Source organism: Paenibacillus sp. MER TA 81-3, assembly GCF_023713585.1.
In the GTDB taxonomy this organism is placed as follows: domain Bacteria; phylum Bacillota; class Bacilli; order Paenibacillales; family Paenibacillaceae; genus Paenibacillus_B; species Paenibacillus_B profundus.
The window spans coordinates 113,742-229,084 of the sequence record NZ_JAMAWB010000010.1 but is presented as its reverse complement, the minus strand read 5'-3'; the positions used below and the strand labels follow the sequence as shown (position 1 = coordinate 229,084).

107 protein-coding genes (2 of these 107 cut by a window edge) are annotated in these 115,343 nt (G+C 50.1%); 29 read left to right on the top strand and 78 right to left on the bottom strand.

Annotated elements, in window-relative coordinates; genetic code table 11:
- The 3 genes in view from M3650_RS16775 to nirB are tightly spaced (at most 49 nt apart) and all read right to left on the bottom strand, a layout consistent with a single transcriptional unit that may run on beyond the window.
- On the bottom strand, positions 1-419 hold the 5' portion of the coding sequence (locus M3650_RS16775; protein WP_251576458.1) for a formate/nitrite transporter family protein. It extends 373 nt beyond the left edge of the window; 419 of the gene's 792 nt are visible here — the first part of the coding sequence; the start codon lies at positions 417-419; the stop codon falls past the left edge of the window.
- A gap of 49 nt (positions 420-468) precedes the next feature.
- Positions 469-795, bottom strand: a complete 327-nt coding sequence (gene nirD / locus M3650_RS16770; RefSeq protein WP_251576455.1) for a nitrite reductase small subunit NirD — start codon at positions 793-795, stop codon at positions 469-471.
- A gap of 32 nt (positions 796-827) precedes the next feature.
- Positions 828-3,254 carry a nitrite reductase large subunit NirB gene (gene nirB / locus M3650_RS16765; protein WP_251576454.1) on the bottom strand — a complete coding sequence of 809 codons (2,427 nt, stop codon included), beginning with the start codon at positions 3,252-3,254 and terminating at the stop codon, positions 828-830.
- A 429-nt stretch (positions 3,255-3,683) separates the two neighbouring features.
- Here nirB and M3650_RS16760 point away from each other — a divergent pair, with 429 nt between their 5' ends.
- Positions 3,684-6,851 (top strand): beta-galactosidase, encoded by a 3,168-nt coding sequence (locus M3650_RS16760; protein ID WP_251576452.1) that lies wholly within the window; start codon positions 3,684-3,686, stop codon positions 6,849-6,851.
- Positions 6,852-6,943: 92 nt separating this feature from the next.
- Here the strand turns inward: M3650_RS16760 and M3650_RS16755 are convergent, their stop codons facing one another.
- From M3650_RS16755 to M3650_RS16710, 10 genes are all read right to left on the bottom strand, one after another.
- A complete protein-coding gene (locus M3650_RS16755; RefSeq protein ID WP_251576449.1) occupies positions 6,944-7,726 on the bottom strand; it encodes a hypothetical protein in 783 nt (260 codons plus the stop codon).
- A 155-nt stretch (positions 7,727-7,881) separates the two neighbouring features.
- Positions 7,882-9,840 (bottom strand): ABC transporter permease, encoded by a 1,959-nt coding sequence (locus tag M3650_RS16750; RefSeq protein ID WP_251576447.1) that lies wholly within the window; start codon positions 9,838-9,840, stop codon positions 7,882-7,884.
- Positions 9,812-10,591 carry an ABC transporter ATP-binding protein gene (locus M3650_RS16745; protein WP_251576445.1) on the bottom strand — a complete coding sequence of 260 codons (780 nt, stop codon included), beginning with the start codon at positions 10,589-10,591 and terminating at the stop codon, positions 9,812-9,814. Before M3650_RS16745 ends, M3650_RS16750 begins: the two co-directional genes overlap by 29 nt.
- Before the next feature lie 205 nt (positions 10,592-10,796).
- On the bottom strand, positions 10,797-11,879 hold the full coding sequence (locus M3650_RS16740) for a sensor histidine kinase (RefSeq protein WP_251576443.1): 1,083 nt from the start codon (positions 11,877-11,879) through the stop codon (positions 10,797-10,799).
- Positions 11,876-12,580, bottom strand: coding sequence for a response regulator transcription factor (locus M3650_RS16735; protein ID WP_019424034.1), 705 nt, complete (start codon positions 12,578-12,580; stop codon positions 11,876-11,878). Before M3650_RS16735 ends, M3650_RS16740 begins: the two co-directional genes overlap by 4 nt.
- Before the next feature lie 248 nt (positions 12,581-12,828).
- A complete protein-coding gene (hfq, locus tag M3650_RS16730; RefSeq protein ID WP_019424035.1) occupies positions 12,829-13,074 on the bottom strand; it encodes an RNA chaperone Hfq in 246 nt (81 codons plus the stop codon).
- A 236-nt stretch (positions 13,075-13,310) separates the two neighbouring features.
- The gene (gene ric / locus M3650_RS16725; RefSeq protein ID WP_251576441.1) at positions 13,311-14,003 is read right to left on the bottom strand and encodes an iron-sulfur cluster repair di-iron protein; all 693 of its coding nucleotides are present in this window, start codon (positions 14,001-14,003) and stop codon (positions 13,311-13,313) included.
- 138 nt (positions 14,004-14,141) lie between these two features.
- Complete coding sequence (locus M3650_RS16720; RefSeq protein WP_019424037.1) at positions 14,142-15,002, bottom strand: DegV family protein; 861 nt, start codon at positions 15,000-15,002, stop codon at positions 14,142-14,144.
- 165 nt (positions 15,003-15,167) lie between these two features.
- A complete protein-coding gene (locus M3650_RS16715) occupies positions 15,168-15,734 on the bottom strand; it encodes an FAD-dependent oxidoreductase (protein ID WP_019424038.1) in 567 nt (188 codons plus the stop codon).
- A 33-nt stretch (positions 15,735-15,767) separates the two neighbouring features.
- Positions 15,768-16,142: a winged helix-turn-helix transcriptional regulator gene (locus M3650_RS16710; RefSeq protein WP_251576439.1), complete on the bottom strand. Its 375-nt coding sequence runs from the start codon at positions 16,140-16,142 to the stop codon at positions 15,768-15,770.
- Between the two features lie 289 nt (positions 16,143-16,431).
- On the opposite strand from M3650_RS16710, the gene M3650_RS16705 reads away from it, so the two are divergent.
- From M3650_RS16705 to M3650_RS16695, 3 genes are all read left to right on the top strand, one after another.
- Positions 16,432-17,646, top strand: coding sequence for a CapA family protein (locus M3650_RS16705; RefSeq protein WP_251576438.1), 1,215 nt, complete (start codon positions 16,432-16,434; stop codon positions 17,644-17,646).
- Positions 17,647-17,738: 92 nt separating this feature from the next.
- A complete protein-coding gene (gene rbsK, locus M3650_RS16700) occupies positions 17,739-18,653 on the top strand; it encodes a ribokinase (protein WP_251576436.1) in 915 nt (304 codons plus the stop codon).
- A 6-nt stretch (positions 18,654-18,659) separates the two neighbouring features.
- Positions 18,660-19,805 (top strand): GNAT family N-acetyltransferase, encoded by a 1,146-nt coding sequence (locus M3650_RS16695; protein ID WP_251576434.1) that lies wholly within the window; start codon positions 18,660-18,662, stop codon positions 19,803-19,805.
- A 23-nt stretch (positions 19,806-19,828) separates the two neighbouring features.
- Here the strand turns inward: M3650_RS16695 and M3650_RS16690 are convergent, their stop codons facing one another.
- The 11 genes from M3650_RS16690 to M3650_RS16640 form a co-directional block, all read right to left on the bottom strand.
- Entirely contained in the window at positions 19,829-20,635 is an 807-nt protein-coding gene (locus M3650_RS16690; RefSeq protein WP_251576432.1) for a LutC/YkgG family protein, read from the bottom strand.
- A complete protein-coding gene (locus tag M3650_RS16685) occupies positions 20,632-22,140 on the bottom strand; it encodes a LutB/LldF family L-lactate oxidation iron-sulfur protein (protein ID WP_251576430.1) in 1,509 nt (502 codons plus the stop codon). The genes M3650_RS16690 and M3650_RS16685 overlap by 4 nt, the downstream gene beginning before the upstream one ends.
- Positions 22,112-22,867, bottom strand: coding sequence for a (Fe-S)-binding protein (locus tag M3650_RS16680; protein WP_019424045.1), 756 nt, complete (start codon positions 22,865-22,867; stop codon positions 22,112-22,114). The genes M3650_RS16685 and M3650_RS16680 overlap by 29 nt, the downstream gene beginning before the upstream one ends.
- A gap of 92 nt (positions 22,868-22,959) precedes the next feature.
- A complete protein-coding gene (locus M3650_RS16675) occupies positions 22,960-23,811 on the bottom strand; it encodes a fumarylacetoacetate hydrolase family protein (protein WP_251576428.1) in 852 nt (283 codons plus the stop codon).
- Between the two features lie 48 nt (positions 23,812-23,859).
- A complete protein-coding gene (locus M3650_RS16670) occupies positions 23,860-24,633 on the bottom strand; it encodes an SDR family NAD(P)-dependent oxidoreductase (RefSeq protein ID WP_251576426.1) in 774 nt (257 codons plus the stop codon).
- A 329-nt stretch (positions 24,634-24,962) separates the two neighbouring features.
- Positions 24,963-25,349 carry a D-ribose pyranase gene (gene rbsD, locus M3650_RS16665; RefSeq protein ID WP_019424049.1) on the bottom strand — a complete coding sequence of 129 codons (387 nt, stop codon included), beginning with the start codon at positions 25,347-25,349 and terminating at the stop codon, positions 24,963-24,965.
- A complete protein-coding gene (locus M3650_RS16660; protein ID WP_251576424.1) occupies positions 25,346-25,576 on the bottom strand; it encodes a DUF4177 domain-containing protein in 231 nt (76 codons plus the stop codon). The genes rbsD and M3650_RS16660 overlap by 4 nt, the downstream gene beginning before the upstream one ends.
- Positions 25,573-26,247, bottom strand: coding sequence for a cyclase family protein (locus tag M3650_RS16655; RefSeq protein ID WP_251576422.1), 675 nt, complete (start codon positions 26,245-26,247; stop codon positions 25,573-25,575). Before M3650_RS16655 ends, M3650_RS16660 begins: the two co-directional genes overlap by 4 nt.
- Positions 26,248-26,257: 10 nt before the next feature.
- The gene (locus M3650_RS16650) at positions 26,258-27,052 is read right to left on the bottom strand and encodes an SDR family NAD(P)-dependent oxidoreductase (protein ID WP_251576420.1); all 795 of its coding nucleotides are present in this window, start codon (positions 27,050-27,052) and stop codon (positions 26,258-26,260) included.
- Positions 27,053-27,128: 76 nt separating this feature from the next.
- On the bottom strand, positions 27,129-28,292 hold the full coding sequence (locus M3650_RS16645) for a UxaA family hydrolase (RefSeq protein WP_251576418.1): 1,164 nt from the start codon (positions 28,290-28,292) through the stop codon (positions 27,129-27,131).
- A gap of 63 nt (positions 28,293-28,355) precedes the next feature.
- Positions 28,356-28,694, bottom strand: a complete 339-nt coding sequence (locus M3650_RS16640) for a UxaA family hydrolase (RefSeq protein ID WP_251576416.1) — start codon at positions 28,692-28,694, stop codon at positions 28,356-28,358.
- Positions 28,695-28,849: 155 nt separating this feature from the next.
- Here M3650_RS16640 and M3650_RS16635 point away from each other — a divergent pair, with 155 nt between their 5' ends.
- Positions 28,850-29,869 carry a LacI family DNA-binding transcriptional regulator gene (locus M3650_RS16635; protein ID WP_251576414.1) on the top strand — a complete coding sequence of 340 codons (1,020 nt, stop codon included), beginning with the start codon at positions 28,850-28,852 and terminating at the stop codon, positions 29,867-29,869.
- A 186-nt stretch (positions 29,870-30,055) separates the two neighbouring features.
- On the opposite strand, the gene M3650_RS16630 is transcribed toward M3650_RS16635, so the two are convergent.
- Positions 30,056-31,414: an aminotransferase-like domain-containing protein gene (locus tag M3650_RS16630; RefSeq protein WP_251576412.1), complete on the bottom strand. Its 1,359-nt coding sequence runs from the start codon at positions 31,412-31,414 to the stop codon at positions 30,056-30,058.
- Positions 31,415-31,697: 283 nt separating this feature from the next.
- Here M3650_RS16630 and M3650_RS16625 point away from each other — a divergent pair, with 283 nt between their 5' ends.
- Positions 31,698-32,618 (top strand): DMT family transporter, encoded by a 921-nt coding sequence (locus M3650_RS16625; RefSeq protein ID WP_251576410.1) that lies wholly within the window; start codon positions 31,698-31,700, stop codon positions 32,616-32,618.
- Positions 32,619-32,691: 73 nt separating this feature from the next.
- Here M3650_RS16625 and M3650_RS16620 read toward each other — a convergent pair whose 3' ends face one another.
- The 7 genes from M3650_RS16620 to M3650_RS16590 form a co-directional block, all read right to left on the bottom strand.
- On the bottom strand, positions 32,692-34,536 hold the full coding sequence (locus tag M3650_RS16620; protein WP_251576408.1) for an ABC transporter ATP-binding protein: 1,845 nt from the start codon (positions 34,534-34,536) through the stop codon (positions 32,692-32,694).
- The gene (locus M3650_RS16615) at positions 34,517-36,259 is read right to left on the bottom strand and encodes an ABC transporter ATP-binding protein (RefSeq protein ID WP_251576406.1); all 1,743 of its coding nucleotides are present in this window, start codon (positions 36,257-36,259) and stop codon (positions 34,517-34,519) included. Before M3650_RS16615 ends, M3650_RS16620 begins: the two co-directional genes overlap by 20 nt.
- 926 nt (positions 36,260-37,185) lie before the next feature.
- Positions 37,186-38,076: a carbohydrate ABC transporter permease gene (locus M3650_RS16610; protein ID WP_483311753.1), complete on the bottom strand. Its 891-nt coding sequence runs from the start codon at positions 38,074-38,076 to the stop codon at positions 37,186-37,188.
- A 107-nt stretch (positions 38,077-38,183) separates the two neighbouring features.
- Positions 38,184-39,059: a carbohydrate ABC transporter permease gene (locus tag M3650_RS16605; RefSeq protein ID WP_251576404.1), complete on the bottom strand. Its 876-nt coding sequence runs from the start codon at positions 39,057-39,059 to the stop codon at positions 38,184-38,186.
- Positions 39,060-39,937: 878 nt separating this feature from the next.
- Entirely contained in the window at positions 39,938-41,311 is a 1,374-nt protein-coding gene (locus tag M3650_RS16600; protein ID WP_251576402.1) for an extracellular solute-binding protein, read from the bottom strand.
- 204 nt (positions 41,312-41,515) lie between these two features.
- The gene (locus tag M3650_RS16595) at positions 41,516-43,219 is read right to left on the bottom strand and encodes a response regulator transcription factor (protein ID WP_251576401.1); all 1,704 of its coding nucleotides are present in this window, start codon (positions 43,217-43,219) and stop codon (positions 41,516-41,518) included.
- Complete coding sequence (locus M3650_RS16590) at positions 43,219-45,036, bottom strand: cache domain-containing sensor histidine kinase (protein WP_251576399.1); 1,818 nt, start codon at positions 45,034-45,036, stop codon at positions 43,219-43,221. The genes M3650_RS16595 and M3650_RS16590 overlap by 1 nt, the downstream gene beginning before the upstream one ends.
- Before the next feature lie 185 nt (positions 45,037-45,221).
- On the opposite strand from M3650_RS16590, the gene M3650_RS16585 reads away from it, so the two are divergent.
- The 4 genes from M3650_RS16585 to M3650_RS16570 all read left to right on the top strand — a co-directional run bounded on the left by M3650_RS16585 (position 45,222) and on the right by M3650_RS16570 (position 49,252).
- The gene (locus M3650_RS16585) at positions 45,222-45,863 is read left to right on the top strand and encodes a helix-turn-helix transcriptional regulator (protein ID WP_019424065.1); all 642 of its coding nucleotides are present in this window, start codon (positions 45,222-45,224) and stop codon (positions 45,861-45,863) included.
- Between the two features lie 18 nt (positions 45,864-45,881).
- Positions 45,882-47,048 (top strand): alanine racemase, encoded by a 1,167-nt coding sequence (locus M3650_RS16580; RefSeq protein ID WP_483311752.1) that lies wholly within the window; start codon positions 45,882-45,884, stop codon positions 47,046-47,048.
- Between the two features lie 22 nt (positions 47,049-47,070).
- Positions 47,071-48,705, top strand: a complete 1,635-nt coding sequence (locus M3650_RS16575) for an N-acyl-D-amino-acid deacylase family protein (RefSeq protein ID WP_019424067.1) — start codon at positions 47,071-47,073, stop codon at positions 48,703-48,705.
- A gap of 76 nt (positions 48,706-48,781) precedes the next feature.
- The gene (locus tag M3650_RS16570) at positions 48,782-49,252 is read left to right on the top strand and encodes a RidA family protein (RefSeq protein ID WP_019424068.1); all 471 of its coding nucleotides are present in this window, start codon (positions 48,782-48,784) and stop codon (positions 49,250-49,252) included.
- Positions 49,253-49,360: 108 nt separating this feature from the next.
- On the opposite strand, the gene M3650_RS16565 is transcribed toward M3650_RS16570, so the two are convergent.
- The 4 genes from M3650_RS16565 to M3650_RS16550 form a co-directional block, all read right to left on the bottom strand.
- Positions 49,361-50,992 (bottom strand): extracellular solute-binding protein, encoded by a 1,632-nt coding sequence (locus M3650_RS16565; protein WP_251576395.1) that lies wholly within the window; start codon positions 50,990-50,992, stop codon positions 49,361-49,363.
- Between the two features lie 111 nt (positions 50,993-51,103).
- Positions 51,104-52,000 carry a carbohydrate ABC transporter permease gene (locus M3650_RS16560; protein WP_251576393.1) on the bottom strand — a complete coding sequence of 299 codons (897 nt, stop codon included), beginning with the start codon at positions 51,998-52,000 and terminating at the stop codon, positions 51,104-51,106.
- 30 nt (positions 52,001-52,030) lie between these two features.
- Positions 52,031-52,948 (bottom strand): ABC transporter permease, encoded by a 918-nt coding sequence (locus tag M3650_RS16555; RefSeq protein WP_251576560.1) that lies wholly within the window; start codon positions 52,946-52,948, stop codon positions 52,031-52,033.
- Positions 52,949-53,085: 137 nt separating this feature from the next.
- Positions 53,086-54,039, bottom strand: coding sequence for an AraC family transcriptional regulator (locus M3650_RS16550; protein WP_311295093.1), 954 nt, complete (start codon positions 54,037-54,039; stop codon positions 53,086-53,088).
- A 309-nt stretch (positions 54,040-54,348) separates the two neighbouring features.
- Here M3650_RS16550 and nhaC point away from each other — a divergent pair, with 309 nt between their 5' ends.
- From nhaC to M3650_RS16515, 7 genes are all read left to right on the top strand, one after another.
- Positions 54,349-55,752 carry a Na+/H+ antiporter NhaC gene (gene nhaC / locus M3650_RS16545; RefSeq protein WP_251576391.1) on the top strand — a complete coding sequence of 468 codons (1,404 nt, stop codon included), beginning with the start codon at positions 54,349-54,351 and terminating at the stop codon, positions 55,750-55,752.
- A 667-nt stretch (positions 55,753-56,419) separates the two neighbouring features.
- Positions 56,420-56,776 (top strand): hypothetical protein, encoded by a 357-nt coding sequence (locus tag M3650_RS16540; RefSeq protein WP_251576389.1) that lies wholly within the window; start codon positions 56,420-56,422, stop codon positions 56,774-56,776.
- A 67-nt stretch (positions 56,777-56,843) separates the two neighbouring features.
- A complete protein-coding gene (locus M3650_RS16535; RefSeq protein WP_019424077.1) occupies positions 56,844-57,011 on the top strand; it encodes a hypothetical protein in 168 nt (55 codons plus the stop codon).
- Positions 57,012-57,295: 284 nt separating this feature from the next.
- Complete coding sequence (gene kduI, locus M3650_RS16530; RefSeq protein WP_019424078.1) at positions 57,296-58,129, top strand: 5-dehydro-4-deoxy-D-glucuronate isomerase; 834 nt, start codon at positions 57,296-57,298, stop codon at positions 58,127-58,129.
- Complete coding sequence (locus M3650_RS16525; protein ID WP_251576387.1) at positions 58,130-58,882, top strand: DeoR/GlpR family DNA-binding transcription regulator; 753 nt, start codon at positions 58,130-58,132, stop codon at positions 58,880-58,882. It abuts the gene before it with no gap.
- A 26-nt stretch (positions 58,883-58,908) separates the two neighbouring features.
- On the top strand, positions 58,909-59,667 hold the full coding sequence (gene kduD / locus M3650_RS16520) for a 2-dehydro-3-deoxy-D-gluconate 5-dehydrogenase KduD (RefSeq protein WP_285848486.1): 759 nt from the start codon (positions 58,909-58,911) through the stop codon (positions 59,665-59,667).
- A 30-nt stretch (positions 59,668-59,697) separates the two neighbouring features.
- Positions 59,698-60,831, top strand: coding sequence for a glycoside hydrolase family 88 protein (locus M3650_RS16515; RefSeq protein WP_251576385.1), 1,134 nt, complete (start codon positions 59,698-59,700; stop codon positions 60,829-60,831).
- A 98-nt stretch (positions 60,832-60,929) separates the two neighbouring features.
- Here M3650_RS16515 and M3650_RS16510 read toward each other — a convergent pair whose 3' ends face one another.
- Positions 60,930-61,802, bottom strand: coding sequence for an AraC family transcriptional regulator (locus M3650_RS16510; RefSeq protein WP_251576383.1), 873 nt, complete (start codon positions 61,800-61,802; stop codon positions 60,930-60,932).
- Positions 61,803-61,977: 175 nt separating this feature from the next.
- Here M3650_RS16510 and melA point away from each other — a divergent pair, with 175 nt between their 5' ends.
- Positions 61,978-63,276, top strand: coding sequence for an alpha-glucosidase/alpha-galactosidase (gene melA / locus M3650_RS16505; protein WP_251576381.1), 1,299 nt, complete (start codon positions 61,978-61,980; stop codon positions 63,274-63,276).
- A 226-nt stretch (positions 63,277-63,502) separates the two neighbouring features.
- On the opposite strand, the gene M3650_RS16500 is transcribed toward melA, so the two are convergent.
- Positions 63,503-64,228, bottom strand: coding sequence for a TerC family protein (locus M3650_RS16500; RefSeq protein WP_019424084.1), 726 nt, complete (start codon positions 64,226-64,228; stop codon positions 63,503-63,505).
- A gap of 370 nt (positions 64,229-64,598) precedes the next feature.
- Here M3650_RS16500 and msrA point away from each other — a divergent pair, with 370 nt between their 5' ends.
- Positions 64,599-65,582 (top strand): peptide-methionine (S)-S-oxide reductase MsrA, encoded by a 984-nt coding sequence (gene msrA / locus M3650_RS16495; RefSeq protein WP_251576379.1) that lies wholly within the window; start codon positions 64,599-64,601, stop codon positions 65,580-65,582.
- Positions 65,583-65,597: 15 nt separating this feature from the next.
- Here msrA and M3650_RS16490 read toward each other — a convergent pair whose 3' ends face one another.
- The 3 genes from M3650_RS16490 to M3650_RS16480 all read right to left on the bottom strand — a co-directional run bounded on the left by M3650_RS16490 (position 65,598) and on the right by M3650_RS16480 (position 68,878).
- A complete protein-coding gene (locus M3650_RS16490) occupies positions 65,598-66,482 on the bottom strand; it encodes a protein phosphatase 2C domain-containing protein (protein ID WP_251576377.1) in 885 nt (294 codons plus the stop codon).
- On the bottom strand, positions 66,479-67,504 hold the full coding sequence (locus tag M3650_RS16485) for a Gfo/Idh/MocA family protein (protein WP_251576375.1): 1,026 nt from the start codon (positions 67,502-67,504) through the stop codon (positions 66,479-66,481). Before M3650_RS16485 ends, M3650_RS16490 begins: the two co-directional genes overlap by 4 nt.
- An 831-nt stretch (positions 67,505-68,335) precedes the next feature.
- Positions 68,336-68,878 (bottom strand): hypothetical protein, encoded by a 543-nt coding sequence (locus tag M3650_RS16480; RefSeq protein WP_251576373.1) that lies wholly within the window; start codon positions 68,876-68,878, stop codon positions 68,336-68,338.
- A 244-nt stretch (positions 68,879-69,122) separates the two neighbouring features.
- On the opposite strand from M3650_RS16480, the gene M3650_RS16475 reads away from it, so the two are divergent.
- Positions 69,123-69,971: a DegV family protein gene (locus M3650_RS16475; RefSeq protein ID WP_233697219.1), complete on the top strand. Its 849-nt coding sequence runs from the start codon at positions 69,123-69,125 to the stop codon at positions 69,969-69,971.
- 218 nt (positions 69,972-70,189) lie between these two features.
- Here the strand turns inward: M3650_RS16475 and lepB are convergent, their stop codons facing one another.
- From lepB to M3650_RS16435, 8 genes are all read right to left on the bottom strand, one after another.
- Positions 70,190-70,693, bottom strand: coding sequence for a signal peptidase I (gene lepB, locus M3650_RS16470; protein WP_019424090.1), 504 nt, complete (start codon positions 70,691-70,693; stop codon positions 70,190-70,192).
- A 79-nt stretch (positions 70,694-70,772) separates the two neighbouring features.
- The gene (locus tag M3650_RS16465; protein WP_251576371.1) at positions 70,773-71,369 is read right to left on the bottom strand and encodes a hypothetical protein; all 597 of its coding nucleotides are present in this window, start codon (positions 71,367-71,369) and stop codon (positions 70,773-70,775) included.
- A 71-nt stretch (positions 71,370-71,440) separates the two neighbouring features.
- Complete coding sequence (locus tag M3650_RS16460; protein WP_251576369.1) at positions 71,441-73,195, bottom strand: sensor histidine kinase; 1,755 nt, start codon at positions 73,193-73,195, stop codon at positions 71,441-71,443.
- Between the two features lie 13 nt (positions 73,196-73,208).
- Positions 73,209-74,792, bottom strand: coding sequence for a response regulator (locus M3650_RS16455; RefSeq protein ID WP_251576367.1), 1,584 nt, complete (start codon positions 74,790-74,792; stop codon positions 73,209-73,211).
- 200 nt (positions 74,793-74,992) lie between these two features.
- The gene (locus M3650_RS16450) at positions 74,993-76,666 is read right to left on the bottom strand and encodes an extracellular solute-binding protein (RefSeq protein ID WP_251576365.1); all 1,674 of its coding nucleotides are present in this window, start codon (positions 76,664-76,666) and stop codon (positions 74,993-74,995) included.
- An 83-nt stretch (positions 76,667-76,749) separates the two neighbouring features.
- The gene (locus M3650_RS16445; protein WP_233697214.1) at positions 76,750-77,646 is read right to left on the bottom strand and encodes a carbohydrate ABC transporter permease; all 897 of its coding nucleotides are present in this window, start codon (positions 77,644-77,646) and stop codon (positions 76,750-76,752) included.
- A 30-nt stretch (positions 77,647-77,676) separates the two neighbouring features.
- Complete coding sequence (locus M3650_RS16440) at positions 77,677-78,654, bottom strand: ABC transporter permease (RefSeq protein WP_251576364.1); 978 nt, start codon at positions 78,652-78,654, stop codon at positions 77,677-77,679.
- 430 nt (positions 78,655-79,084) lie between these two features.
- Entirely contained in the window at positions 79,085-80,317 is a 1,233-nt protein-coding gene (locus M3650_RS16435) for a metallophosphoesterase (RefSeq protein WP_251576362.1), read from the bottom strand.
- Positions 80,318-80,521: 204 nt separating this feature from the next.
- On the opposite strand from M3650_RS16435, the gene M3650_RS16430 reads away from it, so the two are divergent.
- Entirely contained in the window at positions 80,522-81,352 is an 831-nt protein-coding gene (locus M3650_RS16430) for a DeoR/GlpR family DNA-binding transcription regulator (protein WP_251576360.1), read from the top strand.
- A 196-nt stretch (positions 81,353-81,548) separates the two neighbouring features.
- On the opposite strand, the gene M3650_RS16425 is transcribed toward M3650_RS16430, so the two are convergent.
- From M3650_RS16425 to M3650_RS16410, 4 genes are all read right to left on the bottom strand, one after another.
- Positions 81,549-83,447, bottom strand: coding sequence for an FtsX-like permease family protein (locus tag M3650_RS16425; RefSeq protein WP_251576358.1), 1,899 nt, complete (start codon positions 83,445-83,447; stop codon positions 81,549-81,551).
- A complete protein-coding gene (locus M3650_RS16420; RefSeq protein ID WP_251576356.1) occupies positions 83,422-84,186 on the bottom strand; it encodes an ABC transporter ATP-binding protein in 765 nt (254 codons plus the stop codon). Before M3650_RS16420 ends, M3650_RS16425 begins: the two co-directional genes overlap by 26 nt.
- A gap of 271 nt (positions 84,187-84,457) precedes the next feature.
- Positions 84,458-84,805 (bottom strand): hypothetical protein, encoded by a 348-nt coding sequence (locus M3650_RS16415; RefSeq protein ID WP_251576355.1) that lies wholly within the window; start codon positions 84,803-84,805, stop codon positions 84,458-84,460.
- Between the two features lie 542 nt (positions 84,806-85,347).
- Entirely contained in the window at positions 85,348-85,674 is a 327-nt protein-coding gene (locus M3650_RS16410; RefSeq protein WP_251576353.1) for a hypothetical protein, read from the bottom strand.
- A 314-nt stretch (positions 85,675-85,988) separates the two neighbouring features.
- On the opposite strand from M3650_RS16410, the gene M3650_RS16405 reads away from it, so the two are divergent.
- On the top strand, positions 85,989-88,169 hold the full coding sequence (locus M3650_RS16405; RefSeq protein WP_251576351.1) for a HelD family protein: 2,181 nt from the start codon (positions 85,989-85,991) through the stop codon (positions 88,167-88,169).
- Positions 88,170-88,365: 196 nt separating this feature from the next.
- Here the strand turns inward: M3650_RS16405 and M3650_RS16400 are convergent, their stop codons facing one another.
- The 11 genes from M3650_RS16400 to M3650_RS16350 form a co-directional block, all read right to left on the bottom strand.
- Positions 88,366-89,106, bottom strand: coding sequence for a hypothetical protein (locus M3650_RS16400; RefSeq protein ID WP_251576349.1), 741 nt, complete (start codon positions 89,104-89,106; stop codon positions 88,366-88,368).
- An 82-nt stretch (positions 89,107-89,188) separates the two neighbouring features.
- A complete protein-coding gene (locus M3650_RS16395) occupies positions 89,189-89,848 on the bottom strand; it encodes a hypothetical protein (RefSeq protein WP_251576348.1) in 660 nt (219 codons plus the stop codon).
- 40 nt (positions 89,849-89,888) lie between these two features.
- Complete coding sequence (locus tag M3650_RS16390; protein WP_251576346.1) at positions 89,889-90,035, bottom strand: hypothetical protein; 147 nt, start codon at positions 90,033-90,035, stop codon at positions 89,889-89,891.
- 108 nt (positions 90,036-90,143) lie between these two features.
- The gene (locus M3650_RS16385) at positions 90,144-91,397 is read right to left on the bottom strand and encodes a sensor histidine kinase (RefSeq protein WP_251576344.1); all 1,254 of its coding nucleotides are present in this window, start codon (positions 91,395-91,397) and stop codon (positions 90,144-90,146) included.
- A gap of 49 nt (positions 91,398-91,446) precedes the next feature.
- Positions 91,447-93,093, bottom strand: coding sequence for a hydroxysqualene dehydroxylase (locus M3650_RS16380; protein ID WP_251576342.1), 1,647 nt, complete (start codon positions 93,091-93,093; stop codon positions 91,447-91,449).
- A 71-nt stretch (positions 93,094-93,164) separates the two neighbouring features.
- A complete protein-coding gene (locus M3650_RS16375) occupies positions 93,165-93,443 on the bottom strand; it encodes a hypothetical protein (protein ID WP_251576340.1) in 279 nt (92 codons plus the stop codon).
- Between the two features lie 184 nt (positions 93,444-93,627).
- On the bottom strand, positions 93,628-94,362 hold the full coding sequence (locus M3650_RS16370; RefSeq protein ID WP_251576338.1) for an ABC transporter permease: 735 nt from the start codon (positions 94,360-94,362) through the stop codon (positions 93,628-93,630).
- Positions 94,359-95,120 carry a fluoroquinolone export ABC transporter permease subunit gene (locus M3650_RS16365; protein ID WP_251576336.1) on the bottom strand — a complete coding sequence of 254 codons (762 nt, stop codon included), beginning with the start codon at positions 95,118-95,120 and terminating at the stop codon, positions 94,359-94,361. Before M3650_RS16365 ends, M3650_RS16370 begins: the two co-directional genes overlap by 4 nt.
- Complete coding sequence (locus tag M3650_RS16360; protein ID WP_251576334.1) at positions 95,117-95,971, bottom strand: ABC transporter ATP-binding protein; 855 nt, start codon at positions 95,969-95,971, stop codon at positions 95,117-95,119. The genes M3650_RS16365 and M3650_RS16360 overlap by 4 nt, the downstream gene beginning before the upstream one ends.
- Before the next feature lie 2 nt (positions 95,972-95,973).
- A complete protein-coding gene (locus M3650_RS16355; RefSeq protein WP_251576331.1) occupies positions 95,974-96,591 on the bottom strand; it encodes a TetR/AcrR family transcriptional regulator in 618 nt (205 codons plus the stop codon).
- Between the two features lie 239 nt (positions 96,592-96,830).
- Positions 96,831-97,625, bottom strand: a complete 795-nt coding sequence (locus tag M3650_RS16350) for a lipid II flippase Amj family protein (protein ID WP_019424114.1) — start codon at positions 97,623-97,625, stop codon at positions 96,831-96,833.
- Positions 97,626-97,791: 166 nt separating this feature from the next.
- Here M3650_RS16350 and M3650_RS16345 point away from each other — a divergent pair, with 166 nt between their 5' ends.
- Together M3650_RS16345 and M3650_RS16340 are read left to right on the top strand one after the other, a co-directional pair.
- The gene (locus M3650_RS16345; RefSeq protein ID WP_251576329.1) at positions 97,792-98,280 is read left to right on the top strand and encodes a copper amine oxidase N-terminal domain-containing protein; all 489 of its coding nucleotides are present in this window, start codon (positions 97,792-97,794) and stop codon (positions 98,278-98,280) included.
- 246 nt (positions 98,281-98,526) lie between these two features.
- Complete coding sequence (locus M3650_RS16340; RefSeq protein ID WP_251576327.1) at positions 98,527-98,874, top strand: hypothetical protein; 348 nt, start codon at positions 98,527-98,529, stop codon at positions 98,872-98,874.
- Positions 98,875-98,964: 90 nt separating this feature from the next.
- Here M3650_RS16340 and M3650_RS16335 read toward each other — a convergent pair whose 3' ends face one another.
- The 4 genes from M3650_RS16335 to M3650_RS16320 form a co-directional block, all read right to left on the bottom strand.
- A complete protein-coding gene (locus tag M3650_RS16335) occupies positions 98,965-99,534 on the bottom strand; it encodes a GNAT family N-acetyltransferase (protein WP_251576324.1) in 570 nt (189 codons plus the stop codon).
- Positions 99,535-99,713: 179 nt separating this feature from the next.
- Positions 99,714-100,157 (bottom strand): flavodoxin, encoded by a 444-nt coding sequence (locus M3650_RS16330; RefSeq protein WP_251576322.1) that lies wholly within the window; start codon positions 100,155-100,157, stop codon positions 99,714-99,716.
- A gap of 218 nt (positions 100,158-100,375) precedes the next feature.
- Positions 100,376-101,194 carry a GNAT family N-acetyltransferase gene (locus M3650_RS16325; RefSeq protein ID WP_251576320.1) on the bottom strand — a complete coding sequence of 273 codons (819 nt, stop codon included), beginning with the start codon at positions 101,192-101,194 and terminating at the stop codon, positions 100,376-100,378.
- Positions 101,195-101,243: 49 nt separating this feature from the next.
- Positions 101,244-101,699, bottom strand: coding sequence for an NUDIX domain-containing protein (locus tag M3650_RS16320; RefSeq protein WP_251576318.1), 456 nt, complete (start codon positions 101,697-101,699; stop codon positions 101,244-101,246).
- 263 nt (positions 101,700-101,962) lie between these two features.
- On the opposite strand from M3650_RS16320, the gene M3650_RS16315 reads away from it, so the two are divergent.
- The 5 genes from M3650_RS16315 to M3650_RS16295 all read left to right on the top strand — a co-directional run bounded on the left by M3650_RS16315 (position 101,963) and on the right by M3650_RS16295 (position 107,644).
- Positions 101,963-103,678, top strand: a complete 1,716-nt coding sequence (locus M3650_RS16315) for a peptide ABC transporter substrate-binding protein (protein ID WP_251576315.1) — start codon at positions 101,963-101,965, stop codon at positions 103,676-103,678.
- Positions 103,679-103,788: 110 nt separating this feature from the next.
- Positions 103,789-104,727 (top strand): ABC transporter permease, encoded by a 939-nt coding sequence (locus M3650_RS16310; protein WP_019424122.1) that lies wholly within the window; start codon positions 103,789-103,791, stop codon positions 104,725-104,727.
- Complete coding sequence (locus M3650_RS16305) at positions 104,724-105,674, top strand: ABC transporter permease (protein ID WP_285848485.1); 951 nt, start codon at positions 104,724-104,726, stop codon at positions 105,672-105,674. Before M3650_RS16310 ends, M3650_RS16305 begins: the two co-directional genes overlap by 4 nt.
- A gap of 21 nt (positions 105,675-105,695) precedes the next feature.
- Positions 105,696-106,688, top strand: coding sequence for an ABC transporter ATP-binding protein (locus M3650_RS16300; RefSeq protein WP_251576314.1), 993 nt, complete (start codon positions 105,696-105,698; stop codon positions 106,686-106,688).
- Positions 106,685-107,644 carry an ABC transporter ATP-binding protein gene (locus M3650_RS16295; RefSeq protein ID WP_251576311.1) on the top strand — a complete coding sequence of 320 codons (960 nt, stop codon included), beginning with the start codon at positions 106,685-106,687 and terminating at the stop codon, positions 107,642-107,644. Before M3650_RS16300 ends, M3650_RS16295 begins: the two co-directional genes overlap by 4 nt.
- Before the next feature lie 69 nt (positions 107,645-107,713).
- On the opposite strand, the gene M3650_RS16290 is transcribed toward M3650_RS16295, so the two are convergent.
- The 10 genes from M3650_RS16290 to M3650_RS16245 form a co-directional block, all read right to left on the bottom strand.
- A complete protein-coding gene (locus M3650_RS16290; RefSeq protein WP_251576309.1) occupies positions 107,714-108,784 on the bottom strand; it encodes an acyl-CoA dehydrogenase family protein in 1,071 nt (356 codons plus the stop codon).
- Between the two features lie 103 nt (positions 108,785-108,887).
- Positions 108,888-109,346 carry a GNAT family N-acetyltransferase gene (locus tag M3650_RS16285; protein ID WP_019424127.1) on the bottom strand — a complete coding sequence of 153 codons (459 nt, stop codon included), beginning with the start codon at positions 109,344-109,346 and terminating at the stop codon, positions 108,888-108,890.
- Positions 109,347-109,414: 68 nt separating this feature from the next.
- On the bottom strand, positions 109,415-109,702 hold the full coding sequence (locus M3650_RS16280) for a hypothetical protein (RefSeq protein WP_251576307.1): 288 nt from the start codon (positions 109,700-109,702) through the stop codon (positions 109,415-109,417).
- A gap of 50 nt (positions 109,703-109,752) precedes the next feature.
- Positions 109,753-110,565, bottom strand: coding sequence for a class I SAM-dependent methyltransferase (locus tag M3650_RS16275; RefSeq protein WP_483311751.1), 813 nt, complete (start codon positions 110,563-110,565; stop codon positions 109,753-109,755).
- Between the two features lie 45 nt (positions 110,566-110,610).
- Positions 110,611-111,456, bottom strand: a complete 846-nt coding sequence (locus tag M3650_RS16270) for a class I SAM-dependent methyltransferase (RefSeq protein ID WP_019424130.1) — start codon at positions 111,454-111,456, stop codon at positions 110,611-110,613.
- A 154-nt stretch (positions 111,457-111,610) separates the two neighbouring features.
- Positions 111,611-112,126, bottom strand: coding sequence for a GNAT family N-acetyltransferase (locus M3650_RS16265; protein ID WP_251576305.1), 516 nt, complete (start codon positions 112,124-112,126; stop codon positions 111,611-111,613).
- 52 nt (positions 112,127-112,178) lie between these two features.
- Positions 112,179-112,433, bottom strand: coding sequence for a DUF2164 domain-containing protein (locus tag M3650_RS16260; protein ID WP_251576303.1), 255 nt, complete (start codon positions 112,431-112,433; stop codon positions 112,179-112,181).
- 221 nt (positions 112,434-112,654) lie between these two features.
- Complete coding sequence (locus M3650_RS16255; RefSeq protein ID WP_251576301.1) at positions 112,655-113,362, bottom strand: ABC transporter ATP-binding protein; 708 nt, start codon at positions 113,360-113,362, stop codon at positions 112,655-112,657.
- A 60-nt stretch (positions 113,363-113,422) separates the two neighbouring features.
- Positions 113,423-114,673: a hypothetical protein gene (locus M3650_RS16250; protein ID WP_251576299.1), complete on the bottom strand. Its 1,251-nt coding sequence runs from the start codon at positions 114,671-114,673 to the stop codon at positions 113,423-113,425.
- An 81-nt stretch (positions 114,674-114,754) separates the two neighbouring features.
- Positions 114,755-115,343 carry the 3' portion of a 5'-nucleotidase gene (locus tag M3650_RS16245; protein WP_251576297.1) on the bottom strand. 359 nt of this gene lie beyond the right edge of the window, so the window shows 589 of its 948 coding nt (coding positions 360-948); the start codon falls outside the window, past its right edge; the stop codon is at positions 114,755-114,757.

The following is a 115,343-nucleotide window of genomic DNA, read 5'->3' as shown; positions in this document are numbered from 1 at the left end:
AAATGTTCTGGCGGAATGCCGCCGAACACGCCTGAAGTTCTAATGAGCAAGCTGAACAGAACCGCTCCGAGCACATTGCCGGTAAAGACGATACCCCAGTTTTTCAACGTTTGCATCCATGGTGTTTTGCCGGATAAGCTGCTTACTGTAAACAGCATGTTATTGCCGGTGAACAACTCTGACCCCGCAAAGATGATGAGTGTGAGCGCGATTCCGAACGACATGCCCATCACCATCGGAACGGCGGGCGATCCTGCTGCTTTAAAGTTGCCGCCCACTGTGAAAATGAGCACGATTCCAAATCCGACATACGCCCCTGCAAGCATTGCAGCCACCACATACCGGAGCAACCCGCTGGACATCAGCTTCTTTTTTGCTTCGACTGTTTCATTGATTTTTTCCAATGTCGGTGTATACATGGGTTTCTCTCCCTTCGAGCGTGTGTGCCGAAACGCAACGCTTAACGGTTCACATCACAGCGATATAAACCGAATCCTCTTCAACCCGCACCGCGAAAGTGCGCGCCTGCCCTGTATCGGGCGCTTGGACGCACCCGTCGCGCAGATCGATTTTCCAATCGTGCAGCGGATCGTACAAATAATGGCCAGACACGATCCCCTCGCTCAACGGTCCGCCTTTCGGATGCGGACTGCGGTTCTCAATTGCATATACGCCCTCCGTCGTGCGGAATACGGCTACCTCTACACCGTTGATTAATATGACACGCCCTACTCTGGGCATGAAGTCATCCTGCTTGCCTACGGCAACCCATGCCGCTTCCCTATTTATTGCCATATGCCAACGCTCCCTTCACCACTTTAACTCCGTTATTGTTGAAACACGACTTTACCGAACATCTTGTCGCGCAGCCCTTTATCGCCGATAACTTGCTGCCACGGTTCCTCTGAACGCGACGATAATGCCTCATCCATCCGTGCCACCAGTTGTTTGCGCCCCTCCGCGTCTTCGACCGTCGTCTTGTGGATGTGTTCCAATCCGATTCGTTCCACCCAGTCCGAAGTGCGCTCCAAGTAATTTGCCGTTTCGCGATAGTGTTGAAGGACTGCGGCTGTAATTTCAATTAGCTCTTCATCTGTCTTCACCTTGCAGAGCAAGTCAGCCAGACGCGCCTTAATGCCGCCGTTGCCGCCGATATAAATTTCCCATCCGCCGTCGTTACCGACGATGCCGATATCCTTCGTGCACGATTCAGCACAGTTGCGCGGGCAGCCGTTAACAGCGAACTTTACTTTAGCAGGATAGTCAATGCGCTCGAACTTGCGTTCCAAGAGTGCGCCCATTCCCATCGAATCCTGCGTGCCGAAGCGGCAATAAGTCGCGCCAACGCAAGTCTTGACGGTGCGCAGCGACTTGGCATAGGCATACCCGGAAGGCATATCCAGCTCCTCCCATACACTGGGTAAATCCTCCTTCTTCACGCCGACGATATCGATCCGTTGTCCGCCAGTCATTTTCACAAGCGGCACATTGTATTTTAAGGATACGTCTGCTATCTTCTTCAATTCCGCAGGTGTCGTCATACCGCCGTACATGCGCGGAACGACTGTATAGGTGCCGTCCTTCTGAATGTTCGCGTTCATGCGCTCGTTGACAAAGCGCGATTCTTTCTCGTCCTGATACGTCTGCGGCCAAATCATGCCCAAGTAATAGTTCAGTGCCGGGCGGCACTTCGAGCAGCCTTCCTCCTGCTTCCAGTCGAGCACGTTCATGATCTCTTTCGTCGCGCGGAGCCCCTTCTCGCGAATAGCCGCTACAATCTCGTCGCGCGACATCGTCGTGCAGCCGCATATCCCCTGCTTGCTCCCCCCAGCTTCAAAGCCGTCCCCGAGCACATGCTGCAGCAGTTGTTCTACTAAAGGCTTGCATCCGCCGCAAGAACGGGATGCGCCTGTGCAGGCTTTCACCTCGTCGAGCGTCGTTAAGCCCTGTTCCGTGATGGCGTCCACAATCATTTTTTTGGTGACGCCGTTGCAGCCGCATACGATATCATCGTCGGCAAAGTCGGCCGCCGCATTCGCTTTGGTGCCGCAGCAACCTCCTGTTCCGGTCAGTTCGTTGTAGAGCTCCTCCGTCATTTCCACGCCTTGCTTGACGAGCCGTTCCAATTTTGATGCGTCATCGATATTGCCAAAAAGCACCGCGCCAGCGATGACGTTGTCTTTTAAGACGATTTTTTTGTAGGTCCCTTTCCAAGCATCGTGGAACGTCACGCATACGCATTCCGGCGTCTCCAGGAACAAGCCTGTCGAGAACACGTCCACGCCGGACACCTTCAGCTTCGTTGAGCATACCGAGCCTTCATACGGCTTCGTCTCCACTCCAGCCAATCCCTTAGCCAACACCGCCCCTTGTTCGAACAACGGGGCGACGAGGCCATAGCACACACCGCGGTGCTCCGTGCATTCGCCTACGGCATATACGTCCGGTGCTGAGGTGCGCATATAATCGTCAACCACGATGCCGCGGTTGACGGTCAGTTCGCTGGCACGAGCAAGCTCCACGTTCGGGCGGATGCCGACGGCCATAACGACGAACTCCGCTTCCAGCTCGGTACCGTCGCTGAAGCGCAGTCCTTCGACTCGCTCTCCCCCGATCAGCTCGTGCGTCTGTTTGCCGAGCGCGAACTTAAGCCCTTGCCGCTCCAGTTCCGTCTGCAGCATCCGGGCGGCCTTCTCATCCAGCTGCCGTTCCATCAGGAAATCCGGCAAATGGACAACCGTTACGTCCATTCCAAGCTGTACGAGACCTTTCGCTGCCTCGAGACCTAGCAAGCCACCGCCAATGACGGCTGCTTTTTTGTACAGCTTCGCAGCCTCCATCATCCGGTCGCAGTCTTCTATGCTGCGGAATCCGATGACGCCTTGTTTATCCACTCCTGGAACCGGCAGGATGAACGGCGTCGAACCCGTGGCAATAATGACACGGTCATAACCGACTTCGTGCCCGTTGTCCATCACGACGACGCGGCGGGTCGTGTCCACCCTAGTCGCTGTCGTGCCCGTATGAAGGGTAATGCCCGCTTCGTCGTACCAAGCACGCGGGTTGATGACAATATCATCCATCGTCTTGCTGCCATCCAATACGTAGGACAGCATAATGCGGTTGTAATTTGGATGCGGCTCTTGACCGATGACAGTAATGTCGCAGCTGTCGGTCAGCTTCATCAATTGCTCCGCCGCGTTCATTCCCGCCATCCCATTTCCAATAACGACCAATTGCAGTTTCCGTTTCATGATTGGTTCCTCCTCCATCGCCCCGCATGATGTAAGCAAGCGGACTACAAACATGTACATGTTCTATTTTTCACATATTATACCGAAATGTGCCGTTCTTCCTCTATCCCTATCTAGCTGCATGTTCCCAATGAACTTCACAGTCATGATACGCTGATTACACCTGTATCTTACTGGAAATATATGAACCCGTAGTGTGATTACACTCACTCCGATTATGGCAATATTCACAAATTTAAAAATCTGCTATCAGCTTGTCACAATTTGTTCATCCAAATGGTCGGTTCATCAATATTCCGGATCATAGGGCTCAAAGGGTGCATGATTAATTTAAAAATAGGAATATCTTATAAAGACAAACTATGTGCCTTCAACTATAATGGGTTGTGAACAATTTGCTGACTGCAATGAATAAAGGAGCTATATAATATGAGTCTTTCTTATGTATGTCTGTATGATCCGAACATGCCCATATCTATGGATCCCCTTCGTTCGGACATTCTGCAAACGCTTACTGAAAAGTGGAATATTGTGCAAGCGGATCGTTTGTCCGAGACGCTAGATGGTCTTCAAGACGGAGTGTTCATCAATCTTCACGCCCCTTATTTCCCTAAGCATGCCTGGAAATCAATCTTGTCCTTCCTGCAACGGGGCGGGAATCTGTTAAGCATTGGCGGAGCGCCATTCCGCACTCCTGTCTATCAGGACGGCAACAGCTGGATTGCCGAACCGGAACAGACCGCATATCACCAGCAGCTGCAAATCCATGAATGCATGACTGTTAATGACGAACGCTTCTCCCGCTTTGTAGCGAACGAAGAACGTCCTCTCTTCGCCGATGCGGTCTTCGCATGGGAGAAAGAGCCAACGTGCAGCTTCGTGCTGTGGGTGACACGGAACGACGATTGCCCAGGAGAACATGGGTCGGCAGGATCGATGGATGCACACATTACTCCGCTCGTGACGGCTGTATCCAAGGATCAGCGTGAAATCGGCGCGCCTGTCGTCCTGCTCGAGAATACGAAGGGCACCTTCTCCGGATCACGCTGGCTGTTCGTAAATCAGCGTCTCTCAGAAGCTTTCTGGAATCTGTCTTCTATCAAGCAATTAACCGACTGGGCTGAATACTGCGCACAAGGTGTAAGCGAATGGTGGTTGAAGCCAAGCGTCGCTTGTTACGATCCGGGTGACAGACCGAAATTGACGCTGCAATCGCAATATTTGCCGCAAGCGAGACACGCTTACCGCAATGGAACCCCTTTGTTGAGAGGATGCGAGTATGCGGAAGACCGTCCCAACACGTGGCTGGGGGAATTGACGCTTCATGATGATAGCGGTAACCTTCTATGGGGGGAAAAGCTGGAGCTTGCTTGCGGCAGGGAGCTGGAAGTGATGTCCTTCCTTCCTGACATACGATTAGAGCCGGGGATGTACCGGGCAACTGCAAGCTTGCGCAGCAGCCTCGGAGAAGTGCGTCATCTCCATCAAGGGTTCTGGTGCCGGGATGAAGCGCTTCTGAGAAGCGGCTCCTTCTTAACGGTCAGCCGCGATTATTTCGAGCGCGACGGCGAACCGATGCCGATAGTCGGCATGACGTATATGTCCAGCGATGTCGCGCGCAAGTTCATTTTTCTGCCGAACGCAGCGGTATGGGATCGCGATATGGCGCAAATGAAGCGGGCCGGCATCAACATGATTCGAACTGGAATCTGGACGGCTTATCGTCATGTGATGTATGTGGACGGCCATCCGGCCGAGGATGTGCTGCGGGCGATCGACGCCTTCTTCCTGACGGCCAAAAGGCATGGCATTGAGGTCTGCTTCAACTTCTTCTCCTTCGCACCAGAACTGTGGGAAGGGTCCAATCCGTATCTTGATCCGCGCAGCGTGGAAGCGCAGAAACGATTCATCGGCGCCATTGTACAACGTCATCGTCATTCCACCCACGTGCATTGGGACTTGATTAACGAACCGTCCGTATTTGATCCGAAGCGCGTGTTCGCCGGACCGCGCAGCGCGAAGGATAAATACGAGATTGCGGCGTTCAGGGAATGGCTGAAGGAACGATATCAAGGCGATATTCGGCTGCTGCAGGAACGTTGGGCAATGACACCGGATCAGGTGCCGGGGTTCGGGGCTATCGTGCCTCCGGAGCCGCAAGACATTAATTTCAATTCACAGGATATGATACGGGAGAAAAAAGGAACACGCTGGTTAGACTATGCGCTGTTCTCGATGAACATGTTCAACCGTTGGGTCTACGCGATGCGGGACACGATCACGTCCTTTCAACCGCAGCAGTTGGTCTGCGTTGGACAGGATGAAGCGATCGCTTCCCAACGTCCAAGCACGTTCTTCTACGAAGGAGCGGTTGACTATACGTCCAATCACTCCTGGTGGATGTATGATCAGATCGTGTGGGACAGCGTATTTACGAAGACACCGTATAAGCCGAACATCATTCAAGAAACGGGCATCATGTACGCGCTGACCCCGGACGGCATGGCGATGCGCTCCGAAGAGCAGCTTCGCAACATACTGGAGCGCAAATACGCCTATGCATTCTCTACCGGCTGTGCCGGAGCCATTCAGTGGATTTGGAACACGAATTTCTATATGAACAACGTCAACGAATCCAATATCGGTGCGCTGCGGGCAGACGGTACGGAGAAGCCCGAAGCTGATGTATCCTACGATTTCGGCGCCTTCATGAAAGACACAGCTTCCCTGTTCAAAGAGCGGGAATTGGAGCCTGTCGTCGTTATCTATCCGGAATCTAACGATCTATCCAACCGCAGAATGGCAGTCGAAGCCACTTCGTCAGCCTCGCGTGTACTTGCCTATGAGCTTAAGTCACCGTTCCGCGCACTCGGTGAGCTTCATTTGGATGCGTTATACGCTCAGCCGGCACAGCTCATTATCGTTCCGTCCGCCCATCATTTGACGGATGATGCTCTTCATAAGCTGCTCAGCTTCATAGAACATACCGGCGCCACTCTGCTCGTCACCGGACCGGTCGGGCGCAACGAATATTGGCAGCCGACTTCGCGCTGGGACAGCCTCGTCGGCGAGCGGCAGCTGCATAACATTTTACGGGAAGAGTGCTTCCTGCTTGAGGGCGACTGCATTCCGTTATCCTATGGCGGCAAGAAGATTATGCAGGTCTATAAGGAAATCGATAGCACAGTTGGGACGCAAGCATGTCCGTCGCTCATCCGTCGTCAGATCGGCAAAGGGACATTATTATGGATCGGTTTGCCGGTGGAATGGAACGATCGCCCCGCTTCCATTGCCTCGCTGTATGATTATGCTATGAAGACGGCTGGAATCGGACAAGAGATGGAATGGGAAGAAGGACAAGACATTAGCGGCATTTACGGACGCCGTATATCCTTCGCCGCTGGCGATTTGTACATTTTCGTATCCGAATACAGCCAACCTGTTAACGTGCGCATCTCCCATCCGGTTCATAAACATTCCTACAGCTTTGAGCTTGAGAGTGAGCGAACTGTGATGTTTGCCACAGATGAGAAAGGTGACATCATCGCAGTCTATCGTCCGCACGAAGTAGATATTGACTCACATTCCGCATGTTAGTCTAACCATAACAATACAAGAAGCCCTTGAAATTCAGCTCGTCTTGCGACAATTCTGAATTCAGGGGCTTTTTCTTCATACATCATGGTTCGTCAGGGCGAAATAATCAATTCCACACGATCATCCGGTTCAAGAATCTGCTCCATCCCCTCACCCGGCTGCAACTGTTTGTCATTCACTTTAATGTTGACCGTTACGGAGCTGTCCAGCTTCTTCTTGCCGATGCTTGTCACTTCTGCTCCGTCTGAAGATAACTGAATTTGAGCAAATTCCCCAACAAGATCGCTGACTTTCATCTGTTCCTGCCATGACACAACGTAGGAATTTGTAATTTCAGGCACCGTCTTCCCCCCCTCAATTCGCAGCGTGAATCCGGGAGAAGGAACCGCATTCGTTTTTACATCATGTCGTTTCACAAATACGACGATCGAATCACTTGGCTGTACATGGCTCTCCATGGACTCGGGCTTCCGCAGTTCCTCATCGTTCAACAGAATGCCCCACCCCATCTTGGAGTCCAACGACACGTCCCCGACAGATGCGATCGTGATGTTATCTTCCGCTAATTTCACGGAGCCTGATTGCTTTAACGCTTCGGACACCGTCATTCCGGACTTCCACTCCAACGATATATGCTCAGATAAATTTGGTATATAGGATCCGCCATCAATTTTTATCGCAATTTTTGGTGTCGGAACTGGATTTTCTTCGGATATCATGTCATTTTGATCAGGTGCTTTAGAACACGCTGCGGTAAAAAGAAGCAGCAGCAACGCGATAAGCGTTCCTCTCCTCTGTACACGCCTAATGTAGTTGAGCGTCTGATTTATCATGCCTTCACTCACTTTCTTGCCCTCTATTTCAACTGCATACATCGGACTTCTAAGTCTATTATGCAGCAAAGAGAGTAAGAAATCGTATCAATCCCGTAACAAAAAATGTCCGTTTGTTCATTTATCGACAACATGGGCCGGCGATATGATGACATTTTTATAGAGGCTGTTCAATAAGCCCCCTTTTGAACATGCACTTATATGACAATTTCCTCCAATATTTTTTTCATGTACGTGCGCCGGGCAGCTAAAAAGTAAATCGTCTGCATCAGCACGAACATGCCGACCACGATGAGAGCGTACCACATCACGTTAGTCATCAACAGGTTGCTTAACGTCTTCATGGCGAATATCGTATGCATGCTGCCAACCAGGCAAGGAGCAAAGAAGATGAGACCGACCTGCACCGTCACGACGTGTCGGATCTCTTTAATCGACAACCCAATGCGCGTTAACGCCCTGAAATGAGCTTGATCATCCTGCAGCTCCGTAAACAATTTAAAGTAAATGACGCTTCCGCTAGCAATAAAGAATAGCAAGCTGATAAACATGCCGATGAATAGCGTCAACGATGTCGCATGCCTATAATCATTCCACATCTCTACACGGCTTGTAATCGAATAGCTTCCTTCTTTCGGCAAGTGGTCGCGAATTTTCTGTTCCAGCTTTATGGAGTTCTCCCAGTTGCTCCAATTGTACACTTGAATGGTGCGAGCCGTACGGGACGGAGCCGCTGCATACATCTGATCGATGACCGGATCTTCCACGACGATCAGGTTGTACCCGTAGTACCTCGGATCCAGAACCGTTTGCTGCAGGCGCTTCGTTACTTGCAGCATCATGCTATGCTCGGTGTCGTTAATGGTCGCCTTCATGGGACCTATATATTTCTTCTCGTTTACCGGTTCTTGCTTCATTTCATTTCCATACATCCCGTACCACGATTGATTGACGAGAATCGCTTCCTTCCCGGAGACGGACAATTGGTCTGTATGCAAAATGTCGGCCAAGCGGTTATAGTCGGATACGGAAATCATGCCGGTATAGTCGTCTTCAAATTGTTTCCCTTTGAGTCCAACCCGCACATGTCGTACCTCGGCATAATCCGTAACCTTGAACCCATCATCTGCCCCCCATCCCTTCACCAGCTCAGGAAGGAGTACAGGAATATCGTTTTTTGGTGTACCCAATGTAAATACAAAAGGATTACCATCAAGGGTTTTCTGCTTCATCCCCTGATCAATCGCATAAAAAGTCGCTGTTGCCGTCAAGATGACGGTGCACAATATCGAAACATTGAATAATACCCGCGCATTATCTTTCATTTTATACGCCGCTTGCGACACGTTAAGTAAATGCGTACGGCGGTAGTAGAAACTTTTATTTTTCTGCAAAAGCCTGATGATTGCGACACTCAGTTGCGTATATAAAAAATACGTGCCGAGCACCGTAAATCCGATCGTCGGCAGCGCCGTTGCGACAAACAGATCCATGTCCGTAACAAACGCCAATCCATAACCCAGCACTAAGGAGAACAGTGCCAAAATAACAAGCACCCATGAGAACTTTGGCGGCGTCTTCGGTTGCTTCTCCGAGTGTATTAAATCAATAATCTGCGTACGACCTACTTTTCTGAGAGAGAACAATGAAATCGCAGCAAACAATACCAAATAACCTACGACCGTCAGAATAATAGCTGACGAATCGATGTAGAACCGAATCGGAGATTCCACTCCAAGAATACGGGACATCGCCAGCAGGAACAGCTTGGCAGCTACAGTTCCGATTCCGATTCCGACGAGAATGGCTAGCGAAGAAATAATCATATTTTCATAAAAAACTAAGCGACGCAGTTGGGTCTTCGTCATTCCGAACAACGTAAGGAGTCCAAATTCCTTCTGTCTCGATTTCAAAAATGCCGAACTGGAGTACAGGGTGAAAAAGAACGAAAAAATGATAATCAAATATTCACAGGCCACCATCATTTTCTGCACTGAATCGCCGCCGCGAATATTTCCGTTCACAACATCGGGATGATAGATGAATGCGGCGTAGACGAAAAATATCATCACGGCAAAGGCACTGCTTAGGAAATAGGCACTGTATCGGTGCCAGCTTCCACGTATATTACTGGTAGCGAGCCGTCGGAACGTCATCGAAGTTCCCTCCTAACAAGCTTAACGAATCCAAGATATGCTGGAAGAAGGTCTGCCGGTTCGCTCCACGGCGAATTTCCGAGAACAAACGTCCATCTTTAATAAAAATGATTCGTTTGCAGAAGCTTGCGGCAAAGGCATCGTGCGTCACCATCAGAATGGTGCGGTTCGCATTTTCATTCAAGTCTTCTAATGCTATCATCACGTCTTTGGCAGACTTGGAATCCAAGTTGCCCGTCAATTCATCGGCCAGCAGCAGTGAGGGCTGGTGGATGACGGCTCGCGCGATCGCGGTGCGCTGCTTCTGTCCGCCCGATACTTCGTAAGTACGTTTGTCCAATATATGTTCGATACCAAGCCAATTTACGGTTTCTGCCAAACGACGTTCAATTTCTTTCGTATTCACTCCATCCAGCGCGAGCGGCAAGATGATGTTTTCCTTGATGCTTAGTGTGTCCAACAGGTTGAAATCTTGGAACACGAATCCAAGCTCACGGCGGCGAAAATGTGCCAATTTCCGATTGTTCAGCTTCGTTGGATCCGTCCCATTTATAAAAATATTGCCTGATGTCGGGCTGTCAATCGTTGCCAAAATATTAAGTAGGGTCGTCTTCCCGCTTCCGGAAGGACCCATAATTCCTACAAATTCACCTTCCTCCACTTGCAAGTTAATATCCTGCAGCGCAGTATAGGTCATCTTCCCTTTCGTTCCGTACACTTTCGATAATTGTTCCGCCTTTAATACAGCCATGAGCAGCTAACTCCTTTCCGTCCTGCCTATCCTATGCTTTGTCAGTATTCCATTCGATATGTTCTCAGTATACCCCCTTGGGAATCCCTTCCGACATCGAATAATCTTTCAATCCGATTTCCATCACTTACGAATTTGTAACCTTCAATAATAACAGCCCTTCTTCTGTATGAAGAAGGGCTGGATCTCTGGCTATGGCACATTTTTAAGATCGTTGAATCAAATCGTGGTGCAGTGCCGTCGTCGAGAACAGCAGCGTCACCGCAGTTCCTTCGTTAAGCTTGGAAGCGATGCTCACGTTATGTCCGAGGCGGGCGCAAACTTTTCCTACCAAATAAAGCCCCATACCGGTTGCATCCCCTTCTTTCCGGCCATTTTCACCCGTAAAGAAAGGTTCGAACACGCGCGGAATATCCTGCTCTGCAATGCCGACGCCTTCATCCTCCACCTGTAGACGAACGACTCCATTCGCTTCCTCCACAAGGAATTGAAGCGACTTATTGCCGGGCTTGTCCTTCGAATATTTAATGGCGTTGGTCACCAATTGAGTAAGGATGAAGGATAACCACTTCTCGTCACTTTCCACGATGACGTCACCTGGAGTTACCTTCGGGTAAATCTGATAGCGGATAAGCGCTTTTTTGTTCTGATTGATCACTTGTCGGATCACATTTTGCAAATGAAGGCCCGATACGTGCAAATCCAGCTCGAATTTGTCGAGTCGGGCGGTGTGCAGCATCATATCCAGCCCTCTTGTCAAGCGGTCGCCCTCTTCGCTTATGCTAGAGAGGAGTTGCTCCGTCTCTGTGCTCGTCAAATCATGTGAAGGCTGCTGGGTTAGCAGATGGATGACCGATAGCGGTGTTTTCATATGGTGAACCCATTGATTCGTAAAATGAACATGCTGTTCCCTATCCTGACGCAAAGAGAGCAGCTCGTTCATAAATGAACGGTACTGACGGGTCACCAATGAGTGCATCCGTTTCTGCTCTCTCGTTACAGGATGCTGCAAACATAGCGTGAAGTCGCTATCGCTCATGTTCGATTCTGCATTGTAAATCTCTTTATACCAGCGGCGCTGATTCGTATAGTCATACACTAAGCCCGCCATCATTACAATCGCTCCGAGAATGAAAATATAAACCAAACTCTCGCTGTTCACATATCGCTGCCCGATACCGAGATCCAGCCATACGACGACTAGAGACAACGCAATCGCAATCAAGCACGAACAAATGATAGTCAAGCGGTCCTTCACATATTGGAGAAAGGTCATGCCAGGTCTCATTGCTCCACCCACGATGCCAGCATGCGGTACCCTTGCCCCCGAACTGTCTCAATTGCTTTGTGTATCCCGATTTCCTCCATCTTCTTGCGCACTCTTGTCACGTTTACGGTCAGTGTATTGTCATCGACGAAGTCGACATCGTCCCATAACGTTTCAAGGAGCGTTTCTCTGGATACGATATGTCCAATTCGCTCCATCAAGCAGCCGACCAGGAGCGCTTCATTCTTAGTCAAGTCCACCCGTTCGCCCTGCCATTCCAACGTATTTTTTGAACGGTGCAGCACAAGCCCCTGAACAACCAATTCTTCTCCATTACCTCCGCCATTTGCCGCGTACTCGCCGTACGTGCGGCGCAGCACGCCTTTCACCTTAGCCAGGAGCACATCCAGATGGAACGGCTTCGTAATAAAATCGTCACCGCCATTCTCGATGGCCATCACCTGATCCATCTCGCCCGTGCGCGCAGACACAAAAATAATCGGCGCATTCGTTACATTGCGGAACTGCCGGCACCAATAAAACCCATCATATGCCGGAAGATGAATATCGAGCAGAATCAGGTCCGGATTTATCGTTAATAGCTCATCCTTCAACGCTTTGAATTGAGTAGCCCGTACGACGTTGTAGTCGTATTTCGCAAGGGAAGATTGTAAAATGGAAGCGATCTTGTCATCGTCCTCCACGATCATAATGGTGTACATACTAATTCCTCCAACCGTCAACAGTTTCGCTGCATACTTTCCTGTTTTAACATCATATCACAAAGAAATGTCCTTTATATAGATATGATTCAGTCAAATACATCTAACCGGAGCATCTTTTGTAGGCAAATGTTCCGGTCCTAAGGGCCGTTGTACGGGAGTACGGCATTCTAGAATATTGAAAAAAGTCCCTATCAAGGGACTCTTTCACTCGTCTTTGCATTTCTTAGAGGTGACAAGACCGCCATTCAGTTCGTGGTGTTGCCTCGGTCGTTGTGATTCGATAATGACACACGCTTGGAAGGAACAATAGTGGAAATGGCCGCTTTGTTGATCAGGTTCGATTTCAAATCCGTCTGCAACAAAATACTGTACGTATCAAAACAAGTAATCGTACCTTGCATGCGCACGCCATTTTTTGTAATTAGCGTCACCATCATTTTTTCTGACACCAATTGATTTAAAAAATGTTCTTGCACCTTAATTCTCACCATATTTACACATCCCTTTCTCTATATATTAGGATTCCATACCAGTTTAACATAGATTTTCCTAAATGTGCATCAAACATCGACGGCAAAGCAAAACGACCGACGTATCGTCGATCGTTCTACAGTGTTCCTATATGCTCCATCCCTAACGGGCGTCGGCTGGCCTAATCAATCTATCGCCAACACTATGATCAAATGTCACAGCACTAGACACCAGATGTCGGCAAGACAACATCAGCTTAGGCGGCGCCGTATCGCGGAAAGAGAATGTTGTTCTCCAAGTGAACATGTTCGAAGGTCATACCCTCCAATTCTTCCAACCGCGTATACGTAATCCGGTATGTCGTGCATGCGCCTTCCGGCAGCGTAAAGTCCTCGGTCAACATGCGTATTCGCTTCAGAAGCGTACCCGCTCCATCATGTTCCCCTTCAAGTTCTTGAATCGTGCGCGCGACCTCATCTCGTGTCACGGAAGCAGGCTCTTCCTCCGCTGCAAGAATAATTGAGAATGACAGGTCCTCTTCCTTGGCAATATGCTCTTCGAGCTCAGCTTTCAGTTGGTTGAACTTCTCAAGCAGTTCGATTAGATGAGGTTGATCTCCACCATGGACATGAGCTACACGGGCCACATTGGCTGCGATTTGCGGCAGCTGCTCGCGCAAATAACGATGGTGCTTATTCACGACATACTCGATTAATGAACGGGATGACATGTATTGCCAATCCATCGCCGTACCAGCGGTCGGCGCTTGAGCCTTCATTTCCGTTAGTTGGGCGACGATCGCCTCTGCCTGCAATCCTCGCTCGGCTGCCGCTTCAGCAATCGGACGATTCCCTCCGCAGCAGAAATCTATTTTTAAACGTTTGAACACATCGCTGGCCGCCGGATATTGCAATACCGCATCGCGTACGGTCATTTCGGTTGAAAACATAACGCTTCCACTCCTTTATCCTTCGCTCTTGCTTCATGCAACAGAGCTGAAATGGTATGATGACTTGTGAATCTGGATTCATCATACGACAGATAAAGTAACGGAAGCGTGATTACAGTCACTTCATTTTATACAATTTTACGACGGCTGGGCAGCTTGCTGGAACGTTACTAATACCCCGCCTTCTCCGGCGTACGTGCCGATGATCGGCCCCATATTGATGAACAATACTTGATCAAAGTGATATTTATCCATTAATTCCTTCAAGAACGCTTTGGCGCGCTCCTCACAGTTAGAGTGCGCAAGCGCCACCCAGTCTTTATCCACTTGATGCCATGCATCGCCGACTTTTTCGAGCAGACGGCGGAGCGTCTTCTGCGTTCCGCGAATCTTCTCCATGACTTCAATCGCGCCTTCTTCATTTGCTTCCATCAGAAGCTTTATATTTAACATGGAGGCAACCGTGCCCTTCAATCGGCTCAACCGACCGCCACGAATGACATTCTCCAACGTATCCAACGTAAAGTAAGTTCGGGTCTGATTCACGTAATTCATCATCTTGTTCATCAGGTCCTGCAGCCCTGCGCCTTCCTTGGCCAATTGAGCCGCACGCACGGCCAGCAACCCCAGTCCCAAAGAGGTCGTCTTCGTATCAATGACCTCGACTTGATTCGGATGACCTTCTTCCTCATACATTTCCTTTGCCATGACAGCATGATTGTAAGTGCTGCTCAAGCTGGAAGTTAAGGCTAAGACCAAAATATCATTCTCCGTGCCAAGCGACCTATACATATGATAGAAGTCGGCAGGCGACGGACTGGACGTCTTCGGCAATTCTTCCTCCTCCCGCATCCGTTCGTAGAAAACTGTCGTGTCCATGTCGGAAGTGAGCACCTCTTGACCGAACCGAACGTAGAGAGGCACAACGTGAATGCCGAATTGTTGAATGATCTCTGGAGTCAAATCTGAACTGCCGTCCGTAATGATGTGAATGGTCATGTCATTCCCCTGTCTTTTTAGTCTATTTTCAGCGTCATTCCGATCTATTATAAGGGGTACCCTACCAGTTTACAACGACTAAAAGAAGCCAGCCCGCAGGAAACACAAAAAACCGAGGAACGGAAGTTCTCCTCGGTTCATTAGCTTTTATGCCGCTCTGACTTCTTATCCTTTATACACATCATGGTCCACGTAACGCTCGCCATTCAACTCGCTGATGACGTTGATTGCTACTTTGGCACCGTCTCCTGCCGTAATGATCGTATGCATGCTCACCCCGGCGGCAGTTCCCGCGGCCCACACCCGTTCCGCGCTCGTCCGGCCTTTATCATCCGTGTCGATAACCGTCTTCACGCGCGGCTCTGTGCCTGGCTTCAGCTTCAATCCGCTCTGTTCCGCAGCGTCCAGAGCGAGTCCCGTTGCTACAATGACATGCTGAGCTTCGTAGCTGTCTCCGCTCTCCGTCTTCACGGTAACAGAAGAAGAACCGGATTCAATGAGAACCGCTTTGTCCTGCTTAAAGACAGCTCCGAATTTCTCAGCTTGCTCACGTCCAATCGTCAGCATGTCAGGCCCGGAAATGTCGCTCACTCCATAATGGTTCGCAAGCCACGCCCGCTTGGTCAGACCGTGATCGTTATCCAGCACAAGCGTAGATTTGCCGGATTTGGCCGCGAACAATGCCGCGCTTCCTCCGGCAGGTCCTCCACCGATAACAATGATATCCTGCATTCATTCTCATCCTTTCATGAAGAGTTCTTCCCTTTATGAATTCACCGGATGTTCTGAAGTTGAATCATTGTCGCTAATACACTCCACCGGGTCGTTCACCCAACGTTCCGCCCACTCTTGAATGGCTTCCATGACCGACTCCAGAGCGCGCCCTTTATCAGTCAACGCATATTCAATGCGAACGGGTGTCTCTGGATACACATTCCGTACGACAATACCTGCCGCCTCAAGGTCTTTCATACGTTCACTCAACATTTTGTCGCTCATAGTAGGAATGAGTGCGGAAATATCTTTAAATCGCTTCGGGCCACTCAATAGCACCTGTATGAGCAGTCCGTTCCAGCGCTTGCCAAGCACGCAGAACGCAGCTTCAAACCGCGGGCACATACCCAAATGATGTGATTCCATCCGTTCATCCCTCCTTCTTAACTTACAAAATGTAAGCATATTTATTTTACCATAGCGTTTTTAAAAAGAAAACGGGGGCGGCAGTCCCATTCGTAACAAAAATATATTTAATTGCAATCGTTCTGATACTTATCTTATGCAGATGTACAATATAATAAAGTAAATATTACCCATAAGAACAGAATAGTAACATTGCCTGTTCAATGTGAATAGGAGGAACCGATTGCATCACAATCAAGTAAGTCGAACCGAACGGCATCGAAAGCGGAAACAGCTTAGAAAACAACGAATGAAACGCACAGCAGCGCTATGCAGCTTGCTGGCCGTCGTCATCTGCGGCATATTCGTCGGAGTCTACTACTCTTCAGCATCTGACGAACAGTTATCCGGCCAAGGCGAATTCAAAGACGCGCCCCCTTCAGCTTCACCTTCTTCCCCTACTCCATCGGCAGCGAAGAAAGAAGCGGCGAAGAGGGAAGAGGGTATGCCGAACAACGAAGCGGCAGCCGATCCTGCAGAGGAAGGGCCAATACATATCATATTCGCTGGAGATGCGCTGATGGATTGGTCCGTCAAAAAAACAATTCAGCAAAAGGGGCCTGATTATCCTTTTCAATATGTAGCCAGCGAAGTGCAGAAGGCCGATTATGCGGTCGTCAATCTGGAAACTGCGGTCACTCACCACACTGAAAAGGACACGAATCAATTATACAATTTCAAATCGGATCCGATATCGCTGAAAGGATTGAAAAATGCCGGATTTGATCTCGTTTCGATCGCCAATAATCATACACTCGATTTCAAGCAGAAGGGCTTTCTCGATACGCTGCATTATTTGAAGGAATATGACCTGCCCTATGTAGGCGGAGGGATGAACAAAGAGGAAGCCTATCGGGCTCATACCGTCACCTTGAAAGGGAAGACGATTAAATTTCTCGCCTTCTCCCGCTTCATTCCGCAAACGTATTGGTTCGCTGGAAAAGACAGACCTGGGATTGCCGAAGCCTATAACAAGTCCAGCGTCCTTCCCGTCATTGAACGGGAACGCAAAGATTGCGACTATTTGCTCGTCTACATGCATTGGGGCGTTGAGAAAAACAACCGCCCTGAAAAGTGGCAGCGCACTTACGCACGGCAAATGATCGATGCCGGAGCAGACGCGATAATCGGCAGTCACGTGCATGTGCTGCAAGGGTTTGAATTTTACAAGGATAAACCGATCGCCTATTCCATCGGCAATTTCCTGTTCCCCGATTATGTCAGGAACAATCGCGCAGATACGGGACTGTTGTCGTTAATGATTGACGAGGATGACATTTCAATGTCGTTCGATCCTTATTTTATTTACAAAGATCAAATCGTTAAAAAAGATGAAGCTTACGAGAAAAAGCAATTTATATATTTGGAATCTATTTCATTTGGTGTTAAAATGAACGGCAAACAGGTGCGGGATGCGGTGAAAGTCGATCAAAAAGAACCATCCCCTTCTAACCGCAAAAGCTAAGCTAACACCACGAACACAGACGCGAACCTGTTCCAAGGGACGCGTCTGTTTATTTGTGTTCTACGAGATGAGAACAAAGGACGGTTTATGGAGTGAGAAAAGCCAGGGTAACAGTAATTGGAAGCTTGAATGTCGATATGGTTACGGTCACCTCGACCATTCCAGAGCAAGGCGAAACCGTGCGAGGAGACAGATTCGCCACCATGTGCGGCGGCAAAGGCGCGAATCAAGCGATCGCTTGCGCCCGTCTCGGCGCCGAGGTCCGCTTTATCGGATGTGTAGGCGACGATGCGTTCGGCCAGATGATGCTGGACAATTTGCAGCAGGAACAAATTCATACAGAAGGTGTCGACATCATTAGCGAGGTAGCATCTGGAACCGCATCCATCATCGTCAATGATGGGGATAACCGCATCATCGTCGTTCCGGGGGCGAACGGCCTGCTCACACCAGATCATATTAGACGACATGCCGAGACAATCCGGAGCTCCGACGTCATACTCATGCAGCTTGAAATTCCGCTCCCTGCCGTGCGGGAAGCGTTGAGCATTGCTGCCGAGAGCCATGTGCCCGTCATTCTCAATCCGGCGCCAGCCATGCCTCTGACGGATGAGATGCTGGCGCACGTCTCCATCCTGACGCCGAATGAGCATGAATTGGCGGCTCTCTTTGGCGGGGATGATTCGGAGCAGGCTTTTGAGTGGAAGACGGCTATACGCTCCATGCCTGGGCGCATCGTCTTGACCCGCGGCGCGGACGGAGCTTATTGGTCGGATACCGCCTGCCATCTCTATCATCAGCCAGGCTATGAAGTCAATGTCATCGATACAACCGGAGCAGGCGATACATTCAATGGCGCGCTCGCCGTGCTTCTTGCCGAAGGCAACAGCATGGATGACGCGGTGCATGGTGCGGTGGCTGCCAGTGCGTTAGCGGTGACTCAGTTCGGAGCCCAGAGTGGGATGCCCACACGCTCTCGATTGGAGCAACAATTAAAGGAGGATTGAACTTTCATGTATCAGATTCGTATGCTGCAGCCGCTCGATTTTGCCGGAGCGGTCTCCATGTCAGATGAAGTATTTCGCAATGATACGCAAATGTCGATGGAACAAGGTTTTCCGTATTTATTTTCTCCAATCTATTCCCATTCGTATGGCGCATTTGAGGAAGAAAGGCTTGTCGCGCATATGGGAATGCTCCCATCTAAGCTGCGCCTGAATTCGGTTCGGCTGCCTGTCTTCTCGCTCGGCTCTGTCTGCACATCGCCCATGGCGCGCGGCAATGGCGTCGGAACCGAGCTGCTTCATCAGGTGCAGCGTCATGCCGATGAGACTGGAGCCGTGCTTATGTTCATTTCCGGCGGCCGCTCCTTGTATACGCGCAACCGCTGTTACCCATTCGGACAAGTGTCCGTATATACGGTGAGCCGTAATGACGAGGCCGTAACATCGAATGCGGCGTTGTCTGAGAGCGAACAGGCGCATGTACGCGAGCTTACAGTGCTGGACTGCTTCGCATGGCATGAGCTTGTCGAGCAGCGTCAAGCAGCGTTTGATTTCAGCATGTGGGATTTGTACGGGCTGGAGCATGCAGGGGCTTACGCTTCTTGCGTCATGATGAAGCCGAAGTTGTATGTGCTCGAACGTGGCGGCAAGATTGCAGCCTATGCCTATGCGCTGCGGCCATCAGCCAAGCAGGTGGATGGCGTGCCTCGCATATTGGAATATGGGGGGGCGGGACCAGACATCGCACTACTCATGCAGCTGCTCTTGAACAAAAAGAAATTCACCCAATTGCACATCTATGTGCCATGGCAGGACCAGAGCCTGCATGACACGTTATCCGCCTATCCTTCTCAGGTGCAAGCGAATGACGGGACCGTATTCATTCCGAATATCGAACGATTGTTCCAGCATTTGCAGAGCTGGTGGCAGGAGCGCGAGGCGCTCGCCGCGCATATTGAAGTGAAGCAGCTTGATAATGGTGCTGTACAGCTCCGCTATCCTGACGCCGAACTGGTTCAGCTGGAGGAGCAGGACGTTGTGAAGCTGCTGTTCAGTCCGGATGCGGACGGCCTGCTGCCAACGTCCTGGCCGTCCTTGGAACAATTGAATTTCACGGTTCCGCTGCCATATACAGTCGGATTGTATTATATTTAACACTTCATTTATCGGTTTGTAAATTATGTCAATATGACGGCGCTGACGATTCCAGGACCATGAATTCCAATCGTCAGGTCGTTCTCGATATCAGCACTGCGGCTCGGTCCGGTAATCAAATTCAGCGATGACGGAAGGTTCGCCATCTCACCGTGAGACGCCCGCAGCCGTTCGAACACTTCCCCCATGCGCGCGACGATGCGCTCCGCCGGGAAGACTGCCAGCAGCATGCCGGGCATAAGACTGACCGAACGGCCTTGCGCTCCCGCAGACAGCACTGCCAGCGTGCCCGTATTCGCCACGACGGCTTCGGGAACGACAATTCCAAGATGACATCGTTCCACAGCCCGAAGCAGCGGACTGCGCGCCTGCCACTTCTCCCCAGCAAGCGCTCCCGCTTCTCCGGGCTCTGATGTGCCCAACTGCTCTAATGCAGCCTTCCACGCGTCTTCCTCGTCCGCTGCGCTTGCCGATTCCGACCATGGCACACCGACTAGGCGCTGCTCATGCAGCACCTGCGGAACGCCATAGGACTGCAATTCCGGTGTATTGGCATAGACTACACGCTCCAGCATGCCACGCTCCTTCAGCTCGGCAATACTAGCGGAGATGGCTTCTGCCGCTTGCGAGACAGGCGCCACGCGGACAAGCCCCGTCAGCGCCGTCCAGCTATCCATGAATAACTGTACACATTCCTCTCGATCCAATTGTCCCATCCGCTTGCGATAGGAATCAGGCACCCCATTGAACATCGGGGCCGACGGTTGTTGAAGCGGCTTGGCGCGTCCGAGGCGCGCTGCGATTTGCGTCAGAAACTGCTGCTCATTCATCTGTCCACTCCGTCCTTTCCTCTGTCTTCTGAAGCGACTGCCTCCCGTGAAGTTGGATCCTGCTGCAATTCACGCTGCAGCTCCGCCCATGAATCCCGGAACGATTGCTTCGGTATCGCCGGGAAGGTACGAGACTTCGTCCACCCTGCCGCCGGTCCAGGCGCCTTGCGGATGACTCCGTCACGGACAAGCGGCTTCTGCCCATAATAAGCTGCTTTTCCAGCCATACGGTACCATTTGACATTGCCGAATACCTTGCCGAACATTTTGAAACCAAGACGTTCCGCAGATGGGGTGAAGCCTTCTTTCACCTTACGCGCCCGCAAATACACGAGCATATCATGCAGCGGAATTTTAACCGGACACGCCTCATAGCAAGCCCCGCATAAGGAAGAAGCGTAAGCGAGCGTACCCGCCTCCTTCATATCCTGCTGCAGGAGCGGGGTCAGCACGGCGCCGATCGGTCCGCTGTACACCGAGCCATACGTATGGCCGCCGACGTGGCGATAGACCGGGCAGACGTTCAGACAGGCCGCACAGCGGATGCAATGGAGCACTTGCTGGAACTGTGGATCACCTAACTGCGCGGAACGTCCGTTATCCAAAATAATGACGTGCAGCTCTTCAGGTCCGTCCAAGTCCCCTTCTTGCCGCGGTCCAGTGATGAAGGACGTGTAGGTCGTCAGCTTCTGCCCCGTAGCGCTGCGGGCGAGTAAATTAAGCATGACTTCGACATCTTCGAAGGTCGGAACGAGCCGCTCCATTCCCATGACGACGACATGCGTCTTCGGAACGGTCGTGACCATACGGCCGTTGCCTTCATTGGACACCAACGTCACCGTGCCCGATTCCGCAATGCCGAAGTTGCATCCGGTCAGTCCGATCTCCGCCTCCAGAAAGAACTGTCTCAGCTTGCGCTTCGCGAAAGAGGCCAGCTCCTTGGTCTCCGGCGGGAGCTTCTTGCCCGCTTCCTTCGTGAACAGCTCCGCAATTTGCGACTTGTTTTTGTGAATCGCTGGAATAATGAGATGGGACGGCGTCTCCTGCGCCAGCTGCAAAATATATTCGCCCAAATCGGTCTCGATGGCATCGATGCCGCGCTCCTTGAGGCGCTCATTCAGATGCATTTCCTCCGACACCATGGACTTGCCTTTGGCTACAAGCTTCGCCTGCTTCTCCTCCGCAATGCGCAGGAAGGTCTGAACCGCGTCTTCACCTGTGCCGCAAAAATGGACGTGCCCACCCCGGCTCCGCACCTGATCCGCAAATTGTCCCAAGTAATAATCCAGATGCGCAATGGTATGCTCGCGAATCACTCTGCCCCGTTCCCGCCATTCTTCCCAATCCCCGAATTGTTCTGCGGCGGAAAGACGTCCCGTACGCAGCTTATCCGTAGTGAAGGCGACGGCTTGGCGCAGAAAATCGTTCTGCAGCACCTCCTGCGTACGCTGCTTCAGTCCGCTGCCGATACCTCCGTTAACGTTGTTGGATGAAGTTGTGCTCACGACGCTTCACTCCTTCCTCGAGCAGCTCCGCAAGATGCATGATCCGAATCGGACGCCCCTCTTTATTGAGCCGCCCTCCGATGTTCATTAAGCATCCCATATCGGAACCGATTAAGATGTCAGCTTCTGTATCAACGACATACTGCGCTTTTTCCGTAACCATCGCTTCAGACATTTCCGGCATCTTGATGGCGAATGTGCCGCCGAAGCCGCAGCAATCTTCCTTATGCGGCAAATCGACTAGCGTCAAGCCCTTCACCTGCTGCAGCAGCAGCATAGGCTCCTCAGTGATGCCTAACAATCTCGTGGCATGACAGGAAGGATGATACGTGGCCTTGCCATCGAACGCCGCCCCGATATCCGTTCTTCCCAATACTTGAACAATGAACTGGGAAAATTCATACGTGCGTTCAATGAGACGCTTCGCTTTTTCGAGCCACTCCGGTTCATCCATGAACAAATCTTCATAGTAATGATGCACCATACCGGCGCAAGAGCCCGATGGCGTCACGACATAATCACTATGCTCAAATGCTGTAATCCATTGCCTGGCGACTTCCCTTGCATCATCATGATAGCCGCTGTTGAAGGCAGGCTGCCCGCAGCACGTCTGCAACGGCGGGAAATCCATTTCACAGCCGAGCCGGTGCAGGAGCCGGACAACGCTTTCAGCAACATGGGGAAAGCAAGTATCCGCCAAGCAAGTGACAAATAACGATACGCGCATAATTGCCCCTTCTTTCATCGTCGTTCATCGAGGAACGAGCAGAATGGAAAAGAAGCGCCCGCAGGCCTTTCAGCCGTCGAGCGCTTAAGTCATTAGCGCTCGGCTGCCATACGGTTGGTAAGCGAACCGAGCTTCTCGATTTCGATGGTGACGAGGTCCCCGTCTTGCAAGTAGACGCGCTTGTCTTCCGGCAGTCCGAGCACGACGCCTTCCGGCGTGCCTGTCAAAATGATATCACCCGGCACAAGCGTCATGTGACGTGAAATGTAGCTGACGATTTCGTCGCAATCGAAGATCATGTCGGACGTATTGGAGTGCTGGCGCGTCTCGCCATTCACGATGCATTTGATGTCGAGCTCATTCGGATTGCCTACTTCGTCGGCCGTGACCAGATACGGTCCGAGCGGGCTGAATCCGTCGCACGACTTGCCGAGCAGCCATTGCTGGGTGCGCATCTGCAGATCGCGTGCAGACAAGTCATTGACGCAGCAATATCCGAAGACGTAATCGAGCGCTTCCTCTTTGCTCACATCCTTCGCCGTCTTCCCGATAACCATAACAAGCTCCGCTTCGTAGTCCACCTGATCGCTTACACGCGGAAGCACGACATCGTGACCATGCCCCGTGAGCGTGTTGTTGAACTTGTTGAACAGAATGGGATACTGCGGAATCGGCGCATTCGTCTCTTCGGCATGCTTGCGGTAGTTCAAGCCGACGCAAATGATTTTTTGCGGCTGCGGCACACATGGCCCATAATTCAATTCGCTCTCATTCAGCACCACACTCGCATTCTCCGCATAGGCTTCGACTTCCAAGCGCAGGTCTGCGCCGCCTGCAATAATATCGTGCATCGAATATGCTTCACTTACGTCGACCACACCACGGTCTGTTGCTGCCCCCGTTCGAAGCTGTCCATTTTGATCATAGAACGTGACATATTTCACCGCTAATTCCTCCTCCGTGAAGTACAATCATATATATGTGTTATTCCATTACGCATTTTTGCCGAACACAACTCCGCCATCGATATAAAGCGGTGAGCCCATCATAAATTTGGATTCGTCGGAAGCCAGGAACAGGGCACCTTCCGCGACATCTTCAGGACGTCCCAGTTCCCCGCTGAGCTGCCGTGTCTTAATGGAGGCAATGGCCGCTTCCGGATCATCGTAGGAATTGCGCAAATAGTTCTCCACAAATGGTGTGAAAATGGTTCCCGGCAACAGTGCGTTCACCCGGATGTGGTATGGCGCATAGTCCACCTGCATGGACTTCGTCAATGAGAGAACCGCTCCCTTCGTTGCCGCGTAGGAAGCGCGATTCGCCAAGCCCATCTCCGCAATGCAAGAGGACATGTTAATAATGGTCCCGCTTTGCTGCTCCATCATGTAAGGGAGAACATATTTGCTCGGCAAAAACACGCCGCGTATGTTAATCGCAATGACGCGGTCCCATGCCTCTGGCTCGATTTCGTGCAATCTCCCGATACCGCTCACGCCCACATTGTTGAACAAGACGTCGATGCGTCCATATTGCTTGACTACGGCGTCCGCCATCGCCTTCGCTTCCTCTGGAGAAGTGACGTCGACTTGAATGAACATCGACTTTCCTCCCAGTTCTTCAATCATCCGCACCGTTTCTTGTCCGCCTTCTGATTGAATATCCGCTACGACAATGGTCGCTCCTTCCTTCGCGAAACGAAGGGCGGTACTCCGGCCAATGCCGGAGCCCGCGCCCGTGATGATACATACCTTTCCTTCCAAGCGCATGCTGAATCTCCTTTCCTTCTATTCGAATGTAATCTTTATGCTAGTTATGCTAGATCGCAGATAAGTTGAACTATTGAATTCCGAGCATTCTCCCCTTCGATCAGTAACAACGTTCCCGCATATCTCAGGCGCTAGACGGTGTGATCGAACGGTGATGTTGCCGCATCGACTGAGAACCAATGTTGGCCTCAGTTAATCTTCACCCCTACGGTTTCTGAATGAGAGGGAGAGTGGAGAGAAGGTCTTGGCAACGTACCGTTATTGGCTTTCGGCAATCGCCATGTCGATATAAATAAATTCATCGCCGTTCACACATGCATCATTGAACGTTAACCAGATACGATCATGAGATTGGCATATGGCGTCGTATCTCCCGTCCGAATGACCGCTCTCGATTCCTGGCACAGCTGCTTGAACTCAACGTGCGCCATCACCTTCCACCGCACATCCGGCAAAAGCGCCTTGAGCTCAGCCACCCGTTCCGGACTGAACGACTGCATCTCTTCTGTAATGACGACGCAGTCGATGATGAATTCTCCAGCCACCGCCTGCAGCACGTCCACGACAGTCGGAATATCGTCGCATAAGGCCAGGTCGAGCCGCTCAACGCTCATCGGCACCGGAAATCCCCGATCACAGACTGTTAACATATCGGTATGACCCGTCTCCGAGAGAATGCGGTTCAGCTGCGGATGCAGAATGCCGCCCTTTTTCATCGGCTCACCTCCTTGGTGCTAGTGGAAGAGAAAGCGGCCTGCCGGGCCACTTCCTCTCGTTGATCCAGCGTCAGCCGCTCGCGGAAGCTCGGAGCCGGCCGCTTCAAATACAATTGCTCCACACCCTCGACAACGGTGACGGCAACGAGCTCCCAGCCTTGTTCCCCTAATTCATTCAAGGAAGCCGCATCATGCTCGATGCGATATTCCCACTTAGAAAGACTCAACGTGATTCAACCTCCCATTGGAAGGCCACCACACGGGCCGGAGCGCCACTTGAATCACGGATGTGAAGCGGCAGCGCCATGACATGCCAATCTCCCTCACGAAGCGTCGGATCATTCAACTGCAAGCCTTCCGCCACCCAGATGTTCGCTCCCAAGACGATGCGGTGTGTCTCCTCGTTTTCTTCTCCTGTGCCGCCGATGCTGAAATGATCGATGCCAACTGCCTTAATGCCCCGTTCAACCAAATAACGGGCGCCTTCGTTGGACAAATAAGGAGACTCATAAATCCATTCCTTCGTCCAACCGCGCTTCTCCCCCCAACCGGTATACAGCAGCACAATCGAATGCTCGTTCAACTGCTCCTCATACGGTTCCAGATCCGCACGCCCGATCGGATGCTTCGCCCCTCTGTCCTGCAGCGGCACGAACACCATCCGCCCTTGAAACTGCTGCACTGGAATGCGATCCAGCGTAACATCGAATTCGCCGAGATGGGCAGGCGCATCCATATGGGTTCCGGTATGCAGGTTCATCGTAATCTTCTCCAGCTTCCAACCGTCCCGCGGTCCTACACAGATGTAATCCATCTTCGGCGGTTCAAAGTCCGGCAGCACCGGACACAGATGGTACAGTTCCTGCGACAGATCGACCATTCTCGAAATGTTAAGCATATGCCGTCACCTACCGTTCCATATGGTCTTCCGGTTGTGCCGCCTTAACGGTAAGGCCGCCGTCCACCATGAGCAGATGACCGTTCACCTGCATCGCTTCCTCGGACGCCAAGAATACAACTGCATCGCCGATTTGACGTGCCGTTCCGAGCCGCTTCATCGGATTCGCCTGCTCTTCCTTTTCACGCATGCCTGGAGCTGCCAAGAAGTCCGTACACATATCGGTATCGACCGTGCTAGGCCCGACCGCGTTCACGTTAATGTTATATTTGCCCAGCTCGATCGCCATGCCCTTCGTCAGCATATGAGCAGCTGCTTTTGAAGATTGATAGTGCGGAATAACAGGGCTTGTGACCATCAAGCTGGCTGTCGACAGCACGTTGACGATCTTGCCGTATCCCTTCTCAATCATATGTTCCGCCGCGCGCTGCGAGGTCATGAAGATTGCTTTGACGTTCGTGTTGTACGTATGATCCCACGTTTCTTCCGTCACCTTCATGAACGACTCGAACGGCGCGATGCCCGCGTTGTTCACGAGCACATCAACGTAGCCCAATTCCTTCTCGACTTCGTCGAACATGTTCAGCACTTCAGCCTTGCTGCCGATGTCCGCTTGCACGACAACCGCCTTACGACCCAGTTCCTCAACCTTCTGCTTTACAGCCAATGCCTTCTCGTAAGATGACGCAGAGGCGTAATTGATTGCGACGTCCGCTCCTTCTTCCGCCAATCGATATACAATCGCTTCTCCAATACCGCGGCTCCCCCCGGTAACTAATGCAATACGTCCCGCTAAACGCCCCATGTTAGTTCCTCCTGTTATCCCATAAGTAATCATTGATTATAAGTGCGTGTTCAAAAAGCACCCTTTTGAACATCTTCTATAAGCTCGGACCGATTCGATTAATGCTGAACTCCGCATGGCCGAGCACTTCCGCCTTCGTCAATTGACCATCGCTCACGGCGCGAATTTCATCCCAGATATGGTTGCCCGCTTCCTGCAAGGAGACGCTTCCTTCCAGCATTCCGCTGACGTCCACATCCATGTTGTCTGCCATCCGTTCCGCGCAGATACGGTTGCCGGTAATCTTGATCACCGGAATGACCGCTGAGCCGGTAGGCGTTCCGCGCCCCGTCGTGAAGCAGACCAAATGCGCGCCGCCTGCCGCCATGCCGGATACGCACTCGATGTCATTGCCTGGCGAATCCATAAAATATAGACCGCCTTGCGGAATCGACTTGGCGTATTCAATTACCCCTTCAATCGGCGCTGTTCCGCACTTGCTGATGCAGCCGAGCGACTTCTCCTCGATCGTGCTCAAGCCTCCGGCAATGTTGCCCGGACTCGGATTGCCGCCGCGCATATCGGCTCCCATCCGCTCGACTTCCTTCTCGAAGCGGTTCACGATATGATACAGATCGTCCGCCGTCTCCGTCGTGCGGCAGCGGTCTGCCAGCACATGCTCCGCCCCGATAATTTCCGTCGTCTCGCCGATAACGATAGTGCCGCCTTCGGCAATAAGCGCATCGGCAGCCACGCCAAGAGCCGGATTCGACGCGAGACCACTCGTCGCATCGGAGCCGCCACATTTCACGCCGATCTTCAGCTCAGAGAACGGAATTGCTTCCTTCGTCATCGCATCCAGCTTCGTTCTCATCTCCTGCGCTAACTGAACTCCATGCTGAATCGCTTTGACCGAACCTCCAACGCTCTGAATATCAAATACTTCCACGAGCTTGCCTGTCTTGCGAATTTCCTCTGCCAGCTGTGTCGGATCGACGACCTCGCAGCCCAAGCTTACGATGACGACCCCGCCGACATTCGGGTTCTTGCCCGTTCCGGCGAGCACGTCGAAGGTGCGATCCTTATCCGCGCCAATCTGGCTGCACCCGTGCTGATGGGGGATAGCCACCGTATTCGGTACGAGCTGCTGAATACGGTTGCACACTTGATTCGAGCAGATAACGGTAGGAATAATTAATAAATGATTGCGAATCCCGACCTCACCATTCGGTCTCCGATAGCCTTGAAACGTTAAACTCATGCTAGATTCCCCTTTCCCGTACAAATGAGCTGTGCTTGCTATTTCAGGTGCCTGTCGGCTCCGTTACGCTTCCGCCGAGGATGACTCTCCACCAGCCTGATCTCCGCGCCCCCGAATCCCTTCGATATTGTGCACATGCACATGATCGCCGATCGGAATGTCGCAGACGGCGCGCCCGATGACTTCCCCATACTTGCGCACATGCTCGCCTTCCGTTATGTGAATGACTGCCACCTTATGACCGAAAGGAATCGGCTGATTGACTGCTAGCGACACTGAATTCCCTTGAACTTCGCACGTAATGGTCTCGCCTGGAACAAGCTCCCTGAGAGCGGTCGCGACATGATCGCGATCATCCATTACGATAACGCTTACACCCTTTTGCATGGCCTTTTCTTTCACGCAAATCCCTCCACCTTTAAATGGAAATGTTACCGTTAACTCAACGATATCACCTGTTCCCCTTGATGTCAATGTTACAAATAGAATAAAATGAAATCGGTATAACTATTTTCGTTCTCGTACCCATTTCAATAAATTATAGGAGAATTCAGTCTATGGCTACCATTTATGATATTGCGAAACGGGCCAATGTGTCGGCGATGACAGTATCACGGGTCATTAACAACACGGGCAGAGTCAGTGAGAAAACCCGTACGAAGGTTAAGAAAGTAATGGAAGAGATGCACTATATCCCCAATTCCGTTGCCCGCTGCCTTGTGACACAGGAGAGCAAAATATTGTCTTTGCTCATTACAGACATAACGAATCCATTTTTTACAACGATGGCGCGAGGTGCGGAAGACGCTGCGATGCGGCACGGATACCGGCTCATGTTCGGCAATAGTGACGAGAGCTTCGCAAAAGAAAAGGACTATGTAGAAATGATTTTGTCCATGCGTGTGGACGGCGTGCTATTTTCACCGAGCGGTGACCGTTCCCGCGAGCATTTGGAGTGGCTCACCCGTCAGAACGTTCCGTTCGTGCTGCTGGACCGCGAGGTTCCTGGCGTAGAATGCGACGCTGTACTCGGAGACAGCCGTATCGGCGCACAGCAAGTGGTTCGGGAAATGATCCGCTGCGGACACCGCCGCATCGCGCTCGTGAACGGTTCACAGGACGTATCGACAGCGCGGGAACGTCAGGCAGGGTATGCGGACGCATTGCAGGAAGCTGGCATTCAATATAACGATCAATTGGTGATGGAGACAAGCTATCTGGGCGAGCACGGGCCGTTATCGCTCGCTCATTGGATGGATTTAGCGCCGGGACAGCGGCCAACGGCTATCTTTGCCGCGAACAACATGCTTGCTTTGTCCGTGCTCAAGGCCGTCCGGGAAATGGGCCTGCGCGTTCCCGAGGACCTCTCGCTCGCTTGCTTCGACGATTTCGGCTGGGCAGAAGAGGCGAATCCGTTCTTCTCAGTCGCTTCGCAGCCTGCGTACGAATTCGGGGAGAAAGGAATTCAACTGCTGTTGGAGCGCATCAAAAATCAGGACGTGCCTCCGAGACGCATTGTGCTCCCTTGCAGCGTACATATGCGTCAGTCGGTCGGACAGCTGCAGCCCGTACAATAAGACTAGGCTTGGAGTTGCTATAAGAGGTTGTTCTACACTGTGCTCCTTCTTCAGGAATGCTTCCGCTGCAGTTTTCTTACGAAAACTTGTACTTCTCGGTGCTGAATAGGGGCCATTTGAACCCGCACTATAAATATTTATCAATAGTACCGGCAAGGAGATGCCCTGACAATTTTGGCGCAGGACTTACAGGGTCTCTTTGTCGTACTTATTAATCTCTAGCATGACACGTTCAATTCCCTTCTCTATATCCTCGATTTTTACATTCGAGACGTTTAATTTCAGCAGTGAGCTCTTCGGAAACGAAGATAAATAATTCGCGTCCGCCATGTCGACGAGAATGGATTGCTGCTTCAACCTCGTCATAAGCTCTTGACCCTGCACCCTTTTATCCAGTGATATGTACGTATGAATGCACGGATTACCCGCCGGTGTATAACGGTACAGCCCCTTGCTTTGGCGCTGCGCTTCTTCCAATGCAGAGGTCAAACGTTCCGTTCGCAACGAATAAGCGGAGCGAATCTTCTGCTTGTGGCGCTCGAACATGCCGTTCTTGATGTAGATCTCGAGCGCTGCCTGCGATAGCATAGAGCTGTCGACATCAAGCAGCTTCTTATATTTGTGGAACGGCTCGGCAATGCTTGGCGGGATGACGGCGGCACCGACGCGCAAACCCGGAAAAATGATCTTTGAGTAGCTTTTTAAATAAATGACATGCGCAGAGCTATCATAGGCATATATCGGATCCGCCTTAGCATCCTGATCCAAATCAGCCAAATAGTCGTCCTCCACAATATACACGTCATACCGCTCCGCCAATTTGGCGATCGCCTTTTTCTGCTGCTGAGAGTAAGACGTTCCAAGCGGATTATGAAAGCGCGGCATCGTATAGAAAAACTTAATTCGTTGCGTCTGGAACAGCTGTTCCAGTTCCTGCAGGTCTATGCCTTCGCTCGTACGCTCAATCCCCAGCACGGGCACGTTATGCGTTTCCACATATTCGATATACAAATGATAGCCCGGCTGTTCGATTAATATCGTATCCTTCCCGTTCGGAAACGGAATGGTCGTCAGCAGCGCCAATGCTTGTTGAACGCCAGAAGTGATATAGATGTGATCTGCACTCGTAAACACTTGATAATTCGCCAACTGCTTCTCGATCACCTTGATTAACGATGGCAGCCCTTGCCTGGTTCCATACACAAATAGTTCATTTTTGTAAATATCGATCGCTTTATTGATGCATTGCTGAAAATCCAAATACGGAAACACCTCTGGATCTGGTGCAGAGGAGGCAAAATCGACCGTGGACCGATCGCTATGCCGCCGCGGTTGCTTTCGTTTCATCACATAATATCCGCTTTTCGCAACAGAGTACACCATATGCCGCTGTTCCAGTTCATCGAGCGCACGGATAATCGTGCTTTTGCTGCAGCGATATTGCTCGGCCAGCATGCGAATCGATGGCAGCTTGTTCCCCTCTTTGTACTCGCCGCTCTGAATCCAATGCTCCAAGTCATTTAACAAGGATAAGTATTTATACATAGACGCCTCTCAACCTCATTCCGAATTCTATACCGGTACAGATATAGTTTATTTGTATTGTATCATGTGGGGGGATTTAATACGATGTAACTATACCGGCCGGTACCTATTAAGCGCGCTTCACTGTGTATGAGAGATCACACAGGTAACTTTCGGATTAGGTGCAATGCTTTGGCACTCCTTCAGCAGCAGCTGAAAAACAGCCGGCTCTACTGGACAAAGCATAGTCCACGTGCCGTTTAGCCGCTCAACTTATATACACCTCTATAAAGGAAGTGGAACCATGATAGATTCATCCCAGAAAAAGGCTTATCTTGCAGCCATATTATACGCCTTCATCATCGGCTTCTCGTTCGTGTTCGTAAAGTTGGCCCTGACGGCAACAGATCCGATGAGCACGCTCGCCCATCGCTTTACCATATCCATTGTCATCGCAACCATACCTGTTATATTCGGGTGGGTAAAGCTGAACATAACACCCAAAGACATTGTGCGCATCCTGCCGTTGGCGCTGTTCTATCCGGCGATGTTTTTCGCCTTCCAAGCGTTCGGCTTGGTCTACGCCAGTTCCTCCGAAGCGGGAATCATTCAGGCGGCGGTGCCGATTTTAACGATGCTGCTTGCTTCCTATTTTTTAAAAGAACGTTCGAGTCTATGGCAGAAGCTATCCGTCGCCTTGTCCGTTGCCGGGGTCATTTACATCTTCGTCATGAATGGAGTCGCCATTGATGCTTCCAACGTGAAAGGGACCGTTCTCATCTTGTTGTCCGCGCTCGCCTCGGCAGGGTACAACGTGATGGCGCGGCCGATGACGCGCAGATTCAAGCTCATCGATATCACGTATATGATGACGCTCGTCGGCTTCCTGACGTTTAATGTGATGTCGCTCGTGAACCACGGCCTGAACGGTACGGTATCGCTCTACTTCGCGCCTTTCACGGATACGACGTTTATTATATCGATCTTGTATTTGGGCGTGTTGTCTTCACTCGTCACCTCCTTTTTGTCCAACTACGCCCTCTCGCATATGGAAGCCTCGAAGATGAGCGTGTTCGGCAATTTCGCCACGCTCATTACGATGATTGCCGGCGTCCTGGTGCTAGACGAGCAGCTGAAATATTTTCACCTGATTGGCGCCTGCATGATTATTCTCGGCATATTGGGAACTGCATTTCTCGGCAAACGCAAAGCGAGAGCGCATTGACGCCAACGAAAAGCCAAACACACGTTGCTCGTAATCCGCAACGTGTGTTTGGTGTTCCTTATAACCCGAATTCTTACCCGCTAATGCGATGGAATTGACTGTTCACCAAGCCGTGGTAAAATCCTCTCTGCGCCATCAGAGAATCATGCGATCCTTGCTCGATAATGGTGCCCTCTTCCAGCACGAGAATGAGATCGGCTTGCCGAATCGTATTCAGCCTGTGTGCGATGACGATATTCGTTCGCCCCTTCATCAGCCGGTACAGCGCCTCTTGGATTTTCAGCTCCGTGATCGTATCGATGCTGCTCGTCGCCTCATCCAATATTAAGATAGCCGGGTCGGCCAGCAGCGCGCGGGCGATGGATAACAGCTGCTTCTGCCCTTGGCTGATGCCGCTGCCGTCCTGCTCCAGCACCGTGTCGTACTGCTGCGCCATCTTCATAATGAAGGAATGGGCATTCGCCAGCTTGGCTGCCCGCTCCACCTCGGCGTTGGTCGCATCGAGCTTCCCGTAGCGGATGTTGTCGCGAATCGTGCCTTGGAACAGGTAGGAATCCTGCAGCACGAACCCCATATGCAAGCGCAGATTGTTCCGCTTCACTTCCTTGATGTCAACGCCGTCGACAAATATATGTCCGCCGTCCGAATCATAAAAGCGGGAGAGCAGCTGCACAATCGTCGTCTTTCCCGCTCCCGTCGGACCGACCAAGGCGACTGTTTCGCCAGGAGACGCATGGAACGAAATGTCCGTGACCGTCTGCCCGCCCTTGTCGTAGGCAAAGGACACGTCTGTGAACTCGATTTCGCCGCGCACTTCCGCAAGCTCGACCGCCCGCTGCTCATCCTTGCTCTCCTCATCCTCTTCGAGCACTTCGAATACGCGCTCCGCTCCGGCGATTGCGGATAGAAACGTATTGAACTGGTTCGCCAAATCATTGAGCGGGCGCGTAAACTGCCGCGCATATTCGGAAAACGTGACGATGACCCCGATAGTAATCATGCCTTGAACGGCAAGCACGCCGCCCGCTCCGGCGATGATCGCAAAGCTCAAGTTGTTCAGCACATTCATCAGCTTCGGAATGAAGCCCGAGTACGTCTGCGCCCAGTAGCCGGACATCTTCAGCTTCTCGCTCTTCTCGACGAACTGCGAGATGACTCTTTGCTCCTGCGAGAACGTCTTGATGATTTTTTGACCAGAGAACGTTTCTTCGATAAATCCGTTCAAATCCCCCAAATTGCGCTGCTGTTCCTTGAAATATTTCCCCGTCCGCTTCGTAATCCACTTCATGCCAAGAAACATGAGCGGGACGATGATTAACGTAATCAAGGTCAGAAGCGGGCTGAGCCACAGCATGAGTGTAATCATGCCGATGAACGTCAATATGCTGGATGACAATTGAATGAACGAGCTGTTCAGCGTCTGGCTCACATTGTCGATATCATTGGTGAGGCGGCTCATGAGCTCGCCATGCTGCCGCTTGGCAAAGTACGATACCGGAAGCCGATGCAGCTTACGGAACAGCTCCGTCCGCATGCTGTACACTGCTTTCTGGGCGACCCCTATCATCCAGTAGTTCTGCAGCCAGAGCGATGCGAAGTTCAGCACATACACGCCCGCTATGAGCACGATAAGCAGGATGAGTCCCTGACTGTCGCTCGCCACGATGAACTGATCGACGGCTATCCCCACGAAAAAAGGTCCGAGCAGCCCCATAATGGTGCTTGTCAGCACCATGATGAAGATGAGCGTTAATAGCCCTTTATAGTCCGCTAAGTAGGACCAGATTTTTTTCAGCGTGCCTGCCCAATCTTTCGGTCTTGATTTGGACTTGCCTCCCGGTGCGGCATTGTTCTTGCCGCTCGCTCCATGAGTTTCCCTTGCGCCAGGTTGAACAGGCTTATGTGACGGTATTGGCATGGGTTGCAGCCTCCTCTCCGAACTGGGATTGAACGATGCGCCGGTACATCTCCGAATGCTGTGAGAGGGATGCATGATCGCCCTGTGCCAGCAGCTTGCCATCCTCCAGCAGAAGAATGGTGTCGGCCTGCAGCGCCGTGCTGATCTTTTGCGTAATAATCAAGGTTGTACACGAATACTCTTGGAGCGATGCGAGCAATCTTGCTTCCGTATTGACGTCCAAGGCGCTCGTGCTGTCATCCAAGAGCAGAATCGCCGGCTTCCGGATGAGCGCCCGCGCGATAGACAAGCGCTGCTTCTGACCGCCGGATAGATTGACGCCCTTCTGTCCCAACACCGTGTCATATTGCTGCGGGAGCCTCATAATTGTGTCATGGATCTGGGCGTTGCGGGTGGCGGCAATTACTTCTTCCGTCGTGGCGCCTTCTTTGCCCCATTTTATATTGTCCATGACCGTTCCCGAGAACAGGAGCGCTTCCTGCGGCACGAATCCGATGCCGCGACGAAGCGTATCAAGCTTCATCTTCCGGATATCCATATCATCGATCCGCACGCTTCCTCCGCTCACGTCATATAGGCGGGGAATGAGCTGGAACAACGAGGTCTTCCCCGAACCGGTTGCGCCGAGGATGGCGACCGTCTCTCCCGGATGTGCAGTGAATGTAACGGACTGCAGGACAGGCGCCGTCGTTCCCGGATAGCGAAACGACACGTCCTCAAACGCTATCTTCCCGTTCCGGATGGACAGGGATGCATTCGCATCGTCGGCATCGGTTATATCCGCATCGGTGCCAAGCACCTCCGCTACCCGTTGCCCCGACGCCTTCGCACGGGAAATGACCATCAATATCATCGACACCATGGACATGGCTCCCGTCATCCGTGCCGCATAATTAACGATAGCGACGACTTCGCCGACGTTCACCCCGCCTGCATTCACTTCCAAATGGCCGAACCAGAGGATGCCGAGCACGCTAAGGTTCATGATGAGCAGCAGCAGCGGAATCGTCAGCTCGACGAGGCGCAGAGCGGCTACGGTCTTGGCCATCAACTCCTCATTGGACTTCGCAAACCGTTTGTTTTCATGGCGGTGCCGCACGAATGCTTTGATCAATCTCATGCCAAGCAGATTCTCACGCAGCACGCTGTTCGCCTCGTCCAATTTTTCCTGGACGGAACGGAACAACACGAATCCCTTGCTCATAATCCAAATGAGGAGCACAAGCAGAAGCGGCATGACCACCGCCAATATCAGGCCCAGCTTCACGTTAACGGCCAGCGCCATAATTAGACCGCCGATAACGAGCAGTGGAGCCCGCATCATGATGCGCAAGCTCATGAATACGACGTTCTGCATTTGCGTCACGTCGCTCGTTACGCGGGTAATCAAGGTAGCGGTCGAGAATCGATCGAAGCTGGCGAAAGAAAACGATTGGATTTTTTCGAATAGATGTTTTCGGATGTCGAAACCAAAGTTCTGACTGACGCGGGCAGCATAAAATGAATTGATGATGCCGCAGATGAATCCGATCAAGGCCAACGCGACCATGAATCCTCCCCAGCGAAGCACGACGGAAAGATCTTGCTGCATAATGCCTTCATTAATAATTTTGGCAGCGATTAAAGGATGCCACAGCTCTACAGTGAGCTCGATAAGCATTAGGAAAAGCGCGATGCCCATCGGCCTTCGGTACGGAATGAGAAACGATAACACCTTGCGCATGAATCAGCCTCCAACGATTATGATATAGTTCCATTATTTTACAATTTTAACGGGAGCATTTGTGTTCTATTATACAATATCCGGCCTCGGGCAGACCGAATATTTCAAAATTCACGTAATCTAGTCGTAACATAGGGAAGCCGCAAGGAGTCGGCGCGTTCTCGTCATGTACTCCTGCTGCTAATGCGTATTGCTTGAGTCCCGTCTCACGTCTTCGGTTCAGTAAATGCAATAATACACGCTCTAACTGCATTTGTACATTTACTTGACCCATTCCCATTGTTCGAAAATTGTTGTTCTGGACTGCAAAAGAGAAGTCCATTTTTGCATAATAATATAAATAATGGTAGTTTCAACATTTTCAACTGCACAATTGCATTCAGCCCATTCCTATCCTCCCCTGCCACCTTCCGAAAACACTGCCGCCTCTGCCAACTGAGCTGCACATACTGCTCCGCCAAACCTGCGTTCAGCGTCCAAACGCCTGAGTAACTGCTGCTTCCACCAGCCTTCAGTATCCAAGCGCCTGAGCACCTGCTGCTTTCGCTAACTTGAGTACTTGCGCCCTATCCGTTCAATCATACTTCAGAACATAAAAAAAGTGCCGGTATAGAAGGAAACCGACAGGTAGCTTCCTTCCACCGACACGAATGGGTTGGGGGCAAGTTCGTCCTCGAGGGAACTGTTATGCCATCGACATGCAATTGTAATCCGATAACGAACTCACCCCAGGATGGGTCGTATGAGTAATAGGGTTTAACATGACACAAAAATTAACTGTGGTAGAACATGAGATAAGTAACCGCCAGTCATGGCATCGCCTGTCTTGAATCCTATTGTAGTCTCTGTTGGTGCAACCAGCCATTTAACTAACTTACAATCAGCTTACATTGTTGTAAGAGTGGTAACATCCTGTTCATTGTCTGTTACCCTTTTACCGCTCCCGCCGCCATTCCTTTCATCACCTGTTCCTGAAACAGGATATAGATGACGATCGTAGGCAGCGCCGCCATGCCCAATGCCGCCATCGTCAGCTTATAATCCGTTGAGTAGCCGGTGGCGAATACGGATAGACTGAGCGGCAGCGTCTTCAGCGCCGGACTGTTGATGAACACGAGTGCAAAGGCAAAGTCGTTCCAGAAGCGCAAAAAGCCGAGGATGGCCACCGTTGCCAACGCTGGCATAGAAACCGGAAGCATAATGCGGGTGAAAATGCCGGTGTAGCCACAGCCGTCGACGAGCGCCGCTTCCTCCATTTCCTTCGGAATATTGGCCAAGTAAGCCGCCACGATAAAGATAGCGATAGGAAGCTCAAATGCTGTATACGGCAATATAAGGGCAGCATACGTGTTCAATATCCCCATCTGATTCATCATCATAAACAGCGGTACGAGCGTGCTGTGAATCGGAATGAGCATGCCAAGCACGAACAGCAGATGAATGAAGGTCCTGCCGCGAAACGTGAAGCGCGCCAAAATATAAGCCGCCAACGCCCCCAGCAGCAAAGTGAGCGCTAACGACAGTGTCGTGACGATGAATGAATTCAGCATGGCCAGTCCCATCCCCGATACTTCCCAAGCGCGGGCGAAGTTCGACCATTGCCAGGATTGCGGCAGTCCGAACGGATGCGCGTAAAATTCCTCATTCGTCTTAAACGCGCTCAAATAGAGCCAAATGAGCGGATACAACGTAACTACAGCATACACGGCCAATCCACAGGAAACACAGAAGCGTGTGATGTGCGCCTTCCATCGTCTGGCCGACATCTGATATGGCCCCCGCGCACGCACGGCCGCTGCTGCAGAGGATGATTTCATACCGATTCCCTCCTTTCAAGTTACGTGTTCTAAAGGTCCCTTTTTAAACACCGAGGAGTACAAGTTATCGCAAAAAAACTATATCGGAAGCATTGCTCTCATTGCTCTCATCTCTGCTCCTTCTTCATCAGCCATTGCGATCCAGCGACCATCAGCAAGCTGATAATAACGATAAGGGTGGATACAGCACTGCCATATCCGAAGCGATAGACGGTAAAGGTGCTGTTGTACATATATGAGGCAAGCAGCTCTGTCGCATGAGCGGGACCGCCATTCGTCATGACATAAATCAGATCGAACGCCTTCAAGCTCCCCGAGATGCACAGAACGATCGTGACCTTGAGCGTATCCCAGATGAGCGGCAGCGTAATGAAGCCCAACTTCCGTAAGCCTGTCGCGCCGTCCAGATGTGCCGCATCGTCCATTTCAGACGGGATGCTGTGCAGCGCAGCCAAAAACATAATTAAATACGGGCCGATATAATTCCACACGATCGGAATCGCAATCATCCACATGGCGATGCCAGGTTCGGATAGCCATGCGCGCCGCCACTCTTCGAGACCGACAGCACTGAGCGCCGCATTCAGCAGCCCTGTCTGCGGATGATAGATGTTGCTCCAAATAATCCCGATTACGACCGATGAGAGCACCATTGGCATAAAAACAGCAGACCGGACGAAGCGCTGAAACCATGTGCCGCGCTTTAAAAGCAGTGCTAGCAAGAGCGCGATCGGCACCTGACCGAAGACAGAGGCAATGACAACGATCATATTGTTGCGGAACGACAGCCAGAAGACCGAATCCTTAAGCGCTTCAACGAAGTTATCCAAGCCGATGAAACGGGCAGCCCCGATTCCTTTCCAATCAAAAAATCCGTAATAAGCCGACCAAAAGATAGGAATGATGACAAAAATGGTGTACAAGACGAGCGCGGGGGTCAATCCTGCCGTAATAAACGACCGTTTGTTGGTCCAAGCGCGCATAGGGGCTCCTCCTTCCTCTGTACGAGAGACGCTCTTTCTAGTTAACCCGGTTAAGAAACTACTAACGAATTGTTTCGTTCATGCAATGGCGCGTTCAGGCTGAGGTGCTCCGCTTCATCCACCCCTTTGGTTCATTCTCCCCCTCCTTCAGGAGGCGGCACGACCAAGGATGACTCTAGTTATCTGTCATGATGAGCGACCGCTGCATGGCATGGTATATACAATTGGCAGATATCTTATACCCGTCGTCATCCTTCCTGACGGTATGGAGAATGCACATCAGGACCTTTTGCAGAGTAGTCCGACAACCTATTCTCGTTGGGCGCTCCCATTCTGAATAAAGGGGAGAAGAACCTAATAGGAGGTTTGCCAAAAAGTCCTTTTGCTCACTAGCCCCACTACTCAGAAAATGCGAACCCTATCGAATCGCCGTTTGGCTAAACTTAACCACCCTTAACTAAAGGGATTAGACCCTTCTTCCCGTTTTCAGAATCCGCTCTTCCCCGCAATATTGCACCTTTTTTCTCAACTTAATTACTCCTTGTTGCGCACTCGTCATGTATTGCGTACTGGTCATGCATTGCGCACTCCTCATTCATTGCGCACTCGTCATTCATTGCGCAATCTGAATCATTGGGAGAGTGAACAAAAGGGGTAATTAGAACAGGATTGAGAGACTGCGAATGCTAGAGTTGAGATATGTATTTGAAGAGGGAAACCGCATCATTTAGGCCACTACCAATTGACCAGGCGACTTTGTGGCCCCAAAAAACTTATAGTTTCTTATCTGTTATGGCAACGGGCGCGCCCCGCCAACATGCTCGCTGGCAGAGCGCCGTCCCCATTTCCAATCCCGTTCAAGTTCAGCGCCTCCCGGCTTACTTGCCAAGCGCTTTCGCCTGCGCCTCCTGAATCTTCTGCGCCACGGCCTCGGGCTTGCCGCCCATCAGCAGCTCCTGCAGCCCGTTATTGACCGCATCCGTTCCGGCGCTCGTTAAGACGGCGTCATATACCGGCGTGCGCTTCACTTCATTGACGAGTCGGTTTACCTTGGCAAAGAGCGGCGATACTTTGCTCTCATCCAGCTCCAGCTTGAAGCTGACCAGCTGATTCGCTTCCAGTGTCCGCTTCTGCGCCTCTGGTCCAGACATGGCGTAAATCAAGTCGTAGGCCGCTTCCTTGCGCTTGCCTTCTACCTTTTTGCTCAATCCAAGACCGACGCCGACGACACCGGACAATGTCTTCGGGTCACCCTTCCCGCCTGGGATGGACGGGAGAACGGTCGCGCCCATTTGCTGCAACGCCTCCGGCGTCGCATTCGCGGACAGGTTGGTCAAGGCCCAGCCGCCGTCAATCATCATCGCCGCTTGACCCTGGGCGAACATCATTTCCATCTGCGTGTTGTCAATGCTGTTCGCTCCATCCTGAAATGCGCCAGCCTCCTGTAAACCTTGGAACAACTCCAGCGCTTTGATGAATTCCGAATCCGTAAATTGGGCCCCGTCCTGATTTGCCGCCTTCAAAAACCATTCCGTTCCGGTCACTCGGTCGGCGAGCGAGCTTATAATGCTTGATTGCGCCAGCCATGCCGCCTTGTTGCCAAGTGCAATCGGCGTCACTTTATTCTCCTTCAGCGTCGCGACCGCCTGCATCAAATCGTCCCACGTCGCAGGAACTTGAAGACCGTGCTTATCCAATAACGCCTGATTGTAATAAAGAATGGAGGTTGGCGAAAGTCCCATCGGCGCGCTGTATGTGGCCCCGTCAAGCGTAAAATCGTCAAACGCTCCTGGGAGGAAGCCACTTTTCCAATCCGGCTTGCTGTCGAGCAGCTCATTGATCGGCTGAATCAAGCCGCCGCCGTGAAATTCTTTCGTCATCGTGCCCGGCCACATAAGGAATACGTCAGGCATTTCATTGGCTGCCGCTACCGTCTTCAAGCGCGTTTTATAGCCATCCGGCGGTATCGCCTGAATGTCTAAGGCGACATGCGGATGGTTCTGCTTAAATTGTTCGATAATGTCGCGCATCGCCTGGGCGCGCAGATCGTCTCCCGTAAAGTTATGCCATAAAGACAGCTTTACGGACTCACCGCTGTCCTTCCCGCCGCCTTGGTTAGCGGACGAATTCGACTCCGAGCCGCCCGCTGCTCCATCCTTGCCTGACGTCGTTGTGCCCGTTCCGCCTGCACATGCGGTAACAATGGAAACGACAAGCAGGAACACGAGCACAGAAATCCACCGCTTGCGCATCATAACCCTCCTGACCATTCTGTTCATGTTCACCGGACCTATTCAGCTGTCATCAGCGCGGGTATCTCGTCATCGCGTTCCGGTGTATACCCAGTATAAGTAAGCGCTTTAATTATGCGTTAGGGAAAAAATCAAGCCTCAACGGGGAATCTATTCAGCTCTGGCAGGTTTTTCTGGCGGCTCCCTTTTGATTGCGCACTATTGTCAACATTTGTCCCGGTATTCGGATGGAGTGCAGCCGATATGCTTCTTAAACAGCTGTGAAAAGTATTTTAAATCCTCATAACCGACCAACTGAGCCACGGCCGACACTTTAGCGGAGCCGTCTTGAAAATAGCGGCAAGCCTGAGCCATACGGGCTTGGGTCACATATTCAATATAATTGATGCCTGTTTCTTGCTTGAACCTATCGCTCAAATGGTTCGGATGCACCCCGACGACTCGAGCCACATGCTGCAGCGTCAGACTGCCGTCCGCCTTCTCGCGAATGTAATTCATGGCGCGGGTAACCATTGACGTGGAGGAGTCCGCAATGACATCGCGAAAATATTGCATCGCTTCCTGCAGCGCAATGAACAGCGCACGCTCCCATTGCTCCGGCGCGGCCGTACGCGGTGAGGCTAGAGCAGGCTCGGGCCGGCCAACAGCCGCGCAATCGGCTCCGGCACTTGAAGCCGGCTCGGACGCAAGCCCGAAGGCGCGGGCCTGCGCATGTCGAGATGCGCTCCATGACGCGCATGCCACCTCGCCATCCTGAGCGCAGCATCCGCTATCCGCCGGCTGCAATCCGCCAGCCTGTGCCGGCGCGGACACTTCAGCGCACCGTTCCAGCCAACGCCGCGCCGCGATGAGCAGCGATTGGCCGTAAGACTGAACCGAGGCCGGAGTCGCTTCCGGTTCGTCAATAAGTCGCTGGACCTGTTCGTGCACGAAACGGCGCAGCTCCTCGGGCTCGCCTGATTTCAAACAGCGAATGAGTTCTGCTTCATCCTGCGCAGTACAAATGGAAGGCCGCCCTGCCCGTGAAGCTGCCTCCTGCCAAGTCAGCATTCTTTTGTTGCCTTTGAACCAATGATACGCATAAGCCTCCTTCGCGGTGCGGCACGAATCGCGCACCTCTACCGGCGCTGTCACCAAGCGGCCGATTCCGGCAAACAGCCGGCATTTCAGCTTGCGCTCAATTAGCGCAAGCTCATAATCCCACGAGTCCGAGCTTATGGCCGTCCCTTCTGTCAGACGCAGCACAAGCAAGCGGGACTCCTCACGCAGCGCAAGCCCCGCCACCATTTCTGTCAGCATATTGCCGACCGCAAACAGCAGCAGCTTCTCCTGCGCTTCGCCCCAGCCTTCCGCCTGAATGCATGCCACGTCGAAGACGACATTCCGTGTCGACGAGTGCGTCCTGTCTGCCAACAGCAGCGTATCCGCCAGCATGCGGCACTCCGCCTCGCTCAGCGGCTCATGCAGCAGCTTATGCAGCAGCTGTTCGCGGTAGGTAGCTTCTATCTTCGACATGCTCTTGCTGCGTTCCAGCTTCTCCACTATCCGCTCCTTGGCGCGAATCGCCGCTCTCATAATGTCGTCAGGTCGACTCGTCTTCAGCAAATAGTCGCACACTCCTTCCCGCAGCGCCCGCTGTGCATAGCGGAAATCATCATAGCCTGTCAGCACAATCATCTCCGTGTCCGGACTCACCTCGCGAATGTAAGCGGCAAGCGTCAACCCGTCGGCGCCGGTCATGCGGATATCGGTCAGCACAAGATGCGGCTTATCCGCTGATATCGCCTCCATCGCCTCTTCCGCCGATGCACACGGAGGCAGCACCTCAAATCCTAAATCATGCCAAGGTATCACTTGGGCAAGTCCAGTGCGAATAATGACTTCGTCATCCACAATTAACAATTTCATCAATAAGACCCCTTTCCTTGCTTGTATGTGCAGCCTGGCGACGGAATCGGAATCGCAAACGTAACGGTCGTTCCTTCTCCTGCGATACTTTCGATGTGCAAGGACGCGCCCTCGCCATAATGAAGCTGCAATCTGCGCTGGACATTGAATAGGCCGTAACCGCTGCCGGCGCTTGCATCACCGCTTGGCGGCCGGCGTTCTCCCGTCCGCAGCTGCCGCCTGAGGCTCTCCGCCGCATCTGGACTCATGCCAACGCCATTATCCCGAACAATAAATTGAATTCCCCCCTCATCTGCCATCAACATTTCCAAATAGAGAAATCCGTTATTTCCATGCGCTCCCGGTTTCAGAACCCCATGCAATAAAGCGTTTTCAATTAACGGTTGCAGCAGCAGCTTGAGCATTGGCGCCTCTTCCAGCTCAACCGGCAGCACGATCTGGAACTGAAACCGTTCCGGATAGCGCATCGCTTGAATATGCATATAATTTTTCACATGCTCCACCTCTTGGTCAATCGTGCAATATTCAAGCCCCCGGTTCAGGCTGAAGCGCAAAAAGTCACCCAGCGCCCCTACCATCTCGGCTATTTTCCCGTTTCCATCCATCCATGCGAGCCACTGCACGGAAGAGAGCGTGTTATATAGAAAATGCGGATGAATTTGTGCCTGCAGCGCTTGCAGATCCGCTTCCATTTTTTGCGCTTCATTCCGTTTCACCTGCTCGGTCAATTCGCGGATATTATCGCTTAGCCGATTATAGCTGCGCACGACAAAGCCAATTTCGTCTTGCGAAGTGAGCGGCAGCGGCCGGAACGGGGAATCCGGCTGCACCGATCCGATCGAACGGGCCAACCGGACAAGCGGCTTCGTAACCCGTCTGACAAAATAAGCAACTGCCGCCACGATCACGAGCAGAGCAACACCCACCGTCACGGCAGTCAATTGAAGCACATAGCGGTTCTGTTCGCTGAACGTCTGGTACGGGATCATCGCGTACACATCCCATGGGGCGAGCGGAACCTTCATGGCCACGACCACATGACGGCCGCTCCCTTCCCCGACATCGAAAAACTGCGCTTCGTTGCCCGTAATCGCGCCGCCAAGCGACGCAAGCTGCGGTTGCCAGGCGGCAGCCGTCGCATCATCGGCTCCAGAAGCGACGATGTTCCCCTCGTTATCTGCAAGAATGAGGCTTCCTCCGCCTTCCACGACAGCATTGCCCAGCCGGGCGGTCAGCGCATCCCCGTCGATGCCGATGGACAGCATGCCAAGCGATTCAAACGTATTCATATTGCGAATTGGCCGGACAAGCGACACCGTGCGTTTGCGCCCCAGACTCGTATCGATCGGAATCGGAGGGGACCACCAGGTCGGATGCTCCTCCCAATAATCAGGCGAGGCCGGAACTTGCTGGAACAGCGAGGAGGTCAAAATCGTCGTGTTGGACAGCTCTGGATTTCCGTTGAGCGGAATGAGGCGGATGTCGGCAATGTAGTCTTTGGAAAAAGCCAAATTCGTCAAAAATCCGATCATGCGCAAATAGTCGTTGGCGCTGGCCCGCTCCTTCTTCGCCAAATAGGTCTGAACATCATGCTGTCCGATTAAGAAGACAGACATATTCTCGACGTCCTGGGCAATCGTCTCGAGAATGGCGCTAATCTGTCTCAACGTGTTCAAGCTCGCCTGTTTCGTCTTCTCCTCAGTAATCGACCATGCGGTGCGGTAAGAGACGTAGCCGAGCAGCATGACCGGCAAAATGATGCAGGCCAGCAGCAAAATCAACAATTTTCGGTGCAGCGAACGTGCGATCCAATTCACAATTAGCCCTCCTTCCTATTTCTTCCTCTATCACGATCATTATGCAGCATTAATTTTTGTTAGGTCAACAAACTTTTAGTTTGATCGCTGGCAAAATTATGATACGATGAGGTGGAGAGCGATGGAGCATGAAATTATGAAATGGCTCCCATCCGCAGCTCCACTTTAATTTGAGGGAGGAAGCAATGGAATCCATACAAGAAGAACTTCCCTTTCTACAGGCAGTTGTCAAAGGGATAGCCGCCCAGTTCGGCGATCAGTGCGAGGTTGTGCTCCATGATTTGACGCTGCCGTATGATCGTACGATCGTTGCGATTGAAAACGGTCACATTACGGGCCGCCATGTCGGTGATCCTGGCACGAATCTCGGCCTAGAGCTGTTGCGCGGCACACAGCAAGACGGCAACAAAATCAACTATATTACGCAGACGAAGGATGGCCGCTTGCTCCGCTCCACTTCATTGTATATGCGCAATCGCGAAGGGCAGATTATCGGGTCGCTATGCATTAATTACGATATTACCGACCTGACGATGGCGGAGAAAGCGCTGAAGTCACTCACCATGGCCGGATTACAGCCGGAAGTGAAGGAATCGTTCGTGACCAATGTGAACGATTTATTGGATACCCTCATTCAAGAAGCTCAGGCGCAGATCGATAAACCGGTTGCATTGATGACGAAGGAGGACAAGATGAAGCTGCTCGTTCTATTGGACGACAAAGGGGCCTTCCTCATCAAAAAAGCCGGGGAGAAAATTTGCACGTATTTGGGCATATCGAAATATACGTTATATAGCTACTTGGAAGAAGCCAAGCAATCTACCTAACGGAGCGTGAAACTCATGATGAAGGAACCGCAAAACGGACAAATGGAGAACGTTGCTGCTCTATCGAATCTATCCGTTCAGCATCCGCAGCTAGCAATAGCCGAAACTCCTTTTCTGCTCATCGATTTGGAACGAACAGAGCGCAATATATCCGCAATGGCTCAAGCGGCAGCCCAGAATGGAGTGCAGCTGCGTCCCCATCTGAAGACACATAAGATGCCGCGCATTGCGCAAATGCAATTGCAGCATGGCGCCTCCGGCATTACGGCAGCGAAGGTGTCAGAAGCGGAGATCATGGTGGAGCATGGAATTCTCGATATTTTCATTGCCTATCCGCTCGTTACCCCTTCCAAAGTACGCCGGGCGATCGCTTTAACTTCACGAGCCCGCATTATTGTCGGGGTCGACAGCATCGCCGGCGCCGGCATACTGGAAGAGATCGCGCAGGAGTGCGATGTTGTGCTTGAGGTGCGGCTGGAAATCGACACTGGCTTGAAGCGTTCGGGCGCGCGTGCAGCCGACATTATGCCGATAGCTCAATTCATCGCGCACTGCCCGCACCTGCAGCTTGGCGGCATCTTCACCTTCCGCGGAGCGCTGCTGAACGGAGAGGGTACGCTCGATGTGCAGAGCGCGGGGATTGATGAAGGCTTGACCATGGTTCGGATCGCAGACATGCTGCGTGAAGCCGGTCATGACATCCGGGATGTCAGCGTCGGTTCGACTCCAACAGGCACTTATGCGGCTGCCGTTCCTGGCGTGACGGAAATCCGTCCGGGCACATACGTATTTCAAGACCGCATGCAAGTCGAATTCGGCGGATGCATGCTCGATGACTGCGCCGGTTGCGTAGCCGTTACCGTCGTAAGCTGCCCGCAAGACGACATCATTATCGTCGATGGCGGCAGCAAAGCATTCGCTACCGACGTGCAGCCGAACACGCCTCCACTTCTTTTGCAAGGCTTCGGTCATATTATGGAAGCTCCCGAAGCCGTGTTGGAGCGATTATCCGAGGAGCATGGCACAATTCGTATTACGGCCGGTCATTCCTTCAAGGTCGGCGATCGCCTACATATTATTCCTAATCACATTTGCAGCACTATTAATTTATATAACAAGGCATGGCTTGTTCAATCGGACTGTGCGGTCCACGTTCCGATCGAAGCACGCGGACACAGCTGGTAAACATAATGAAGGAGGAAGGATCATGCTTGATGTAATCATTCGGAATACACGCGTTGCCGACGGTACCGGCAACCCTTGGTTTTGGGGCGAAATCGGAGTAAAGGACGGACAGATTACCCATGTCGCGTCTCCGGGTTCCATTGATGTCGAGGCACGGGACACGATTGATGCGCAAGGGCACATCATCGCTCCTGGATTCATTGACGGACACTGTCACTCCGACCTGATGATTATGGATTACCCTGACAGCAACATTAAAATGCAGCAAGGCGTAACGACTGAAGTTGTCGGCAATTGCGGCTTGGCGCCTGCACCGTTCGTGCCCGCACGCGGCGACTTGCTGCGGGAATACATTACGCCAGTCATTGGGACAACGAACAAGCCGTGGACGTGGAACAGCATCGCAGAATATATGGACGCCGTTCAGAGCTGCTCTCCAGCCGAGCACCTCGCTACCTACGTAGCGCACGGCGCGCTCCGAATTGCCGTCATGGGCTTCGATCATCGTCCGCCTACGCCTGCGGAATTGAATGAAATGAAGACGATTCTGCGCGAAGGAATGGAAGCGGGCGCTATCGGCCTCTCCATCGGCTTGCTGTACGCGCCAGGCAGTTACGCGGACAAAAATGAAATTGCGGAATTGTCCCGCGTCGTCGCCCAATACGGCGGGCTGCTGTCCACGCATATTCGCGGCGAAGGACGCCACCTGCTCGCTTCGATTGATGAAGTGATCTGGATTGCGGAGCAATCCGGAGTGACTCTGCACATCAGCCATCTCAAAGCTGCTGGAAAGCGCAGCTGGGGCCAAGTGCTGGATGCGCTCGAGCGCATTGAAGCGGCGCGGGCCCGCGGAATGGACGTCACATGCGACGTATATCCGTACCATGCTGGCTCCACCACGCTCACGACGGTGCTGCCGCCTTGGATCTTGGAAGGCGGCTTGCCTGCCACGCTGGAAGCGCTGCAGCGTCCGGCTATCCGGCAGCGTCTGCATGAAGAGCTGGCAGAGGAGCAAGACACATGGGACAATCTCGTCGCTTCCACCGGCTGGCACAGCGTCGTTATCTCTGCGGTGCAGACAGATCGCAACAAAGAGCTCGAAGGGCTATCGATTGCGGATGTTGCCGCGAAGCGCGGCATTCACCCTGTCGATGCCATGATCGAACTGCTGCTGGAAGAGCAAGGCAAGATCACCATCGTCTATTACCATATGGCAGAATCCGACGTCGATCAGGTCATCGCTTATTCGCGCTCGCTCATCGCTTCTGACAGTCTGCACTGCGAGACCGGCAAGCCTCATCCGCGGCTCTATGGAACGTTCCCGCGCATACTTGGCACATATGTGCGCGAGCGCAAGCTGCTTACCGTGGAGGATGCGGTGCGCAAGATGAGCGCCTTTCCGGCGGCGCGCTTCCGCCTAGGCCGACGCGGCCTGCTTGTGCCGGGATATGCGGCGGATCTCGTCGTCTTCAATCCGGACACGGTGCAGGATACGGCCACCTTTGAAGAACCGCGCCAGTTCCCTAACGGAATATCGCATGTGTTCGTTAACGGTCAGCTTGCGCTGCGGCACGGCGAATTTCAGTCCGTTCACGCCGGTTCCATGCTCAAAGCGGAACGCCGCCTTCAGCTTCACCATACTTGCGGTTGCTGCTGACCGCTTCATCAGGAATGTGACTAATCATTTTTTTAACTACTTATTTAACATACTACCTACTTAAGGAGCGAATAATATGGGTCAAATCGAACAACGTCTGCAGCAATTAGGAATCGAGCTGCCAGCTGTAGGAGAACCGAAATTTTCTTATATTCCTTGCAACCGCACAGGCAATCTATTGTACACATCAGGCATGGATTGCCGAATTGACGGCGTGCTCATGTATGAGGGCAAGGTCGGCGCGGAGCTGACGATTGAAGAAGGCCAACGCGCCGCGCGCCAAGTCATTATTAACGCCCTGGCTGTCATCAAGCATGAGCTTGGCACCTTGGATAAAGTGGCCAAGGTCGTGAAGATGCTGGCGTTCGTCAACAGCGCACCGGGATTTGCCGATCAGCCTTACGTCATTAACGGGGCATCGGATTTGCTTATCGAGGTGTTCGGAGACGCAGGAAGACACGCTCGTTCAGCGATTGGCACGAGCGACTTGCCGTTCCATACGCCAGTCGAAATCGAAATCATTGTGGAAGTAAAAGAAGAAGCATAGATTCACATAGATTCAACAACATTAAACCGCAATAATGCCGCAGACTGCGCCAGAGGTTTTATCCCTCTGAAACAGCCTGCGGCCTTTTCATTTTTCATGCGCATCAGTCTATTTTAGCTTTTTCACGTTTTCCTGCCACTTCTCGGTTTTATAAGCTAATAGCTTGGCGTAACCGACTTGCTGCGCCTTCGTCTCGGCCTCATCGAGAAGCCGCAGAACATCTTCGTCACTTCTGGCATTGAGAAGGATCTTCGCCCTCGTTTCGGAATAAATATCCGCTATGCTTTGCGCGGCAATGCCTTCCTCCGTGTCTCCCGGCGGGTCCAAATTGACAAATTCGGTTCCATTATATTGGGTCTTCCACGTTATTTCAGTTTGCCAGCGCGTTTCCCAATTCCGCTTCTCCTCCGGCAGTGTCTGTTCAAATTTGCTCTTGGATGTATCGACGTATACCGTATTTCCGTTCCATTGGAAGTTGATGGTGGAGTCCATCAGTTTGTTGCGGTTCTCGATGTCCGTCGTGAACTTCTCTGTAAAAATCGGCGCATCATCCGCATCTGTCCCCTCCCAATACAACCCCTCAGGTCCCCAAAAAATAATCCGTTGACCTTCCGGTCCGGTCAGCCAATCCAGAAATGCGAATGTCGCTTCGGGATTGTCCGCCGCTTTCGTAATCACGCTGACATTCCAGCCGAGCTGCTTGAAATCGCCCGGATATATTTTGTTTTTATCCAAGCCTTCTTTGCGCAGCGGCCATACCATCATATAGCCGTCATCCGGGTCCTCCGCTCTAAGCATATTGTCCCCTCTCGAGGCGAATTCGGTCGGACTGGAGCTGGCCAGCACCGCAACTCTGCCAGATACGATTTTCTCTGCCAGTTGATCTCTCGTTTGCGACATCGTATCCTGCGACATTAATCTCTCGCGGAACAGCCGGCTGGCATAGACCATCGCCTCGCGAAACACGGGATCCGTAAATATCGATGTCAGCTCGTCACCCTTCGGCACGGCTTGCATGACGTTGAAGAGGGAAGGGCGGTTTTCCGCAAAGGCGGACGTCAATATTTCCACTCCTTCAGCGCCTGCTCCGACTTCGAGCGGTACTGCGTTCGGATAGTTCTGCTTCACCTTTTTTAGATACGCATATAAATCATCGGTTGTCTCCAACTTGGGGGAGCCGAGTTCCATATATATTTTCTTGTTCACGACATAACCGGCATTTCCATTTGGCTGCGTCGTGTACCAGTTCGGAAACTGATAGATTTTCCCGTCAGGGGAGCGCAGCATATTGAGCGTTGATTCCCCTGCCCATTTTTTTAAATTCGAATACTTGTCCAAATATTTATCTAACGGCACCAGCAGATCGGCTGCTCGCAATCGCTCGACATCGGCACCACGCTCCAACCAAATGACATCGGGCAATTCGTCGGACGCGATCATCGTATTAAGCTTCTGTTTGGCATTGCCTCCGGAACTAATCGCGGTAATCTCCACTTTTTTATTCTCTCTAATCCATTTCGTGGCCAAGTCCTTGCCCCACGGCGGCATCGTATACCAATCATAGTTGCCATAGAAAGAGAAGGCTATCGTCGCCTCTCCAAACGCTGCCGCATTGATTGGCTCCCCCTCTTGTTTGTTCCCGGCAGCTTCTTGTTGGGTCGAAGGGCCGCATGCCGCCAGCAGCGATGCAAGCATCACCAGCGCAAGGCTCAACGCCATCCATGTTCTCCCGTGCTTCATTTTCCCTATCCCCTTTCCCCTCGTTGCAGAATGAATCCCGTCACTTATAAATACATGCATCGGCAAAGCGGTATGCGCTGTATAGAAAGCAATCTGCGCTGCGCTTAACTGTTATTCCTTCAACGATCCGATGAGGACTCCCTTGACAAAATATTTTTGCACAAAAGGATACACGCAGATGACAGGCACGGTCGCAACCATCATCGTTGCCATGGAGAGCGACTTGCTCGTGATCGTTTTCATCCGTTCCATGTGGCCTTTCGCTGCGGAATCCATTTGCGCCATTTGCTCGCTCATAATGTTGGAGCTCAAAATCTGCTGCAGCTTCGTCTGGATAGGCAATAAATCCAAATTGGAAATGTAAATGCTCGGCGTGAACCAGTCGTTCCAATGGTATATGGCCGTGAACAGCGATAACGTGGCCAGCACGGGACCGGATAGCGGCAGCACGATGCGGAATAAGACGCCCCAGTTCGTACATCCGTCTATCTTCGCCGACTCCTCTAATCCGTTGGGAAGACCCATAAAGAATGTCCGGAAAATAATCATGTTATATACGCTAATCAGTCCGGGAATAATCATGACCCAGAACGTGTTCATCAGACCCAACTCCCGGATTAATAAAAAGGATGGAATGAGTCCGCCCCCGAAATACATCGTAATAATGCCCATAATCATGTACAGCTTTTTCCCTATTAGCTCCCTCTTCGTCATCCCGTAGGCAAAGATCGCCGTTGCCAATATCGCCAAAACGGTGCCAATAAGCGTTCTGATTACCGATATTAGAAACCCATTCAGCAAGCGGGCATCCCGAAATACAATTGTATAATTGTCTACCGTCAGATCACGAGGCCAAAAGGTAACTCCGCCCAAGAGCGTATCTGTGCCGCTGTTAAACGAAATAACCGCCGCATTCCAGAATGGATAAAACGTAAAAAAGCCCAATACCAACAAGCAGACGTGAATGAGGAAAGACATCACTCTGTCGCCAAAACCATCCTTAACCAAGCTGCATCCTTCTCTCTATCCATAATCGCGTCACCACAAGCTGTTCCCTGTCCTCCGGGCAATATAGTTGGCCCCTGCCAGCATCGCGACGCTAATGACCGCTTTGAACAGCCCAGCTGCCGTCGCGTATGAAAACCGGGAGTTCTGAATGCCGATCCGGTACACGTATGTATCTAGCACGTCGGCAACCTCCCTGACGGCAGGACTCGCTCCCAACAGCAAAATGTCTTCAAAGCCGGCATTCAGTAAATTGCCGATGGCCAGTATCATGAAGATGATAATGATCGGCATAATCGCGGGCAGCGTAATGAGGAACATTTGCTTGAAGCGGCTGGCTCCGTCAATGGAAGCCGCTTCATACATGTGCGGGTCTACACCAGCAATCGCTGCCAAGTATACGATGGAGGAGAAGCCAATCTCCTTCCATATTCCCGTGGTGACAAGAATCGTCCAAAAGTATTCTGGCATAGAAAGAAAGTTGATTGGCTCGTCAATCACTCCGATACGCTCAAACAACATATTCACACTTCCGTTGTCCGTCGATAATAGCGACATGACAAAGCCTGATACGATAACCCATGATAGAAAATGCGGCAAATAGCTGACGGTTTGAATCACCCGCTTGAACACCATGTTTTTCACTTCGTTCAGCATTAGCGCCAACAGGATCGGGGCCGGAAAGCCGATACAGAATTTGAGCAAGCTAATGACGACCGTATTGCGCATGACATTCCAAAATTCGGGCGCTTGAAAAAACATGCCGAAATGCTTCAAGCCGACCCATGGACTGTGCAGAAAGCCTTTAAATATGTTGTAGTCTTGAAACGACATAAGCACGCCGTACATCGGGATGTAGCTGAACACAAAAATGAACGCTATTGCGGGCAGCACCATAAGCTGAATATCCCATTGTTCAAAAATACGCTTGAAGCGGCCAAGTGACACCATGATTGTATGCACCCCCTCCTTGGTCAGTCCGTGAACTGCAGACCGAAATACTTCATGTCATGGCCGATGTCTTACTTGATTGTAAATTGCGGCCTGCCCTGTTTCCTCCAGTATTCTTCTGCTTAGACTGTATAATGTTATCGTTTTGTAAATCCCCCTGACCGTACTTCGCTCGGCGCATAACCCGTACTGCTTTTGAATAGCCGATAAAAGTTAGACAGATTGCGAAAGCCGCATTCCAGCGCAATGTTAATAATCTGCAAGTCTGACGATTCAAGCAGCCTCACTGCATGCTTAATGCGGACGGAAATTAGGTATTCAACGGGCGAGACGCCGACCGTTTGCTTAAACACGGCACTGAATCGGGACGGGCTTAAGTAGACAAGTCCGGCAAGCTCCTTTAAGGTCCACGGCCGGGCGAAATCCCGATCCATCGCTTGAATGGCGGCGCGTACCTTTACATCATGTTCGGAGCTGGGATGCCGTGCTGCGCCGTCTGGAGATAGCGGAGCTTCGCTGCGCAAATAACGGCTCACATAAGCCAGAAACCGGATGAGGTGCGAACGCACTATCGATACATGTAACGGCTGACTCCTGTTGTACTCCTCCTGCATGTCGCTGAGGATGGATTGCAGCAGCTTGCTGTGGTCCCGGCTAAGCAGATGCGTAAAATGTATGCCCAGCTCTGCAAAAGGCGCCAGCAGATCGTGCTCGTAGCGCAGATCATGCACAAACCAGGAAGCGTCAAAAGCCGTTACCTGCATAACGAGATGTTCTTTTTCATATGCCCTGTGCAAATCATTCGAGTTAATCAACAAAATATCTCCTTCTTGAAAATTAATCCGCTGCCCATTGATGATGTAATGGCCCGATCCGGATTTTATCCAATTAATCTCCAGCACATCATGGCGATGAAGCCGCTGATATTCCGGCGCTACGCCAATCGTATCGATAATATGGATCGGGAATTGTCTCGACAAAGTCATAGCGACTTCCTCGCAAGGAATCGTCGCTTCCTGACACGAAATCAACTTAGCATTCCCCTCCCGGGACACGCCTTTGTCTCCAGCCTGTTCTATTGTTGCACTCACTTCCATATTCACCATCCCTCTTTAGTATTTATAAATATCAAAATACCATTATAACATTTATAAATGCAATATTGTTTTTACACACGCAAATAAGGCTCACCGCTGATATGAGCGCTGAGCCTTCAAAAGAACTGGTTATTGTTACCGTTGACCTTATAGTCAAGTCACGATAAGGTATAATAGGTTTATTCTCTTACTTTAACACGGACAAGCGTGCAAGCGAAGAAGCGATTATGCAATCAAGTCATGCGGCTAATATCGAGCCAGCTATGAACTACAATGTATATATAGTATCAAGGAGATGACACCATGCAACCCCACCAGCAACACAATGAGACTCGTCCGCTTAGCTTCGCGCAAAGTGTTACGATTTTCACCAGCATTATCGTCCTGCTCTTACTTACCATTCTTGTATGGCAGGCAGAGCCTCATATTCCGCTCATCGCCGCCGCCGCATTGACCGGGTGTCTGCTGCTCGCCTTCGGCCAATCGTGGAAATCGGTTGAACAAGCACTCATGCGCGGACTTCAGGCATCCGTCATGCCTGCAATGCTGCTATCTCTCATCGGCATTCTAATCGCAGTCTGGATGATGAGCGGTACAGTTCCGACACTGCTTGTATATGGAACCACTTGGTTCCAGCCGCAGTGGTTCACAATTAGTGCGATGCTGCTTACCGTCGTCGTGTCGATGTTCGTCGGCAGCTCACTTACGACCGTCGGCACGTTCGGTGTCGCCCTGGTCGGCATGGCAGGCTCTATGGGCGTCCATCCAGCCATCGTGGCGGGTGCCGTCGTATCTGGTGCATGCTTCGGAGATAAAATGTCTCCGCTCTCCGATACGACCAATTTCGCATCTGCCGTCGCACGCGTGCAAATGCCTGATCATATCCGGAACATGACGCGGACGACCGTGCCGGCATTCGTATTGACCCTCGCCGCATTTTTCTTTTTTGGTTCATCGTCCCAGACAGACTTGTCACAGCTCGAAGCGATGCAGCGTGATATTAGCCAGTCGTTTCATATTCACCCGCTGACGCTGCTCCCGCTTGTCGTCGTGCTTGCCGCAGCCTTTAAGCGGCTGCCCATCATCATTACGATGCTGCTCGGTATCGGCACAGGCTTGCTCATAGCGCTGTTCATTCAAGGAGATTTCGCTGTTACGCAATGGATTGTTACGATGAACCACGGATATCAAGGCTCCTTCCAACTGGAAGATGTCGCGCGCATCGTCAATCGCGGCGGGCTTCAATCGATGACAGGGGCCATTACACTTATCGCTATCGCATTTGCATTAGGTGGACTGCTGCAGCACTGCGGAGTCATCCAGACGATGTTCAATCGTCTCATCGCTCCGGTAAAGAGCAAAGAAGCGCTCGTCGTAACGAGCGGGCTCAGCTCCATTGGCGTCAATATCATTACCGGTGAACAGTATATGTCTATTCTGCTGCCGGGCCAGCTCTTTGAAGAAGAATATGAGAAACGCGGCATTCCGCGCGTTACCCTCTCACGCACATTGGAAGATTGCGGGACCTTGGTCAATCCGCTCATTCCGTGGGGCGTCAGCGGAGCGATGATGACGAGCGCATTGGGACTGACGGTGCTCGATTATGCGCCGTACGCCTTTTTCCTCTGGCTATCCCCGTTGGTGACATTTGCGTTCGCGCTCATTCCGGGCTTGAAGAGAGAAACTTTGGGTATGGCTCGGAAATGATAGGCATATCAATTGAAGCGGGTTTGCGCGGAGGCGCAATACTCGCTTCTTTCTTTTTGAATCCGTTTGTTGATTTTTCCAGATCGGCTTCTCTCAAGGCAACTGCCTTACCGTTGTGCAAGCAGCTTCTTTGCTTTCTCCAGACAGATAAGGATATGAAAAGGAAACGAGGTAAATGGTTCTCTTCGGACGAGGTCGAAGCAAGATCCATTGGAAAACATACAGTAAAATGTATGGACTCTACGGCTAAATGGCATTCAGACTGTAATTTGTCCAATGGATCGGGCTCTTTTCAGCCATTAGCACGGATGGAGTGACAAGCCATTGGATGAACTCCAATGGAACCGACCGTAAAGAGCTGCACCCCGCTATTTCATTGGACGAAATCCAATGGATGAAACAAAGGCCCAAACCTTCCGCCCTGCTTCTTCTCTTCGGGCAGGAGACGGGTCGGATGTATATCATCGCACACAATCTTATCTTATAATCCTTCCCGCAATCAGCCGGGTCCTGTTCCAGTGAATTAGACAGTTACAAGACAGCATTATCACAGAACAACAATACCCGAAAATGATAGGCATTGTCCCCCTTCTCTTGTTATGATACGCTTTAAGTATCTATGTGCACGACAAGGTGCATACCATTCGGAATGAAAGGGAGGAACTTGATGATTAAACATATGAACGGCCGCTTGCCCCGCTGCGCCGTCATCATCATTTGTGTGCTCATGCTGCTCTGTTCCTCCCTGCTGCCTGCGCTGTCAGCAGATCCGCTCGGACAGCCCAGCGCGGATGCGGAATACGCCCATGCGCTGCATTATGAGACCGTGGTCGGAATTCCGCATCACTATATCGTGAAAATTCATACGTTCATGCAATGGGCTGTTCTCTTTTTCATTTACCTGTTCATTCTCCTAATACGGAATATCGTTCCCAAATATTTATTCGATGTGCCTTTCCGCCTTCTATTGCTCAGCATCTGTCTCATGCCCTTAAAGTTTACCTCCAAGTACGTCGTTCGCTGATCGGATGTATTCAGTTCTATCATACCGGCAGTAAACAACGATAGTTACGAGGAGGAATAATTTCCATATGAACCAGATCAATGAACAGGAACAGCATGAACTTACGAAGAAGCAGGGCAAGCATTCTTCAGGATTGAAGACGGATATGAAAGTCATTAATCGAGATATGATGAACATCATCATGTTCATTGTACTATCAGCGGCAGTAATCGCTGCACTTTACTTCCTACTCTAGAATTAATGTTCATCACCCCTATCCTGCTCAGCGCCATGCTGAGTAAGATAGGGGTTTTTTATTGTGTTGCACAACACGCACTTGAGCCGTTTGTAACATTTCCACGTTCATTTCCACGTTCATTTCTACGTTCATTTCTATGTTCATTTAAATGTTCAAATCTATCTTTTCTCATCAAAAATAAACTTATATAAACATTTAATTGAACTTAAATGAACATTGAGCTATAATAGACAGCATCAGGCAAGATTAACCAATCATTCATTCATAGGAGGAATCATAATATGGAAATGCGTCACGCAAGTCATCCGGAGAGTGCGAAAGGCTACGATACGGATCGTCTGAGAAAAGAGTTCCTGATTGAGAAGCTGTTCGTGGAGAACGAGATTCAGATGGTGTACAGCCACGTCGATCGTTATATTATTGGCGGTGCGCTGCCAACGACAGGCACACTGCAATTGGAAGCGGATTCAAAGGAAATCGGAGCCGATTATGTGCTGGAGCGTCGTGAAATCGGTATTATCAACGTGGGTGCTGCCGGCATCATCAACGTTGACGGGACGGAATATGCCGTGGAGGCGCGCGACTGCCTATACATCGGCATGGGAAGCCGCGATGTGACGTTCGCTAGCCGGGATGCCGCGAATCCGGCACGCTTCTACTTCATCTCCACACCAGCTCATAAGACATATCCGACCGTGCTGCTGCCGATTGCCGAAGCTACGCCGCAGCATCTTGGCAGCTTGGCTTCGTCTAACGAGCGCACGATTTATAAATATATCCACAAGGGCGGCATCCAAAGCTGTCAACTCATGCTCGGCATGACGCTTCTGAAGCCGAACAACATGTGGAATACAATGCCTTGCCATACTCACGACCGCCGCTCCGAAGTATATTTCTACTTCGACATGCCAGAAGACGGTCTTGTCTTCCACTTCATGGGGGAGCCGCAAGAGACGCGGCATTTGGTCATGCGCAACGAGCAGGTCGCCATCTCACCGAGCTGGTCCATCCATAGCGGTGTAGGCACGAGCAATTATACGTTCATTTGGGCCATGGCCGGCGAGAATCAAACATTTGAAGATATGGATATGATTGCCATGAAGGATTTGAAGTAAATGTCGAACGTAAAACGCCATCAACAGATTATGGAACTTCTCATTCAACAAGGCGAAGTCAAAGTAAACGAGCTTAGCGAGCAGCTTCAGGTTACCGGCAAGACGATTCGCGCGGATCTTGAGCTGCTGGAAGAGCAAGGCTTGCTTACCCGGGTTCATGGCGGAGCCGTGTTGAAGCATATGTCCGACCTCGGACTGCTGCCGGTGCAAGCACCGAACCAGCAGCACCTAACCGAAAAAGCAGAAATTGCTGAGAAAGCCGTACGCCTCATAGAGCCAGATGACATCATTGCGCTTGATGGCGGCAGCACGACCTTGGAAATGGCGAAGCGATTGGACAATGCGCCCATTACCGTCATAACGAATGATTTATTCATCATCGCTGAGCTGACGCGCAAGCCGGAGATACGACTCGTCGTGCCCGGCGGATACCGCAATCGGAATCTGCTCGTCAGCAGCGAAGCGGTGCAGTTGGTACGCAAGTTGAATATCCAGAAAGCTTTTATATCCGCCACAGGCATTCATATCGAAAATGGCTTGACGATCTATACAAGCGAGCTGTATGAGCTCAAACGCGCATGGATTGACACGGCGAAGCGAACTTATGGTGTTGCGGATTATACGAAATTCGATAAATCGGCTCTGCTCACCTTCGCAACGCTGCAAGAAATGACCGCCATCATTTCCGATCATCAGCTGCCGGCGGACGTGCAGGAGAAATATGCGGCAGCCGGCGCATCGATATTGCTGTAGGTCGTCATGCTCAAGGAGGAAAGATCATGCAATTGTTCAATTTACATGGTCGTACTGCGGTAGTCACGGGAGGAGCCGTCGGCTTAGGCTTCGGCATGGCTTACGGGCTTGCGCAAGCTGGAGCGGATCTGGTGCTCATTACGAGCAACGGCCCGCGCGGGGATGCGGCGGAGAGGCTGCAAGCCCTTGGCCGCAAGGTTACTTTTATTCAGGCAGATCTAATGAACTTAGACGGAATGAACGATGTTGTGAACTCATGTGTGGAAGCAGCCGATGGCAAAGTGGATATTTTGGTCAACAATGCGGGCATTATCCGCCGTACCCCTGCCGCCGAACATTCGCTGCAGGATTGGCATGACGTGTTGCAGTTGAACCTGAATTCCGTCTTCTATTTATGTCAAGCCTTTGGCAATCATATGCTTCAGCAAGGCTCTGGCAAGATAATCAACATTGCTTCCATGCTCTCCTTCCAAGGAGGGATTAATGTTCCTGGCTATACTGCGGCAAAACATGGGATTGCCGGCGTCACCAAAGCACTTGCCAATGAATGGTCAAGCAAAGGCGTGTACGTCAATGCTATAGCTCCCGGCTACATGGCCACAGACAATACCCAGCAGCTGCGCGATGATCCGAAGCGCAGCGCCGATATATTAGGAAGAATTCCTGCAGGCCGTTGGGGCACACCTGAAGATCTGGCCGGTCCGGTCGTCTTCTTGGCATCTGCTGCATCGGACTATGTGAATGGACATATTTTGTGCGTTGACGGCGGATGGATGAATCGTTAATCAACGGATATCGATTGGGAGGAACGAGAGATGGACAATGTATGGTCAGCCGCAATTCATGACGCTGTGCAGAAGACGAAGGCGAATATTGCACGTTATGGGGACCAATTTCCTCACGTAAGCAAAAACGGAACTTACTTGCTGAATGATAATACCGATTGGACTGACGGATTTTGGAGCGGTATGCTGTGGCTCTGCTATGAATATACGCAAGACGAGACGTTCGCCGAAGCGGCACGCAAAACCGTCCAAAGCTTCAAGCAGCGCTTGGAGCAGAATGTGGCGCTGGACCATCACGATATTGGCTTCCTCTACTCCTTATCAGCGAAAGCCCAATGGATAATTGACGGGGATGAAGAGGCGAAGCAGCTGACGATCCGAGCAGCGGATAAGCTGCTGAGCCGCTGGCGGGAAGAAGGACAGTACATCCAAGCTTGGGGGCCAAAGGGTGATCCAAAGAATGGCGGACGCATCATTATCGACTGCCTGATGAACCTCCCGCTATTGTATTGGGCATCGAATACTACTGGAAATCCGCGTTATGCAGAGGTTGCGCGCATTCACGCGGAGCAGAGCCGCCGTTATTTAGTGCGGGGAGACGATTCCTCTTATCATACCTTCCACTTTGATACGGACACGGGGATTCCGATTGGAGGCTCGACACACCAAGGTTACAATAACGGATCTACTTGGACACGGGGACAAGCGTGGGGTGTTTACGGGTTTGCGCTATCGTATCGCTATACACAGGAACAGCACTATTTAGAAACATCCCGTCGCATGGCCCGGTATTTCTTAACCGAGCTGCCCGAGGACGATGTAGCCTATTGGGATTTCAATGCTGCGATAGACGAGAACACCAAACGCGACAGCTCCGCGTCAGCCATCGTGGCAGCGGGTCTATTGGAACTGCTGGATCATTTGCCGGCAGATGATCCGGACAGAAGCTTCTTCGAGGACGGCCTTGACCGTTCGCTGCGCTCGCTCGTTGCGAACTACTCAACGATGAATCAACCGGAAGCGGAAGGCCTCATCGAGCATGGCTCTTACGCGGTTCTGCTCGGACACAGTCCTGACGACTTTACGATTTGGGGCGATTATTACTACCTGGAAGCGTTAGTACGACTGGAAAAAGGAATAAAAGGCTATTGGTATGAGCGCTAATTGTAATTGTTTATCTCGTTCTCTCTTGTAATTCCAAGCCCCCTTCATTGCCGGATTCATGTGACGATCGGCGATAAGGGGGCTCTTTATATGATGTGTTAACGATACGAGCAATCGGTCATTTGCTGAGACTGCAGTTCGATGCGATGGGCAGTAGGGGCACGAGTATACCATTTTTTATACAGCTTGGAAAAGTAGAGCGCATCTTCATAGCCTACTGACGCGGCAATCTGTTCGATCGTCAGTTGGGTCGTCATAAGCAGCGTTCTAGCCCGCTCCATCCGAATCCGCAGGAGAAATTGCATCGGAGACTCACCCATCTGCTTGCGGAACATTTTCGATAAGTATGTCCTATGATAACCAAGCATGTGCGCAAGCTCATCGATGGATATCGCTTTGTCATGCTGTAATGTAAGCCAACGCGCCGCTTGTTCCACCTGACGTTCGATATCTGTGCGCATATCGCCTTTAGAGCCGCCACTCCCGGTGCTTGCCACGCGAGCATATTCGGCTAGCACCACTCGGAAGTAGCCTTCGGCTTCAATGTCGCTTGCTTCCCCTCCCTGATGCAGCGCTTTCATTGCATTGCGGAATAGAGCCTCCACCCGGTGCTTTCGATAGCCTTTCAGTACAGGAACATGCGGGCCAATGCCTATATTGGCAAGTATTTGCTCTGCATTATTACCACGAAAGCCAATCCAACGGTATTCCCACGGGTGCTGTTCATTTGCCTCGTAATATACCAATTCGCCTGGGAAGATAAAGAAGCTATCTCCTGCGCTGACTTCAAATTCCTGTCCCCGCATCGCGAACTTTCCCTTGCCGGACAGCACGCAATGGACGATCCCATAGTCATGCACCGTCGGACCGATTCGATGGCCTGGTTCCGTATTCGATTGGCCACTGAATAAGACGGTCAGTTCACCGCGAGACGGAGCTTCGTTGATGGCGATATTCGCTCGCTCAGCCACAGCGTCCCCTCCCTTATTTGGCTACAATGCTCCATACTCATAATCATTTTGCCCATACACAGTATCACCAAATTCAGCTACATTGATTGTACAGCATTTTATTCCATGTTGCATCAGACCATATGAACTTTAAAAAAAATTAAACTTTTCCTCTCGCAGAAAGGATGAAGGAAGCATGGGCAAAATTACTTTTCTAGGTGCCGGCAGCACCGTATTCGCCAAAAACGTGCTGGGAGATTGCATGTTAACTCCGGCACTGCAAGAGTTCGAACTCGCTCTGTTCGATATCGACCACGAACGGCTGCACGATTCGGAACGGATGCTGAACAACCTGTTGTCTACGTCTGGCAGCACATGCCGCGTCGTCGCCTACCACGATCGCAAAGAAGCGTTGCGCGGAGCCAAATATGTCGTCAATGCCATTCAAGTGGGAGGCTACGACCCATGTACGATTACCGACTTTGAGATTCCGAAAAAGTATGGACTGCGCCAAACGATCGGGGACACGTTGGGCATCGGCGGCATCTTCCGCAACCTGCGGACCATCCCGGTGATGCTTGACTTCGCGAAGGACATCCAAGAAGTATGTCCTGACGCTTGGTTCCTCAACTATACGAACCCGATGGCTGTTCTGACGAACGTCATGAATACATATGGCGGAGTTCGTACGGTCGGTCTCTGTCATAGCGTGCAAGCGTGTGTGCCTCATCTGTTCCGCAGCTTGGAGCTAGACTCAGAAGGCGTGCAAGCGAAGATCGCCGGAATTAACCATATGGCCTGGCTTCTGGAAGTGACTAAGGACGGTGAAGATTTATATCCCGAAATTAAACGCCGCGCGAAGGAGAAACAGAAAGAAAAGCATCATGACATGGTGCGCTTCGAACTGATGTTCAAGTTCGGCTATTATGTAACAGAGTCGTCAGAGCACAATGCGGAATACCATCCTTATTTCATTAAGAAGCAGTACCCCGAACTCATTGAGCAGCTTAACATTCCACTTGACGAATATCCGCGCCGCTGCGTCCATCAAATTGAACAATGGAAGAACATGCGCGAGCAGTTGGTGAACAATCAACAATTGGAGCATACGCGTTCGCACGAATATGCTTCATATATGCTCGAAGCGATGGAGACGGGCGTACCGTTCAAGATCGGCGGCAACGTGATGAACACTGGATTGATTACGAATCTGCCGAAGGAAGCTTGCGTGGAAGTGCCATGCTTCGTCGATCGCAGCGGGATTACGCCAACTTATGTCGGGAATCTGCCTCCACAGCTTGCTGCACTGAATCGCACGAATATTAATACACAACTGCTTACGATCGAAGCGGCCATGACAGGCAAGAAGGAGCACATCTATCACGCAGCCATGCTGGATCCGCATACATCGGCAGAGCTAAGCATGGACGATATCGTCTCCTTGTGCGACACTCTGATTGAAGCGCATGGCACTTGGCTGCCAACGTTTAAATAATTCAGCTTTTACAGTAAAGAGGGCGCTCCGGAAGGGGCGCTCATTTCGTTGCCGCAATTGTTTGTTCCAGCTCGTCCGCTAGTCCTCAGCGGTCATAATGTATCGCGCGAGTCACTTGTGTGTCATGATCAGCATATACATATATAAATGAGCCGCTAGAACGATTCTAGGGCTCATTGCAGTGTGCTCTGCACGGCTGTGCAATGCTTTGTTTTGTTTACCTTGTTTATTGCGCACGTTGACGCATGTCGTCGGAATTGTCTGGCAGCTGTTGTTGCTTCTTTTTGCGGTTGCGTTTGATGATAAGACCGGTAGCAACGACCAAGACAACGACGATAATTTCGAATCCGTACTTAATAACCGGGTTCTCAAAATAAGGTGCAATCGACTCGAATTTTTCGAATTCGCCGACGAACATTTTGGCAGATGTCCAAGCAAGAACCGCAGACCCGACAACGATAATAGCCGGATAGCGCTCGATGAATTTCAATACGATGGTACTTCCCCATACGACGATTGGCACAGAGATGGCAAGCCCTAAGACGACAAGCCCACCGTGTCCTCCCGCCGCTCCGGCAACGGCCAAGACGTTATCCAATCCCATCGCGGCATCGGCGACAATAATCGTCCGTACCGCTGCCCAGAAGTTCGTGCCGGCTTGCACGTTATGCTCTTTCTCCTCCACCATGAGCTTAATGGCGATCCAGAGAAGCACGGCGCCACCCACAACGAGCAGGAACGGTATTTTCAGGAGCCACACGACTCCCAAGGTCGCTAGCGCGCGGATAATAACGGCTCCGACTGTCCCCCATATAATTACTTTTTTCTGGTCCTGCTTCGGCAAGTTACGAGCCGCCAGACCGATGACAATTGCGTTATCGCCGGCAAGTACCAAATCGATAACAACAATAGACAGCAACGCCGTCCAGAATTCTAATGAGAATAATTCCATCTGTTGCATCCCCCTTATCTTTAGTATGTATTACGGACGCGAAAAACATGAACGCCGTTACCACGAGGTAACGGCGCTCAGATCAAAAGAGACCTTCACCAACGTTACAATCGTGGCAAAGGTCTCGCAAACAACGCTATACGTTGCCAGTATAGCCGAGGACCGCTAGGGAACGGATCCCGTAATGACGACTTATACTGTGCTAGCTACTCCCCTTTGGAGTATTCATTTTCGGTGAACTAATAATAACATCGAATAATGAATTGTTCAACCCTTATTTTCACCTATTTTTCAAGGTGCACGGTTGAGCCATTGTTCAATCGGGTACAATTGGTTATGATTATTTTATTGAAAAGGAGGTAGCCTATAAATGAGTATTCTTGATGAACATGCCCCATTGGAGCAAGCGACTTTTGCCGGCGGCTGCTTCTGGTGTATGATAACACCGTTTGAAGAGCTTCCTGGCATTCACTCCATCATTTCAGGCTATACAGGCGGCCATACCGATTGTCCTACATACGAGGAAGTATGCACCGATAAGACAGGACATGCGGAAGCCGTGCAAATTACGTTTCAACCGCAGTTGTTCCCTTACGAGAAGCTGCTTGAAATATTTTGGCAGCAAATCGACCCTACCGATGAAGGCGGGCAGTTCCACGATCGCGGCTCATCCTATCGGACGGCGATTTTCTATCATAATGAAGAGCAGCGGCAGACAGCAGAGCAATCCAAGCTTGAATTGGAACAGAGCGGCCGCTTCGACAAGCCGATCGCCACTGAGATCGTACCCGCGGGAACGTTCTATCCCGCTGAAGAACATCATCAAGATTATCATATGAAAAACCCTGCGCATTACAAGCGGTATCGCAAAGGGTCTGGCCGGGATGCCTTTATCTCTTCCCATTGGGCGATTCAAGCAAAGGATAAGATCGGGCTGAAAGATACATTGAATTCGATGCAATATCATGTGACGCAAAATAGCGGAACCGAGCCGCCATTCCAGAACGAATTTTGGGACCATAAAGCGGAAGGCATTTATGTAGATATCGTATCTGGCGAACCTTTGTTCAGTTCGAAGGAAAAATTCGATTCCGGCTGTGGTTGGCCAAGCTTTACGAAGCCGCTTCGTCCGCATCACGTCGAGGAACAGCTTGACTTATCGCACGGCATGGTTCGTATGGAGGTGCGCAGCCGTTTCGGGGAGTCGCATCTCGGCCACGTCTTTGACGATGGTCCGGGTCCGAATGGATTGCGGTACTGTATTAATTCCGCCGCCCTCCGCTTTATTCGTAAAGAAGATCTGGAACGAGAAGGCTATGGAGAATTTTTGTCACTGTTCGAAGCCCAGTCATAGAACAAATGAGATAAATCACGTCTGCGCAAGCGTCAGCAAAATGCCTGTCTTATCGTCGGACATTTTGAACCGAGGAATTTGGTTGCAGTGTTCATCCTGCCGCTCGTTCGCTTCCAGCACTGCCAAGCTCTGTCCAATCCCGGTATGGACTACATATTGAATCCATGCCTCCGTCGTACGCTGACGATCGTCAAGGTGCCAAGGATATAGCCCATCCGTTACGAGGAGCAAATGCGTCATGCCTTGCAGCGCGATGCTGCCATACTCCATATGCCGTTCGACAGCCGGATCGCCGTTTAATACACTGTAGCCCGGATTGGAGTTCGCGTGTGTCCGATTGTTTGCAAGCATGGCTTGAACCTCATCCGGCCGTTCATGCTTCAACCAGGCTTCGTCATTCTGCTGCCATGTCTCAAGCGCGCGCGAGTCATAGTATTCGACACGGTCATGCGTTATAGTTCGTATTTGTCCTGTCTCATAGACGGCATAAATCATACAATCTCCTGTCTGAACCCAATGCGCGTGAGTCTCATCCAGCAGTACGAAGGCGTGAACAGCACCGAAGCGCCATTCCTTTCTGCTGAGGTCGATTCCTTGCTCCAGCATAATTCCGTTCAACCGTTCGTTCGCTTGCAGGCTCGTGCGCACCAGCAAGTCGAGCGGACGGGATGATCGGTCTGGGTCAGTGACGGCAGAAGCCCATGGCTGTGCCACAGTCCGCGCTGCCAGCTCCCCCGCCGTTCTCCCCTCATCATCCAGAGGCACTTGTATTCCCGATACGCCGTCAATGACACCGAATAACCGTTCCTCCGGAAGCACGACAAGCCGATCCTCATTCCGTGTTCCTTGGCCTTTCCTCGTTACGGCGTCGATAAGCAACTGATAGCTGACCGGCTTCATGAACTCAACCCCTGCGCTAACAGCGTCGGAATATGGATCGTCTTGCCCAGCTTGGCGCTCTCGATCGCTCCGAACACCATCGCAATGCTTTTCAGATTATCTTCCGCATTCGTCTCCGCCGGCCGTCCTTTCTCCAGCGCGAGGAACATTTCATCCAAGCACCCGAAATGCCCCTCCTGCCCGTTCCAACCGGTCGTTCCTTGCGTTCTGCTCGCTTGACCGTCCTTGTCAAAGGATTCGGCCTCTATCCGCTCACCGTCCCATATAGCGGTCCCTTGGCTTCCTACCACGCGCCATGAAGCCTCCCAAGAGGTTGGAAATCCTTGCGCACACCAGGATCCGCGGTAATTGAACATCGAGCCGTCATTCATCTCGAACGTGCATATTGCTGAAGCGCTGCCGCGGTACCAAGAGCCGGGCGGGTTCCACTCCTGGCAAGTAACGTTGATAGGATCCGCGCCTGTAATGAATCTGGCTTGGTCGAACGTATGAATCGACATATCCAATACAAGCGGACTCGCCATTTCTTCCCGGAAGCCGCCGAAGCGGGGAGCAAGGAAGAAGTCGGCTCCGATGAACCCGACCGAACCTATTGCGCCTGTCCGGATTAGTTCGCGGTAGGCTCGAATGGAGCAAAGATAGCGACGGTTCTGCATAATGGCCAATGACCGCTGTGCTTGCCGGGCGATCTTCGTTAATTGCACGGCTTCGGACACGTGCGCCGCGAGCGGCTTCTCCGCCATGACGTGGCAGCCCATTTCCAACGCCGTTCCAGACGTGCTGCGGTGCGCATTGGGTGTCGTAATATCAAATACCAAGTTAGCCCCACTGCGCCGGATTGCTTCCTTCAGATCGGAATATAAGCCGCAGCTCAAGCCATGTCTATCAGCCATCGAGAGCGACGCTTCCGCCTGCACATCCACCAAGCCGACAATAGCTGCGTCATGGCGCGTCTTCACATATTCAATCCAAGTGTTAGCCATTTGTCCGCAGCCAGCAACGACAATGTTCCATTGTGCCACTTTTAAGCACTCTCCTTTGTTAGCGTAATGATCATCTAATGTTCGGTTTCGTCATGACTTCGGCATTTCCTGCCTCCAATTTAAGAAAACCACTCTCGAGACCATCGACTCTTCATAATTAACGGGATGTTCCGTTCGTACAGTGGTGCGTTCAGACTAAAGGGGATTTGCTTTATCTGGCCCTTTGCTTCATTCTCCCCTTTCATCAGGAAGCTGCACGCCCAATCATGACTCTGAACGCTGCCAAATTACTGCCGCCTTGCTCAGCTGCTTCAGCGCATGGCATCTATATAAAACTCCCGCATCGAGCATAGAAATCAATGTCTCTGACAGGCTGCTTGACATAGTGTATACACGAAATGGCATGCATGTACCTTATTCTCGACGTTATCCTTCCTGATTGTATGGGAGAATGGATCTAAGAGCCATTGAACGGAAGCCTGACATCATGTTCTTTATTTAAGGACGAATTTTCAAGCCAAATGCGACAGTACTTCAAAAAAACAATTCCTGTTCTCCGTGATCGAAGTAAGTTCCATTGGAAAATATACAGTAAAACCGATGGTTCAAGCGGCTAAATGACGTTTAGACTGTACTTTGTCCAATGGATTTGACTATTTTTCAGCGATTGCTCGAAATGAGAGTCGAACCATTGGATCAACTCCAATGAAACCTGCCGTAAAGAGATATACGCTGTTGTTTCACTGTACATATTCCAATGCAGGATGAGACAAAGGAGATACGGCCCAGCCTTTAGATCCGCTTTCTCTCCTGACAATCCGTCAACTTTATAAAATAAAAAAAGACCCGAAAAGGTCTTTTTTCCAGAGGCTATGTTTGCTTCGATGCAAGCTTGGCCGCTTGCCCGAATAATCCCATCAGCATGAAGACGACAATAATGTACAGCAGGAACATCGGCGCGGACATCGCTGAAAATACCATGGGGGATGCCAAAGCAAAACCGATCATGCTCATGGAACATACTAATGCAATCACAAAATATAACGACCTGCGGCGGGCCGTATGAGCAAAGGAGGCTTGTCCCCTCTCTAGCGCAATCTCTCTTAATCCGCTGCACATCAGCGTCACTAACGTAATATTCAATCCGGTCTCCACAATGCTGCGAATGACGCCGAACCAGGCACGGAACAGTGAAGGCGTTCCGGAGATAAGGAGCGGCTGCAGCACCTCGATTACCGCCAGCACAATTAGCGGTATACATACGTTCTTCGCTTGACGGTACCGAACGGACTCAGCAGACAGCTCATTTAGCCCGCTCCATATCAGTGCTAGCCCTACAATATCAGGTAACAGGTCAATGCCGCCCGGGGCATAATCTATAAAGAATAAAAAACCCCATTGAATACGTCTCATTGCTTTTGCTTCTGTAATCATCTTCGCTGCTCTATATCCTTTCCATTCGATATATTCATACCCAATATGTAGTGTAAATTCTGTTTCAGTATACCCTCATGGGATATCGCACGCAACAACCAGTGGAATTTGGAACATTTTTCCACAGCCGTCAATGGGGCTGGCGCATGTATGTTTTTTCATTTTGCAGTATAATGGTTAGATGTCTCATGGAAAGGTTACATATCATTCGGGAGGAAGCATCATGAACAACGTAAAACTATTTTCGGACAGTACATGCGATCTGCCGAAAGAACTGATTGAACAATACGATATCGGCATCATTCCGTTATACGTTACTTTCAACGATACAGCCTACCGGGACGGCGTAGACATCACGACGCCCGAATTATATGAGCGAGTAAAGGAATCTGGCAAGCTGCCGAAGACATCGGCTCCATCTCCCGCTGATTTTATGAAGGCGTTCGAACCATATGTACATCAAGGGCACACGATATTATTCATTGGACTGTCCTCCCAATTGTCTTCCACAATTCAAAATGCAACCATCGCAGGGGAAATGCTCGGAGAGGGTACGGTTAAGGTCATGGATTCATTGAATCTATCTACCGGAATCGGAATTCAGGTGCTGAAGGCGGCGCGAGCGTTGGAAGCAGGGAAATCATTGGATGAAGTCGTGCAGTTGGTAGAATCGGTCAAGGGCAAAGTCGAGACGGAATTTATTATTGACACGCTGGATTATTTATATAAAGGAGGCCGCTGCAGCGGACTGCAAAATATTATCGGCAGCCTGTTGAAGATTCGTCCGGTCATCAAAGTCATTGAAGGGAAAATGACCCCTGCCAACAAGATTCGCGGCAAGCGTGAGAAAGCGCTGGAGCAGTTGAAAAATAACGCGCTGTCCCTCCAAGGCAGCATGGATTTAGATACGATATTCGTAACACATTCGCTATCACATGATGATGCCGCCATGCTGCAGTCGGAACTGAAGCAGCGCACTGGCGCCAAGCATGTATATATATCGGATTGCGGTTGTGTTATTTCCAGCCATTGCGGTCCGAACACGATCGGGATTGTGTTCGCGTTACAATAAACGAAGAAAGCGGTGAATCCGGGCAGCTGCCTGGACATTCACCGCTTTCCTATTTCGTGTGTGCCTTCGCTTGCAGCCCTCTTGTCACTTCCGGGTCATTCACCCATTTGCGAATTGCCGGAATGTCTTCCTTGCCGATATTCTCTCAAGATGATGCGCCTGTCAATATAATGCGGCATGAATATCTCCCCCAACATGCAGATGTGGGACCCTTCGGTTTACCACAGAGGCCATACCTTCCATTCGACTTTGCCTTCGAGCTTCGCCACAGGCACCGGTCCGAACTTGCGGCTGTCTTCGCTAATCTCGCGATTATCCCCTAGGACGAACACATGCCCTTCAGGTACGACACAAGGAAACTCAACTTCTCTCGGCCATGTCTCTCCTTCTGCGTACGGTTCGTCAATGACGTTCCCATTGACGATCAGATGACCGTCACGAAGGTCCAATGTATCCCCTGCAGCGCCGACGACGCGTTTAATGAAGCGTTTCCCGTCGAAGGCCGGATCAATAATGACTACATCTCCATATGCCGGATCGGACCAATGGTATACCCATTTATTTTCGATGAGCCGATCTCCCGGATGGTACGTATTTTGCATCGAATGCTGTTGTACGACAACTTGGGCATATGCAACCTTCTGCACAAGAAAGCTAAGGCTGAACACTAGTATAATCGGAATAATGTAGCCTCTCACAATCAATTTCCATCTCGTATCCATCATCATTCCTCCTCTTACCCAAACACGCTCCATCTGCGCATTATCGTTGCTCGTCTTCTTATGCTGTCCATAGTCGAAGCTACGTCGTATGAGAGCGCGTAATAAACCGTGTGATTCCGCCTGCACTTATCGCGAGACAGAAGCCAAGCAACAGCTTCACGATAATTTGCAGGAAGCTTGCATTGAACTCTCGCTGCATCTGATCCGGGTACATTCCCGTATCCACATAAGACAGCGTCACAATCATATGAATGAACTCAGGAATGCTCAACACCAACAAAATAATTCCGGATATGCCCAGTGCGATCTGCAGCAACGGCTTCGTAAGCGGAGCAAGCGCATGAGTCTTCGTGCGGAGCGGCACTGGCTCGTCGTCCCGTTCTGCTTCCCGTATCAAAAAGGCGGTCTCATTCATCCCTGACGGGGATAACGCGCCTGAAATACGGTAGGCCGACCACCATAAGACGCAAGCGGCAAGCAGCATGACGACAGCCGGAAGCAGCATCATCACGATGAGTATTACATTCTGATTCATATCATGAGACAATGCTTCTTTATTGTATAAGAGCGGTGGCAGGCTAACTTGCGCCACATTCGATAATTGAACGATGGAAGTAATGAAGAAGTATAGCGCCAACAGTCGAACAGCCACATAGGCCAATGACCTCGTATTCAATCCTTTCCCTCCATTCCAGAACAAAATGCATATTTGTCTATTATACAGGATGTCTGGTACTTGGTGGGAAATTAATTACGCTTTGCCGGAATTCGAATCGTTACCGAAGTGCCGACGCCCAAGCGGCTGAAGATGCTTATCCCATACTGTGCTCCATAATGCAGCTTAATTCGCTGATCAACATTGCGAATCCCGTAGCCCGCATTTACATGATCACGCATATCAAATATTTGACGGATACGCTCCGCAGTCGTACCTACCCCGTCGTCAATGATGCGAAACACAATTTCATTCCTTTCCTTTTTGCCGACAACCCGAATGTGAATCTGGTCTCCGCACCACGCATGCTCCAGCACGTTCTCAATAAATGGTTGCAGCACAAGCTTAACCGTACGAAATGATAAGATGTCCGGATCGATATCGAACATGACTTCCATCCGGTCCCCATATTTAATTTTTTGAATATCGATATAGGCCTTTGCTTGCTCAAGCTCTTTATGTACTGAAATAATCATCTGCCCGTCATTCAACGCCAACCGATAAAATTTAGCCAAATCCATCACCATGCGGTGCAGTTTATCCGTCTCGCCGAACTTGGCCAAGCGGCTTATGGACGAGAGCGTATTATATAGAAAATGCGGATTGATCTGCGCTTGCAGCGATTCCAGCTCCGCTTCCTTTTTCTGAATTTGCGTCATATATACTTCTTGAATCAGATCGCCTATATTTTGCCCCATCTCATTGAGCGCCACCGCAATTTGCGAGAATTCATCTTTGCCCTTGTAGGTCATGCGCTTGTGAAGATCCCCTTCACGGAAGGCGTTAAGGACGGATACGATCTTCGTCATGCGGATGGAGAAATATCTGGAAATAAAAATACCCGCAAACGTAAAAACGATCCCGCACAACAGACAGATTCCAATAATGAACATGCGAACCTTCATCGAATCACGTTCCATAATGGTCGTAGGCACGTAAGCAACCAATTCCCAAGCCGGTTGGCTCATCGTTTCCTTAATCGTCAGATAATGGCTCTCCGGAATATTCTCAGCATTAAGACCGTTCGGCAGGACACCCGACTGGTACAGAATGTTCCCCTGTTCATCCTTAATGGCCAAAACGCTGCCTTTATCGATCTTTCGGTAATCGACGCTTTGAAACAGCTCCTGAATGCGAACGCTCAGCCGGATAAATCCGATCTCCTTCAATCGGAGGGGTACTTTGCTGTCCACCAGCCGGCGCAGCAAAGAAATGCGGCCGAAGTCCCCGTCCCGTTCCACCTGCTGCCAACGCATCGTCTGACCGTATTGCTCTATAGGATAATTTTGGTACCATGGTTTGTCCGTAATACGTTTTAAATGGTATAGATTATAATTTCGTTCCAGTTTTTCTGGATTTTCGTTCGTAAATGAACCATGATAGATTTCAGGCAGCGTATCGTTGGCCAGAAACAAGTACATCGCTAAGTCCAAGCCGGTCGCATTAAGCGCAATATTGAACTTTGGCGTCACAATTTTTGTCGTCCGCTCATAGCTCTCCCAGCCTTCCTCATAGCTGCGCAGCTGTGTAACGAGCGAGTAGTCGAAATAGAGCATGGACGATACGCGCTGAACGTCCTCCATTTTATACTGGATATTATCCCGAATTTGCAGCAGAGTGCCCTGAATGTTCGACCTTGTCTGCTTGCGGATGGAATCCTGATACATGGAATGCGAAAAATATCCGATGGCAATGACCGGAATGATAATAAAAACCATATAGGTAAGCATCAGCTTATAGCCGAACGGCAAATATTTCGGTTTTTTTGCTTGTATACGCATTGACATGATTTGTCCTCCGTCACAACTCTCGTTTGCGGAATTCCATAGGCGTCATACCGAAGGTTTCCTTGAACTGTCTGCTAAAATACGGGATGTACCGATATCCCACTTGATTGGCAACTTCGTAAATTTTGAGCGTCTGATCCTTGAGCAGGTCGCACGCCCGCTCCATTCTGATTTGGATGAGCATCTCACTGAAGGTCTTGCCCACCTCTTCCTTGAACATATGTCCCAAATAGTTCGGCGAAAATGAAAATTGATGAGAAATGTCTTTCAACGTAATGTTCTCATGCGAGCGTTCCTTCACGGTCTTCAAAATTTCCCGGATGAGCTTGCTGTTTTTGGATCTTTCTTTTTCATGCAGCATCTCGGAAATTTCGAACACTTTGCGAATGAGCCATGAACGAATATCTCCAACCGTCTCGAATTGCAGCAAAATATCAAGATTATGCAGCTCCATGCCCAACATGTCGAACAAATTTTCATCGGTGGAATCCAGATATTGATCCAGCTTCCACACCATATACATCGCCAAATTATGGATCGTAAATTTCGAACGCAGCGAGCACACCGACTGGAACAGATTCTCTATCTCGTCGTGAATGCTCACCAGCTCATATTGAGACATCGCCTTGAACAACGCGTCCAAGCGGATATCGAGCGTTCTTGCATCCTTCAGCTCCGGTGCGCGTTTAACATCTTCGTAGTCGATAAGATTGCCTCTGCCGAGGAACATTTTGCCGTCCAGCGCTTCCAGAGCCTGTTTATACGAAATATGCACTTGGTCCAAGCTTTGTATCGGCTTGCCCAAGCCAATCGTCATGGAAAGGGATAATTTTGAATTCATCGAATTATACATCTCGTCGATGCAATCGCGAACGCCGTCATCATGCATCACGATGGCCAGACGCTGCCGCGACAGCTTGCAGCAATGGGGCATGCCATGCCGGAGACTGATCTCGCGGATTTCATACAGAAATGCGGCGCACATGTCCTGGTGCGCCGCTTCGCTGCTGCCCGGCTGCAGCCACACCGCATCATCCAGCTCCATCACGGCCACTCGAATCGGCCACTTCAACGCATCCAATCCATAGGAAGAGGCCAGCCTCATGGAGCCCCCGGACCGATACCACGACAGATCTCCTTCAAAGATACGGATGAGCAGGTCGTTCTTCGCCAGCGGAATCATATGCTGATAATCTTCTTCTGTTTCCCGCCGCCGTTTCTCCTCATCCAGTTCTTGAATGACTTTATGAAGAGAGGCTACCAATTCATCATCATCCATAGGCTTCAACACATAACTGCATGCTTTCAGGGAAAGCGCTTGCTTCACGTAATGGAAATCCTGGTAACCGCTTACAAAAATAATCCGAACATCTGATCTCTTATCGATGGCTCGCCGTGCAAGCTCCAGACCGGACATATTCGGCATATTTACATCCGTCACTAAAATATCGATAGACTGCTGTTCCATTACTTCACAGGCCGAAAAGCCGTTGTTAACCGCACCCACCACTTCAAGACCGAGCTCAGACCAAGGAATGAACTGCTTCATCCCTTCCAAATCGAGCATCTCATCATCCGCCAGCAGTACTTTGTACATGTATGCAGACTCCTCCTGTGACATATTATCACGATCCGCTGATGTCGAATATTTACAACTATATTGCAAGTATACCCTCTACCGCAGCCACTTGAAAAGTTAAATCGGTTACATGCTTGTACGTCTGATGCTCTTACACACAAAACGAGGGGATCCCCGTCAGTGGGTCCCCTCGCAGTGTACATCTTATAGCATAAAAATTAACCGTTAATAATCTTTAAGTTCTCATGCCATCTCGTCGCGTAGAAGTCGAGCACCTGCTGGAAGCCTGCCGCCATGGAATCTTCATGCGCCTTATCCAGAATGTCTAGAGCCTCTTGGTCTGACTTCGCGTACAATGCTTGCGCCCGCGCCTTCAACCATGTATCTTTAACGCGCTGATGAACGATGCCTTCTTCCGTCTCCGGCAGTGGATTCAAATTAATGAATTCGGTCGAATCGCCCTGTGTCTTCCATGTAATCTCATATTGCCAGTAAGTGGACCAATTTCGTTCATTCTCTGGAAGCATCGCTTCGAATTTACCTTTAATATCATCAACATAGACCGTATTGCCTACCCACATGAGCGGATCCATTTTAGATTGGTATTTTGCAAGTCCTTCCTTGTCAGTCGTATATTTTTCCGTAAACTTCGGTGTAATTCCATCAGCTTCAAACCCTTTCCAATACTCGCCTTCCAGTCCCCACATCTGAAGAGTCATCCCTTCAGACCCCGTATACCAGTCGAGGAAAGCGAAGATTGCTTCCGGATTTTTTGCGCTCGTCGTAATGACGGCCGCGTTCCAGCCAAGCTTGTTGTACGTGCCTGGATAGATCTTGTTTTTGTCCAGACCTTCCTTATGAATTGGCCACACCATGAAATATCCGGCATCCGGATCCTTCTTCGTCAATTCGGAATGCGCCTGCATTCCATTGACCGTCGGATTGGAAGATGCATAAACCGCAACGCGCCCGTTCATCATTTTTTCCTTGACTTGGTCTTGAGTTTGCGTCATCGCATCTTGTGTAATCAACTTCTCGCGGAACAGCTTTGCCGCGAAGACGACCGATTCGCGGAACCCTTCATCCTTGTAGATCGACTTCATCTTATCGCCATCTGGCACCGCGAAATATCGCGTGAAGCTTAGATTGTTCTCCTTGAAGGCGGAGTACAGCTGATCGAGACCGTGGCCATCTTTTGCCAAGTCCGTCTCAAATGGGATGACATCTGGGTATTTCTCTTTTACCATTTTCAAATAAGTGTACAGATCGTCGGTCGTTTCTAATTTAGGCGAACCGAGCTCCGTATAGATTTTTTTGTTCACGACCCAGCCAGCATTGCCGTTTGGACGGTTCGTATACCAGTTCGGGAATTGATACAATTTCCCATCCGGAGAGCGCAGCATGTTCAGCGCCTTGGAATCCAGCCACTTTTTCAGGTTCGGATATTTATCGACGTAATCATCCAGCGCTACAAGCATGCCCGCTTCGCGCAGCCGTTCCACATCGGCGCCACGCTCGCCCCAGATGACATCCGGCAGCTCGCCGGAAGCTATCATTGTGTTGAGCTTCTGCACGTTATTGCCGCCGTTCGGAATCTCTTTGATGGTTACTTTCTTGTTCTCTTTAATCCAGGCGGTCGTCTCGTCTTTTCCCCACGGCGGCATCGTGTACCAGTCGTAGTTGCCGAACAACGTGAACTCGAGCGGCTCTTTGCCTAGCTCATACAGCTGAGAGGCTTGTCCCCCTCCCTGCTTCTCCTCGGTCTGTCCAGCATTCGGCTCCTCCTTCGGCGGCTCCGCATTCGTTCCGCTATTGCCGCTGCAACCGACAAGCAAAGATAGAACCATCAACACAGACATGACACTAACGAACAGCTTTCTCCTATTCTTCATCTCGCTGTTTTCCCCTTTCAACACTTAATTTTATGTTTAAAGCAAATTGCTCTAAACGCGTTATCGGGCCAATCCAGATTCGTCTACTCCTTCAAGGATCCGACGAGTACCCCTTTAACGAAATACTTCTGAACGAAAGGATACACCATGACGATAGGTATTGTCGCCACCATCATCGTCGCCATGGAGAGCGACTTGCTCGTGACGGTCTTCGCCTGCTGCATGCGTGCCAGAGCCGCGGAATCCATGCCGGCTGTCTGCTCGGATACGATATTAGAAGCAAGAATTTGCTTCAGAATGGTCTGAATCGGGAGCAATTCCTCCTTCGAAATGTAAATGCTCGCCGTAAACCATTCGTTCCAGTGCGCAACCGCCGTGAACAGCGATAGCGTCGCGACCACGGGCCCCGACAGCGGCAGCACGATGCGGAACAGCGTTCCCCAGTTGCCACAGCCGTCAATCTTAGCGGATTCCTCCAGGCCTGCTGGAAGCCCCCGGAAGAACGTTCGGAAAATAATCATGTTCCACACGCCAATGAGCGAAGGGATGATAAACACCCAGAACGAGTTCATCAATCCGAGACTGCGAATAAGCAGGAAAGACGGAATGAGCCCGCCGGTAAAATACATCGTAAAGACGCACATAATCATATAATACTTGCGTCCCATTAGCTCCTTTTTCGACATGCCGTATGAGAATATGGCCGTCGCCAATATGGCGGATATGGTACCGATTATCGTACGCAGAACGGAGATGACAAAGCCGTTCATCAATCGTTCATCCTTGAAGACGATAGAGTAGTTCTCTAACGTAAACTCCCGCGGCCAAAAGGTAACTCCGCCTCTGGTCGTATCCATACCTTCGTTAAATGAGATGACGATGGCATTCCAGAACGGATAAAAAGTTGAAAAGGCAAGAATTGTAAGAAACGCATAAATGAAAACGGTCAAACACCGATCGCCGAAGCTTTCACGCACCACCGACATGCACCCCCTCTAAATGTGTCCTAACTACCACAGGCTGTTACCTGCTCTTCTAGCTACGTAGTTGGCTATCGTGAGCAAGCCGACGCTGATGACAGCCTTGAACAAACCAACGGCGGTCGCATAGGAATATCGGTAATTATTAATACCGACTCGTATGACGTACGTATCAATAACGTCGGACACATCCCTCAACGCCGGATTCGAGGCAAGAATGAGAATGTCTTCGAAGCCTGCGCTCAACAGGTTGCCTATAGCCAATATGAGGAAGATAGTAACAACCGGCATGATGCTCGGAAGCGTTATCAAGTATATTTGTTTGAAGCGGTTCGCTCCGTCCATGGAAGCGGCTTCATACATATGCGGGTCGATACCCGCAATGGCAGCCAAGTATACGATGGAACCGAACCCGATTTCTTTCCAGACGTTGGTTGTTATCAGAATATTCCAGAAATATTCGGACATAGACAAGAAGTTAATCGGGTCGTCGATGACCCTCAGCTTCTCGAGCAGCATGTTAATGCTGCCGTTATCCGTCGCAAGCATCGTGCTGACCATGCCGCCGACGATAACCCATGACATGAAGTGCGGCAAATAGGTAATCGTTTGCACGACTCGCTTGAACACGATTTTGCGGACTTCATTCAACATGAGCGCCAGTATGATCGGCGCGGGAAAACCGATGATGAGTTTCAAAAAGCTGATGACAATTGTATTGCGCATAACGACATTGAAATCGGGTGAGTCGAAGAAGGCCTTGAAGTGCTTCAGTCCGACCCAAGGGCTGCTCAGGAAGCTGCCGCTGCCGATTTTGTAGTCCTGAAACGCGATCAGAACACCGTACATCGGAATATAGCTAAATACAAATATAAGTATTAAAGCGGGTATGACCATCAACTGCAAATCTATTTGTCCGAAAAATCGAGTGAAGTTGTTCTTCCTTTTCTTGGGATTACCAAGGCTCATCCCACTCTCTGCATCAGGGCTGACTGTTAATCGCGCCATCAGTTGACCCTCCTTATCTATACTTGTTCATTGATAGAAGTTCCATATAACGCCTTACACCGTATCTGTACCGTAATCATAATCTGTACCGTAATCATTATAAAAACGGTTACCTTTTTCATTCCATACTCTTCTGTTTCTTCTCTCTCTATACATGGCCACTCTTCCCTCTCCTCCCATTTGTCTGTTTATCTTTTCGTGTACCTTCATTGTAAGATTAAAGCGGTTAAACTGATATATGAACAATCAACGAAAAATGATACTTTTCCATGGAGTTTAATGCCAACTGATTAACCAAACAGGAAACATGGCAAAATAAAATGCGGCTAGCAACCCCCGATTCGCAAAAGGGGCACTAGCCGCAATTATTTATTCTCTCATTTCTGCCACACGACTTATACAGACCAGTTCCGTGCGTGCGTCCGCTGACCTAGACGGACGTCGGAACAGGCCTCGTACGGAACGCTGCCTTCAGGCCGTGATCGCTAACATTTTGGAATGCATCGATGGCATGTATTTCAAGCTCGTACCCTTGGTTCGGCTGCAAATCTGGCAACGTTACACTCACTCTATCCACAAGCGGATAGTTGTAATACTCGGAATAAGCCAAATACTGCACCTCTTCATTTCCATCTGTACGCTTCACTTGAATGCGATAGGAATGAACCAGCTCGTCATCAACCGCTTGATCAAACGATATGCGTACAGAATTCGGCGCCGTATGCTCCTCATCGACAACGATACCCGCGTGCTGCGGGAAAGTAGGCTTTTCAGCATCTCGTTCATTCGTATAAATAAATGATGCTTTATCCGCAGGAACCCTGACCATCCAGGCCTCTCCGATTTCCCGTTCATTCAAGAAATCCATGCGCGTAATAACGACTTTGTCCTCATACACCTCAACTAGACAGCCTTGACTGAATTCGCGGTGACCAGGTGGAAGATTCCCTTGCAGCTTCCCGCTCTCCACTTCCATATAGCTTAGGGAAGCGGTACCAATTGAAGTGAAACACTCCTGGTGAATGCTGCGCGGATCGTTCAATGGATAATGCGAATGCCCGGAGAACGTGATGACTTGCGGATAAGGCTTCAGCGCGTTCATCAGCGCTTCGATGTTCTCTTGAATCCCCCACTCCTTACTGCCGTATACCGTATCCTTCAGGTGCTGGTGAAGGAACACGAAGATCGGCTGCGCCGGAGCATCAGCGGCCGCTTCTGCCAGTTGCTTGCTCAGCCATTCAATCTGTTCGAGCGAGAAGTATCCATGCGTCATCGTATCTTCCGTAGCCAAGACAATGAAATGATGCCCCTGAATGACACGATGATAATATATCGACTCCATGCCCGTCATTTCAAGAAAGCGAGCTTGGGCTTCTGCAGGAGGCAGGCCGTTCCAATAATCATGGTTCCCGATTGCAATGAGCGCCTCTGCCTCAGGCAGCTTGTGCTGTTGGAAGGTCTTCATATGACGTTCATACTCTTCCACCGTTCCGTTGTTCGTCAGGTCCCCTACAATGACGAAGGCATCCTGCTGCGGTGCGCGCGCATTCAATTGCTGCAGCGCACGCTCGAACTTATGAATGCACTCTTCTCCTGTCGGCGCGATATGCACGTCGCTAATTACCGGAAAGACAAGGCGGGGCTGGGATTGCATCGAAGACATTGAGAGCTTCAACTCCTTTGATCATTACAGTATGAATGCGATTTCATAATGAATTCCATCTCAGTCTACTCCTTTCTGTCCCATTTGAAAAGATGCGTTCGAATAAAATGTTCTCGATAATGATCTAGTGAATTCGCCAAAATTTTCCGATATAATAGAGGTCACCACGAACAAGCGATGTCATTAACGAAACAATAAGGATGTGTGATTGCGTTGTTAGCGATTGAACGCCGGAAAGGCATCATGCAGCACTTGCACCGTGATGGCAGAGTGTTGGTTGCCGAACTAAGCAGGAATTTCCGCGTATCTGAGGAAACCATTCGCAGAGACTTGGACCGTCTGGAAAGAGAAGGGCTGCTGCAACGGACGCACGGCGGCGCTTTTCTGGAAGATGACCTTATTACCGATCTTCCGATATGGGTGCGGGAAGACTTTTATTTGGCCGAGAAAATGTGGATAGGCTCCAAATGCGCGCGGCTTGTCAAAAACGGAGACACGATTATGCTCGATTCCAGTACAACCTCGCTTCATATTGCCAGGTCAGTAAAAACGCTTAAACATTTGACCGTCATTACGAACTCTCTCAAAGTAATTACGGAGCTGTCCGATGCCGATCATCTGAAGTTAATATGTACCGGAGGCACGTTGCGGCATCATTCTTTATCTTATTCGGGACATGCGGCCGCCAAAGCGATGTCTTTGTATTTGGCTGACAAAGCGTTCATCTCCTGCTCTGGTATGGATATGCGGCACGGGGTGACGGATACGAATGAGAATGAAGCGGAAATACGCAAAATGATGATACAAAATGCCAAACATAGCTTCCTTGTAGCGGATCAGTCCAAATGCGACAGAATTGGCCTCGCCAAAATTGCGGGCTATGACGCCTTTCATAAGCTCATTACGAATGCCCCGTTGAATAGCGAATGGCGGGAGCATTTGAGCAAATACGCCATCAGCATCGATGATCAACCAGCTCCTCGCACTCCCCGCACTGACGAAAGAATGGACACAAGCACAATTAAAGCGGAATGAGTTCGAAGCATTCCGCTTATTGTGTATCACCAAGCCCCATTAATCTATGCAATGGCAGCATCCTTCAACCAGAACCGCATGGGTCTATCATCGGATACGAGGTATGCAATATCCGTGAGCTCACAGCAAATAAGGAGCAGGCCGGTATCCGGCTTGCTCCTTATTTCAGACAAGTTATGCATTTCGATGCATATCGTTACATTACGTCTTTCAACTTTTTCACATAATTGGCGCGAATAAATACGAAATAGATGATCTGAATGACTAGGAAAGCCCCCAAGACGAGCGACGATTCCAATACCAAATTCGTACTGAACGTATTCTGGAGTGTGTTCAAGGCGACTGCACCGTGAATGACGGCGACGATAATCGGCACGAAGAACAGCAATCCGATCTGGGTGGATACAATCTTGGACAATTCACCTTCTGTCAACCCGAGCTTGCTGATAGCGCGGTACTGAATGCGATCGTTGTCCAGATCTGCGTACAGACGGAAGTATAGAAAGCTTCCTGCGGCGACGAAGAACACTGCGCCGATGAACAGCCCTGTCAACAGGATTTGACCGAAGCCCTGATTAATGTCGTTCAATTCATATGCACGTGAAGAAAAGCGGTAATGCTCTCCGTTCCCTTTCAATTCCGTCATCAATTGTTTGGATACTGCCAGCGTCTGCTGCCAATCTGCGACATCGTATACATACATGGTAGAGTCGTGCTTGGACCCAGGCAGCTCTTGGAATACTTCATCGGATACGACCGCGACGCTGGATCCTCCTACGCTCTGCAGCAGCGGAGCCGGCATCTCGCCGTTCTCTGTGACAGCGAGTTTACGGCCGCCCTCAAGCGTCAAGGATGTCTCCTGCCCCTTGCTGATACCTCTATCGTAGCCCATATCTATGTCTTTGCGATAGAACAAGCGCGCTTCGTCCTGGCCTAGAGCAACGTCTTCCTTCATTATGCGGTTATAGTCAGATGCTTTAATGAAGATGAAGTCTTTGTTCGTCCCGGTATCGGTCACGTTCTTCTCTTTGATGACAAGTAGCTCGAAGCTGATATTTCTCTTCGCTAGCGCTTGTTCGATCAGCGCGGCATGTTCCGCCGCCTGCTTATTATCTGCATACGACTCATACTTTAGCGGAGGTGTTGATGACGATATCATGTTCGTAAACATCGACTTCATCCCCACCAGCGTGCCGATGGCTGTGAAGGCGACGGTAGAGATAATGGCCACCAGGAAGAACATCCGTGCGTTGTCTTTCATGCGGTACGCCAAATCAGACAGTGTAATCATGTTCGTGCTGCTGCGGTACAGCTTCTTTTTGTTTTTCAGCTTATTGATGATGTACACGCTCAGCTGCGTAAACAGGAAGTACGTCCCTACGCTGACGATAATCGCCACGGGGAGCAACGCGAACAGGACGAGAATCCCTCTGACGACAAATGCGATAGCGTAACCGATGATGAGCAGCACAGCTGCCAAAATGGCCAGCACGCGCGAAGCTTTCGGCTCGGGCTTCGGCTTGGCCGTTCCTTTCAACAGATCGATCAGCGAACTGCTGCGCAGAATCGTTGCAGTGAACAACGAGATAAATAAGAATAGCAGCGTGAATGCGGCAAAGGATAGCCAGATCGCCTTTACCGGCATGTAGAAGGACAGCGATTTTTCAAGCGACAACACCGAAGATCCCAGCATCAGCATCCCTTTGGACAGTAAGAGTCCGATCGCAATCCCTGATACAGTCGCTGTCAATCCGATGATGATATTTTCCAAGAAGACGAGCCGTCTCAGCTGCATATCAGACATCCCCTGCATAATGCAGATGCCGAATTCCTTTTTGCGCGACTTCAGGAAGACGCTCATGGAATACAAGATAAAGAAAAACGTGAACACATAAATAATATATTGCGCCACATCCATTCCTGTCTGCGCGCCTTTTCCGTAATTGCCCTGACCTTGAAAGCTCAATTCGGGGTGAAAAGCCAGCATCGAATAGACGAAGAAAATCATGACCGAGAAGGCGCAGCTGAAGAAATAGCCTGCATACAGCCGTTTGTTGCGAAATACGTTTTTAAACGCGAACTGCCGAAAATTCATCTTCCGTTCCTCCTATTACCGACAATACGTTCATGATTTCCTGGAAGAACACTTCACGGCCATTCGACCGGTGAATCTCTCGGTATAACGAACCGTCCTTAATAAAGATGACGCGATCGCAGTAGCTAGCCGCCTGGGCATCATGCGTAACCATCATCATCGTTGCTTCTTCTTCCTTGTTCAGCCTCTGAAGGGTCTCCAACACATCTTTTGCCGATTTCGAATCAAGGTTGCCGGTCGGCTCATCCGCCAATATCAGCTTCGGCTCATGGATGATGGCCCGTGCGATGGCTGTACGCTGACATTGTCCTCCTGATATTTCATAAGTGCGCTTGTTGAGGATATGAGTGATGCCGAGCTTATCGGCAATCCGGTTTACTCGTTCGTCCTGCTCTTTGATGCTGACATTTTCTAGCGTGAGCGGGAAGATAATGTTCTCTTTTACCGTCAACGTCTGCAACAGATTAAAATCCTGAAAGACGAATCCGAGCTCCCGGCGGCGGAACAACGCCAACTGACGCTTGCTCAATTTATGAGTCTGCTGCCCGCCAATGAACACCTCGCCCGATGAAGGCTTGTCAATGGTAGAGACGACATTGAGCAAGGTCGTCTTCCCGCTGCCAGACGGTCCCATGACGCCGACGAATTCCCCCTTCTGCACGGTCAAATTCAAATTCGATAGCGCTTGATAAGCTACTTTGCCTTCATATACTTTCGATACGTTCCGGACTTCTAACATCGGTAATACGCACGCTCCTTCGGTGTAATCTTTATATCAACACTGTAATCCTTAATGGAAATCGGAGCCATTGGTATACCTTACGTTAACCTTTCGTTTTTGTAATATTGAATGAGCATGCAGTCAGAATCATCGGAACCACATTGCGAATCGACGTTTCGGTGATCTCATTAAGATGTTGCGGACATAGGGCCAACAAATAAAAGAGGGGCCCCCGCATCTATCGAAGCGAAGCCCCTCTCCCGTCACTATGACACTTAATCATGCATTCCTAATCGTCGCGCCGCTTCTTGCGGCTAAGCGACAACCCGCCGAAGCCGCCCAATATGGCTAAGTAGAATCCGAGGTCGTACCACCAGCCCGTATTGTTCGCCTCATACACGCGAATGTCTCCGTTGAAAGCTCCAATGATGAGCGAAACCGGCGCGATCCAGCCATGCCAGATGCCCCAGAAAAATCCCGCCGGATCCGCCTGCGTGTAAGAGCCGTCTCCAGGCACACAGCCGCTCAGCAGACCCACCATAAGTGCCAATGCAGCACACAGCCCGACGGAGCGAGCATTACGGCTTTTCTTCGTTTTTTTCTTGTTAAAGTCCGCTTCTTGCCTATGTTCTATCATCTTTCATTCCTCCCTGCTAGCTGATAGCTGTTACTACATATTACTCAACTTCTGGCAAGAAAAATCAGTCTTTTATAGTCACATTTTACAGACTTCAGCGTATTTTTATAGCTTTTATAGTGCTTCAGTAGTCACATTATGAAGGGTTAGTCCTTTGCCTATGAACATTTGCAAAATGAGCCTCTGAGCTGCTTTGAACAGCGCAAGGACGCTTTCCAATTACACGTAAGGCGGCGAACACGCAACATCCATTGGAAAGCATCCAACAGAACAGCCCACTTCATACGTTAACTCTTCATTCTATTGGAAAACATCCATTCAAATTAGACAGATTCCGACTTCACAACTGATAAAGGGAAGAATCCGTTGGACAATTTCCAATGAAACGTCTCACAATCAGCCCATGCACCCGGTTACGTTGGACAAAATCCAATAGAAAAAGCAATGAATACGGACAGCGGCCGCAACAACGTACCCTGTCTTGCTGTGTCTAAATACATTACCGCCTCACCCTCGACAAAACCGCCATCACCTCACTGTCATCACACGAATGGCTGCTTGCTTGCCCCTGCCCCGCCATGACGATGCGCCGATGCATCTGCCTCGAGCAAGGGAGCGTACATCATGAGCGCGTGATTCTCTGTCACATATTTGTCAGCACAGCATTCTCCATCGGCATTGAATGCTGTGCGGTACAGTATATTATGCCGCACACACCCTCCCCAATGATCCTGCCGAATGGAGTGCTCGCGCTCATATATTTCGTACGTATACCACGCAGGATTCGCCGAGTGCCATGCACCCGCAAGCGTATCCCCGGTCAGCGTTAACTCTAACTGAAACGGCTCCCCAGTCGGATTAAAAACCATCAGATTCGCAGCATCGTGTAGGCCAATCGACCGCAGACAAGGCGAAGCTTGGAACGCGGTATTGGCTGCAAGGACTTGCGCACTGGTAGCATACGGGCACCTCTTTGTTCATTGCTATTCCTGACAGGTTATGATATAGTTATCATTCCTTTTTCCATTTTTGCACAGAAGTATGGAATGTCAAGTGTCATCTTTGTTGCGTCGTTTATTTAGACTGTTTATTTGGAATGTCATTCAGCCGTTTGATTGTTTAGTTGAGCTAGTGTAAAAGATGAGTTGAATTGTTAAATATGATTCTTAGGAGGCAACTGAAAGTGAGCGATACGTTTCAAAGTGCCTATCAAGAAGAGGAGCTCCGGCTGCGGGATACGATGGAAGAAATCGATCGTCAATACCGACGGCTAGTGCAGATTCCGGTCTATACAGGGCATGATTTTACTGAGCAAGTAATGGAAGATACACGCGAACTGCGTCGACAGCGGCTGAAGCGGGCTTTGAAGGAGCCTTACTTCGGCCGCCTTGATTTTGAAGAGATAGGCCAACCAGCGCCTTCCGCTCTCTATGTCGGGAAGCACGGCGTCGACTGCGAGGTCGAACTGGGCCAGGCCGATGCCTACCCGCTCGTCGTCGATTGGCGGGCACCGATTGCGAGCCTGTTCTACTCCTTCTCTGGCGGAGTCGACTCCGTAACGTTCGAAGCGCCTGAAGGCGCTGTCGAGGGCCACGTCCATCTGAAGCGCAACCTTGTCATTCGCGGTCAGGTGCTGCAGCGGGTCGTGGATACGTACAATCGGTCCGAAGGTGAGGGCCATGTGACAGACGAATTCCTCGTCTACCGCCTAGGTGAGAACAAAGATAACCGCCTGCGCGATATCGTCTCAACCATTCAGGCAGAGCAGGATCGGATCATCCGCGCGCCGAAAAATATGGCGCTATTCATTCAAGGGGTGGCGGGGAGCGGCAAGACGACCGTTGCGCTGCACCGTCTAGCCTTCCTGTTGTATCAATACCAAGAGCAAATTCGGGCGGAAAAAATGATGATTTTCGCACCGAACCGCATGTTTCTCGATTATATATCCGACGTTCTTCCCGAGCTCGGCGTCGGAAATATCCAACAGCGCACGTTCCCGGAATGGGCGCTTGAAGTGACGGGGCTAGAGCATACGGTACAGCTTGCTTCGCCGATGGAACAGATCGAGTTGTGGTACGGATCGTTGAACAACCGCCCCATGCTCGATAATCAGGCATCCGGCCGCTTCAAAGGCTCGCTTGCCTTCAAGACTTACATGGATGACCAGTTGACCCGTATGGAGCGAGAAGCCGTACCTGTGATGGATTTTAGTCCATGGGACGGAGCGGTATTAAGCTACGATACGATCTCCGTGTGGTACCATGAGGAGTATCGTTCCTATGAGCTGGCGAAGCGCAAAGAACGCGTCGTGGCACGGATTCAACGCTGGATTGAGATGGAGCTGAAGCAAGAGCGCTCCAAGGAGCAGCATAAGGCAAAGAAGAAACTGTCAACCCCGCGGATGAAGGCGTATATGAAGAAATGGGCTGCCTTCGATGCGCTGGCATTATACAAGACGCTATTCGATCCGAAGCGCAACGTCACTCAAGAGGCTCAAACGGTGATTCCGGCCAAGCTCTGCAAGGAAACGTCCGCTTACTTGAAAAAGAACACCGTCAGGAACGAAGATTTGGCGGCACTGCTCTATTTGCACATCCGCCTGCACGGCATACCGGGCGATTACCGTTACGATCATATCGTCATCGATGAAGCCCAGGATTTCTCGCCGCTCCAGATAGCCGTTCTCGACGGGTTCGCCAGAAATCATTCGTTCACGATCTTGGGCGATTTGTCTCAGGGCATCCATGCGTATGCCGGCATACACGATTGGTCGGAAATGCGTGACCTGTTCGAGCTTGAAGCGACCGATTATTTTGCTTTAACGCGAAGCTACCGCTCCACGATGGAGATTATCCATTTCGCGAATGTCGTGCTTGAGCGGGGCGTCCGCACCGACATGCTGGCGATTCCGGTATTCCGCAGCGGGCAGAAGGTCCGGATCGTCTCGGACCCCCCGGAGCAGCAGCCAGACCTGCTTGCCCAAGCGCTTGCGCAATTCGGAAGCAGCGGCTACAACACAATAGCGCTGCTCACTCGTACAGCGGAAGAAGCCCGAGCATTGCATGCGAGATTGAGCTTGCATTGCTCGGATAGGGATATCCACCTTATTGACGGTAATGAGCAGCAGTACGAGGGCGGCATATCGGTGCTCCCGATCTATCTTTCAAAAGGGCTGGAGTTCGACGCCGTCCTGTTGATGGATGCGGACGCCGCCCATTACCCATCCGATCCGCTTGACGCCAAGCTGCTGTATGTCGGTTGTACGCGTGCCCTGCATGAGCTGTGGGTGCTGCATGATTCTGCTCAACCGCTGTCGCCGCTTATATGCACAGACGACGAAGAAACGGTTGTACACGGTTTATAGAGGTTGTTCAAAAAGCTCCATCAAGGACATTCCGATGCTCATAGCAGCCAAGGAATGTCCTTTTGCTTATTCATCTGCGGCACAAAACGCGTCCCTGAGCATCATTGTTCATGCCATCCTCATGTACTCGAACGCGCAGGCGGGCAGCCATATTCCTTGCGGCAACGCGAGTGTGTTTCCTGCTGTGCTGTAAAGTTTACCATGAAAATAAACCGGGCCGTCCGTTCGCGAATCCGCGAAATTCGATCGCCAGCACCATACGGAACGGACTGTGCTCATCTTTTCGCTTGAACAAGCCAAAATAGCCCTCGTCACCGAACGTAATATATTCTTGATTCGTCAATCGGTCTGGCCTTTTAGATTGGAACCAATACTCCGGATAAGACTCCCTTATCCCGAAGTTCAGCCATTCATAGCTTGGAATGTCAATCCCCCGCTGATTCAACACCCATGCGCGGAACAGAATCATCGGATCCTGCTCGGCCGCATAGTCCTGATTCGAATCCGCGAGGCGCAACCGTTGAATATCATGTCCGAGGGCGTCCAAAAACGGAGCATTTTCCGCGAATCGATGCATGGCGGTCACGTCTTGGAATTGCTGCTTGTACTGCTGCTCCGTACGCAGTTCCCGTATGTCACTGAACGTGGTGAACGGAATCGACTCTATCAGTATAAGATAGACGAGCCCGAAGAGGAGCGCGATCTTCTTATTCATCTGATTGTGCTTCGAGCGCTTGGCGACAAACCACCAGCCGAGCAGGAAGCCAAGCGGAAGAAACCAATACGAATCCGTCCCGGGTATAAATCGAAAGGAAAACGAACCGATCATGAAAAAAAGAAATAATCGAGCGGGCAGGAGCATCTCCTTCTCCCTCGGCCTCTGCCACAACGCGATGATAAAAAGGCAGCACAGCCCGGCTAACACTATCCAATTCATCCGTTCATACCGCCTTTCCCCCGCCTCTGCATCTGAAGACTACGCAGCAGCAGCATGCATATTTCGATTCAACCAAGTCTGGTCATGTCCCGGAAATCCAGAACCAGTGCTTGCCTAATTCCCTTTGCTTCACAATTTTGGTCCCGAGGTTTTCCCCATCTGGCTCCCCTTCGGACACATATACGAGGCCAGAAAAGTTATCCAAAAGCCCGCGCATCGTGAAGAATAACACTTGGAGCGATTCTCCATTCCGAACGACCAAGATTTCTCCGCCCCCGCGGGAGAGATGGCGAAGATCGTCTGGAAGCTGCAGCAGCGTGCCGCGATCTGAGCCAGCCGTGCTCCAATCGCCTTGCGTCAAGCGCTCGATAGCCTGCTGGCGCTGCTCGCGATACATCCACTCGTCCAATGCCGCACGAGTCTGATGCAATGGAAACTCTAAGGCGATATAGACGGCGCCCAACTGCGCCACGATCGGAATGAGTATGAGCGCCCAATAACGAAGCGGTCTTCTTTTCACCAAAGCGACGATGATGTCGATGATCGCCCATATAACAGACACGATAAAAACGAGTGCGAACAACGCGAAAAAGATAACTGTACCCAAAAATTCAATATCCATGCTGAAAAAGAACAGCAACAGCCATGCGATTGCCATCACAGCGGAAAATCCAAAGATGAATCTCTTGCGCGTCCGCACGATATATTGTGAAATCGGCTGTTCTGTATCGATAGAATCCATTATGATGACTCCAATCCTATTTTTGTATCATATGCTTCATTCAAATGCCGACTTTCGGACGCACCAACACAACCCGCTTCCATACAGGCATGTTTTTACGCCAAGCGATCGTCAAATTGTATCCTGAGATGTAGATAGCCAACAGCCCGGTCAGGATGAACAGAGAAAATAAAGTGTCATCCTCCATGCGATATCCTTCTTTATTCGTATTTTCAATTCCACATTATACCACATTCCTATAACGTCAAAGCCCAGCCATAAGTTGCAATTATTCATGGCTGGGCTCGTTATCGTATTACAATAAGAGTTGTTTGAACTTCAGCACGCAAGTCGTTCCTTCGTCTGGACGGCTGTAATAGGATATAGTGCCGTTCATCGCCTTCACGAGGCTGATGACGACCATCAAGCCAAGCCCGGTTCCTTTCTCCTTCGTCGTGTAGAAAGGCATGCCGATGCGCTTGATTTGATAATCGCTCATGCCGACTCCAGTATCCTTAACATGGATATGAACGCCTTCATTGTCCGACCACGTTGTCACTGTCATCACACCGCCATCCGGCATCGACTCCACCGCATTTTTCATAATATTGAGCAGGCATTGTTGGAATTTTTTCGCTTCGCCCATCACATAAATCGGCTGCTTCGATAAATGCTTGATGACTACTTCAATCTTGGATATGACGCAGAGCGGCGACATCATCGGAATAATGCCGTCAATCTCTTCTTGGATGTGAATCGGGCGTGCCAGCTCCACTGCCGGCTTCGCATAGTTTAAATAATCGGTAATGATGGAGTTCGCCTGCTCGATGCCCGATATGGCATAATTCCGATATGTTTCGAGTTGCGCTGGAGTCAGATTATCCCTGTTCATCAGTTGTAGAAAACCTTGCGCCGTCGTTAATGGATTGCGAATCTCATGAGAAATGGATGCCGCCAGCTGTCCGATGACTTGGTATTTTTCCGCGCTAAAGAGCTCTTCACGCATTTTCTCTTGATTTTTGACATGATTATAAATATAACTCACATACATGGAAGACAAGTAGGTGCCCACAACGGCAATCCCGACTTCGGTACCACTCACTGTATCCCAATCGTCGAACACAGATAAAAAGCCGAGCAAATAAATCGTAATGAGCGTCATCGAAATGAGGCAAATTTGCCAGTACGTGCTTCGCAGCACCTGCTTGTAATGGAATGTGAGGCCCAAGACGAGCAGCAGCGTGGATCCGATGACTGTCGGCACAAAATCATCCATCATAACTATGGTGCAAATATTAAATGCAGCCCAAGTGAATATTCCCGGCAAAAAGCCTTCGAACAGCGCCGCTAATGCAAGCGACACTGGTGTAAGATGAATACCGTATATAAGCGGATCGATATCTTCATATTGCGTATAAAAAAACGTAAGCACAAAAAGAATGAGAATAAATAAAATTTTGCGGCGATAATTGGCGAACATGAATTGAGGGGTAATAATAAGGAACATGAGACATGCGCTCATAATATAGAGCAGTCCCTTGAATTCATACGCTATGATGGACTGAATCAACGTTGACCGTTCCTTTCCTGGTAAGATACGGTACGCAGAAATGAAGGCGTCAACCGATTATTTTCCCGTTCCATGGCAGTCCCTTCTGAAAGCGGGAACGATCATTTGAACGCCAAGCCGATAACAATGGATAATCGTACATATCCCATACTTTGCAAGGAGGCACATCCATATCGGATAACTGGATAATGCAATTCACCGCCCGTCTCGCCGCTTCATTCGCCCCTTCCATCGTTGCCAAGTCCGTGTTCGTTCGCACATAATCCGACGCGAGAAACAAGTTGGGAATCGCCGTATATGCATTGGGCCGCAAGTTCCATGTATTTACGTGATTCACAAGCAAAGGCTCCATATTAATCGCTTCATGCGGATTCGGAAATTGAATATCTTCGTCCAAATACCACGTCACCACCATATGATCGGACAACACCGTCTTCCCTTGGTTTAGACTGCGCTTCAACTGTTCCCACACTTCGGCTCGAATTTCTTCTCTTGAACACTCCATGGCCGGCTTGCCATATAAGATGCCGGGAGTTCTCCAGTCTGACACATCGATGGAGATGATTCCCTTGACTTCGCCATTCCCGTATTTGCTTAAATCGAAGTTCGGCCAAAATTGCGCCTGTGACACCGACGTCAACGCCCACGGGCTGTCCATATAGATGACATGACCATGGATAATCGGCACGTCTTCCTTCAAATAAAACTGGACGCCGTTCATCCATTCGACATTCTCTGCCAGCTCCGTCAACCCGCCCAGCAGTGGATCCGCTTCAATTAAATCTTCATTCAATAAGCCAGCCATGACTTCAACCGGAAGCGCAGCAATATAATAATCTCCCGTCACCATCTCAGTACGTCCATTCTCTGTAATGGTCACTCCTTGGATGCGCCCCTGCCGGCAATGTATGTATTCAACCTTCGCGCCGAGGTGGTAGTCGACTCCGCCTGCACGCAGATGATCAAGCCACGGATTGAGCCATACATCATTGGTCGGACCGTTCAATAAACGGTCTGCGCTTCCCCCCGGAAGCACCATATCGAGCATGATGGTCGCCCCGACAGTTCCGACCGTGCACACATTCGCTTCCTGCGCTCTGGCGGCTACGAGTATCCGTGTCAAGCCCGTAAATATTTTACGGAATTGCGCCGACTGCTTCTCCGCTTGCAGGAAATCCCACCAGGCGATTCGTTGATAATCCAACAGTCGCCTTTCATCGCAACTTGTGAGCACTTGCCATAGACAAGATACGTAATGTTCAATATCTTGCTCGCTAAGCTCTAGATTGTTGTCGAAAAGGGATTTGAGCAACGTTCTCCAACCGCTGATCGATTGTGGAAATTCAGTCAGAAAGGGCTGCATCGGGCGATCGAAAAATGCCAGTCCCAGATTAGTCCCTTCAATAAGGTTATGATACACGCTATGTCTATTACTCTTATACGGTATTCGCTTCATCGTATCGGTTATATGTTTATAAAATTTCGGAAAGAAGCGGAAGCCATGCTCTCCCGGCAAATCGTGGCGCCCATTCTCTCCCGAATTCGGAACAGGCATGCTGCGAGCTTTACCTCCTGGGATCTGTCTCCACTCATATACAGAAACCTGAAACCCCCGTTCCATTAATTCATGGGCAGCGCTCATTCCGGCGATTCCACCGCCAAGCACTACCACTTTTGGCTGAACTGTTCCTATCATAAAGGTTGCTGCACTCCTATTCCACGAGATACTTGGAAAAAATCAACTATTTTCATATTACTATACAACCATCAAATTACAACAGATTTCAACATATTTTTGCAGGAAAACTCTACTTTTGACGATAGCCCCCGCTTAGAGTCAGGTTCGTGCAGCGGCGCGTTCAGACTGGAAGAGATGCGCTCGGTCCACCCCTTTGCTTCACTCTCCCCTTCCATCAGTCGGCGGTATGCCCAATGACGATTCTGGCGCGCTGCCATCATAATCGGCCGCTTCGTATCATGGAGTACTTGAACGACATGTGCCTTGCCCTCGTTATTTCCTTCCTGACCGTATGGGAGAATGGACATAAGGACTATTGTAATAGAATCCCGTTACTGTTTTCGTAGTAACGAAATTAACTTTGTCGATTCACGAAACTTAAATATTCCTTTATAGCAAAAAAACTGCCGAACCGTTAGATTCTACAGTTTCCTTTTTTTATGGTTAGCGCCCCCACTCCGACTCGCTTATCGGCTAGGTAATGGTGCATCATCAAGCTATCATTCTTGCATATTTACGGTACAGAACCGTAATGAAGATAAGGTGGATCCCCAGTCCTATGCCGCCAGCGAGCAGAAGTTCCGGCTCATTCCATTGCATGGTCCGGTTGTGAACAAATAGCTCAATAACCCAATAGGTCGGTGTCACCGCTGCACCCCAACGCCATGGCTCTGGCAGCATATAGGCCAACACCGGGATAAAGATCAACAATCCGCCTAGCTTAGACCATGCCAGCCCTTCCACTTTATTGGAGGCGAACGAGGTCAACAAGAGGGCCATCATCGGCCCTTCCAGCAGCAGCATTACAAAGGCGAAGCCATACTGACCAGCACTCCAAGCTGAGAAATCAACCACAATAAATGCCAGCAAAATATAGATTCCGGACAATAGCGTCGGTAGAGTCAACCGATGAATGAAATACCCTTCCTGCGAGAGAGGGGTGATCGCATAATAGGCGATGAGCTGCTCATCTCTTTCGTCGAGCATCAGCAGGCCAGCCATCACACCGATGACGAGAGGAATGAGCAATAATGACGTGCCGAACATCACTCCGTAATGGGCCGTTACATCAAATCCCGTCTGCGCAACGAGCTGTTCCGAGACGAGCGGCACTCCGTATTTCAGCGCCAGCACCAACAATAAGGGGGCAATCGTAATGAAAATAAGCATCGGATCGCGTCTGACCTGCTTCATATCACTAAACAACAGCTGTGCAGCTCGATTCATGCGTCTCTTCCCCCTTTAGCATCACCGAGTATATTAGATTGCAAGGAGCTATACGCCCAATAGAATGCAATCCCTATCCAGATGAGTAAGCTGGATACCGCGTAAACGCTATCTGCGCCTGAAATAGGCTCGAAAACCGATGTCAGCAGCAGCAGTGATCCGGTGGCCGGAAAGAGCAGAAAGAGCTTGCTTGTGTAGACCTGCAGTATTTCTAGTACGGGCAGCACGAGGATGGTAGAATACATGACGGATGAGAAGAAGAATCCGTTAATCGTATGGCAGCGAACGGCAACTCCCAACCCGACCAAAGTAAAAAAGACGGCCGTCAGTGTGACACCCGCGATGAACGCGCCGATACGCTGATGGAAGCCGAAGGTGCTCATATGGATGAACAAGCTGCTTATCAGCGACAGACATGTCAGCGAGATCGTCTTCGACCAGATATAGGATGCCGGCGAATGCGGTGTAACGAACAGGTTGTCATGAATATGCTGCCCTTTCTCAAGCAAGATGAGGCCGCCGATAAAGAAGAACCCGAGCATGCTCGGATCAGAAAACGTCAGCAGCACATTCAACTTCGCTTGATAGGTATCAGGCAGCATCCGCAGAAGAATGATGTAAGCGATACTGATTAGCAAATAGGCGCTGTAAAAATGATGACGGAACTGGAGCTTCATATCCTGTCTCCATGAGCTGAAGAAGCGACGCACACCCGAATAAGGCAGCCGGGGCCGAAGAGTGATAGCTTTATTATTCATGTCAATGTTCTCCCTGTCACTTGGATAAAAAGCTGATCCAGCGAAGCCTCTTGGGTGTGTATCGTCTCAATCGAACCGTTCCGCAGCAGCCGGAGGAACGATTCGTTGTCGCCAATTCCCTCTAATTGATAGTCGGCCTGTCTCAGCGCTGTACCTTCTCTATACTCGAGGCGCACCGCTTTTTTTCCTTCCCGGACTTTGAGCGCGCGCGGCGCATCAATCAAGCGGATTTCCCCATCTACGATGAAAGCGACTCTATCGCATATCTCCTCAGCGACATTCATGTTATGAGTTGTAATAATAATCGTGTTCCCCAACGATTTTAGCTGTAAAATGATATCCTTCACGGTCTTCGCATTTACGGGATCGAGACCTGATGTCGGTTCATCCAGAAACAGAATATCCGGCCGATGCATCAGCGCCCGACATAGATTGAGGCGCATCTTCATTCCTTTTGAGAAGTCGGACACTTTCACATGGCCGTACTCCTCAAGCGACACCCGGGCAAGAAGCTTCTTCGGCTCCTCGGTCTTCACATCATACAGTGAACGGAAAAGGTCCAAATTCTCCAACGCCGTGAATCGGCTGTAAAAGTTCGGGAATTCGAACGCAACGCCAATCGCATTATAATAATCGCGGCCATGATCCTTCAGCTGCTTCCCCATGATGCGCACGCTGCCTTCATATCGCTTCAGCATGCCGATAAGTATTTTCTGTGTCGTGCTCTTTCCTGCTCCGGACGGCCCGAGAAATCCGAAAATTTCACCTTGCGGAATATGAAAATCTAGCCCTTTCAGCGTAAAATCCTTATGTCCGGGATATTTGAAGCGGAGCTGGTTCACTTCAATCATGCTTAATCCTCCTCATTCTGGTCGATGATTAACCCATCGGCGATCAAATCAACGAACAATCTCATCGTGTCGCCGTAGCGCTCCTCGCCGATGAGGTGCTTCTGCAAGGCAAGCAGAATGAGCGATCGGATCAGGCTTACAATGATTTCCGGCTGCTGCGGCTTCATCCACCCTTGCTGCTGACCGAGCACGATAACCGGCAGCAGATCATCCGCATCCTTGGCGAAGTGACGCTCCAATTTGTCAGGCGGAAGCTTGCGGAATAACGCTTCCATCATTTCTTCATCATATAGCTGCTGCAGAAACGGATTGTTCTCCATCGTGGCAAGCGATTCGTGCAAGAAGCGCTTGAAGCTGTCCCGGCTCACGGGAGAATCGCTCTGAAAATATACGCTGGTGAGGCGCTCCCGAATGGTCTCCTCCTCTTGCTCAAGCAGCTCGAAATACAGCTCTTCCTTGGACGGATAGAACAAATAGAACGTCCCTTGCGCAATGCCCACCGCTTTGGTTAGATCGGCGACGCTCGTCTTCTTCAGTCCGTACAGAGCAAACAGCTGCTTGCCTTTCTGCTGCAGCTCCCGCCGAATGTTCTCTTTCTCCTGTTTACTAAATCGCGGCATCATTCACACTCCTATATGATTTTATGAATAATTTTATTTTATATTCATAATTAAAATGCATCTCATTTCTTTTGTCAACAATAACCAACAAAAAAAACCGCTGCCCCCTTTGCTAAGGAGGAGTGCGCGGTCTTTGCAGGAAATAGACGCCCAATCATTCACATTTATGATAATATTGAAATTAATACCATGTTCATTTAGGTTGATTTGGGTTAATGTGTAAATATCATCGTTTTCTATTAAAGGTATTGCACAATCCATGAAATCCATAGCGCTGCCGGATAGAAGAATAGTTGGGCCAACACGGTTCCCAACGCGCGCGACAGGATAAGCAGCGCAAATATTTTTCCCAATCGCTGCCTTGCGGCAGTATCTGCCATCGCTCGATCCGTGAGCATAGCCATTTGCGGGTCGACGAATATGGTCAATAGGATGGTCGCCACTCCGTTGATAAAGCCGGATGATTGAGACGCCGCTGTGCTGAATTCTGTAGTAAGAACTGAGGCGTAAAGGGCAGACATCACCCCGATCGTATAGATCCCTGTCACGCAGCTATTCAGAAGCAGCAAGCGTTTTGGAATGCCCATAATCCGCAAGGATGTGAGCATCTTCCATGTGGGCTTGCGGATATGATGCCTGACATGCTTCAACTGATCAAGCGATACGGAACTGATCATTTTGGGAATCGATCCCGACACTTCTAAGTGACGTATCACCCGGGCAGCCAACAGAACGGCGCTAGGAAACAATAGTAGAGCAAGCAGTGTTCCAATCGTCGAGGAGCCGATAATGATACGGATGTTGGATACCAGATCGAATTCCGGGTGCTCCCTTGCGTAGTCGATAACTTTGCCCGTCATAGGTGCTTGTATGAGATTGGAGGTACGGGAGACAAGCACGATAATACCGGTCAGAGACAGTGAGACCGCTAACCGACCGGCTCGCACGCCGGCATAGCGGACGGCATAGGATAAGGTTTCAAACATGTGTATACATAGCGTAAACAGAGCGATGACTATTATTTTGTCTATCAAGCATAATCCTCCCCGTATCTCGAAAGGTTTCCATGAAATCACATCTGCGAAAGTGAGATAATTGTCTCATGTCTTTTTATGGCTTGTCCAGTGAAAAAAGATTTTCGTCACTGCAACTTTTTCACTCGCCAAACGTTTTAACTGGTAAAGGAGGTTTCCGGTTTCCATGCATGTTTCATTCCGTAAATATAGTATACATGTGTTGCTTGGATGTCTATTACTGTCATTAAGCATTCCGCTTACTGCAGCTGCGGCCGACATTGCGGAGCAACCTACTCAACTCACTCAACCTATGGTGCAAGTGCTGAACAAAGAGGGCGAACCGATTACGAAGGACTGTCTGATCCTTCACGATCTAACTTATTTGCCAATTAAAGATATTGGCCCTAACCTGGATCTGAAAGTGCGCTGGGAAGCAAGCAGCCATACGGTGTATATCGAAGGAACCCTGGCTGAGATCACATGGAACTCGCTGACGAACAAGATGCAGGTGAATAGCAAAGACACGATACTTACAATCAAGCCGGAAATTGTAAATAACAAAACATACATTCCCCTTCAATTGTTGCATGAAGTATTTCAAATCAACTATGATTGGGACGGAACTACGAAGACGGTAACACTACTCTATGACCCCCAACATGCGAATCTGTAGCACAATAACTGAGCAATGCTGGTTCCTTCAACCAAGTACTGCTCTTTTTTTATGTGGGAGGCGCTTCTCACCCAATCCGAGATACCAGGGAACTTTGCCTGGGTAGCCGAACAGCATGAACATATCAACAAATATTCAAAAATAACTATATATGTCCGATAATATTTATATAGGCGCATTTCCCATAATCATAATTGTCCTCAATGAAAGGAAGGATTGGATTTGAACGTATCAGCGGCATCTTCCATGAGTGCTATCGGCGTATCTAGCGGTCAAATCAGTAACATCGATAAGCAAATCGAGTTGTTGAATAAACGAAAAACAATTATTGCTCAAAAAATGGTTGCCGTAGCGAGAGGCGATGACGATAAAAAATTGAAAGATGAAAAAATTAGAGCCCTCACTATGGAAATCAATGCGATTGATATGCAAATTAATCAACTTATTAAAAAGAAGATGGAGCTGAAAGAAAATAAAAATGATCCATCAAAAGCAAATAGCAGCACAAATGAGATTGGCCCTTCAGCAAGCGACCTGATTCAACCTGACAATAAGCAGCAGGGAAATCATATCTTTATTGATATGAAACTCTAGTGTCCGATAGAGAGATACGGATAGGACTGCGGAGTGCGATACACAACAAAAGCAGCGAGGCCGATAACGGTACCGGCCTCGCTGCTTTTGTTACATCCCATGTAATAGCGGTTCATTAATGATAGAATACTGCTTTACGTCCTCATATCGTCCGTTATTGAATAAATGTTTGCGCAAAACACCTTCAAATTGCATGTCGCATTTCTCCATCACTTTCGCCGACCCCGCATTATCCAGATGACAGCGGGCTTCAATGCGCACCAGCTTCATGGTATGGAACCCGTAGTGTATCACTTCGTTGACGACTTCTGTCATATAGCCTTGATTCCAGTAATCCCTGGCTAATACGTAGCCGATCTCCGCCCGCCCATGAGTCGGCCTCCAGCTCACAAAGCCACATGTGCCAATCAGTCTGTCATTTTCCACATCAACGATCCCCCAAGGGGCAATCTCTCCTCTGTCATACCGTTGAATGACGAATTCCAAGAAATGATACGTGTCCGCCATCCGCTGATGCGTCGGCCAAGTCGTAAATCGCGACACCTCTTCGTCCGCACAATACATGAACATATCCTCTGCATCATGAAGTGTCATTTTACGAAGCAGCGTCCTTGCTGTCTTCAATACAGGCAATTGAAAGAACGGTCCCGAATTCATCATCGGTATCCACACCCTCTTTATCGGTTACAACCATCCCGTGTCCATAAAATATTTTGCCACAAACAGGGCAGCTGTGTCCATTCTTAGCTTCCCCCTCTCATTGTGTCAGGATAAGATGGCGAACGTGTAGGCGTGTGGTCAATTCGAATATCGCAAGCATGCTGGTAATAAAGCATCCGCTAGGAACGAAGCTTCTCCACGAACTGGGCTCCGAATTCGCTGCACAGCTTAATATCATCTGATCTAGGAGATAATTCTACCTTCAATCCCTCCAACACGACTTCACATCCGCGCTCCTTAAGTTTTTTGATTAAAATATCCACCGCCGCACCGTACTCAGGATAACAGGAATCACAGGAACCGAATACGGCCGCTTTTTTCCCCGTCAGGTCGATGTTGTCCATTTCTTCATAGAAATCGAGAAACTCATCCGGGAGCTCTCCGTCACCCCATGTATATGCTCCAAGCAGAATTCCCTCGTGCCCGGCCAGATCGGCTCCATACGCATCCATGACCTCCTTCATCTGAAGCTCTTCTCCCGCTGCCCGAACAGTAGCTGCTATCGTCTCCGCCATCTCCTCGGTATTTCCAGTCATGCTTGCATAGATCAATATCGTACTCATCTATGTACCTCCGCCTTTCGGATATGTGCTGTGTCACTTCATCATTGATGATATTGATAATCATTATCATCAATGATCACATGCCCATTATACATGCACGCGATATTCATTTACAAGCAAAACTTTGCTGAGAGAAAATGGGGAAGTCCACACAAAAAAACGAGGATGCCAGCAAGCAGCGTCCTCGTCAGATATGTCGAATTCCAACCTATCACCTATTATACAGGCATCGTCCATGTTGCACGGACGTAACCCAATTTCATTCCGGCGCGTTCCATATTGCGATGACTTTGTGACAGGTAGCTTGCTTGACTGACAACCAGCCGGCAGCCGCTCAAGGCCGCTTCATGAATTCGCCTCCGCAGCAAAGCCGCATGCATTCCGATGTTGCGGTAAGATGGCAGTGTCGCTGCAAACGTAAGCGAAGCAATGCCGTTCTGGCGGTACATCACGCCTGTCGCAGCAGCCTTCTCCTCCTGGAATCCGATAAAAAACGACCACCCCGGGCGTTTCAACAGCACCTCATTATTGCGCGCCACAGCAGAAATGCCGTCATCTCCAAGCCCCGTTCCCCGGCAATGTATCGCCGCATAAGTCATCATGTCTTCTTCTGCATACGGAAGAACGCGTATCTCTTCTTCTGAGCCCGGATCCAGATCGAATAGAGCTTGCCGTTCTGCAGCGCCATACAGCGTGGCATGGAATCCGGATTGATAGCAGCCGCTTTCACTCAGCTTCCTGAACAGAAGCGGGTGCGCTTGCTTGGGAACGATCTCGAATTGGCAAGTCCGATTACGCGTGCGAAAGAACGAGATCATTTCATCTATGTGATGGATATCTTCCCCCCGCATCCCTTTCACCGTATTGAATTGCGGCCACGGCATTGTATCACTATAGTATAGCCTCGCGTGTCCGAATCGCGCCAGATGAATTCCTTCCGGATTGCCCTCGATGTCTTGGATCGCCTTCATCCGATCCGTCATATAATCGATTTCGGACTGCTCCAATGCGTCGGCGACCGCTTCAGTCAAATGCATGACCACCCCTCCTACTTATGAAATTTTTCACAATTAACAATCATAAGCATTAATTGGTATCTCCTAAATAACAAGGCGCTTGCGCTCGCTGCTGCAATATGGGAACCAGCTTATGAGGGTAGACGCGAATCTGCTCCAGCTCTTGGAGCGGAATCCATTCGACGCCGACCTGATGCTCATCAGGATTACTTCCTGTAAATGAGGATGGGATTCGTTCAAGTTCACATTGAAAATAAAATTCCACCTGATGAATAGGCGTGTCCCATTCGGAAAATTGATGGTTTTTTCCAATATATTCACGCACATGAAGGAGATGATCAACAATGACTGCACAGCCTATTTCCTCAATGCATTCCCGTCGAAGCGCCTCGCTCAACTCTTCACCGTGCTCTTGTCCTCCGCCCGGGAACAGATAAAAATATCCATCACGGTCTTGATTCTTCGTCAGTAATACTTGGTTATCTTGAATAATAACAGCTTTTGCTGAATTGCGTATCGGTTTCATTGCTGCGGTGCTCCTTTATAATGGAAAGTTATAATGGATAGAAGTGGTTATTTCTACCTTACTATGAACATGGAACAGACGCAACACGTTTGACTGTATGTAAATTTTTTATAAAATTTGAAAAAAGGTAAAGACGAATCTTAATTGTTATGGTAGTATATGGTACAAACCAAATGTCAATTTTCTCCTCGGGCCCCAACAGCTTAGTTCAGTAGTTGGCGATTGGTAAACAGATTATTCCAAGAGAGGGGAACAGTACAAGCATGAAACGTAAATCCATGATGCTCGTCTTGACATTGCTTCTCGTAGTCACCACGTTTGTAAGCGCTTGCTCCAGCAACACAGGCAATTCTTCGTCTCCGAATCCAGATACGGCGAAGGATTCACCGTCCAATACGGACAGTGGCGATAAGAAGAACGAACCGTCCGAGGGATCGGGCAAAGAACAAGTATTCCGCTTCAATCTTCACTCCGATCCGCCTTCGCTCGATCCGGGTCTGTCACAAGACACCGTATCCTCCTCCATATTGAACGCCATGTACGAAGGTTTGGTTCGTGTCGACGAGAATGCGAAGCCTGTACCTGGAGTTGCTGAGAAATGGGAGGAATCACCCGATCATAAGAAATTCACTTTCCACCTGCGCAAAGATGCCAAATGGTCCAACGGCGACCCAGTCACTGCTCACGATTTTATATTTGCTTGGGAAAGGGTGCTGAATCCGAAGACTGAACCGGCTCCACCTTACGCCTACCAGCTCTACTACTTCAAAAATGCGGAAGCCTATAATAAAGAGAAAATCAACGACTTTTCTCAAGTTGGCGTCAAAGCGCTTGATGAGCATACCCTGGAAATCGAACTTGAAGCTCCTACCTCCTACTTCTTGAGCCTACTTTCCTTCACTACCTACTATCCAGTGCACAAATCAGCGAAAGACAATTCGAAATGGGCCGCGGAAGCCAACACGATGATCTCCAACGGTCCTTTCAAAATAAGTGAGTGGAAGCACCAAAACTTGCTTGAACTAGCCAAAAACGAACATTATTATGCCGCCGATACAATTAAATTCACCAAAATAAAAGCGACAATGGTGCAGGACTCCGCGTCTGAATTGAATATGTATGAAGCCGGAGACATTGATTTTGCTGGGCATCCGACGGGCGAACTGCCGACGGATCAGATTCCTGTTCTGAAAGAAACGAAGCCGGATGAGCTGCAAATTCAAGGGATCGCATCCAGCTACTATTACTTGTTCAACAACAAACAGGCGCCATTCAACAACGCGAATATCCGTAAAGCGCTCTCGATGGCAGTCGATCGCAAGCTAATCACCGATAAAGTAACGCTCGGCAGCGAACAGCCTGCATTTGGCATCGTTCCGCCCGGCATTACCGGCAACGCCGATCAGTACCGCAACGAAGTGAAGGATGAATACTTCAAGGAGGATGTGAATGAAGCGAAAGCGCTGCTGGCCAAAGGGCTGTCCGAGCTTGGCTTGAAGGAAATGCCTGAATTCACGCTCGGCTATAATACGAACGATAAACATAAGAAGATCGCCCAGGCCGTTGCCGACATGTGGAGCAAAAACCTTAACTTAAAAGTGAAAATCGAGAACCAAGAGTGGGGCGTCTACTTGAAGAGCCGGACCAGCTTGAACTATCAGGTCGCCCGCGCCGGCTGGACTACCGACTATAACGATCCGATGTCGTTCATTGATCTGTATATGACAGGCAGCGGCAACAACGATATTGGCTACAACAACCCAGAGTTCGATGATCTCGTCAAAAAGGCCAAAACATCCGTGGATCCAAAAGAGCGGATGGATCTGATGGCGAAAGCGGAGAAAATTCTCATCCAAGACGACCAGGCGATTCTTCCGCTGTTCTACTATACAAGCGTTCACTTGATAAAACCGGGAGTCAAGAGTGTATTCGTTGATTATAGAGGCATGTTCGACTTCACCCGTGGCTATTTAGAGTAACTAGTCTGTAACATCATCCAGATGGTAGCCGATCGGGATACATATGGCGTACAGCATATGTGTCCCGATTTTTTCATTGGACCTATGGAAAGAAGGAGGATTGATGAAATGTGACTCGGTATATATTGGTTAAGCTATTCTACCTTGTCGTGTCGCTGTGGATTCTTGCTTCAGTAACGTTCCTCTTAATGAAGGCCATTCCAGGCGACCCATTCATGTCGGAAAGAGCGGTTCCGCCGGAAATCAAAGCCCGCCTGATGGCTCAGTACGGATTGGACAAGCCGTTATATGAACAATATTTCATTTACTTGAACAAGCTGGTGCATGGGGATCTGGGCATTTCCATGAAAATGCAAGATCGCGAAGTCGTGCAAGCGATCCGGGATTCCTTTCCGTATTCGTTGCGTCTCGGCATTGTGGCAATCATCGTGTCCGTTGCCGTCGGCGTGTCATTAGGCATGCTGGCCGCGCTGCGCCATCGCAAGCTGTTGGATACGTCTTCCATGGTGCTTGCCGTCATTGGCGTATCGGTTCCGAGTTTTGTGCTCGCCTCCTTTTTTCAATACCTGTTCGGGGTCAAGCTCAAGTGGTTCGCGGTTGTTGGGCTGAATGCTCCGTTGGATTACGTTTTGCCGACGATAGCGCTATCCGCCCTGCCGATTGCCTTTATCGCCCGCTTGACACGCTCCAACATGCTTGAAGTGTTGCATTCCGACTACATAAAGACGGCCAAGTCAAAAGGGCTTACCGCTGGAGTCATCGTCCGCAGACACGTCCTGCGCAACGGTATATTGCCAGTCGTCACCTATCTTGGGCCACTGACTGCCAATGTGGTGACGGGTTCCTTTATTATTGAACAGATCTTCGGCATCGGCGGACTGGGCAAAGTATTCGTCATCAGCATCAGCAACCGGGACTATTCCCTTATTATGGGAATCACGATTTTTTACGGATTAATATTGATGAGCGCTCGTTTCCTCACCGACCTGGCGTATGGGTTCATTGATCCCCGCATCAAGCTTGGCAATGGAAAGGAGAAAGCAGCATGATTAGTTTTAATAAACGGAATCCCTTGCAAGATATCCCGGTAACAGCTGACCAGTTCAAAAAAGCATCGATTGACGAACATGCGGCGGAGGCGATCGAACGCGAGAGCATATCCGCATGGCGCGACGCTTGGCTTCGTCTGCGCAGCAACTGGATTGCAATGACAGGGCTCGTCTGCCTGATTCTGCTTATCTTAATGGCAATTATCGGACCCTTGATCACTCCGTACGATTATTACACGAATAACCTGGAGCTGACGAACCTGCCTCCGTCTGCAGAACATTGGTTCGGGACGGACGATCTCGGCCGCGACATGTTCGCCCGCACTTGGATGGGTGCCCGTATTTCCCTTATCGTCGGTTTTTCGGCCGCAGCAATCAACCTCCTTATGGGAGTCATATATGGCGGTATTATGGGGTATGTAGGCGGTCGCCTCGATAATGTCATGAATAAAGTATCGGAGATCATTTATTCCGTTCCTGACTTGCTCGTTGCGATTTTGCTTGTCGTCGTATTCGAACCGAGCATAACGACGATTATTTTGGCGCTCTGTGTCACGGGCTGGATTAACATGGCATGGATCGTGCGCGGACAGATGATGCAGCTGAAAAATCAAGAGTTCGTGCTCGCTTCCCGTTCTCTTGGCGCTGCCGGGTCCAGAATTCTGTTCCGCCATCTCATCCCGAACTCGCTCGGACCGATCATCGTGACATTGACGCTAGCCGTCCCCAGCGCTATCTTCAGTGAAGCCGTGTTAAGCTTCCTCGGCCTAGGTGTGCAGTTGCCAGCCGCTTCGTGGGGGACGATGATTAATGACTCTTTGAAGGCAATGGTCATCTATCCTTGGCGTCTCGCCTTCCCGGCGCTGTTCATCAGCTTGACGATGCTCTCATTCAATATGTTCGGCGATGGTCTGCGCGATGCGCTCGACCCGAAGATGAAGAAATAGACGGCGAGGAGGAAGACAGGAATGCAACCGATATTGGAAGTAAACGACCTGCAAGTCTCGTTCCACGTTCGTGCAGGTGAAGTTCAAGCAGTTCGAGGAATCCAATTCCATGTCAATGAGGGAGAAGCAGTAGCTATCGTAGGAGAATCGGGTTGCGGCAAGAGTGTAACCGCCCAGTCGATTTTGCGTCTGCTTCCGAGTCCGCCCAGTCGGGTAAAGAATGGTGAAATTCGCTTTAAAGGCAAAGACTTGCTCAAAATAAAAGAGCGGGAAATGCAGTCCATTCGCGGCAAAGATATCGGCATGATCTTTCAAGATCCGATGACGTCGTTGAATCCGACGATGACCATTGGCCGTCAAATTTCTGAAGTATTAATCAAGCATCAAAACTTGAGCGCTGCTCAGGCAAAAAAACGTGCGATCGAAATGCTATCTTTGGTTGGCATACCTAATCCCGCTTCTCGCTTCGTCCAGTATCCGCACGAATTTTCCGGTGGCATGAGACAGCGGGCCATGATTGCCATCGCGCTTGCCTGCAGGCCTTCACTCCTAATTGCAGATGAGCCGACGACAGCACTCGATGTGACAATCCAAGCACAAATATTACGTGTCATGAAGGATTTGCAACGGGAGTTCGGCACCTCGATCATATTGATTACGCATGATCTGGGCATCGTCGCCGATCTATGCGACCGCGTCATCGTCATGTATGCTGGCAAGATTGTCGAGACCGGGACAAAATGGGAAATATTCAAAAACCCGCAGCATCCGTATACGAAGGGGCTGCTCCGTTCGCTGCCGCGTCTCGATCAGAAGAGGGAAGAAGCACTCATTCCGATTTATGGAACACCGCCCGATCTGTTGAAACCGCCTGCAGGATGTGGATTTTGTGCCCGCTGCGACGAAGCGATGCGTATTTGTATCACGCACGATCCGGATGCGACAAGCTTAAGTGCATCGCACCAGGCGAACTGCTGGCTTCTTCATCCGATGGCGAAGGAGGTGGCACAATGAGCGGCGAGGCACTATTGGAAGTGAATCAGCTGCGGAAATTTTTCAATCTTGGCCGTGGCAACATCTTAAAAGCGGTGAATGATATCAGCTTTACGATTCGGCGTGGCGAGACGTTAGGCATGGTGGGCGAATCAGGATGCGGCAAGTCGACCGCAGGCCGCACTATTTTGCGCTTGTATGAGCCTACACAAGGACAAGTCAGGTATAACGGCACGGACATATATCGGGTCAAGCGCGGACAAATGAAGGCGTTGCGGCGCGAGATGCAAATGATATTCCAAGATCCGTATGCCTCATTGAATCCGCGCATGACGATAACCGATATTATCGGCGAGGCGCTGGATATACATGGTCTTGCCGGCAGTCGATCAGCCCGCAAGAAACGGGTGGAGGATTTGCTTGATCTAGTCGGGCTCAACCCGGATCATGCCACTCGCTACCCGCACGAGTTCTCAGGCGGTCAGCGCCAACGCATCGGAATTGCGCGCGCGCTTGCCGTCGACCCGAAATTCATCATCTGCGATGAACCGATTTCAGCGCTCGACGTATCCATTCAAGCGCAGATCGTCAACCTGCTGCAAGATTTGCAGAAGCAGTTCGGTCTTACTTATTTGTTCATCGCCCACGACCTGTCCATGGTGAAGCATATCAGTGATCGGGTAGCCGTCATGTATCTAGGGAAAATAGTTGAACTGTCTGACAGCGAGAGCATTTATGCGGAACCGCTTCATCCGTATACCCGTGCTTTAATGTCATCCATACCGGTTCCAGACCCGGAAATTGAAGCGCAGAAAGAACGAATTGTGCTTAGCGGCGAACTGCCCAGTCCGATCCATCCGCCGAGCGGCTGCCACTTCCGCACGCGCTGTCCGCTTGCCTCGGACCGCTGCGCACAAGCAGAACCTCCGTTCCGCGAAGCGAAGCCGGGCCACTTCGTTGCTTGCCATCTCGTATAATTATGAATACAAAGGCAGAGTCATCCGCGTCCCGAATGGGAGGCTGTAGGATACTCTGCCTTGTAGAGGTTATTCAAATGCAACGAGCAGCGAATGATGACATACCGTATGCAAGTCCCTGAAAATTTGATTAATCGTCGTATCTTCCATCACCGCATGAATGCCCAAGTAAGGGAAGATAGAATCCGCGCATGATAAGGCCACGCTGCCGCTCTCCTTGCACTGGCGAGACACCCGCATGCTCTCTTCCTCTGAGAGCGGTAGACCGTTCACATGCCGTGTCCATGATTCCTCAATGACATCATAGAATTGCGTCACTGAGCGGGCAAGCAGTGCATCCATCTTATCGATCTTCGCTTCTACCGCTGCATAGCGATTCACGGATGAACTTTCCCATACTTCCTTATTTCGTTCCAGGATGTGCTTCGCTTCATCCAAGAAGTGACGGCTAAGCCCGATGCTTACAGCCGCAAACGAAGCTTCAGCAAATGGCAGGAACGGATACGTGTACACTGGATCGCCATAAGAACCTGCAGGTTGACTAATATCGAAGGTCATCTCATCGGGAACGAATAACTCGTTAACGACAATGGAATGGCTCTCCGTCGCCTTAAGACCGAAGGCCTTCCAATCTTTTATTATTTCGACTTGACTCGGCCAAAAAATAAAGGAACGGATCTGAGGTGTCTCGCTGCTGTCCCCCGTATCTACGGTACAATTGGCCGTAAAGACCGTCGCATGTGTGGAACCGCTGCAAAATTTCCATCTCCCGCTGACTATATATCCGCCGTCCACCTTCTGTGCTGTTCCGGATGGATGTCCCGATCCTGCAACGACCGCTTGCGGGCTAGCGAATACTGCTCGCGCTACCGACGGCGATACGAACGGCGCAAAAAATCCTCCACCCGATCCGATAGTAATAAGCCAACCAAAGCTGCCGTTAATCCAAGAAGCGTGTTCAAACCGCTTCAATGCCTCCGGCAATGGGGTCATATGTCCTTCAAGCTGTTCTGGAACGAACAGCTTGAATAGGCCCCGTTCATAAATCCAATCCAAAAATGTCTGCGGCAGCTTGCCTGACGTCTCCATCGCCAGAGCTTGGCTGCGTATCATCTCGATCTCTTCTACCGTAAAAGTCATCTTCATCCATCTCCAATCTCTCTGCCAATGCGAAAAAGGATTGGTCTTTCCGCAACTACATAGAAAGAGCTCAATCCAATTCTGACATTTATTATAATATAAGTTACAGTTGAAGGCGCAAACGGATCATATCCCGGCATGGAATACCATTTTCTTCAATCGGCTCCTCGTAATGAATCGTGAAGAAATCAGGATCTACGCCGCAAATGCGAAACCCGCACTTTTGATATAAAGCAAGCTGGTCCAGACTGGAATTGCCCGTCCCCACTTCGAGCACGTGATACCCCAGTTCCTTCGCAGCATGTATGGCATGCATAACAAGACGCTTGCCGTATCCCCGGCCTTGCCACGCTTCATCCACCGCCACGTTCACCAGCTCAAGCGTATGTGGACGCGTCGGCAGCAGCAGTATTGCTCCCTTCGTCTCCCCTTGATCTTTTATAACAAAGCCATGGCTTCGATCCAGATAACTGTATACCGCTGTTTCTTCGGGATCTGCAAGCAGCAGCAGCTCCATCGGAATGTCACGGTTGTTCTCGATTGTTGTAATTTGCACTGTCATCATTTCATTCTCCTCTCGAACGAGGCACCGTCACTTCTGTACCTGCGTTCGGCCAATTATAATGTGATTTAAGCTGTCCGGCATCCTTCTTCAGCATATATCCCGTGTTCCAAGTAATGTTTGTAAATATGAAAAAACACGCGAATGCCGGCAAAGAAATTCTCATCGTGCGGACATTTTGTTATCAAATAAATGGTATCTTCAATCGCGGGACTTTGCCCTCGTGCCATCATGGCGTGGTGTTGATCCAAGTCAATTACGAACAGGCCAGCCATGTCATCAAGCGCTTGCCCATAAGCATACAACGCGCTTGAACCTTTCATTTCCTGCAGCCTGTAGCATAATGCTGTTCCCATGTAAATCACCTACTTGTTCAAAATATCATGTTCATCATCCCAATGCTGAATTACGTCGCTTGAAGCGGTGCTTCTTTTCTGGCAACTATATAAAAGCGGTGGCACGTCGCATCGAAATATCCTGTGCGTGACATCCGTTCGTACAATTGTTCCAGCGGTTCTCTATAGGCTTCAATCGAAAATTCAGGAATTTGCCAAGGAATGGCCTTCAAGTAAAATACGATCGCTCCTAGATCATAGAAGCGAGTAAACGTTCGTTCTTCATCCTGCTTCAGTACCGTGAATCCGGCTTCTTCAAGCTGTGCTCTAGCAGCCTCACAAGTCCAAGCGGCGTAATCGAACGGCGGAACGCGCATAGCCTCATTCATTTCCTTATCATTATCTCCACCGACTTGCTGCGTCAGGAAGATGCCGCCCGGCTTTAAGATCCGCCATAACTCACGCGCTGAAAAGGATTCATGCCGGTTCACCACCAGATCGAACTGTGCATCAACGAAGGGCAGCCGCTCCTCGTCATCGAACGGCAACACCTGTACCCCAAGCGGTTCCAAGCGGCTTCTCGCGACGGCAACATTAGGCGGATAGCCTTCGGTTGCGCACGTATGCACAGGCAGCGGCTGCATGGAAGCGAGGAATTCGCCGCCTCCGGTTCCCATATCGAGCATCGCTTGGCTTCTGCGCATCAGTCTCTCGACCATACTTGTATAGTTCCAACGTACAGGACATTCTTGCATTCTTCCTTTTTGCGTCAAATAGGAGAAATCCCAACCAGAGAATGCTTGTTCATCATCTGCAAGGACGTGTTCAAAAGACGGCTCATCCAGCCAATGCATAGCATCCTGATCTGCGTCTGTTGACCTCATATTCCTGCCTCCTTCTGCTATTTCAGTACGTATGAAATACGATGTTTACCGTTTTACTGCTACTGAAATAATATGTGGACTCATTCCCATAATGCTGTTCTCTTCTTCGACCTGCCGGCTTAATTGGATTAGGCGATTGCGGCTGGATTCGTCAGACCACTTCTCCTCGAAGGTTGGAATTATCCAGACCGGGCCCTCCACTGCTAACGTTTGCAAATGCTCCAACCCCACTGCTTCCATTTCTTCTTGCAATTCGTTCGGCAGATGAAAATAAGATCGGGCGATAAACCCTGGATACTTATCTGGGCGCACGTGCTGGCCTTCGCTTATTTCACGTTCAATCATGAACATGAAGTCATCCTCGTTAATGAGTTGATTATCTCTGCCGTACACAGACAAGCCATAGAGCATCGCCCCATAGCGCGTAATGGCTGCAGCAATTAGGATACCGCCGTCCTTGAGCAAGCGTTTCGCTTCCGCTAGCGCCGCAATGCGCTCCTCTCGTTCTGTCAAATGATACAACGGCCCCATTAACAACACGGCATCAGCAGACTTATCCGCTCTCGCAATCTGACGCGCATCCGCGACTTCAATGCTTTGGATAGGACGGGTAAGCTGCTGATTAAGCTCGGCTGCCATATCTGCCGATTTGGAAGCCAGATCGAACAGATGCACCTCGTGTCCTTGCTCGGCCAGCCAACCAGAATAGACTCCAGCTCCGCCCCCGATATCATAGATTACGAGCCCGCTGCCTTGGATATAGCGGGAAATAATTTCTTTAGACCGTTCAAGCTCAAGCTTTTCAATACCGCGTGACAGCCTGCTCTTCTCCAAGCCTTGATTGTAGTACGCCATAATTTGCTCCATCTCTTCTGTAGGGTTATCCGTCATATGATCACCACCACGTAAGGAAGCTTCTCCAGAATAAACTCCGTTCCTTCCGTGTATCCTTTCTTCACCGCATGATGTCCGTTCCCTCCGTTGATGACGCTTACATATACGATATAGTCTGATCGCTAAAGAAAGCTGCAGACCAAGCCCACTTTTATATCGCTTTAAGATTACTCCATTGCAAAGCGATCTCCGTGTGACGTTCTCCCCCGATTTCAATTTCCGTATCACCGATGACTTCCGCGCCGGTGCGACGATAGAAATGGAGTGCGTCGTTTCCTTTTAGCACCCATACGAGCATGCTGTTGAATCCGTCTCCGAGCATACAGTTGGCAATCGCCTGCACCAACTGCCTTCCCAAGCCTTGACCCTGTACCTGCTGCAACAAGTATAGAGCATACAGCTCCGCACGATCGGTATATTCCTCGCTGCGGCTGGGACCTCCCATGGCAAACCCGACAACCAGGCCATCCGAATCCTCCACGACCAACAAGCATTTGTCCGGAGTCAGCTGTTCAATGGCATGCGCCCACATATTCTGCCGCGATTCAATGGACAGTCCACTTAAATATTCATCAGACACAAGACCCTGATACGTCGTACGCCAGCTTTCCACATGCACACGGGCAATATTGGCCGCATCTTTCGCTTCCGCAGAACGAATGTTCATGCAACCTCTCCTTCCGTTCCGACCACAGTGTAATTGAGTGGCTATCGTGTCGTTATCTCCTGTCATTTATCGGTTTATGTAGCGCATACAGGTCATCTTCCAAGTTCATCATACGCTCGGTCAACAGCTTTCTCGCGTCTTCCAGCGCTTGATTATAAATGATTGGGCCAAGCATCGCCAGCATATCATCGACAGTCTGTTCGGCAGCAATGTCGCCCATCGATTCGCCGCGTTCGTCTTCAAAATAACTCTTGATCTGCTCTACCAGCTCTTTCTTCTGTTCTCTTGGAAGTTTAATCGGAATCAAGACGTTGTTCCTCCTTCTCCGGGTGATGCTCCCGCTGCAGTTTTCTCACTAAAACATGTACTATACTATGATAAATGATCATTTTTTTGATTAAGACAATTTAAAGGTTTCCTATAGTTTATTCTAGTCTACCATATTGAACCGCGTTTCTGTCAGATCTAAATACATCAAACCAAACAAAAAGGTTGATTACCGAGATATTTATTATTCAGCAAGCCCAATTATCTGTGTGCGACATATAAACCTTCCAAATCATCTGTCGAGTCACCACAATACACGAGTTGACCGTTTCGTAAAATAGCAACCTGCTGAGCTAACTTTTCTGCCAATCCGATAATATGTGTTGATAATAAAATAAGGGCGCCATTCTCGCTATACTCCTGCAGCGTGTTCCGGACGATCATGACCTGATCGGGGTCAAGACCGTTTGTCGGTTCGTCTAATATGAGAATGTCCGGCTCATGAAGAAGCGTTGATGCAAGGGCTACTCTTTTTTTGGTTCCTTGAGATAATGCATCCATCTGGTGATTGTGATAAGCTTGCAATTCGAATCGTTCAAGCCAGTGCATAATACGGTCTTCAAGTTGCCCCCTCTGTATGTTACGCAGGCCACCGTTCAATCTCATCATCTCTACGACCGTAAGTGATGGATAATAGAAAGGAAACTCCATCAAGTATCCAATACGTTGTTTGTATCGTTGATCTTGCCATTGTAAAACATGATGATTTAGAGAAATTGTTCCTTGCTGTGGTTGGTTAAGCCCTGCAATTAAGTTCAATAAAGTGGTTTTACCCGCTCCGTTAGGTCCAAGCAGAACGGTTATTTGCCCCGAATAAAAGGTACAATCTATCTCGTGAAGAATTTCTTTGGAGCCATATGCATAGCAAATTTGATTTAATTGCAAGGATATAGTCTCTTTATTGTTCATGATATACAGTCCACTCCTTGAAAAAATGGTGGTGGTGTTCCCCTTTTTGACACTTCGCCGTCAAATATCATTCGGTACTCGTCGATAAAACCTAACAAAACGCATTTGGATGATGACAGTAGCAATAACAAAGAGGACAAATTGAGTTTGATGCAAATATACGAGAAATATCATGCCTAGTGCAATAATGAGGTTGCCAAAAAAAGGGATTCGTTCACGAACCGTAAATCTGTATCCTGCCAATAAACCAAAGCTGACCATCGTTGCAGAAAGAAATGCGCTCTGCACCAATTGCTCAAGCCATTTATCCCAAGCAAGTTCTTCTAACACAAGCCCCCACACAAGCTGATTAATAGCCGCAATGCTTGTACCGAGTCCCCAACATACGAACCATTTCGCAGACAGCATTTTACGCCAAGCATAGAACGTCACGGTATATAACGACAGCCCTCTTCCTTCATAAGCAAAGCTTCTAACTGTCCAAATATCATTGACAAACCAAATAAGCAGAGCTGAGCTTATGGGCAAAAAAACAGGGGTCTCTGCTACGATGTAATAATTGAGCAATTCAAGCGCAAACACGCAAACGACAAACGGAAAAACATCTCTAAAGCGGATAATAAATAGAAGTTCCTTTTTAAGTAATGGATGCTTTGCCAGCCAGCGTGTCTGATGATGATCCGTTACAAAAAAATGAACACTTAACACTTTAGGCCAAGCTTGTTGTGCAACCCAAAATGTTAAGGCTAAAATGATGACCGTTAACAATAGCAAGCAGGTAATACGTCCAGTCGGGTTGAATTGCGCAAAAACAGCCCACAAGTTGATTGCTAGCATCAACATCGAAATTAACAAATACCGAATTCGTTTTAAGAGATAGGAATATCCAACCAATTCAGCATAGGAGAAACCGGCAACCATCATCACCAACCATTGCCACACGTCTATCTGTGCTGGATTCCACAATAGCTGGCCGACAGTTATCCATACAAGCAGCAACAGAAAAGGCATCTTTTTAAGAAATGCATAAGTGGTTAAAAAGGCATGCTTCTGCCCTAATGACCATAAAAATCGTACTTCATCTACTTTATAACTAGAAGCAAACAGACTCAGCCCCGAAAAAAAACCAATAAGCCAGTATCCAAGCAGCATGTCAACAAATTCTATGTAATTGGAGTATAAGAGTGCAGTTAATTGATCTGCTCCTTTAGGGAGTAAGAAAAGGATCAGCGAGAATAACAAAACATCGCGCCGTGATACATTCTTCAATCGACAAACATACACTTGTCTATACAATTGAAAGCTTGTCATTATGTCTCCTTCTCCCATCAAGACATATATCGTCCACGTCGATTCGGACAGCACCGTAACATGGCGTTCCTCTTTTATTAGTTAGGATGTAGTCAATGTCAGTTCTTGATTGGCCACACCAAACGGCACGTGAACAGACGGAGCAATTCGAGCGACGCCTTCGATATGTCCCAGTTGATCATCAAAGAAAATGTGCGGCTTAAATATTTTGAGGACGCGTCCTTTGTCAATGCCACCTAGAAAGAAAGCTTCATCCACTTGAATTCCCAGCTGCCGCAACGTAGAAATAACACGCTCATGGGCAGGCGCATTGCGCGCGGTTACGATTGCTATGCGAATGCGCGGCCGGTATTCCGCATCCTGCTCTCTCTTATTACGCTCAAATTGCTGCAACCTTGCAATTTCCTTGAAAAATTTCAATAACGGTCCTGGCGGAAGCGGCTCATTCGCGAACTGCTGCTCATGCCGATGGAACGCCTGGAGCTTACCGCCCTTCTGATAGACCGCTTCTGCGGAATCATCGGCAATAATGCCATCGAAATCAAAAGCGATGCGCAGCTCGGGTTCTTCCTCATCATCTATGTACTCGGTCGGATATACACATCCCGCAGGGAGCCCGCTAGCAACCGCTTCCCGTACATCCTCAGGATTGCCTGACAGAAAGAGCGAT

Excerpts from the sequence above, each read along its gene's own strand:
- M3650_RS16255 (WP_251576301.1), bottom strand. The coding sequence starts at position 113,362 with ATGAACAATAAAGAGACTATATCCTTGCAATTAAATCAAATTTGCTAT.
- M3650_RS16565 (WP_251576395.1), bottom strand. The coding sequence starts at position 50,992 with ATGAAGCACGGGAGAACATGGATGGCGTTGAGCCTTGCGCTGGTGATG.
- M3650_RS16450 (WP_251576365.1), bottom strand. The coding sequence starts at position 76,666 with ATGAAGAATAGGAGAAAGCTGTTCGTTAGTGTCATGTCTGTGTTGATG.
- M3650_RS16250 (WP_251576299.1), bottom strand. The coding sequence starts at position 114,673 with ATGACAAGCTTTCAATTGTATAGACAAGTGTATGTTTGTCGATTGAAG.
- M3650_RS16515 (WP_251576385.1), top strand. The coding sequence starts at position 59,698 with ATGGACAATGTATGGTCAGCCGCAATTCATGACGCTGTGCAGAAGACG.
- M3650_RS16320 (WP_251576318.1), bottom strand. The coding sequence starts at position 101,699 with ATGAAACCGATACGCAATTCAGCAAAAGCTGTTATTATTCAAGATAAC.
- M3650_RS16295 (WP_251576311.1), top strand. The coding sequence starts at position 106,685 with ATGAGCGGCGAGGCACTATTGGAAGTGAATCAGCTGCGGAAATTTTTC.
- M3650_RS16480 (WP_251576373.1), bottom strand. The coding sequence starts at position 68,878 with ATGAGACGTATTCAATGGGGTTTTTTATTCTTTATAGATTATGCCCCG.
- melA (WP_251576381.1), top strand. The coding sequence starts at position 61,978 with ATGGGCAAAATTACTTTTCTAGGTGCCGGCAGCACCGTATTCGCCAAA.
- M3650_RS16365 (WP_251576336.1), bottom strand. The coding sequence starts at position 95,120 with ATGAATAATAAAGCTATCACTCTTCGGCCCCGGCTGCCTTATTCGGGT.
- M3650_RS16705 (WP_251576438.1), top strand. The coding sequence starts at position 16,432 with ATGAAACGCACAGCAGCGCTATGCAGCTTGCTGGCCGTCGTCATCTGC.
- M3650_RS16415 (WP_251576355.1), bottom strand. The coding sequence starts at position 84,805 with ATGATAGAACATAGGCAAGAAGCGGACTTTAACAAGAAAAAAACGAAG.
- M3650_RS16300 (WP_251576314.1), top strand. The coding sequence starts at position 105,696 with ATGCAACCGATATTGGAAGTAAACGACCTGCAAGTCTCGTTCCACGTT.
- M3650_RS16375 (WP_251576340.1), bottom strand. The coding sequence starts at position 93,443 with ATGTCCATTCTCCCATACGGTCAGGAAGGAAATAACGAGGGCAAGGCA.
- M3650_RS16715 (WP_019424038.1), bottom strand. The coding sequence starts at position 15,734 with ATGCAGGATATCATTGTTATCGGTGGAGGACCTGCCGGAGGAAGCGCG.
- M3650_RS16490 (WP_251576377.1), bottom strand. The coding sequence starts at position 66,482 with ATGAAGCCGGTCAGCTATCAGTTGCTTATCGACGCCGTAACGAGGAAA.
- M3650_RS16720 (WP_019424037.1), bottom strand. The coding sequence starts at position 15,002 with ATGACCATTCACATCATTACGGACGGCAGTTCAGATTTGACTCCAGAG.
- nhaC (WP_251576391.1), top strand. The coding sequence starts at position 54,349 with ATGCAACCCCACCAGCAACACAATGAGACTCGTCCGCTTAGCTTCGCG.
- M3650_RS16270 (WP_019424130.1), bottom strand. The coding sequence starts at position 111,456 with ATGACGGATAACCCTACAGAAGAGATGGAGCAAATTATGGCGTACTAC.
- M3650_RS16620 (WP_251576408.1), bottom strand. The coding sequence starts at position 34,536 with ATGCCAATACCGTCACATAAGCCTGTTCAACCTGGCGCAAGGGAAACT.
- M3650_RS16575 (WP_019424067.1), top strand. The coding sequence starts at position 47,071 with ATGCTTGATGTAATCATTCGGAATACACGCGTTGCCGACGGTACCGGC.
- M3650_RS16645 (WP_251576418.1), bottom strand. The coding sequence starts at position 28,292 with ATGAGTTTAACGTTTCAAGGCTATCGGAGACCGAATGGTGAGGTCGGG.
- M3650_RS16315 (WP_251576315.1), top strand. The coding sequence starts at position 101,963 with ATGAAACGTAAATCCATGATGCTCGTCTTGACATTGCTTCTCGTAGTC.
- M3650_RS16370 (WP_251576338.1), bottom strand. The coding sequence starts at position 94,362 with ATGAATCGAGCTGCACAGCTGTTGTTTAGTGATATGAAGCAGGTCAGA.
- M3650_RS16275 (WP_483311751.1), bottom strand. The coding sequence starts at position 110,565 with ATGAGGTCAACAGACGCAGATCAGGATGCTATGCATTGGCTGGATGAG.
- M3650_RS16440 (WP_251576364.1), bottom strand. The coding sequence starts at position 78,654 with ATGGCGCGATTAACAGTCAGCCCTGATGCAGAGAGTGGGATGAGCCTT.
- M3650_RS16585 (WP_019424065.1), top strand. The coding sequence starts at position 45,222 with ATGGAATCCATACAAGAAGAACTTCCCTTTCTACAGGCAGTTGTCAAA.
- M3650_RS16500 (WP_019424084.1), bottom strand. The coding sequence starts at position 64,228 with ATGGAATTATTCTCATTAGAATTCTGGACGGCGTTGCTGTCTATTGTT.
- M3650_RS16695 (WP_251576434.1), top strand. The coding sequence starts at position 18,660 with ATGTATCAGATTCGTATGCTGCAGCCGCTCGATTTTGCCGGAGCGGTC.
- M3650_RS16290 (WP_251576309.1), bottom strand. The coding sequence starts at position 108,784 with ATGACTTTTACGGTAGAAGAGATCGAGATGATACGCAGCCAAGCTCTG.
- M3650_RS16410 (WP_251576353.1), bottom strand. The coding sequence starts at position 85,674 with ATGGTTTTTAATCCGACTGGGGAGCCGTTTCAGTTAGAGTTAACGCTG.
- M3650_RS16595 (WP_251576401.1), bottom strand. The coding sequence starts at position 43,219 with ATGAAATTGTTAATTGTGGATGACGAAGTCATTATTCGCACTGGACTT.
- M3650_RS16635 (WP_251576414.1), top strand. The coding sequence starts at position 28,850 with ATGGCTACCATTTATGATATTGCGAAACGGGCCAATGTGTCGGCGATG.
- M3650_RS16330 (WP_251576322.1), bottom strand. The coding sequence starts at position 100,157 with ATGAGTACGATATTGATCTATGCAAGCATGACTGGAAATACCGAGGAG.
- M3650_RS16340 (WP_251576327.1), top strand. The coding sequence starts at position 98,527 with ATGAGTGCTATCGGCGTATCTAGCGGTCAAATCAGTAACATCGATAAG.
- kduI (WP_019424078.1), top strand. The coding sequence starts at position 57,296 with ATGGAAATGCGTCACGCAAGTCATCCGGAGAGTGCGAAAGGCTACGAT.
- M3650_RS16670 (WP_251576426.1), bottom strand. The coding sequence starts at position 24,633 with ATGCGCTTGGAAGGAAAGGTATGTATCATCACGGGCGCGGGCTCCGGC.
- nirD (WP_251576455.1), bottom strand. The coding sequence starts at position 795 with ATGGCAATAAATAGGGAAGCGGCATGGGTTGCCGTAGGCAAGCAGGAT.
- M3650_RS16265 (WP_251576305.1), bottom strand. The coding sequence starts at position 112,126 with ATGAACATTCGTTCTGCGGAAGCGAAAGATGCGGCCAATATTGCCCGT.
- M3650_RS16540 (WP_251576389.1), top strand. The coding sequence starts at position 56,420 with ATGATTAAACATATGAACGGCCGCTTGCCCCGCTGCGCCGTCATCATC.
- ric (WP_251576441.1), bottom strand. The coding sequence starts at position 14,003 with ATGTTTTCAACCGAAATGACCGTACGCGATGCGGTATTGCAATATCCG.
- M3650_RS16435 (WP_251576362.1), bottom strand. The coding sequence starts at position 80,317 with ATGTCTTCGATGCAATCCCAGCCCCGCCTTGTCTTTCCGGTAATTAGC.
- M3650_RS16745 (WP_251576445.1), bottom strand. The coding sequence starts at position 10,591 with ATGGCTGTATTAAAGGCGGAACAATTATCGAAAGTGTACGGAACGAAA.
- M3650_RS16345 (WP_251576329.1), top strand. The coding sequence starts at position 97,792 with ATGCATGTTTCATTCCGTAAATATAGTATACATGTGTTGCTTGGATGT.
- M3650_RS16600 (WP_251576402.1), bottom strand. The coding sequence starts at position 41,311 with ATGCGCAAGCGGTGGATTTCTGTGCTCGTGTTCCTGCTTGTCGTTTCC.
- M3650_RS16650 (WP_251576420.1), bottom strand. The coding sequence starts at position 27,052 with ATGGGGCGTTTAGCGGGACGTATTGCATTAGTTACCGGGGGGAGCCGC.
- M3650_RS16420 (WP_251576356.1), bottom strand. The coding sequence starts at position 84,186 with ATGTTAGAAGTCCGGAACGTATCGAAAGTATATGAAGGCAAAGTAGCT.
- M3650_RS16740 (WP_251576443.1), bottom strand. The coding sequence starts at position 11,879 with ATGAGACCTGGCATGACCTTTCTCCAATATGTGAAGGACCGCTTGACT.
- M3650_RS16355 (WP_251576331.1), bottom strand. The coding sequence starts at position 96,591 with ATGCCGCGATTTAGTAAACAGGAGAAAGAGAACATTCGGCGGGAGCTG.
- M3650_RS16655 (WP_251576422.1), bottom strand. The coding sequence starts at position 26,247 with ATGCTTAACATTTCGAGAATGGTCGATCTGTCGCAGGAACTGTACCAT.
- M3650_RS16395 (WP_251576348.1), bottom strand. The coding sequence starts at position 89,848 with ATGGATTCTATCGATACAGAACAGCCGATTTCACAATATATCGTGCGG.
- kduD (WP_285848486.1), top strand. The coding sequence starts at position 58,909 with ATGCAATTGTTCAATTTACATGGTCGTACTGCGGTAGTCACGGGAGGA.
- M3650_RS16535 (WP_019424077.1), top strand. The coding sequence starts at position 56,844 with ATGAACCAGATCAATGAACAGGAACAGCATGAACTTACGAAGAAGCAG.
- M3650_RS16615 (WP_251576406.1), bottom strand. The coding sequence starts at position 36,259 with ATGCGCAAGGTGTTATCGTTTCTCATTCCGTACCGAAGGCCGATGGGC.
- M3650_RS16335 (WP_251576324.1), bottom strand. The coding sequence starts at position 99,534 with ATGATGAATTCGGGACCGTTCTTTCAATTGCCTGTATTGAAGACAGCA.
- M3650_RS16525 (WP_251576387.1), top strand. The coding sequence starts at position 58,130 with ATGTCGAACGTAAAACGCCATCAACAGATTATGGAACTTCTCATTCAA.
- M3650_RS16460 (WP_251576369.1), bottom strand. The coding sequence starts at position 73,195 with ATGTCAATGCGTATACAAGCAAAAAAACCGAAATATTTGCCGTTCGGC.
- hfq (WP_019424035.1), bottom strand. The coding sequence starts at position 13,074 with ATGGTGAGAATTAAGGTGCAAGAACATTTTTTAAATCAATTGGTGTCA.
- M3650_RS16690 (WP_251576432.1), bottom strand. The coding sequence starts at position 20,635 with ATGAATGAGCAGCAGTTTCTGACGCAAATCGCAGCGCGCCTCGGACGC.
- M3650_RS16735 (WP_019424034.1), bottom strand. The coding sequence starts at position 12,580 with ATGTACACCATTATGATCGTGGAGGACGATGACAAGATCGCTTCCATT.
- M3650_RS16280 (WP_251576307.1), bottom strand. The coding sequence starts at position 109,702 with ATGGGAACAGCATTATGCTACAGGCTGCAGGAAATGAAAGGTTCAAGC.
- M3650_RS16360 (WP_251576334.1), bottom strand. The coding sequence starts at position 95,971 with ATGATTGAAGTGAACCAGCTCCGCTTCAAATATCCCGGACATAAGGAT.
- M3650_RS16605 (WP_251576404.1), bottom strand. The coding sequence starts at position 39,059 with ATGCGCGCTTGGACCAACAAACGGTCGTTTATTACGGCAGGATTGACC.
- nirB (WP_251576454.1), bottom strand. The coding sequence starts at position 3,254 with ATGAAACGGAAACTGCAATTGGTCGTTATTGGAAATGGGATGGCGGGA.
- M3650_RS16630 (WP_251576412.1), bottom strand. The coding sequence starts at position 31,414 with ATGTATAAATACTTATCCTTGTTAAATGACTTGGAGCATTGGATTCAG.
- rbsD (WP_019424049.1), bottom strand. The coding sequence starts at position 25,349 with ATGAAAAAGGGCGGCATTCTGCATCCGCAGCTGAACCGCATTCTCTCG.
- M3650_RS16760 (WP_251576452.1), top strand. The coding sequence starts at position 3,684 with ATGAGTCTTTCTTATGTATGTCTGTATGATCCGAACATGCCCATATCT.
- M3650_RS16455 (WP_251576367.1), bottom strand. The coding sequence starts at position 74,792 with ATGTACAAAGTACTGCTGGCGGATGATGAGATGCTCGATTTGGAAGGG.
- M3650_RS16580 (WP_483311752.1), top strand. The coding sequence starts at position 45,882 with ATGAAGGAACCGCAAAACGGACAAATGGAGAACGTTGCTGCTCTATCG.
- M3650_RS16555 (WP_251576560.1), bottom strand. The coding sequence starts at position 52,948 with ATGGTGTCACTTGGCCGCTTCAAGCGTATTTTTGAACAATGGGATATT.
- M3650_RS16570 (WP_019424068.1), top strand. The coding sequence starts at position 48,782 with ATGGGTCAAATCGAACAACGTCTGCAGCAATTAGGAATCGAGCTGCCA.
- M3650_RS16710 (WP_251576439.1), bottom strand. The coding sequence starts at position 16,142 with ATGGAATCACATCATTTGGGTATGTGCCCGCGGTTTGAAGCTGCGTTC.
- M3650_RS16305 (WP_285848485.1), top strand. The coding sequence starts at position 104,724 with ATGATTAGTTTTAATAAACGGAATCCCTTGCAAGATATCCCGGTAACA.
- lepB (WP_019424090.1), bottom strand. The coding sequence starts at position 70,693 with ATGGATACGAGATGGAAATTGATTGTGAGAGGCTACATTATTCCGATT.
- M3650_RS16400 (WP_251576349.1), bottom strand. The coding sequence starts at position 89,106 with ATGAATTGGATAGTGTTAGCCGGGCTGTGCTGCCTTTTTATCATCGCG.
- M3650_RS16610 (WP_483311753.1), bottom strand. The coding sequence starts at position 38,076 with ATGAAATCATCCTCTGCAGCAGCGGCCGTGCGTGCGCGGGGGCCATAT.
- M3650_RS16425 (WP_251576358.1), bottom strand. The coding sequence starts at position 83,447 with ATGAATTTTCGGCAGTTCGCGTTTAAAAACGTATTTCGCAACAAACGG.
- msrA (WP_251576379.1), top strand. The coding sequence starts at position 64,599 with ATGAGTATTCTTGATGAACATGCCCCATTGGAGCAAGCGACTTTTGCC.
- M3650_RS16475 (WP_233697219.1), top strand. The coding sequence starts at position 69,123 with ATGAACAACGTAAAACTATTTTCGGACAGTACATGCGATCTGCCGAAA.
- M3650_RS16285 (WP_019424127.1), bottom strand. The coding sequence starts at position 109,346 with ATGACAGTGCAAATTACAACAATCGAGAACAACCGTGACATTCCGATG.
- M3650_RS16755 (WP_251576449.1), bottom strand. The coding sequence starts at position 7,726 with ATGTATGCAGTTGAAATAGAGGGCAAGAAAGTGAGTGAAGGCATGATA.
- M3650_RS16390 (WP_251576346.1), bottom strand. The coding sequence starts at position 90,035 with ATGGAGGATGACACTTTATTTTCTCTGTTCATCCTGACCGGGCTGTTG.
- M3650_RS16625 (WP_251576410.1), top strand. The coding sequence starts at position 31,698 with ATGATAGATTCATCCCAGAAAAAGGCTTATCTTGCAGCCATATTATAC.
- M3650_RS16680 (WP_019424045.1), bottom strand. The coding sequence starts at position 22,867 with ATGCGCGTATCGTTATTTGTCACTTGCTTGGCGGATACTTGCTTTCCC.
- M3650_RS16380 (WP_251576342.1), bottom strand. The coding sequence starts at position 93,093 with ATGATAGGAACAGTTCAGCCAAAAGTGGTAGTGCTTGGCGGTGGAATC.
- M3650_RS16325 (WP_251576320.1), bottom strand. The coding sequence starts at position 101,194 with ATGCATTTGACTGAAGCGGTCGCCGACGCATTGGAGCAGTCCGAAATC.
- M3650_RS16750 (WP_251576447.1), bottom strand. The coding sequence starts at position 9,840 with ATGACGTTCCGACGGCTCGCTACCAGTAATATACGTGGAAGCTGGCAC.